Source organism: Flavobacterium gillisiae (assembly GCF_900107635.1).
Lineage (GTDB): Bacteria > Bacteroidota > Bacteroidia > Flavobacteriales > Flavobacteriaceae > Flavobacterium > Flavobacterium gillisiae.
On sequence record NZ_FNRD01000007.1, the window covers coordinates 1 to 115,343 of the forward strand.

Genomic DNA, 115,343 nt, shown 5'->3' on the forward strand with positions numbered 1-115,343 from the left:
TTTTAAACTGAACAAACTTTTTGTATTATTGTAATATCTTTCAAAGTGGCACCATTTCAACCGAAATGGGTGGCACGGTCCGACCGAAATACCCAACCGCAATTAGTTGCTAATTGTAAGAATATTGTTTTAATGTAAAATTCAATATCTGAGTCGATGTATTTAATCAATTTCGAAGCACCTGAATTTTTAATAGTAGTGTAATTTGCTGTTTTTAGTAATTCTATATCAACACTTTTTTGAGAATAACGAGTTACAAATAGCTCAATCATTTTCTCATTAATTTCATAATTGTTATTTTGATAAATGAAATCAAAAATAAATTTTGCGCCTTCATTATCAATATTTTTGAATTTTATATTAGTTTCTAAAATAAATTCAGTCATTTTTTTATCGTTATTGGTAAAGACTTTTAAACTTTCTATTTCAGAAATATAATTTGATATATTATTTCTAATATCTAAGTTTAGTATTGTTGGAATATCTAATGTAGAAAATATTAAATTCAAATAATTTACAGTCTTCTCATCTGAAAAATTTGACCATACTTCTTCCCAAATATTTTGATTAGGGTTTTTCCAATGTTTACAAAGTGCTTTGAGAAAAGGTTGTTGGTTTTGGCTGATTGTATAAATTAAATATTCATCTATAAAATTAATAGGCTTGTGTATTTTAGTACTTAATAATGTAATGATTTGAGATAATTCTTTTTCTGTATCTTTTCTTTCTAACATATAATCTAAAAGAGAAAAATTTAGTATTTCTTCTCTACTAAAATCTGATTCTACAATATCAGAAAATAAATTTCCTATCTCTTGTAATTTAAAATTATAAGGCAATGGCTTATTGTTAGTGAAGCTCTTTAAAAAATCGTTATCTTCTTTGGTAATTGATCCAGGGTAGAAGTGCGAAATATAGTGAGAATAGCTATCGTCGATATGACCATAACGTATGAGATAATTAATTAATTCAATATTTTGGATTTTGTAATCGACTTTTTTTTCTTTTGTAATTATCATTTCTTTTCCGTCAATTTCCTCTTTTACTTTTATACTTTCTTTATATTTTAAACTACCCAAACATTTTTCAAAATATTCATCGTCTACAAGATCTTTTATTTTTTGAGTCCTAATTACTTCCTTTTCATTTTCAAGTTTTTCAATTTCCTTTCTAAATATATTTGATCTTTTTTCTTTTTTGTTTTGAATAATTTCTAACCGTTCATCATACGATCCAACCTCTAATTCCAATTTTTTAAAAGAAAGATTGCTACTATTTAATAAGTAATTTGAAGAATAAGAATTATAGGTGTAATAATTGATTTTTGTAAGTTGCGTAAATAAAATAAAATTAGATTCAATTAATAATTGACTAATTGTACATCGAATGTTATTAATATCAATACCAACAGCATTGTTATTTAAAAGTTCAAATGTTTTTATTATATACAATCTTTTTAACTCGTTTACATCTCTAAATATCTCATCCTCTGTACTAGTTATCTTAGTCCTTTCTTTTATGATTTTTTTGTCAATTGTATCAATTGAACTTTTTATAAGTTTATAGTAATCACTAAAAACGGTATAAACATAACCTTTTTGACTATTTAAATTGTCAAAATCTGTCGGCTCAACATTTTTGTAAATCATCATTGCCAAAAGTTTCCTTTTCTCTAAATCATTACCGATTATTGTTTTATATATTTTATATTCATTGTTAATCGAGATTAACGTTCTTTTATCTGATAAATAACGAGCAACTTGTTTGATAAAAGATTTTGGTATTCCATCTTTATTGATGTCTATTTTATCTAATAATTCAATACTAGAATTTGAATAATTAATAACGGGAATTACTGGAATAATAAAGTCAAAAAATTTAGCTCGTTCGTCTTCTTTGAAAGTATCATCTTGAACGGCATATATAAAAGTGATTTTCCTTTTAATTTTTATAGGGTCGTAATTGTTTATCAAATAGTTGATTTCACGTAGTTTTATGAATATTTCAGTATTTTTGAATCTATCCAAATCTTCAATAAAAATAACATTGAAAGAGTTTCTTTCGAAAAAATATAAAATTTCATCAATTTCATTTTCAAAATTAATACTTTTTTTATCATCTCCATTTTCGATTTCTGTATCTTGAAAACTAAATTTGGTAAATTTAAAATTTAAAATAAATCCCATTGTTTTATACAGCAAATACATAGTTCCACCTAAAAGATATAGTGTATAAAAGAGATTACAAATTTTAGAATAAAAATTAAGAGAAAAGTTTTTTGAAAATTCAATTAATAAGTTTGGTTTTGAAAAATATGCTAGTGAAATTAACCAGAGAAAAATAAAGAAGGCTTTTGTTTTTACATTTTTTTGATTAATAATTCGTTTAAATCTTGATTCAGGAATTTTGTCTTGCTCAACTTTATAAAACAGTTGTTTAAGGATACAATACTCAATCTCTTTTAGTTGGTGCTCTTTTTCATCAAAAGTTGCTAAAGAGATATTCAAGTATTTATTTTCTATGTGTTTGCTTTCAAATGTTTTTAATATTGAACTCTTACCGGAACCATATGGGCCTGTTAAAGCCACATTTTTAGTGTTTAGATTATCAATTGCGTATTTTATAATTTCGCTGTACTTGTCATCTTTGTCGTCCAGTGTTATAGGTGTGAAATCTTCAAAATTTTGAGAATTTGTAATTTTACTTTTTTGATTTAATTTTATATACCATTTATTAAATAGTTGAATGGCAAATAGTATTATGCTGATTAATGAATTTTTTAATGTCTCTTTAAGTTTCACTATACGCTTATTTATTTGGCTAATATGCACTAACTTATTTACTTCAGAAATTAATAAAACAAATACATTCATAATTATTCAATAGATTAGATTTATTTTTTCTTGAAAAAATCGCAGTGTAGCTTATTTTGTTATTTCTTCGTGATTTCTTCAAAATTACAAAATTACAACCAAAGATTTTTCTTTCTTTTTTAAAAGTAAATTTTAGATTTCTTTCGCTACCGCACAAATTCTCTCGTATAGCACATAAGGTTAAGCAATAGGATAAAAGTCACTGCGAGGAACGAAGCTGTCCCATAAAAAATGTAACTTAAAGCTAAAGAAATCTAAGGGTTGAGTTTTGTCGCGGTTATGCTTTGAGTGATTGCTTTCCTGCAAAATCGGGACAGGCTGTTCGTCGTAATGACAATTCGTAATACCGTTATTATGAAAATTACCCGTGATTAGTAGCCCTGATGGGAGCGGCATCTCCCGATTTAATAAAACAAGGCTTTTTAGCCGTAGTTTTTATTATTCGGGAATACAGCGGACAGCAGGAGGGGAAGTTCTTGAAAATGACTGTTGTCTTGCTCCTAAAAATTAAATAAATCAGCGAAATTTTCTATAGAAAACGAATTAGTCTGAAGACGTTTATGTTGGTAATTTTCTTAAAATTATTGTAACACATTTTGATTTCTACACTCTTATTATAAAAATGGATTATTTCTTATTTAAAATATAACTATGAAAAAAATTGTTTTAAGTGGTCTTGTACTTTGTTCTAGTTTGCTGGTTCAGGCGCAATCGATCGATAAATTGATTACTGTAAAGAAGGTAACCGAGATCGAGAAAGTACTTGCGGCTGATGATATGCAAGGACGCAGAGCCTTTACACCGGGAATTGATAAGGCTTCGGGATATATTGAATCGCAGTTCAAGAAAATAGGCTTACAAACCTTTAATGGCGCAAAAGATTACCGACAAGAATTTTCTATGACGGAATCCAAAAGGAAGAGTCTGGATATTCAAATTGACGGAAAAGCGATTGATGCGGGGTCGATGATTTCGTTTTCATACCAACCTCAAGTTTCTTTTACAGAGGATAGTCCTATTGCGGTAGTGAATATTAGAGCTGGAGATACTTTTGGTCCTAAGTTTTATGAGTATTACCAAAGTGATAAAAACTTATTGGTTTTGGTAGATGAGTCTTTTAGAAAGATACTTCCTAATATTCAACACATGGGGCAAATGGCGGCGACTCCTGGAAAAAATACGGTTGTGTTTGTTTTTGGACCTACTGAGGCGACGCATTTTTCGATTGAAGCGACTAATACGATTACAACCAATAAACTAAATAACGTGGTTGGGATGTTGAAAGGGAAAAGCAAACCTAATGAATATGTTGTGTTTTCAGGACATTACGACCACCTGGGCGTGGGTTCTCCCGCAGAAGGAGAGCAACACGATGCTACTGATTCTATTTATAATGGCGCCAATGATGATGCTGCAGGAACAACTGCCGTAATATTACTAGCGGAGTATTTTAAGAAAATGAATAACAACGAACGTTCCATAATTTTCACTGCTTTTGTAGCCGAAGAATTAGGTGGCTATGGTTCTAAGTATTTTTCGAAACAACTAGATCCAGCGCAAGTTATGGCGATGTTCAATCTTGAAATGATAGGAACAGAATCGAAATGGGGTAAAAATTCGGCTTATATTACTGGTTTTGAGAAATCAAGTATGGGAGAAATTCTTCAGGAAAACTTAGAAGGATCAGTTTTTAAATTTTATGCAGACCCTTATCCAGACCAACAATTGTTTTATAGATCTGACAATGCTACTTTGGCAAAGTTAGGAGTTCCGGCACATACGATTTCGACTTCAAAAATGGATAATGAACCGAATTATCATAAAGCAAGTGATGAAATTGAGACTTTAGATATGAACAACATGACCGAAATCATTAAGGCCATCGCGATTAGTTCGTCAACTATTGTAAGTGGAAAAGATACGCCTACGAGAGTGGATACGGCTAAGTTGAGGTAATAAAGAGTAAGCGGTACAACAAGCTGTATGCACCTCATAAACCATTAAGAGATTAAGAAAATTAAGCAATAGAACTTAATAAAACTTAATTTCTTAATGGTTTTTATTTTTTTGTAAAATAGAACTTGATTATTATTTAATATGTCTGTGCATACTTAATTTTCTAATTTTAAAAGGCATGTCGATTTTACAGAGTTTTACGGAATAATGATAACTGATCTGCAGAAATCTTTAAAATCTGCGTGCCATTTTTTTTAATCCTCAAAGCGGACAATTATATTATTTTAAATCTATTGATGATCCAGTTGGTAGATTGATTGCGAGTGTTTCTCGACTCCGCTCGAACGGACAATAGATTCATGTGGGAGATAGTATTTTATTATTAAGAAGCAGTAGAATACCATTTAATCTGCTAATTTTTGATTGTTTTATGATTCGTTTTTAAAACTTAACCAAGATCTACTTGTACTTTGTATTTATTCGAACTTACAATAGATTCAATTGATCCAAAAGTAGCGATACTTCTATGTTCTTCTCTTTCTTTTCGCAAAGCGATTTGCTTCAACGCATTTTGAAAACGGTTTACTTCTTTTATGTTGGTTAAAATAAGTCCAGGAACGGCAGCGTTTTTTCCGCTACTGTCTTTGGAAACCATGGTAAAATAAGAAGAATTACAATGATTGACAGTTCCTGTTTGAATATTTTCAGACTCAACACGAATACCCACAATCATAGAACTGTTTCCCACATAATTGACACTGGCTTTCATAGTTACCAATTCGCCTACTTCAATAGGTTTTAAGAAATTCACGGTATCTACAGAAGCTGTAACGCAATAATTCCCACAAAATTTAGAACCACAAGCAAAGGCAATCTGATCCATTAGAGATAAAATATAGCCGCCATGAATTTTCCCGCTAAAGTTGGTATGTGAAGGCAACATTAGTTCAGAAATTGTGATGTGTGACGCACTTACAGGTTTAAAAGTTGTATTCATGTTGTTATTGATTTATTATAATATAAGGGATTATGAACCACCAAAAATAAATGATTATTAACCATTTAGCTATTAAGAAAATTAAGAATTTTGACAAGATGAGATTAAAATTTCCAGATGATGTTCGAGCGTAATTATAAAGCGTAATAAAATCAACTCTTTAGAAACTAATTAGAGATTAATAAAATAAGCTTCTTTACTTAATGACTTTTAATTTCTTAATGGTTTTATTTTAAATGTTACGAAAGGATTACTTCCACTCTAAATTAAACAGCATCTAATTTCTCCCCTTTTAATTCGATGAAATTCGATTTTGGAGACTCACATAGAGAACAACAATAATTTTCGGGTAGATCTTGAAAAAGTACTCCTTTTTCAATTCCCTGAACAAGGTCTCCATATTCTGAGTTATAAACCGTAAGACAGTCTTGGCATTGGTGGACCTCTTGCTGTACTTTTTCTTTTATGGTCGTTGTGGCCGAATCCTCTTGTACTGAATTCCCTAATTCCTCAAAATATTTCTTACTTAATTCAATCAAAATAGTTGGCAATTCCAGTTTGTCGACATCTTGCGCATGAACAATATATTCTCTGCTGTTTGGGTCAAAATGTTTGGCGTATAATACATTAAAAGTGTCTCTGATTTTAATGGATTCTAAATCTTTAGGCAAGCCGTTTTTTTCGACCACAATAGAGGTGAAGTAATGCCCATCGCGATTGTATTCGGATATTCCAAAAGTAAGTCCATAGGTGCTAATGTCAAATTGGTCTAAGGTACGAACCAGAAATGTTTTGAGATTCAAAGCCCATTCTACGGCTACTGGTAAATGCCAGTTTAGTTCTAAAAGAGAATGTCTGATATTGATTCCTTTTTTACCTAAGAACTTCTCCCAATCTAGTTTTCGGTCTTTTGGGATCCCCTTTACGATAAATGATTTCCAAGGCGTGATACATATTTTACCTATTTTACATTCGAAGCATAAATCGCACATTTCTTTTAAAAACTCTAAATCATACAGGTTATTTCTCCAATACAAGCCTAGCCAATATTGATCAATCCCCAATCGGTTCATGCCTTCGTAATAAGGAAAAGGGTAGAAGGGAACGTTTAACGGTTTGTCTATAGTTCTGTTATTGGTGTCTAAAGCTTCGCTGACCAAACTAAAAAGCATGTCTATTCCGTGTGATTCTTCTCGAACCAATTTTTCGATTTCGTAATATATTTTCGAAATATCCCAGCTGTAGATTAAAACGGGATACACTTCCATGCGTTCCCAATTTGGCATTCTGATATATAAAAACCAATAGTCTTCATGCTCAGAAGCTATGAAGTTGATATGCCCTGTAAATAAAGGAACTAACTGCTGTTTGGGATCTGTGATATTGACTTTTAAATCGGGTTGCTCTTTAAATTGTTCTAATACATACAGGAATTTATTTCCCGTTAGCCAAGAGGTATTTCTAAAAATATCGGTCGAAACATAAGAAGACACAATGTTATTCCCGCTTTTTTCATCTGGAAAAACAAAGTGATGTTTGCTAGTTTTCTCGGGATCAATATTTTTAAACACTTTCGGAAAAATGATATCTTGTCTGGATCCAAAGGAAATACTATCTAAACCTTGGTCCGAAGCTAAATTTACAATATCACGTAATTCCCCCGGTGAAATAACGCCTCCTTTTACTATTAATCTTGTTAGTTCCATCTTTCTTTAGTTTACAGTGTTCAGTAAATTAGTGTTCAGTTATTGCTTATAAACTGACCACCGATCGCTGACCACTATTATTTACACTTAGCTAAAATTTCTTTTACTTCGGTTTTACAGCTTCCACAGCCTAATCCCGCACCTGTTGATTTACATAATTCGGTGAAATTAGTGGTTCCGCTTTTTATGGTTTCTTCAATGTTTCCGCTTCCCACTTGGCTACAAGAACAAACTAATCTTCCCAGAACTGGTTTAGCACTTGAGGTTCCTCGAAGTAGTAAATCTCTCTTATCAGATAATTCAATTTTGCTTTCGATCAAGTTTTTGAATTCTGGAAACTCATTTTTATCTCCCATCAAAATGGCTCCAACCAATAAATCGTTTTTGACGATACATTTTTTGTAATAGCGTTTCTTTAAATCCGAGAATACTATTTCCTCATAAGAATCGTCATTTTCAGGAATCTCCACTTGGCCAATGCTACAAAGATTGATGTCTTCAAGTTTTAGAATATTCATCAAAACCGAACCTCGATAAAAACTGCTGATATCACCACCCAAATAGTTGGCTAGTACATCCGCTTGTTCCTCGGCTGCTGAGGTGATTCCGAATAATTGATTATTGTACTCGGCTATTTCTCCAATGGCATATATGTTTGGATTTGAAGATTGCAAATATTGGTTTACCTTAACACCGCGACCGCAGGAAATACCAGCTTCTTTGGCAATTTCTATATTCGGAATGGTTCCAATGGTATAAACGATGGCGTTAGCGGTTATGATTCGGCCACTTTTTAAACCAATTTCAATTTCGTTTTGATTATCAGTTTCGAATACCGTACTCACTTCATTGTCAAAATAGATTTGGATATCTCGGAGTTGTACTTCTTCGGCCAATAATTTACTCGAAATACGATCCAGTTGACGTTCCATTAAACGGGAAGCGCGCTGAATAATCGTGATTTTTACTTTTTTATGTTTTAGTGCTGCGGCTAATTCTAATCCTAATAATCCACCGCCTACAATGACCACATGTTGTTCGTCTGGAGCTAAATTGGTATTGTCTAAGTAATTTTTAAGTCGGTCCGCATCTTCTTTTTTTCGAATAGTAAAACGTCCCGGTAAATGTAATTGTGCGTTTTCAGGAACAAAAGGCCTGCTTCCAGTAGCCAATATCAAAGAGTCGAAAGTATGGACAACGCCATCACTGCCCAGAATTGTATTTTCCGTCGTATTTATAGCATCAATAGAAACTCCCGTTTTCATAGTAATATTTAACTTCTTTAACGAGTCTTCCTTTATTTTTAAAAGTTGTTCCCAGGAAAGTTCAGCCGTGACATATTCTGGCAATAAAACCCTATTGTAAAACGGGTTTTCTTCATTCGAAAATACAATAATTTCATCAGTTGTATTGATTTCTCTATAGTTTTGGATGAATCGGAACGCTGCTGCTCCGGCGCCAACGACCGCAATTTTTTGAAATGGTTTTACGTATTTTGCTACAGAAACAATGGTATATTTAAAATCGGGTTCTTTAGAGATGGGATCAACTATTGTATTAGTAACATTATTGGTTCGGTTTAAATCATTGTCGAGTTGTTTTCCCCAGTGCATTGGTAGGAAAACAACTCCTTCTTTTATCAAGTCGGTTACTTTTGCTTTTACACGCACATTTCCTTTTGTGCTGGTTACAACAACAATATCCCCATTTTTTATAGAAGATTTATAGGCATCAATAGGATTTATTTCAAGAAACGGGCTCGGGATATGCGTCATCAATCGAGACACTTTTCCAGTTTTTGTCATCGTATGCCATTGATCTCTTATTCGTCCTGTGGTAAGAATAAACGGGAATTGATCGTTCGGTTCTTCAGATGTGTTTTCTAATGCGGTTGGGATATTAAAAATTGCTTTTTGCGAAGGCGTATAAAATTTTTTGTCGGTAAATAAACGCGGCGTTCCAGGATGTCCATAATCAGGAACGGGCCATTGAAAAGTACCTTCGTTTTTTAATCGATTATAATTTAAATAAGAAATATCCATATTCGTGTTTCTTGTCATCTGACAATATTCCTTATAAACTTCTTCGGTGTTATTGAAATTGAAACCGTTGAAATTCATTTTTTTAGCAAAACGCAACAGAATTTCCACATCCGAAAGTGCTTCTCCAGGAGCGTTGATTCCTTTTGGCAAATAAGAGATCCTTCGTTCCGAATTGGTCATAGTGCCTTCCTTTTCTAACCAACCCGCTGCGGGTAATAATAAATCAGCATGTTTAGCAGTATCGGCATTATGAGATATTTCTTGAACGACAACAAATTTGGCATTTTTTAAGGCTTTTTCCACTCTTCTAGAATCAGGTAAACTGACTAAAGGATTGGTGCAAATTATCCAAATCGCTTTCATTTTTCCAGATTCAAGAGCACCAAACATTTCAGTAGCCGTAAGTCCTGGTTTTTCTGAAATTTCGTCTACGCCCCAAAAATCAGCTACTTCTCGACGATGCTCCGGATTAGCCAAATCCTTGTGAACGGCTAGTAAGTTGGCCATTCCGCCTACTTCTCGTCCGCCCATAGCGTTGGGTTGTCCTGTCAAAGAAAAAGGCCCAGATCCAGGTTTTCCTACATGACCGGTTAGTAACGACAAATTAAGTAGAGCCGTGTTTTTATCTACACCAACCGCACTTTGATTCAAACCCATTGCCCAAAGGGACATAAACCCCTCTGACTTTCCAATCATATCAACAGCCAATTCAATTTGGCTTATCGGAATACCGCACATTTTTGACGCTTTATCTAACGAAGTAGCAAGAACAAGGTCTTTGTATAAGTTATAATTTTCGGTATGTTTTTTAATAAATTCGATATCGCTATAGCCTTTTTCGATTATTCTTTTTGCCATAGCATGGTAGAGAATAATGTCGGTTCCAGGAGTAATTTGTAAATGTAAGTCGGCAGCAACAGCGGTATCCGTTTTTCGAGGATCGATAACAATTACTTTTACTTTTGGATTTTTTTCTTTGTGTTGCTCCAGTCTTCTAAATAAAATTGGGTGACACCAAGCTGGATTAGCACCAGTAATTAAAAAAGTATCTGCCAGTTCAATATCATCATAAGCAATAGGAACGGAGTCTTCTCCAAATGTTTTCTTGTATCCCACAACTGCTGAACTCATGCATAGGCGAGAGTTGGTATCGATATTGTTCGTTTTTAGAAAACCTTTTACCAGTTTGTTTACTAAGTAGTATTCTTCAGTAAGGCATTGTCCAGAAACATAAAAACCCACACTATCAGGGCCGTGTTTTTTTATAATAGATGAAAAAACGGCTGCAGCTCTATCTAAAGCGGTATCCCAACTCACGCGTTCCATAGGATGTGATTTGCTCCAACGCATTTCAGGATACAGAATTCTGTCTGAAGTATCATTGGCTACATAATGCAGGTTCATTCCTTTAGAACAGAGCATTCCTCTATTCACAGGATGGTCTTTATCTCCTTTTATGGTTACGCCATTTTTAGCATCATTGGTAACTATAATTCCGCAACCAACTCCACAATAGGAACAGGTAGTTTTGATTTCTGAATTTTGCATTATTTCATTTCTTTATTAATAATAAAGTTGGTTTTTAGTTTTATCTAAACCAAGAACCTTTGAAACAAAATTAAGTATAAATACGTAAAAATACGTATTTATGATTTTTTATTCTGCAGTTTTATTAATATGAACTGTGAGGGGTTTGTAGAAATGGAATTTATAAGGATGTGGTAATTAAAGGAGGGGAATGATGAGTTTTCCTCAAACTTGTACTATTTGTATCTAGAAATTATAATTTTCTTTTTTGCTTGATCAAAAAAGAAACAAAAAAATCAAGTCTGAGCGCATCCTCGTCGGTCAAATAAGTTTTCGAATGCTAAAAGAAAATAACTCGCTACGCTCAAACAGATTTTCTTTTTACGCATTCCTCAAACATTTGACGCTCGACTGCGAATGCTAAGGACGTTTGAATCTCGGATGAAATAAGTTTTTTTAGAAAAAACAGGAATATCGAGCTGACATTATTTAAATAAATGAGAGACAGAAAGAATACTTTTAATTCAAAACTTCAGTACTTCTAAAACAACGCTCCGTACCAAGATAAAGCGGATCACCGTGTTTTTCAGACCAAAAGCCATCTAGTAAATCTTTAGTTATACAGCGATAAACGACAACACCTTTAAATATTTCATCATTTTCTCCTTCGTAATTAAAATTAATAACGAGAATATTGTCTCTAAAAAAACCTGTGCCTTTTTGTACTTGTTCGTTATTGATAAACCACTTGGCCGTAATTCTGTCGTTGGTATCAACTGCTAAAGTAAGTGTGCCTTTATAGTTGTTTTCTTCGGCATCTTGATTGCTTCCTACAATATTGAAGGTTCCTATTAAGTCTTTGATATTCATGTCAATTTGATATTTTTTTGGTTTTATAAAAGCGGTACAAGTGTACTGATTTCTTGATTAATTTGAAACAGTAAGAAGACTTTCGTTCTTAGCTATATCTAGAATACTTAAAATCTAAAATTATTATTGTATATTTACAATGATATAAACGTAATATTACAATTATGAATATAAAAACAACATCAAAAAATATAGCTAACAAGAAGGCTACAATTCTAAAAGTATCTAAAGAAGTAGTGAAACCAGCTAGTCACGTTAAATTTTCACCGTCTTGGGTCGTTAAGTATGGTAAAGACGCACCGGGTTATAAAATGGAATTAATAATTCGTATCAGAGAGGGTGTAAAAAAAGCAGAGTGGAAGGAATTAATAGAATATACTGGTTCTACGGAAAAAGAGTTTGAGGATATATTACCAGCTTCTATTAGTAGTATGCAAAAGAAAACTGTTTATGGAAAGGAAACGTCAGAACGAATCTACGAATTGGCAAGGCTATTTGGATTGGGTTATGATGTATTTGATTCTAAAGATGATTTTAAGCAATGGTTAAAAACTCCGTCAAAGTCTCTTGGTAATAAAATTCCTTTTGAATTGCTTGACAGTAGTTTTGGTTTTGAAATGGTCGAAAATGAGATTGTAAGAATTCAATACAACGTTTATAGCTAATGGTTGTGTATAGGATTGCTAATGTTAAGTATAAAGATTTAACACTGTCAGGAATAGGAGCTGAAAAAGTTGGAGGAAGATGGAACGAAGTGGGAACGCGTGCTGTTTATTGTTCAGAAAACATCTCTTTGGCACTACTAGAATATTACGTACACTCAGAAAATATTGCGTATTTACCCAAAGATATATTAGTAGCAAAAATTCAGTTCCCAGATGAATTTGTTATAGAGGAATTGAAAGAACTTCCGGAACGATGGAACCAATATCCTTATTCTTCTAAAACAACAGAAGTTTTTACAAAATTATCAAAAGACCGAAACGTATTCGCTTTACGCGTACCATCTACTATTGTTGGATTAGAATCAAATATTATCTTAAATCCGCTATACAAAGATTTTGGAAAAGTAGAAGTGATTGAATTTATCAAATTGCCAATAGACGAAAGGCTTAAAAAAGATAAACATAAATAAACTTAGTAATTAATAAAAGCACACACTTTACTTACTATACACTCATTTATAAGTTTAGGAAAGGAACGTTTTATTTATTGCAGCCTTAAAATAAATAGTACTAATAGTTCTTAAAAATCACAATCTTCTGCCCCAGACAGTAGCGGCAGCCCCGATTGAAAAACCGCTTTTTTACGGGAGTAGCAGAGCGACCGTAGGAAGCTCCTGCGACGACCTAGTAAAAAAAAGGTTTTGAGTGAGGGCTATAGCGAATGGCTGGAATAGGCACAATAAAACCAAATTAGTGCAGCGACTAATTCGGTTCTTTGAAATGAAATTGTCTTTTGTTAAAGCTAAAATTTATTGTTTTTTGGTCGAAAATATATTTGGATTAATGTTGATCATTAGCCATGCCCAGTTGTTTGTTTTGCTTGAGTCACCGCCTTTTAGTGCTTCAAGAGTGGTTGTACCAAACATTTGAGAATAACCTCCCACTACTAGAATATCTTTTGATACTTTATAAGCAGCAGTCAAGTCAAGCTCCGTTCCTAGGTAAGAATCTTGTTCGACAGTACTTACAATTACTTTGCTATGCGCATAGAAAAAATGAGGAGTAACAGATAATTTTACTTTTTTGATTGGAAATTCCAGTTTTAAATAAGCGTCTTGTAAACCTACATTGTTGCTATGATTTCCTACGTAGAAATAGTCCATAAAACCATTGAAAGCGTGGTTTGTTCCAAATAAAGGGATGAATGATTTTAGTTTAGTGCTTGTGTCATCTTGGTCTTTTCCTGAAAGGAATTCATATCCTAAAGTCGCTTTAAAATTTTCGGTTAGGGCATACCCTATATTGGATCCTGCGTAAAAAGCAGTTATATCATTTCCGGCACTTTTTCCTGATTGTCCGTAAAGTCCGAAGTCAAAATCCAATTTTTTTCCTTTATAGGTAAGATAAGTTCCGTAGGTTTGTTTGTAATCCACTTTTAACTCAGTTGGAGTTGCTGCAAATTCATATCCTGTGTTTAAGAATAAGAAACTAGCATTTATTGTACTTATTTTAGTGTGATACCAAGCATAGTGCATGTTTTTGTAATTTGTGGTGTAAGCGGTCGTTGGAGCTAATAAGTTCTCGGCGTTTGCGTTGTGTGCGACTCCTAAATCCAATTGATTTTTAGTGTCTTTATAGGTAAGCAGTACTGCATCATGACTTTGTCCTTGTTGAATCCAGTCTATTCCACCCATGATGCGCTGGTTATCATAATTCAATACTTGGCGACCTATGCGGGAACTCCATTTGTCAGTAAAACTATATTCAGCCCAAGCTTCGAAAACAGCTACTCCATTTTTAGCCGCTGTAGAAGTTGTAGCAACATCTCCCCAAACACTGATGTTTTGAAGTGCCAATTTTAATTTTAATTTGTCTTGCGTGAAGTTTAAATTCAAGCGCGAACGTTGTGATATAAAAGAAGCAGGGATGTCACCATCTTTTAAAAGACTTTTGTATCCATTACGGTATTCGAATCTTGGTCTAAGTTGGACGTTTGCCTCAAATTCTTGTGCGTAAGTGGTGCATCCTATTATAGCTAGGAAGGGAAAAAGGGTTTTTAGAATGTTCATAGTGATTGGTTTAGTTAATTTTTCATCGATTTTAATTTTGTAAAATAGCTTCGTAGTACTAATTCGCTGCACTGTAAATTCGTCTGTTTAGGACTAATTATCGGTTGAATTAGAGTACAGCCGAAAGGATCTATTTCGGTCAAAAATAGATTTAAAAATTGAATTAATAAGTATAAATACGTATTTAAAACACGTTAAAAACTACGTATTTGTTGCTTTTTGTGAATTTGAAAATGAAAGTGTTTATATTTAAAAAGATGATAATAGATATTGATAAAATATATCAAATTCGGATTCAATTAATGGAAGGTAAAAAGGCTAAAAAACGAGAAAACCTCTTTTAAAATGTTTTAAAAGAGGTTTTTAGAGTTATAGCAGAATAATCTTTATTGTAAGGGCTGTATCAACTTTTTCATATCATCAAATATTGGAAGGTCAAGTTTCAATTCGATGTGAGTAATTTTTCTGTTTTCGTGGTCAAATCTTCTTAATTCTGTGGCGTCAAAACCAGTTTTAATAAGTCAACTAATTTTTGAGTATTGTACACGATTAAATATGGTGTGAGGTATAATCTTTAGGTTTGTATGGCGTACTCATTTTCGATTGCTGTGTGCTTATATTATCGCTATCGTGTCGAATTAGGTTGATAATTAGAAATAGCAATTAATTATTCTTTTATAGTTCCTGCTTTTTTTTTGTCAACCATTTTCCGGTATTCTTCATAGAAATTTTTTCTATATGTTTTGTTTTTCTTAATCAAATCAGAAAAATAATCGATTAGGTTTTCTTTTTCTGATGAATCATCGGTTATTAAGTCAATATAGTTTTTATCAAATACCATAACCGACGCGTAAATGTGTTTCCATTCTTCCAATCCGGTTGTAAAAACATTATACTTTTTCCCATTCGAATACAAGTCAACATTTTCCCACAGTAGGATAGGAAGATTACTGTTGTTTGGATAAATTTCTTTATCCCATTTACCAAACTTATCAAACATAACTTTATGAGTATATAAGGCCAAAAAGACGCATTCAAATCTTATTTCGTTAAATTTTATAGTATCATTCTTTGAGATTGTCAAATACTTTTCAACAAGAATTTCAGTATAATTGGTTTTATAAATTTTGGGACACTTTTCTTGTTGAACTATCTTTTGTGCTGAAGAATACACACAAAAAATAAGGCTTACAATTATTAGAAAGTTTTGTTTCATTGTTTTAACAATTTTAGATAAAGTAATTTTAAGAAGCTTTCAGTTTACAGATCAGATAAACACATCGATTTAAAGATAATTAATAAAATGCTCCCGACTTATGGATTTTATAAAAGGATTTTTTTTTTTCGATTAGGCAAGATGGTAGGCCCAAGTAAACTTTACCCAATAGGGAGCGGTTCCATTCAATTGCAGTTCCGTTATTGGTTTTTCTCTTCCAGTGAGTCTTTAGCTTTGAGCTGTTTTTTTATTTTACAATTGGTGGGGGAGGTGGAGGAGTCACAATATTTTCGATATTCGAAAAGTGTATATATTCATCAGTTTTGACAAATTGTAATCTGCTTTGTAAATTTTCAACCCAATTTCCCAAAGCATTAATTTTTGATGGAGGAGTGCTTCCATGAATATAAATAGATTCGGTTTTTTCATTGCGGTTTATTATAAAAATTTGGGAGTTTCCATCTTCAATATATTTTTGGATATATGTAGGTTCGTATTTTTTGAAATTAAGTTTGTTAATTTTCTCTATCAGAGAGTCTTTGTCTTGTCTATTTAAAACTGCAATAAAATTTCCAACAGCTTCCTCTGGAAATCTTTTTTGCAAATACAAAGTATCACTTCCGTTAAATTTCAAGGAACTATTTTCTCTTAAATTAAAATTCACATAAATAAAATCTTTAAAATTTGGTTTCAATTTTATGTTTTCATTTTTGCACGAAATGAAGACAAGAATTGATAAGACGATTAATTTCTTCATTTTATTACGTTTGGGTTTAATTTTTCGAGCCAATAGCCGTTGGCTTGCGGTAACTTAGAGATTGTGTGGGCTTTGTAATCGCTAACTTGTCGGATGATCGAAAACACGAAAAAAACCTTAATCCCACTAATATTGTGTCTCGCCAAAGGTTGTTTGCAGAAGGCTATTTAATTATTATCTTTTTTGTTTCAATAAAGTTCTCAGTTGTTATTTTAATAAAATAAATACCACTATTTAATTTACTTAAGTCTACGAAGTCAGCGCTTTCAGGAATCACATTTAAAATATTTGCGCCTAATACATTATATATTTGAATAGTAATAAGTTGTGAATTATCAGATATAGATAAATTAATTTTTCCATTAGAAGGATTTGGAAAAATTTTCACTTTATCGGTTTGAATATTTTTAGAATTAAATTCTTCTGTTTGTAATAAATTTTGCGTGTTTGAATAATATAATTCGTTTCCTGATTCTTGACTAACCCCGTCGAACAATAAATTATCATTTAAGTTCATAATATCAGAAACTCCATAAAAGTTAGAAAAATTATTAGAATTTAGAATGTTGATTTGAAAATATTTTGAAGTTTGTGAAACGTTATCTACGTACCAAATTTTATCTGAGTAAAACTCTTTAATGAAAAATAAATTGTTTTGTATGCAAGTACAATTAGCAAAATAATTAGAGGCTCCAAGGGGTATAGCTTCAACAAGAGTAGTACCAGCTAATGTCCCATTTGTTTTCCAAAGCTCCATACCTGCGGTTTGGCCGCTTTGGCCTGTTGAGAAATAAACAAAATTCCCACATGATTTTAAGGAATTAAATGTGTTATAATTTGTAAAATTTGCAGTTGTAAGTGCTACAGTACCAGTAGGAGTACCATCAGATTTCATTAAAGTTGGCCCACTATCTGAAAAAACGGTAAAATATAAGTTGTTATTAAAAACAATATTTTTGTTGAATTGACCTAGACCAGTAATTAACCAAGAACCTAAAAAAGTTGTACCTGCTTGTGTTCCATCGGTAGACCATAAACTGTTATTGCCGTAACTCGAATTGTTTATATCAGTTTTAAAGAAAATCTTACCATTTGCTGAATTAATTATTTCAGGTCTGTAATCATAAGTTCCGCTTGATGGAATTGAGACTACTTTTATTGTTCCGTTTGTTGTTCCATCAGTTCTCCAAATTGCGTATCCTAGATTATCTTTACCAATAAAATATAAGTATCCATTTAAAATCGCATAGCAATTTTCATTCAAAGCAATGGCATGATCGTAAAATAAATTAGAACTGCTAACGCCATGTCCTCCACCTATAAATATATCTTTTAGAAGAAATGTGCCTTCTGCTGTTCCATCACTTCGCCATAATTCTTCACCATGAATTTGATCGTTTGCTTTAAAAAAAACAATGTCGTTAAGACTCATAAAAAGAGTATATTGTCCTATACTACTTGTACCTCCGGGAGCTATATCTTTTACTAGCGAAGTTCCTGATTCGGTACCATCTGTTTTAAAAAGCTCAAAACCAGAAGTACCATCGTTTGCTCTAAAAAAAACATTGTTGCCTGCTTTTGTAAATGATGGTCTATAATCATAATCATTATATAAGGAATTGTAGTTAGGGTTGATATCTTTAATCATTTTTGTGCCACTTATTGTTCCATCTGTTATGAAAGGTTCAATTCCATGAGAGCCATCTGAGCCAGCAAATATTAATTTATTATTAAAAGGAGTATAATCTCTATTCCCAACTCTACTTCCATTCTTATGGAATATATCACTAACTAATATTGTATTATTTAATGATCCGTCTGTTTTCAATAATTCTATGCCATTTAGATTATTTAATACTCCTTGAAAATAGATTGAATTATTAGATTCAATAAACGATAATTCAGTATAACTTGACTGTGCTAGATTTACTTCTTTTAATTGAGATGTTCCCTCTAATGTTCCCTCGCTTTTCCATAAAGTATTAAAACCAGTTACCCCATCTGTCGCAGAAAAGATAATAAAATTAGCTGTTGGAGTTAATTTTGAAATATTACTTGAAGCAATACCAACATTAATATCTTTAATAATTTTTGTTCCTTCGGAAGTTCCATCTGTACCCCATAATTCATTGCCATAAATAGTATTATCAGCAATGAAATACACTTTATTTTTAAATGTAATAAATTCTGAATTGTAGTTCCTGCTACTATAAGTTGTAAGTACATCCTTTAAAAAGACAGTTCCAATCGAGGTACCGTCGCTTTTCCATAGTTGATTTCCGTTTGAAGCAGTTGTTGCACCAAAAACAAAATAAGTGCTTGTTGCACTTGCAATCAGTGTATAGGATGAATTATTTGGCCCAAGATTGATGTCTTTTAAAAGTTGAGTTCCATCTGTTGTACCATCACTTTTCCATAATTCAAAACCAGTGGAGCCATTATTTGCAAAAAAGTAGAAATTATTATTAAAAACAATAAAATTATTACCAGGATTGATACTTGGATTTGTACTTGGATTTATATCTTTTAATATTTCTGTTCCAGAGTTTGTACCATCGCTTTTCCATAATTCAGTACCATTTATTCCGTTATTACATATGAAATACATATTATTATTAAAAACGAAAAAATCTGTTGGGTAGCTTGAATTGGGTCCAGAATTAATATCTTTCAAAAGCGTTGTTCCATTTGTTGTACCGTCACTAATCCATAATTCTTGACCATTAATATTGTCATTTGCACTAAAATAAATCATGCCATTTAAGACTTTTAATTTGCCAATTGAACTATCACCGGAGCTATTAATGTTTTTAATTAAAAAAGTTCCAGTTTCTGTTCCATCACTAGTCCAAAGTTCAATCCCATTTACTCCATCATTTGCAGTAAAGTACAATTGATCATTTATTGTCACAAAGTTGGAGTATTCTAAACCGCTTGCTGAGCCAACATAAATGTCTTTTGCTAAATTAGTTGTGTTAGTAATAGTATTGCTAACCCATAACTCTCTACCATGCAAACCGTCATCAGCTGAATAATATATTTTGGTAGTGCCTTTAGTTATGTTTTTCGGATTGCTATCGCCTGCAAAATTTATTTCCAATAATGTAGCGTCAATTTTTTGTGCTTCCAAATTAGTTGAAAATAGAATGAAAAATAAAATTGTTTTTAAAATTGTTTTCATTTATTATTTAGTTCGTTATTTTTAGTTTTATGTTTGGTCACTTTGAGATGACATGTGATTCGTAATCGTTAATTTTTTGGAGGAGCGAAAACATGATGCGAAGTGGTATTTTCATTAAATCACACATTATGTCAAAACTGATGTTCGTTACTGTTTTTGATTATACCTATTAATTTTTCAAGATTTTGTTTAGGCATTTTTACTGCCGATTCAATTTCTGATTTTCCATTTGAGATTACAAGAATTCCATTATCCTCTTACTCATATCCAACAGGTTTTATTGAATAAGTGACTTCATTTTTCTCAAGAGATTTTTTTCCATCTTTAAACCAACGGTAATTCGCTATATAAATTATTTCACTCTCATTGAATAATATTGTCTCTTCTCCATGACTATTCCATAAACTAATACGTAACAAATAAAATCCTATTAAATAAAATATTCCGAGTGCTAGAATTCCCCCAAAATTTATTCCGTTGCCTTGAATTATATTAAATACTATCCCAAATAATGGTAATGTAAAACATAGAAATGTAACTATGTATAGAACTAAACGAACTAAGAATGGTGCTTTTGAAACTTTAAGTTTCAATTGATTATTCTCGAATGAATATTGATTCATAATTTGCTTTTTGAAGGATTTTCCTTTGCAATAAATTCCGCAAACTTTTCATTCGCATTTTCTGGTATTATCATCTCATTTGCGTTTTTTCCGCAATAAGATAAGGTCAAAAAGATCATAAAAAGCGGATAATATTTCGTCATTTCTTAAATTGTTACTAGCAGTTGATCTCTTTATATATTATTTAGTCTACTAAAAAATCAAAACATTTGCCCATTTTAAAAGAAAAAGCATCACAATTGTAACTCCGCCACTGACTAATATGACGCCTTGCCAGTAAAAAGTTCTCGTTCCCCATAGTTTCCACATCTTTTTATTATATTCTTTCTTGAAATGGCCAATAGTAATCTTCCAAAAAAGAAAAGTGATTATTAAAAAAAGCGATATTGCTATTATCCAAATTTTTTCCATTTGTCAAATCTTTGGTTTATATGTTTTTAATTGGTACAAACGTTTGGCTCTTCATTGCTGTTAACAGTTGGACCTTATTCTTATTGTTTTGTTGTAGTTATTATAATAGCTCCGAAAACTTCATCCTTTCCATATATTACGTTGCTACTGCTTTTATTTAAAATATTAACATCAGAGATAATCTCTTTTTTTAGGGGTAGAACTATTGAGTTAAGGGTTTTATCATATTTAAAAGGAACTCCATCTATAACAATTAATGGAGAGTCAGCAATTTCATCTTTTTCAAAGGCTGTTTTGATCTTATCAACTAAATAGTACGTTGACTCATCTTCATTTTGTAATAGAAATATTTTTGTTTTTGAGGTGGTAATTATTAAAACTCCAGCTTCACCGAAATGGCCATAAATACTAGTAGCGGTCTTTTTGTCAATTGCTACAACCTTTACAATAGCAATTTTTGATAAGGGTAATTTTTGTTTTTCTAAATCTTGGAAACGAAATGGTTTCCCATTAACTACGACAATCGGTTGATTCGTAATCAATCCACTTTCAGCCATTTTTGAAATTGAATCTGAAAGGAATAATTTTTCTTTTCCATTTTCAAGTAGTTCATATCTGTTCTGTGAATATATCGAAAATGATAAAATAGAAATAATTCCGAGAAAAACTTTTTTCATAGTGAGTTTTATATTTGGTGATGGCTAGCTGCGTCTTCGCGCTGAGCGTGATTGGAATTTATAACCGTGTATTTTTGCTAAACGAATATATGAAAATAAAAGATAATTCCACTAAACTCCTCATCATGCTAAACCCCTGGTTGGGCGATTTGTTTTTTTAAAAATCTGCTTTGTTTAGATTTTCGGAATTAGTTAATTTTCTGCCGAATATTTTTTCAGCATCTACTTTCGCAGAATTTAATTGTTTTTTGGTTATTTTGCTTTCAGCAGTTTTGATTTCTTCAATTATTTGGTTCTGTTGAGTTATTGAAAAATCTTTTTTAAACTCATTATAGATTAAAAACCAAATGTAACTTTTATAATAATCTTTTTCTACATCATCAGCATCTCGATACATATATGCTAAGCTTAATCTTGTCGAAGTAATATTTCCACTTAAATTTAAATTTTCTGGATTTTCTAACAAAGATAATTTTGTTGCCCATTCGAGCATTTTATTTGTGTCTTTTGTTATTCCTAAACCTTGTTTATAGCAGTTTACAACATTCCACATACAAGTTGCATCATTATTGTTTGCGCACTTCAAAGCGTATTCAAATGCTTTTTCGCTACTAATTTCTGTTCCAATTCCGGTTCCATAAGCCATCATCATTGAGTAATGACCATCATTGAAACCATTTTGCGAAGATATTTTATACCATTCAAAAGCTTCATTTTCATTTTTTGCAATTCCAACGCCATTTTGTAGAAAATAGCCTAAATTATATTGAGCTTCGGCATTTCCTAATTCGGCAGATTTTCTCAAAATTGGAAGTGCTTTTTCATAATCTCTTTTCGTTAATAATTCTTTCGATTGAGAATTTAATTCGTCTGCATTTTGTGCGAATGCAAAATTCACATAAAACACTCCAATTATTAATAAAGTTTTATTTTTCATTTGTAAATCCCCTCTTTTTTTAGGCGGTTTTCCAATATATCCCCCAACTTTTATATAAAATCAAATATATACAACTTTTTTGATTTTTTGATAGTTATTGTAGCCGTTTTCTCTATTTCAATTTTGGTAAAACATTCGTTTTAAGTGTACTCAATCCCTAGCCCTGATGGAAGCGGCATCTCCCGCTTTAGAAAAACAAGGCGACAGCCGTAGTTTTTCAAAGCGGGAATACAGCGGACAGCAGGAAATAGCTCCTAAAGAAAAACCACCCTCTTATTTGCTAAATAAAAGGATGGCTTTCAGTATTTATGAAAGAGTTTTCGTCAGTTTTTAGTCTCTATTTGTTTGGACAGCATGGGTTGTCTGGCGTTCATCATTCTTGTGATCGTAATGTGCATCCAGATGAGACAGATTGATGAAAATAATAGTACGAAAATCCAAGAGCTTGACCAGAAACCGGTAAAGTTTAATAAATAACTAAAGATGATTGGGCCAAAGAATCCGCCTAAACCTCCTAGTAAACCTACCATTCCGCCTACAACTCCTATTTCGGTGGGAAAATATTCGGGAATGTGTTTGTACACCGCTGCTTTACCAATTCCCCAGGAAATACCAATTAGGATTACTAATGTTAAGTAGACCCACATGTTAGCGTCAAATGTTATTCTGGTCACTCCTTGAGCTATTATTTCTTTTTTGCTAACGCTTTGATTTTGAGTTACAATTACTTTTTGCCAAGAGGATTTCGTTGGGAAAATGTTCCCTGTGGTAGTCGTTTCTGGTTTAGAATCTACAGCGAAATCTTTGTCGCCAATTCTGACATTGGTTGGACTCACTTGAGTAACAATTCCCGTTTTTCCAGCCATTACTCCTGGCCCTGCTGTTTTGATTTCCATTTTTGGAATCATCAATAAAGCACTTAATATTACCGAAGAACTCAAAACCCAATACATTACTTTACGGGCACCAAATTTATCTGATAAATAGCCTCCAAAGGCACGTATTACTCCAGAAGGCAAACTGAACATGGTGGCAAACATTCCGCCCATTACAAGACTGGTTTGGTAGACATTCATAAAGTTGGGTAAAAGCCACTGTGAGTACGCTACAAAGCATCCAAAAACTAAGAAATAGTACGCTCCAAAACGCCAAACACGTGGGTTTTTTAGGGTAGAGAGCATTTGCGGAATTGTTTTGGTAGACTTTTCCATTTTTTTGTTTTTGGCAAAAACCAAGAACAGAACTCCAATAATTAATAAAGCGGCTCCGTATATAATAGGTAGAATTTTCCAACCATTTTGTGGGTCTTCAACTGAAAAGTGATTCAATAAAGAAGGTGCCATAAAAGTAGTGATGGCAGCGCCTGCATTTCCCATTCCGAAAATCCCTAATGCTCTTCCTTGCCATTCTTGAGGGTAAAAAATGGAGGTATATCCAATACCTACCGCAAAACTGGTTCCTACCATTCCGAACAGGAAACTAAGCACGGCAAACATGAAAAAACTGTTGGCTAAGGGAAGTAGAAACAAAGGTATGGAACATAGTAACAACAAAGCAGAAAATACATATTTGCCGCCAAATTTGTCTGTTAGTATACCAATAGGCAAACGCATAATAGAACCAGTTAAAATAGGGATTCCTAATAGCCATCCTATTTGTACGACACTCCAGTCAAAAATTCCTTTATCGACTAAAAAGGTTACGAGAACACCATTAAGTGTCCAACAAGCAAAACAAACAGTGAAGGCTAGCGTGTTTAAAAATAACATGCGGTGCGATTGCGATAATGAGGTTGGTTTTTCCATTGTACTTATATTTTTATGTAAATATAAGTACAATCTGATATAAATACTTAGTTTGAATACGTAAAAATACGTATAAAAATAACGATTTCAGATATCAGCGTTTAAAAGGCAATAAATTATTAATTCATTAAAAAAGGATGGTTTTTTTAATTAGAAGTGGTTTGGCGATTATTAATAACGTTTGTTTAGTTTATGTGGAACTTGTTTTCGAGAAGTATTTTTGTGAAGTTCCTTCTCGATACATCACGCAAGAAAACAAGACACTCGCAAAAAGAGGGATCAAAAGCTAATTAGATAAAATGTATTTAAAGTTATATCAAAGAATACTCTTTGGCTTTGTTCGAAAGTTCGATCAGGTTTTTAACTTGTAGTTTTTTCATTAGATTAAAACGGTGTACTTCGGCCGTTCTTTTACTGATGTCTAATGCTTCGGCGATGTCTTTGTTCCCTTTTCCAGAAAGTAGGAGCGTAAGAATTTCTTTTTCTCTTTTAGTAATCATCATGCTTTCGGCCAGGATTGCTTTTGGTGCTGCGACTGGAGAAGCATTTGTAAGTTGGTTAATCAATATAGAAGAGATATCGCCACTAAAATATTTGCTGCCGTTTGCCACCGTATGAAGTGCTTTGAGAAACTCTTCCTTACTGGATCCTTTTAATAAGTAACCATCGGCACCCGCTCTGATTGACTTTAAAACATATTCTTCCGACTCATGCATGGAAAGTACGATGATTTTAACGGAATTGTTTTGGCCTCTTAGTTTTTCAACTACTTCAATACCGGTTAAGTGCGGCATGCGGATATCTACAATTAATAAGTCTGGTTTTTTGTCGTTTACTTCTGTAAGTGCTTCTAAACCATCGGTTGCTTCGCCTACGACAAGTATGTTTTCTTCCGTTTCTAATAACGATTTTATGCCATCTCTTACAAAAACGTGATCATCTGCCAGTACAACTCGAATGGTATTGCTCATAACTTACTTAATTTTAGATCTAAATTTTACGTAGATACACTTAATAGGTTGGCTAATATACGTATTCTATTCAAAATATTTATTTGGATAGAACTTAAATGGGAATATTGAAAGTAATTCGGGTTCCTTCATTTGGAATCGAGTTAATAAAAACGCGTCCATTGATGTATTGAATTCTTTCTTTCATGAAAAGTAAGCCCATTCCAGATTCACTATTTCTCTTTTTCTCAACAGCAACGGGATCAAAGCCTTTGCCATTATCGTCAATAATTATGCTTAAAATGTTTTCGCTGTGCGAAAGCTGAACAATAATATGCGTAGAATCAGCATATTTAATGGCATTATTTATCGCTTCTTGAGTAAGACGGTAAATGTTTATTTCGATTAAAGAATCAAGTCTTTGGTCAAAATCAGTTTTGTTGTAAAATAGAATGTTTTTACCGGTTAATTTGGACAATTCTAAGGTTAGCTTCGCAAGAGAAGAAACAATTCCATGATCGCTCAGTTCTGGTGGCATCAAGTTGAATGTTGCGGTACGAACGCCTTTTATAATATCCAAAGACAATTTTTTCAGGTATTCAATTTTCTGTGCCGATTTTTCTTTGTCGTCCAGGTTTATACTTTCCAGACTAAATTTGAGCCCCGTTAGCATTTGGCCTATTCCGTCATGAATTTCCTTGGCTATTCTATTTTGTTCGTTTTCTTGATTTTCGACAATTTTACTCGAGATCGTTTTTTGCTGATTTAGTTTGTCATTTATGTGCTCTGTATTCAGGCGTTCGACTTCCTTTTCGGCTTTTTTGCGCTCGGTGATATCAAAACAAATAATCAATAATTCGGATTCATTCTTTTTGATAATTACTGGAACGATGGATAGATCTAACCACATCGTTTCGTTGTTTCTATTGGTAATATTTATTTCTCCCTGCCAGCCGGTTCTTTGTTTTTCTTTAATTATTTGGTCAATAACTATTTGTTCCTTTTCTAAAGGAGTAAGTACTTGCGAAAACTTTTTGTCAGAAACAAAAGGATTGTATTGTAGCAGTTTTGAAAATTTTTCTCCAATGTGAATCACACTTCCGTCAGGAGCAACACGGCAATAGAGTAGGGTGTTCTCCATTGCATAATTGAGCGATTTCAATTCCTTGACCGAGTTTTCTTTGATTTCGCTTAAAACTTCTGTGTCATAAGCTAGTTTTAAGGCCTTTTTTTCAGATGATAAAAGTTTAGAAATTAGTAGCTCAATTCGTTTATTAGTAGGTTTAAAGATGAATAAAAACTCTAAAAATAATACAAGGAGTGTAAATCCTAAAATGGCATATTCTGTATTGCGTTGTAGCGTTATTTTTTTTAATGCTTCAACTTCATATTGCCCTACAATCTGGTTCATTTTAGTAAGGAACTGTCCTTCGTTATTAAGAATAGTTTGTGCTAATTTACGATTTTCATTTTCCGGTTTTAGCGTTGTATCATTATCAATTATTAGGGTAGTGGCATTGACAATACTGTCAAAGTTGGGTTTGATTTCCGAAAATAATTTGCGTAAAGCAATGCTTTTTTCTTTAGGGAAATGTAGACTGTCACTTCCTTTTTCTAATGCATTATGAGTAAATTTCCAAATCGATAGCGTTTCTCTTAGAGAACTGATTTCTTCAACTTTTTTGCTTGAGTCGGTTGTTAGAATCAAAACTTCTTTCGCCAGTTTCTGGCTTAACATCCTCTGTTTTCCCGAAATGTTTATCAAACGGGAATCGTTTAGCTGACGATTGATATTGTACTGGATCAACAATTGGCTTAGCAATACCGTAATAGCAATAGTAATCAAAGCAAAAAGATACATTCGCTTTAATTTTGTAAAGTTAAGATTGTCAGGAGATACTCTAGAGCCGTTTTTCATATCGAAAGCATATTACAATCCAATAGCTTCTTTGATTAGTTGAAGATTAGCATCGCTGTATTTAATTTTTAAGGCTTCTTGATGACCTATTTCAGACATTTTATTCCAAGTTTTCAGAATGATATTCTTCAGTTTTTCAGCATCGTGTTTTTCAACAAAAGGCTCTAAATAATAGTCCAAGAAAACTAAACAAATGACATCTTCTAGCAATTGGGTTTCCTCGTCTTTTTTAAGTTGCTTTTTCTCGATTAAGAACGAAACTCTATCAATAAATTCAGAGTCATAACCTACTTTTTCTAAAATAGCAGCAGTAGTTTCGGCATGAAATTTTTTCAAATTGCCTCTCCATGTTAAATAACCCACACGATCCATCGGGTAGGAGTCGCGTGCTATTTTCCAACGACAGATGTGTTGTGCTTTTGCAGCAATTTGTACTTCCTCAGAAGCATTTGGTTCAAATTCCATTAGTTTACTATACATTCTGTTTGAATATAATAGTTCTTTTGGATGGCTTTGTGATTGGTATATTTCGCTATTTGGATCTTGTGCATTTTGAGCATCAATTAACTCACTAGCGTTAAAAAAGGGTGTTTTTGTCATTTGAAAAGTATATTATCAAAGATACATATTTAATCTACAAACCCAATCATTACTTCATCTTCAACGATTTTTACTGGGTACGTTGCAATCGAATAATCTTCTCCATTTAAATTGCTGCCATCTACAAGTGAAAAAGTTTTTTTGTGCATGGGACAGGCAATTTTAGGGACGTTATCTGCAGAACCAGTCATTCCTCTTGAAAGGACCATTTCCATTTTATGAGGGCAAGCATTTTGACAAGCGTACCATTCATTTCTTCTTTCGAAGTTAAAAACAGCAATTTGTTTGTCTTTGTATTTAATACAGCCCCCTCTATTACTTGGGAAATCTTTTATAGTTCCAGCTTTAAACCAAATTTTCACATCTGCAATAGCAACAGTTTTATATTTATCTAATACGTTTTCCATATTCTTAATTTTTTAGCTTGTGGCAAATAGCTTTTAGCTTAATTTATAACTTTTATTAGTTCTAAAAATTCCAAGATTTTGGCATTTTTTGGTCTCTTACCGGTACATATTCTATGTTGTCATCTTTGTCTTCAGAGTTCACAAAGTGACTAAAACGCTGCATCAATCTTGGTTTTTCAAGTACTTGTTTCCATTCGCATTCGTAGGTCCCAATAAGCGTTTCCATTTCTGATTCTAATGTTTCACAAATTCCAATACGGTCGTGAATGATTACTTCTTTTAAATAGTCTAACCCACCATCTAGTTTTTCTAACCAAGTAGCAGTACGTACCAATGGCCCCGCTGTGCGTATGTAATACATTAAGAAACGATCCATGTATTTGAACACCGTTTCTTTGTCTATTTGTTCTGCGAGAAGAACGGCATGTTTAGGATTTGCTCCTCCATTACCACAGATGTATAAGTTCCATCCGCCTTCTACAGCGATTAGACCAAAATCTTTTCCTCTAGCCTCGGCACACTCTCTAATACAAGCAGAAACACCACCTTTTAATTTGTGAGGAGAACGAATACCTTTGTAACGGTTCTCTAATTCGATTGCAAAAGTCGTACTGTCATCCATACCGTAACGACACCAAGCGTTACCCACACAACTTTTTACAGCTCTTAGTGATTTTCCGTAAGCGTGTCCACTTTCAAAACCGTTATCAATTAGTATTCTCCATATTTCAGGTAAATCATTTAGAGTTGCTCCAAATAAATCGATACGTTGTGCACCAGTAATTTTGGTATATAATCCAAATTGTTTGGCTACTTCACCAATAACCACCAGTTTCTCAGGAGTAATTTCTCCAGCGGCAATTCTAGGAACTACAGAATAAGTTCCGTTACGTTGAATATTGGCTAAGTACCTGTCATTCGTATCTTGAGTAGTTACGTGTTTATTAGCCGTATCGTTATAAATACTAGAGAATATAGAGGCAACAATTGGTTTACAAACCTCGCAACCATCACCGCTTCCGTGATGATCGACCACTTCATAGAAATTCGTGTATTTATTGATTTTTACAATATCAAATAATTCTTGTCTAGTATAGTGAAAGTGTTCACAGATGGTTTCTTTTATTTCTTTACCAATTGATTTTTGAGCCGCTTTTACCAAGTCAACAACCATTGGTTTACAACCACCACAACCAGAAGTTGCTTTGGTTAATTTTACAACATCGCCCAAAGTTTCGCAGGTTCCGTCTGTAATTGAACAACAAATAGCGCCTTTGGTTACATTTTCGCAAGAACAAATTACCGCTGTATCGGGTAAGTCCATTGCGTTACCCAAGGTAGAGGTTTCGCCACCTCTTGACCCTAGAATCAAGTCCTCCGGATTTGGAGGTAAGGCCATGGCATTACTATATATTTGGAATAAACCGTTGTAATCACTGGAATCTCCTACTAGAATTCCGCCTAGCAGCGTTTTTCCGTCTTTGGTAACGTTGATTCTTTTGTACGTTCCATTAAATTTATTTTCGAAAATAATAGCAGTAACCTCTTCGTTTTCGATAAAAGGATCTCCAAAACTTGCTACTTCAACACCAATCAATTTCAATTGAGTCGACATATCGATAGTGTCTCTCATAACTTTATCTGAACCTAAAATTTGCTCAGCAGCTACATCGGCCATTTCGTATCCAGGAGCTACAAGACCGTATATCATGTGGTTGTATAAAGCAACTTCTCCAATAGCAAAAATGCTTGGGTCTGAAGTTTGCATTTTGTTATTTACCACAATACCACCACGAACACCAACTTCAAGTCCAGAAACTCTTCCCAGTTCGTCACGTGGCTTGATACCTGCGGATACAACCAACATATCGACTTTTAGCAATTCTTCTTCGGCGAACATCATTCCTGTTATGCTTTCTGCACCATCAATATATTGAGTGGCTTTGTTTAAGTGAATACCTATGTTAAGTTCTTCAATTTTTGATTGCAACATATCACTTGCAGCTTTATCCAATTGTCGAGGCATCAAACGCGGAGCAAATTCCACTACATGTGGATTTAAGCCTAAATCGCGAACAGCTTTTGCAGCTTCCAGCCCTAATAATCCACCACCAAGAACGGCGGCTTCTGTGGAGCCATTTGCTTTTATTTTTTTTGCATAAGACATTATAGCATCGAGATCCTCGATAGTTCTGTAAACAAAAACACCTTCTTTTTCGACTCCTTTTATGGGCGGTACAAACGCTGACGAGCCAGTTGCTAGAACTAAGTAGTCGTATGTATGTGTTGTTTCTAAGTGAGTGTGAATTGTTTTATCTTCTCTATTAATATCTGTAATTAACTCAGATGTGTTTAGAATAATATTATTTTCAGTATACCAATTTGATGTTGACATAGATAGATCGTCAGCACTCTTCCCAGCAAAGTATTCACTTAGGTGCACACGATCATAGGCGCGTCGTGGTTCTTCTCCAAATACCGTGATTTGATATTTTTCCTGTCCAGGTTTTGAGATAAACTTTTCACAAAACTTGTAACCTACCATGCCGTTTCCGACTACTATTATTTTAATCATACTATTATAAATTAAGTATTACGTATCAAATATACGTATAAGTACTTAATTTAAATACTTAATTTATTCTTTTTGAAATTAATTGGGATATATTTAAAATGGGTGCTGTAAAATAAAGTATTGATAAAAAATAGTGTAAAATATAGGGAAAATGAAATCACGCTTTTCAATTTTCCTGAATAAATTTGCAGTCATGCTAAATGAGAATGACTACGTAATAAAACAATGTACTTTTTGGAGAAGCCTGAAAATTAGCTTGTAATAAGAAATACCGCAAATTCACAAATTAGTTATAGCAGTGATACTATATAATTTGAGAATTTGCGGTTGAATTTTCAAAACGTGATCGAATGTTGGGCCTAATTGTTTATTAAACTTTTAATAGCCAAGAGAATATTTTCTCAAAAGCATTTTCTCTTACTGGTTTTGGAGATAGAAAAATATCATGCAGCGCATTGTCAATTTTCAATAAGGTAACGTTATTGCCAAGGGTGACTCCAACTCTTTTTATATCTTCAATATTCAATACGGTGTCGTTAGTCATAGCCTCCTTAGAAAAAGTGGTAATCTTTATGGACCCTGAAGAATGCATAACTAGAATAGGCACTTTTATATTAGAGTTTACCAGTTTTTTTTGTGCAATGCTTATCGCGACTACCCATTTAAAAAAGGTAGGGAATCCTTTTATTGGTTTCCAATCGAGATTATAATCCCACTCACCTGAATAGTCTTTGTATAAACTTTGTGCATAGACAGGAGGCAGCGCACCTTCAATTTTAGCATACGGAGCTATAGTGGAAATGATTTTTGAACCCCAATAACTGAAGAACTTCTCAAAGTCAGATTGATAGAAGTCCAGAAAAGGTGAATTTAAAATAAGAGCACTTATACGGTTTCTTTCAGCCCCAGTATTCATATAACTACTTGCTGTCAATCCGCCAGTGGAGTGTCCTAACAGATAAATAGGTTCTTTACTAAGGTCATTGATCTGTTGGATTGCAATTGATATTTCCTCAAAGTATTCTTCAATATCTTTACAATAATTAGGATGCTGATTTTTTAGTAGAGATCTACCATATTTTCTAAGATCAAGAGCATAAAAATCAAAGTTGTTATCATTAAATTTTTCAGCCACATGGGCGTGAAAGAAATAATCATTATAACCATGTAAGTACAATACACTCTTTCTATTTCCTAGGTTCCGTTTTGAAGAGATTAACGTAGCAATCGCTTCTCCATCGTAATCAGGGGTTAGTTTAATGGTTTGAAAAGTAAAGTCTTTGTCTAGATTCATTTCTGCTTTATTAATATGATTAGGAATGCCTATAATGTTTTGAAATACTGCAATAAGGGATGGGAGTTAATTGTTTTTTACTGAATTTATTTAATCCATTTTCTCTTTTTAAAATAAATTAAAGCGATTACAAAACTAATTACCATTAGTCCTATTGCTGCTGGATAGCCATAATCCCATTCTAATTCTGGCATGTATTTAAAATTCATTCCATATATTCCTGCAATTAATGCCGGTAAAGAGATACATACGGTTATAATGGTCAATGTTCTAAATATTTTATTTTGCTCTAAATCAATTTTACTATTTATATTGTCTTCTAAGTCATCAAGCCTTTCAAAATTAAATTGGATATGATCTGAAATTACGGCGATATCATCCAGTTCTAAGTTGATTTTAGTTGTTATCGTCTTTAGCTCAAATTTATTTTGTATCAGTAAATGCAGTATTCTTTGAAAATTACTTATCGACTCTTTAATCAATAGATTATTGAAGTTAAGTATCATTATTAAATCCAGGTCTTTTTCATTGTACTCTTTAGAATGTAAAATATTCTCATAAAAACGCTTTATTCTTCTGGATATTATTTCGGTCAAATCCGCATAATAATCGGAGATGATTCCTATTTGAAAAACAAAATGTTCTAAATGTGAGCCAAAATGAATACTCGTGAAATCGTATCTTGTTTTGGTCAGTTTTAAAAAATCGTTATCAATATTAGAGGATAGAAAATAAAATACTAATTCGTTTTTAATGATTATAAATATTTCTTCTTCTTTAAAAAGGGTCTCTGAATTGTATTTGGGTATAGAAAAATTAAAAGATAATTGGTCGTGCGATTTAAGGTAATGGGAACTTATTTCAATATCCTCCTTTTGTTTAAAAATGGACATGTCGATTCCAAATTTTTCAGAAACCTCATTTAGTATGCTGTCTGTATAATCAATAATCCGAATATTAAACAGATCGACGGCCTCCGTGTCAATTTCGCTGATGAAATTGAACTTTTTTACTTCATTCGTCTTTAAATATAATTCTATCATGATGTTTTACAATATATTGCATGAATTTAGATACAGTCACATATTGTGAACAATGCGCTGTATCCCCAAGCATAGTACGGATTTTCGCTCCCATATAATTCCGTCTTTACGAATATAGGAATTAATATGATAAAATTACTAAAATGCCTAATCTTGACAAAGGAGAATTTCTAGGTAGTTTATTCTAGTTAGAAATTAAATTATCCATCGGGTCAGAAGCTAATGACGGTTGTAGAATAAATTGTATATCTTTAGAACTTATTAAACTGATTCCCAAATTATGAAAAGTAGAATAGTTAAACCGCTAATACTAGAGGCCTGTATACAAAAGCAGGATGAATTGATTGATAATTTTAAAAAGCGTGAAGCTGAAATGAATGACGATACCTTCAGCCAGAATGAATCACCGAGTCAGAGTGAAGATCGCCGTGCTGGAAAATATGAATTACTGAAAGCCATTGGTGATGAACTTGCTTTTGCCCAAAAAGAATTGGTGTATCTTAATTCACTTGACGTTACAACGGAAAGTACTCACGTTGGCCCTGGAGCTGTTGTTGTTACTGAGCAATTTATTTTTTTTATTGGAGTATCCAGTGAAAGAGTAGAAGTAGATGGAGCAACAGTCTTTGGTATTTCAACCAAAGCACCCATTTATGCAAACATGAGAGGTTTAGAAAAAGGAAATAAATTCCAATTTAATGAAACGAACTACGTGATTGAAGACGTTTACTAATACGTAACAATTACAGTTTTTTTACTGAATAAGGCAGGGATTATAATCTTGAAAAGACAAAACCGAATTATTCAAATAGTAACATAAAAAAAACAGCCTTTAGTCCAATCAGGATTAAAGGCTGTTTTTTGATTGTAAGATGTGCAAATCTCCCATAACTTATGAAAGAGAAAAGCGGTTGTGCTTTTTTTTATACAAACGGTCTAAAAGTAGTACCCGATATTCATATTAAAACGCACTTCCCATTTGGCATCTGCAGTTCCGTTTGCCAATGCATTTTTCCAAACTGGTCCTAGCCAAGGTTGGTCTTTACCCGCCGCAATATCAAAATAAGTATATACACTTCCGGCAGAAACTAAAACACCAGTGACATTCATCGCCGAGTCTTTAAAATCGGAGTTTATTTTTTCCAAGTATCCATAATCATTATAGAATTGTAAGCTCGATACTGGACCCCATTTTACAGGTACTGTGTATTGTACCCCTAAAGTATAGGTATTTCCTGCTGCTGCAACGAGGTACGGAGCGCCATAGGCTGTCATCGCTATAATTTCGTCGCTTTCTCCGTTAGGGTTTTTTGGACTTTTTTTGTAGGTTGAAACTTGGGCTTTCACACCAAAGCGTTTGTACTTTAATTCATAATGCAAGGCTGCTGCATAATGCGATCCCATTTCTTCGGTATCTAAGTTATAAAGTCCGCCATATTGTACAGAAGTGCCTATTTTATGGTTGATACTGTCGTTTCCTATTTTATAGCTAAGCTTTCCATTAACTTGGTTTGTTTCTTTATTTCGTAAGTCCAAAACACCATCACCATCTAAATCTATAGAAGCAACATCATAAGAATAACGACTATCTGAAACATCAGAATTGCTACCAAATTTCAACTCTTCTGCATTTTTGAAAAAGGCCAAAGCGTAATTCCATTTTTTATCTGTATGTGTGAACTTAACACCCATATCATGGTCGTCTTCTAAGCCTATGTAGTAGTTGATACTAAAAAACCAGTTGTGGGAATTGTAAGTAGTAATTCCAAAAGGAACTTGGGTAAGTCCTACTTGAATTTCATTTTTGGCATCGAAATCATATGCCAGCCAACCTTGTTTTAGCATTCCGCCACCGAAACCTTCGGAATACAAACGATATTCAGCATTTAGTTTGATTCCTTTATATTTTGCTTTAGCATTGACGCGAAAAACATCATAGCCAAAATCACCACCACGTTTTTTTTGTCCTTCTTTCCAAGAAGATAAATTATAGTTGAATCGTAAAGCACCACCTATGGTTACTTCGGGTTTGTCTTGGGCATGTATAGCTCCAGCTGATAATAGCAAAAAGCCAATTATCAAAGTAATTTTTGAAAACATAAAATGTTTATTGTAATTAAAAAATGAATAAAATAAGTGTAAAAAATGAGCTTTAAGCGGGGATTTGCTTTTTAGTCAAGAAAGAAAATAGGGAAGTACGACGTGATAAATCACTGTTTAGGTATTGTATGGTATTTTTTATTTGCATGCTGCAAAGGTACTAAATTATAGTTACTAGCCTATATTTTAGGCTCTAGTCTTGTTTCGGCCCTTTTTTAAAGGGCAATTAATGAGTTTGTGAAAATTAAGAACCCAATTTGAGAGTGTTGCTATTGTTGCTTAATGTGGATTATGTTTGTTTATCTTTTTTAAATTATTGCTTAGTAGATTGGTGATTTTAAAAAAAAAGTAATTTTTGCTGTCAGGAAAGTGATTTTGTTCCGTCATTTACAGTATGAATTGCAAAGATCCTCTTTCTTTATCTACAGCTGTACTTATTTTCGCACACGGCGATAAGGTACAAAGTGCCTTAAAACCCATTGCTTACAACAGAAAGCAAAATGTGGTACTGTGGCATAAAATGAATGAAAGAGTTTTGACACTGGTTCAAAAAACAAAACTACCTTATTTTATTTCTGATGAAAATACGCAACAAGGCGTTTCCTTTGGAGATAAGTTGAGTCACGCCATTCAATCTGTTTTGGATAGAGGGTATGATAAAGTCATTGTGATGGGAAATGACAGTCCAGGACTGCGTTTGCCTCATTTGCAAGAAGCTTTTATGGAACTGCAGGATAACAGTGTTGTACTTGGACCTAATTTTAAAGGCGGTACCTACTTGATGGGGATTTCAAGAGTTTCTTTTAATAAGGAGGCTTTCGCCAAAATTGATTGGCAAACACCAAAAGTATTTGAACAATTACAAGCGCTTTATTCGAGACAAAATGTAGCAATCATGGCTCCTTTGGCCGATTGTAATACTAAAAATGATTTTGAAAAACTGTTGCATGAACTTCCTTTTTATAGCAGTTTTAAAAGTGTTTTGGCATCGCTTCTTTTCTACGTAGTTGCTAGGTATTTGTTTTTAAATCAATACTATACGAATGCGGTTATTGGATTTAATTTTAATAAAGGCTCTCCCGTTTTGGATTAATTTCCCAGTTTTTATTTTAAAATTATTATCCAAAACTATACTTTAATGAAACAATTTTTCCTGTTTTTACTATTGAGTGTCACCACATTTGCTGTCGCTCAAGAAGACTTATCTGTCTCAATCATCGATTTTAATACTCAAAAACCTGTAGCTAATCTGGAGGTTTTATTAGTCAATAGTTCCCGTAATAGTAGTTTACAACAAATTTCTAATGCACAAGGGAAAGTAACTTTTAGAGGAATCCCTGCTTTAGATGGTTACCAAGTTGTTTTTGAAGGAACATTAATTTACGCTGCACAAAAATCAGAATTAATTAGTGTGCGTTCGAATCAAGCGCCAAATGTTACTTTGGTATTAGCACCAAAAGAATCTAACGAGTTAAATGAAGTGGTAATTACGAAAGGAGCAACTGCTAAAATTAACCGTCGGGATGCCGAAGTTTCTTTTGAAATGAAAGCATCCGAAATTCAAGAAATTCCCGTAGAAGGGCGTGATATCACAAGGGTTTTGTTTCGATTGCCCAATGTTTCGCAGGCGACAGGTTTCTATCCCGAAGCGGCAAATGTGAGTATCAATGGCGCAAGTTCTGGATATACTTCCTACTTGATTGACGGATTAGACAATAACGAGCGATTTCTAGGTGGACAAAAATTTGCAATTCCGTCAGGATTTGTAAAAGACGTTACGGTTTTAACCAGTAATTTTTCGGCTGAATACGGTTTGACAGGAAGCGGAATCATAAATATTACGCCACGTTCAGGATCTAATGAAACTACAGGAGAAGTGTTCTTTATTACAAGACCTGGACCATCAATTGATGGAAAGTCTAGTTTTGCTCAGAGAGATTTGTCAGGAAACCAAGTTAAAAACGGTTTTGCTCGCTATCAAACCGGTGCGGGAATAGGAGGCGCTTTAGTAAAAGACAAAACATTCTATTATGTCAATTTTGAACATACAACTGATATCAAAGATAACTTGTTAAATGTACCTCAATTAGGCGTTACAGAAACCGTAAGAGGAACGAATACATTCAACTATTTTTCGTCGAAAATTGATCAGATTTGGAATCCAAACTTCAACTCTTCCTTGCGGGCAAACGTAGGCGTAATCGATATTGAAAGACAAGGTGGCGGACTCGAGGGCGGTTCTACTTTTAAATCAGCAGGGAATACACAGCAACGCAATAGTATTTTATTGGCTTTAAAAAACAGCTATAAATTTGGAAATTTTTCTGGAGAAACAAATGTACAATACAGCCGTTTTAGATGGAATTATGCCAAACCTTTTAATCCAAATAGTTCGCAAGTAACAGTTTTAGGCGTGAATGATGAAACATTAGGCGTTATTGGAAATCCAGGTTATGTTTTTGATGCTATCGAAAATACAATTCAGTTGCAACAAAAAGTAAAGTATTACACAGAGAATCATACCGTTAAAGCAGGTCTTAATTTTATTAGAGGTGATCATCAATTATTTGGAGGCGGAAATCCAGTAGGTAATTACCGTGTAAAATTGAATCAAAACCAAATTGATGTTATTAAAAACAGTGGTGTAGGAGGAGATTTAAATGTAAATGATATTCCGCAAGATGTTCAGGTATTGAATTATAATATAGAATTGCGACCAACTTCTTTTGGGAAAAATCAAGATATTTATTCGGCTTATATTGAAGACTTATGGTCGGTTACTAATCGATTGAATCTTACTTTAGGCTTGCGTTATGACTACGATAATTTATCAAAAGGAGGAAGTGACAAAGGGGATTACAACAACTTAGCGCCACGATTTAATTTTAATTATAAATTAGATAATTCAAGTAGTTTGCGTGGTGGTTACGGAATCTCGTACGACAAAGTAAATTATGCTGTTTATAGTGATGCTTTGCAGCAAAATACGACTTCCCAAAGTTATAAATTAGAGCTAGAAGAATTAATACGACTGGGACTTTTACCAGCAAATACAAATATTGATCGAATTACCTATAACGGAAATTTAGCAGCTACAGTTTCTGGCGTGAATTATTTACAAGGCCCTTCAGCTGCAGATTTACAAGGACAAAGAGAGAATATATTTTCGAATGAACGAAGAATCTTAAACCCTAATGGGTATAAAAATGCCTATACTCATGAATGGGCGTTAGGATACCAATTGCAATTAACGGACGAAAGATTGTTTTTTGTAGATGTAGTTCATAATAGAGGAGAGAACCTGACTCGTTTGCGCAATCTGAATGCTGCGGCAGAATATCCTATTGATCCAAATAATGTAGTGATAAGAACTCAGGCGCAAGCTGATGCTTCAAGACCTATTCCTATTACAAATGGAGGTGCTACGATCAACGGGCAAAGGGTTACCGGAATAGCTAGAAGTGTGATTGTAAGTGAAAACGAAGGGAAATCTAAGTATTATGCCATGAGTTTTAATTATCAAAAAGCAAGAGGTACGGACGACTATTCCTACCGATTGAATTATACGTTATCATCAAGTAAAAATGATACGGACGGAATCAATTTTAGAGCCTCTGATGGGAATAATTATGCAAATGAATGGGGTCCATCTGTAAATGATAGAACACATAATATAAATGGGATTTATAGTTATTATCCTTTTAAAGGAACTACGCTTACACTGGCTGGTTTATTGCAAAGTGGCCAACCCATTAACAGAATTCCGCTTGGTTTTGGAACTACTGACCTAAATGGAGATGGTGCCAGTTTTTCTGATGCTTATCAAGGAAATAGCGACCGTTTTCCGGGAGAAAGTAGAAACAATGATCGCTTACCATGGAATACAACTTTTGATCTAGGAGTACAGCACCAAATCACGATTGCTGGAAATAATAAAATAGAATTACGTGCTGATATTTTTAACGTATTGAATGCCGAAAATTTAAGTGGATATAGTAATAATGCGACTCAAAGTAACCAGATTCAAGGGGGTTCTAGCGCCAGTGGTTTGTTTACACAAAGAAACGCTTCGCCACCAAGACAGTTCCAGTTTGGGGTGCGTTATTTATTCTAATAATAATAATCAATATCCTGCCAGTGGGTATGGCTTTGGAGGATGTTTTTAATTTGCGTTAGGGATAGAAGTGGTATCCTTTTGTGGAGTTTACGGAACAAAAGATATAGCGGATAGCCCGACCCTTGTGGTAACGCCCAAATAAAATGTAAAATATGTTTATACTAAATGCAAGTGAGCCAAAGGAATTGGCTGCTTATTTACACCAGCAAAAATGGTTAGATAGTGATGAAACAATTGTTTCTATATCAAAACCTGGGGACGGAAATATGAATTGTGTATTGCGAATAGAAACGGCGACGCGCTCAATTATCATCAAGCAATCGCGAGGTTATGTGGAGAAATATCCACAGGTTTTAGCGCCTGCAAATCGCGTGCTTACGGAAGGTGCTTTTTATAAAAAAATAGCATCTGTTCAAGGAGTACAGGAGATTATGCCTAAACTTTTAGGGGTTGATGGAGTGAATAATTTGATTGCTTTAGAAGATTTAGGGAAGTCAAATGACTATACTGTTTTGTACGATTTGAAACAAAAAATACAAGAAGGGGAGTTGCAGCAATTGGTGAATTATTTGAATGGTTTGCACCAAAGCTTTCAGAAAACGGTTGTTGATGATGAGCTGGAAAACACCGAAATGCGAAAGCTGAACTATGAGCATATTTTTGAATATCCTTTTAGAGAAGAAAATGGTTTTGATTTAGATACGGTTCAAGAAGGGTTGCAAGCTGTGGCGATGCCTTATAAAAAAGACACTGAATTGAAGCAAAAAATTGAGCGTTTGGGGTCTTTATATCTGTCAAAAGGGAAATACTTATTGCAAGGCGATTATTATCCGGGGAGTTGGTTAAAAACGGCGGATGGAATTAAGGTGATCGACCCTGAGTTTTGCTTTTATGGCTTACGCGAATTCGATCTCGGAGTTTTTTTAGCGCATATGTATTTAACGCAGCAAAAAGAATCTACTATCACTTTTATAAAAGAAAACTACTATTCTTTTGAGGAATTAAACACGACCATTTTAAATGGTTTTATAGGAACAGAAATAATGCGTAGGTTGATAGGATTAGCACAATTGCCTTTAAAAATGGAATTGAAAACTAAAGCAGCTTTATTAGCGTTTGCTAGAGATTTAATTTTAAAATAAAATGACATGAAGAATAAAATACTACTTTTTGCATTACTGCTTACCGCATCAGTGCAAGCACAAACTAAAGTGTGGTTTGATACGGATCTTATGATTGGGATGCCAGATAAAACGCCACGTGAAGTTGATGACGGAATCACCTTGATTATGGCTCTGAAGCAACCTCAAATCGAAATTGTAGGAATCAGTTCGATTACTTATGTAGATTACAGCTACGATGTGATTCATAAAATCCTAAAATGGCACAATAGAGGTGCGGAAATTCCAGTGTATAAAGGATCAGCTTTCGCCAATGATTTAGGAATAGAAAATGATGGAACCAGAGCGTTATATGAAGCTTTGAAAAAAGAGAAGTTGACTATTTTAGCATTAGGACCCATGACTAATATTGCGACATTGATTCAGAATCATCCCGATATTATTCCGCAAATTGAGAAAATTTCTATTTGCGCAGCGCGAACTCCAGGACTGCCTTTTAATCCAGGAAACGGAAAATTGAATGTGTTTGACTACAATTATGAGTTTGATTATAAATCGATGGATGTGGTATTAAATTCGTCTATTCCGCTAGTTTTTGCGGGTTATGAGCCAAGTTCTTACACGTTTATTGGTAATGTTGATTTGGCTAGTTTAGATCAAAATGAAGAAGCTGATAAATGGTTGTTTGATGTAGTTCAGCCTTGGATGGAGAAAAACGAAAAATATTTTGGTGTGAGAGGCTTTATTCCTTTTGACTGTTCGACTTTAGGAGTGATAACGCATCCAGAATATTTTACGTACTACAAGGATATTCCCATTAAAGTAAATTATAGAAAAAATGATGCGTTGCAAGTACAACCAAATGTTCCATTTAAAAACTTCCTAGAAGTATCGTATAAATACAAATCCAAAAAGAAGGTAGATTATGCAATCAGAGCGCTTCAAGGTTTTGAAGAAAAGATATTAGAGACATTAAGCGTAAAAAACTAACAAAACTTTAAGGTTTGTTTGAAAACCAAAATTATAAATCAGCCGTATATTACAATAGATTCATTTATGAAAGGAGCAAGCCTATGATCGCTAGCAAAATCAATAATGATGACGGAGTTAAATAGATTCGATAAAACAAATAAATGCGAGCAAATGAAAATTAAATTAGCAAGTTACGTAGTCGTGTTGTTTACAATTTTAAGTTGTAATGCACAAACAAAGAAGTTGTCTTTAGAACCTAAAAACGGGAAAGCAATTGCTGTTTTTGCTGAGGGTTGTTTCTGGTGCAGTGAACACGTTTTTGAAGCTGTAGTAGGTGTAGACGAAGCGGTTTCGGGATACTCTGGAGGATCAATGAAGAATCCTTCTTATGAGGAAGTAGGGTCGAATAGAACAGGTCATGCTGAGGCTGTAGCCGTGTATTATGATCCGAAGATTGTTTCATTTAAGGAATTAGTAGATGTGTTTTTTGCATCACAAGATCCTACAACACCCAATCAGCAAGGACCAGACAAGGGTTCGTCCTATCGTTCGATTGCCTTTTACAAAAATGCATCTGAGAAAAAGATAATCGAAGACAAAATTAAGGAACTTACCGCCAATAAAGTTTTTGCCAATCCGATTGTTACAGAGGTAAAGCCCGTTATGGCCTTTTATGCAGCAGAGGATTACCACCAAGACTATGTTAAAATTAATCCCAATCAGCCTTATGTGAAAGGTGTTTCAGTACCGCGATACAACAAGTTTAAAAAAACATATAAAGGAAAGTTAAAACCTAATCATTAAAATTATGAAACGATACCAACAACTCTTAGTTCTGCCCGTAATAGCCTTTGGCTTTATAGCATGTATGCAAGCAAATAAAAGTGAAAAAGTAATCGCTGCATCTACAGAAACTACAATGCAACAGCAACCCGTTTTGTCATTGACAGATACCTCGTTGAAGAAAGTGGTGAAAACGGATGCCGAATGGAAGAAGGTGCTTACAGACAATCAATATTACGTTTTGCGTAAAAAAGGAACAGAGCGCCCTTATCAAAATGAATTTAATGACAACCATAAAAAAGGAAACTATTTTTGTGCTGCTTGTAAATTGCCTTTGTTTTCATCTAAAACAAAATTTAATTCAGGTACTGGATGGCCAAGTTTTTATGATGTGATTAATCAAAATCGAGTAAAAGAAGTGGTTGATAAAAGTCTGGGAATGGTACGTGGCGAAATTGTTTGTGCACGTTGCGAAGGGCATTTAGGACATCTATTTGACGATGGTCCTAATCCTACTGGATTGAGATACTGCATGAATTCGGCAGCGATGCTATTTCAGGAATCAAAATAAATAGTGGTTAATTATTTAGTTCAAAAAAAGGGCGTTGGTTTTATTTAAAACTAACGCCCTTTTGAGTTTTTATAGGACTGGATTATTTGGTATAAGCCGCAACTAATTGTTCTGCCATCGCTAGAATATCATTAGCTACATAATTAGGCTTGCTGGATAAACTGTATAGTGACTGCCCTTCACGGGCAATAAAACCAGTTGCTAAACCCGCATGTGAGGCACCTGCCAAATCCCAACCATGTGCGGCAATCATAAGCATTTCTTCAGGTTGTACAGCTAGTTCTTTTGCCGCCCATAAATAGGTTGTTATTTCAGGTTTGTATTTTTTAAGGCTATCAATGCTCAATGTCTGTTCAAAATAATCGGTCAAATTTGAATTGATTAACTGTTGTTTTAACGCATGAGGTGGAGAATTGGTCAATGTAGCCAATCTAAAACCATTATCCTTTAAGAGCTGTAAACCTTTCTCAACATCTGGATATGCTTCTAATGTTTTAATTGTCGAAAGGGCTTCTTTTATTTCATCTTCGTCTACTTTTTTATTCATTGAGGTAGCTGCCATTCCTAATGTAGCTGCGGCAATTGTACCAAAGTCATGATACTCATTGATACTATTCGATACAGTGGAGTAGTGCAATAACATACCAAACCATATTCGGAAGCCCAACTCATTACCAAGTAATTCATTAACTGCTTTTTTTAAAGGAGTCATGTCCAGTAAAGTTTCGTTTACATCAAAAACTAATACAGGTTTACTTTTTTGTATATTCATTTTTTAATTTTAAATTATTTGTACCATTTTTTGATGGTTTCGAGGGCAGGTTTTTCCTGCGGAGTGTAATCAACATTGTTTTTTTTCTCTTTATGATAATCATCAGCATACCATTTCCAAGCAAATCCTCCTGCAAACCAGGCTTTTTTTGTTAAGGTTTGAAATAAGGATTCATAGGCATTGGCTTGCGCCAAATTATTAATGCTATTTTGACTTTCAGTCCAAGGCTCTTTGGCCGCTTTATCTGAATTGCGATAGCCAAATTCTGTAAAGAGTATTTTCTTGTTTATTTTGGCATGAAGCTTTTCCATTTTTACAATGTGTTGCTCCCAAGCTTTATTAAGGTCGGCTACTGCAGGTGTTGTAGCATCGGATAAAGGGAAATAGGCGTCAATCCCAATGTAATCCAACTCATTCCAAAAAGGGACTTTGTCAAAATCATCCCAATTTGCGGCATAGGTTAGTTTGCCCGAGTATATTTTTCTAATTTTCTGGATTAGCTGTGACCAGTATTGGGGGCGTTTTGCAACAGCGTTTCCTAATTCGGTACCAAAACAAAAGAGTGCTATGTTTTCATTTTGGGCTAGTTGAGCAAAGTCAAGTATATATTTCTCATAATCGGCTTCCCATTTTTTCCACTCAGCATCAGTTGAAAAATCCAAATCTCCAGTATAGAAATTATGGTTTACCCAAAGATGAGGTTTTAGCATTACGGTCATTTTATAATCAAGGGCAAGTTGATTACTGGCGATAATTCCTTCTGTTCTTTCGCCCCACCATTGTCTTTTGTTATTATAATGTACAGAGGCATCTTCTACATCAACAAAAGCGTACGGAATTAGAGATATCGAATTGATATTATACGATTTCAATTCCTCAAAAGTGGTGTTTTTTAATTCTTTTATGGGCGCGACTAAATTCATTCCTTTATATTCTAATTTAGCCACAGTAGGTATTTCAGTGACAGTATTGAAATGATAAAAAGAATATCCACTACCAATTATCAGCAAAAATGCGGCGAGTATAAAAAAGATTTTTTTCATAACAGTAAAGTTACTTATTAAAAAAGGGGATACTAACTTCTGTGAAAATTTTAAGATTTTTTTCAGATTTTGAAGAGATGACATGAGTTTTTCGGGTCTTAGACGGAATAACTAAAAGTCTATTACTGTGAAATAACACTCTTTGTAACTCTGTGCAGGGATTCTAATTTGTTTTGCCACATTTTTGTAATTCGTTTTAAGATACTTCGTTTCAATAAACGGCCCAAGAATGTATATTCTAGGTACAAGCTCAGACTAACTTCAGTGGTATTGAAGTCTAGGGAGTGTAATTTTACGAGGTAATAGAATTTTCGAAGCAAAATCATTCCCTCCGTTTTTTCACCATAAATCAAGCTGTCTTTTGAAGGTCGGCTAATTGTCTCAAATTTTAAAGTCCCTAGTTTTAAAACACAATTGTGCTCTGTACCCACACGGTTGACTTCGTTTTCATCAAACTCAACTCTCATTACTTCTTTATCCCAGATATGGCGGTATTTTAACTCACTTAAGTAGCGGTGAATCGTTTGTATATTGGCATTAAACGTTTTATTTATTGTAGCATCAGGAATGGTGATGTCCTCATTTTTCTCTGCTTCTATCTCTGAGTCTTTTGCTACTTTGAGTTTGATATTATCTAAAATTTTGTAGAAATAATTTAAATTTTGTAAATCATATATCTCCGTTTTTTTTGTCCAACTTTCTATCATATTGTCCTGATACAACATATACATGTTCTCAGTAAATAAAACATATTCTTGAACAGGTATTTGATTTTTTAGTAATCGATGAATCTGGATGACTTCTCGTCCATAAGGTTTAATAATATTTTTGACTTTTATCATCGTTAGTTCACCATAATGAACTAAGAATTTAAGGTCTAAATCGATGGTAGTTTTACAGGAACCGCAAGTACAAATTCGTTTTGTATCATATTCTTTTGTGTGTCTATGAAATTCCTCCAGCATTGTTTCTGTTTGTTGCATCAACTCTTTATAGCTGGGAATTTTTGTACTAAACATGAACAGCGCATCCCCTTCGATTTCTACGAGCTGGAGTTCGAGTGGATTGTTATCAAGTAAAAGCTCGAGCAATTCAGCTATTATATGAATGCTGTGTTCTATTTCTGTATCATTTACAAAATTCGAAAAGCCACTTATATCAGGCATAAAATATAGTGCTTCAGCCATATTTTTTTATTTGAAGTTTAGTACTAGTAATTTAAGATTTTATTTACTTGTATTATCCTTTTTAGCTAAATATTTTAATACCCAAATGCAATACTTATTGAAGTCTAGGAGTGATTATACATCCTCACTATTTTACATAGCGTAAAGACATACCTAACAAAATATGGTAAAGAACGCTTGTTTAGAAGTTTTTCGTAAGTAGGTTGAACTATAAGAGCAGTTTACTATTTTGAAGAAAATAGTAGAAATATAAAGCGCGACTACCTAGTCGCGCTTTATTTATTATTATAAAAAAAAAATAATTTAGCTTAATTTAATCTTGCAATGGAGTAAAAGATTTGTTGAGTAAAAGAACCAACTCGTTTTTATCGATTGGTTTAGTAATATAATCATTCGACCCAGCCGAAATTGCTTTTTCTCTATCGCCGGTAAGCCCAAATGCAGATTGTGTTATGATGATAACATCATTGTTTAATTTTCGGATTTCTTTAATCGCTTCATAACCATTCATCTCAGGCATTTGAACATCCATTAAGATTAAATCAACATCTGAGTTTTCTTTGAATTTTTGAAGTGCTTCAAGTCCATTTTTGGCTTCAATTATTTCTTTTCCGAATTCATTTACCGACTTTGACATTAATTTTCTTGAAATGGCGTCGTCATCAGCTATTAGTATTTTTAGTTTTGAAATGAGATGAGATGCATTTTCACTTCCAATTTTTCTAATATTGCTTGTTTGTAATTTTGGTTCTTGGTTTTGTGTATTCAACGGTAATGTGAAATGAAAGGTAGTACCTATTCCTTCTTGGCTCTCAAGCCAAATTTCACCGCCCAATAAGGTGACAAAAGCTTTTGCAATGGCTAGCCCTAAACCAGCACCATGACGCGCTTGGATATTGGCGATGTCAACTTGAATAAAACGCTCAAAAATGGCTGCATGCCTGTCTAACGGAATTCCAATCCCACTATCTTTTACAAAAAATTCTACCGTTTCATTTTTAATGTTGTAACCAAATTCGATCGAACCTTTATCTGTATATTTGATTGCATTTTTTACTAAGTTTGTTAAAATCGCATACAGTTTCTCAGGGTCTGTGATTAAGTAAAGATCAGGAAATTCACTGCTTTTACATGATAGTTGTATTGATTTTTCTTCGGCATCTAATTTTAAAAGATCAAAAACGAAATCTACTTTTTCATTAATATTTACTTCCTGTAGACTAATTTCCATCATTCCAGATTCGATTTTGGAGATATCTATAATTTCCGAAATAAGGTTCAGCATACGTGCTCCACTTACTTGAATAAGTTTTATGTATTCTTGCTGTTCTTCTTTTCCTAATCCAGGCTCACTCAACAACGATGAAAATCCTAGAATTCCATTCATCGGTGTTCGAATTTCATGACTCATATTAGCTAAGAATGCTGATTTTAGTCGGTCGCTTTCTACTGCTTTTTCTTTAGTTTTCACAAGTTCGTCAACTATTTTTTTCTTTTCAGTAATATCTGATTTTACAGCTAAATAATGTGTTATTTCTCCTTCGGAATTTTTTATCGAGGAAATTGAAGCTTCTACCCAGTATAAAGAACCATCCTTTCGTTTGTCAAGAAATTCACCTCGCCATTCTTTACCAGTTGCAATGGTGTTCCATAAATTTGCGTATTCCTCATCAGTGGTATGTCCTGACATTAAAAACTTAGGGTTTTTACCAATTACTTCTTCTAATGAATAGCCTGTAGTTTCAGTAAATTTGGGGTTTACATATTCAATATTTCCTTGATTATCTGTTAATTCTATAAGAGTAGGACTTTGTTCAACTGCATGAGAAAGTTTAACTAATTTCTCTGTAATCGCTTTGCGGTACGAGATGTCTCTTGTTATAGTAAGAATGTGCGGTATATTATTTATTCCCAGTATAGCAGCAGACAAAAGGCCTTCAATAATATGGCCACTTTTCATAGTAAATTGTGTTTCAAAGTTTTCAACTTTTCCATGTTCGTTTAATATAGAAAGCATACGAGCTCGATCTTCTAGATTAGTCCAAATGTTGATGTCACTAGCTGTTTTTCCTACTATCTCGTCTCGAGAATATCCTGATGTTTGTACAAAATTTTCATTAACATCGATATACGTGCCATTTTCGATTTGACTAATGGTAACAAGATCAGGACTTGTGAGGAAGATTTGTTTGAATTTTTCTTCGCTTTCAATTAATGCACTATTTGCCCTTGTTTGCTCCGTTATATTATGAGAATTATACAATATGTATTGACATTCCCCTTGGTCATTCATAATGGGAGTAATTGTTATGTCAGAAGTATAGGTTTGGTCTGCAATATTGAGGCTTTCAGTAAAATTAAGCGATTTTCCGGTACGAGCAACTTCTTTGTATTTAGCGATTGTCATATCGTAATAATCCTCATTTAGACCAATTGTTTCATTCAATTGTTTTAAAGATTTGCCTATTACTGTTTCAATATCAAGAGTTAGCCCGAAATTTTCTAAAGTTGTCACATACGGTTTATTGATCGCATCAACAGTATATTCATTATTATTAATACTTACTAATAGTTGAAGATCAGTATGGTTGTTAAAAATAGCAGAGAGTTTTTTTTCACTTTCCATCAAAGTTTTTTCAGCTTCTTTGCGTTCCGTAATGTCCCTGACAATGTTTAAAAATTGCCCTTCGGCAATTATTTTTGTACTCAGTTCAGTAGGAATGTAACTGCCGTCTTTTTTGCGCAAGCGATATTGAGAGATAATCGTTTTCCCTTGTTGGAGTTGCTCTAGTGTAGTCGCATGATCTTTGTTTGCTAAATCTTCGCTATGAATAAATTGATACCCTTTTAATAAGAGTAGCTCTTCACGACTATAGTCTAATATTTCGCAAATCTTATTGTTAAGCTCTAGAATTTCACTTTGCTCAGTCAACACTAAAATGCCATCAACTGAATTGTTAAACAGACTTTTATACTTGTTTTCACTCTTCGTGAGTGCTTCTTCTGCTGTTTTTTTCGCAGTTATATCAGTCGATATTCCTCCCACACCATGAATAACTCCATTCGTATCGAATAGAGGGAATTTTTGCGAAATATAAAAATGGTTTCCATCAGCTTCTATATTCTCTTCTTCAATGACGATTGATTTTTTTAATTGAATAACTTCTATATCATTGTTGCGGTGTTGCTCTGCGATTACTACAGGCATAATCTCTTGGCGGTACTTTCCAATTATTTCTGTTTTGTCTAATTGAAATATTTTTGCAAATTCGTTATTTGCTAACTTAATTTTACCATCAAGATCAGACACATATATTAAAGCAGGACTATTATCAATAATATCCTCAAGAAACAATTTGTTTATGGTTAATATATGATTCAACTTTACCTCCTTCATTTTATCAAAAGCCATTTCGAAAATATAATGAAGCGTTTCGATCAAAAAAGTCATTGTATTTTTAATTTCCTCCAAAGAAAGCACTGGAAGTAGGTTTACTGCATCAAGGTATTCTTTTTCATCAAATCCATATTGTTTTGCTTCTTTTTCTAAAAAAAGGGGATTAGGTTTGTCAAAAAAGAAATATCCAGAAAACAGGTTGGCAAAATGTTCTTCATTAACTAATATTGGTACAGTTACTTCAACTAATCCATTCGGCTTCTTGTGAAAATCAAATTTTTCAACCTCCGTTAATTCTAGTTTGATATTGGTATTCCAATTGGAAGTTTCTGGATTTTTAACGTAGAAATCTTCATGTAATTTTTCCCATTGAAATTGCGACAAAACAACTCCTTCAAGATCTACAATAGCAACAGCTAACCCAGTTGTGTTTTGGAACCCTTTAAGTAGAGTATCTATTTTTTTGAAATCGATAAATTCGAGTATACTATTTCCCATAAACATAATACTTAGAGTATCTGTTAAAAATAAACATAAATACTTTATATAACGTAAAAAGTATGATTAATATCTTATTTTTAAGTGTTGGTTTTTACATATTTGATTTACAGTATAGTAACAAGTAAATACTAAAGTAGTATTGCTTTGTTGAAAGAATAATAATGCTACTATATTTATAAAATAATACTATAACTATTTATGGTATCAATTACTTTGGATTGTTACTAATAAACATTGCACATTGAAGTAGGTAGTTGCTGTTTTTCTTTTATTGATAAGGATGCAATTTACTTTTGCATTTTTTTATAGTAGATTCCTTTAATTACCTTATCCTTGTATTCTAAATTTTATAGTCGGCAGCAAATCATTTTTAAAAATAAATTTCACCGTTTGTACTAAAGAAAGAAACAGGAACAGAGTCATAAAAATGGGATTAAGATAAGTGCTCATTTTTATTTGATTTGCTACAATTAAAAATTGTCCTACATGGGCAAAAACAAACATCCCTAGGCTAGTTCCTAGTAAAGCTCCTAGGACAAATTTATTTTTAGTTTTTTTCTTGGTATCTAATTTAGCTGTTCTGAAAAGATAGATATAAATCCCCGACCAATATGGCCATTGGATAAAATTTAAACCATTCAGAAATAGGGCTAATATAAAGGGATATTGTGCCAGTTTAAAATGAGATAAACTACTGTTTTCATGGTTAGCTGTATTGTTCATGAAGTATAAGCCAATCGCTAAAAGGAATAAAATGGTAAAAAGGTCAATAAGCAATAATAAATTCTCTTGATTGACGAGCCATGCTGCTATTTTATTAACTGTTGTTAATACAAAATATTGGACTGAAATAATTCCTATAATAAATGAAATTGATGCCCAGTTTCCTTGTTCTAATAAAATTTGTAAGCTGATTACGTTGATGTATCCTAAGGGTAATGCACCAATTAAACTAATTAAAAAACCCAGCACAAGCGGATTCTTTTTGGAAAGTAAAGCAGCAATCATTTTCATGTTTTTATACTCTGGTTTCTAATACAGGTGTAGACACGCTTAGCACTGATTCCTGACAAATTAAGTCAGATTAGATCTTTTTGATCTCTTCAATAATTCTATTTTTTTTCTCCTCGCCTAAGGTAGCGCTTTTTTTGTTGGAGTCAGCGGCAAACCATTTTCCTATGAGGGCATCTATTAATTTAGATTGGGTTTCATAGGCATTACAAGTTTGACACATGGCTTTATGAGCCTGTAATTGTATCTTTTCTTTTATCGTTAAAGGAGTAAACATTTGTTTGTCGATTAACTCTGTTGTCTTTTTACAGGGTCTCAACAATATTCTCATTACTGTATTCATTTTTTTCGAATATTAAAGTTTGATTAAACCCATTTTAATTCCAGACATTTTTTTAATAGAAGTTTGGATCTATGAACAATCTGCCAATAATTAGACGCAGTAATTTCTAATTCCTGACAAATGGCTTCTGTTTTTTTTTCGCTTAAGTATTTGGATGTTACGGCTAATTTCCATTTTTGTGGTAGGTCATTCATACACTCTTCCATGACCGTATTAAAATCAGGATTGTCTAGTAATTCCTGTTCTTGATCCCAAACGGCGTTGATATCATTATTTTTCCAGCATCCATAACTATTAAAAAGTCCATCAGAAAGTTCATAACCACTATTTTCGGTCAAACTGAAGTTTTTCTTAGTGGTGCGGGCACTCAGGCGGTAATAATCAATCACTTTATTGTTGAGTATTGAAAACAACCACGTTTTAGGTTGGCTTTTGCCTTGAAAACTATCTATCTTATGAAATGCTGCCAAAAAAGTGTCTTGTACCAGATCTTCGGCAACTTCTTTGGAGGAAGTTTTAAAAAATGCCCAAGAATAGAGTTCATCACTAAATTGATTGACCCATTGCTCTAAAACGGATTTTGAATTTTCTTTAATCAAGCCCATGAATTTTGCCTTTTTTATTTTAAAAATTCAAATATACTCTTTTTTCAGACCTTAAAATCTTACTTTTTTCATAAAAAAGGAAAAGGATAGCCGTTAAATATTCGATAGCAATTAACTAATAATTAACACACTAGTCTGTTTTAAAATAGGCGTTATTGCTTAGTCTGTAATACGGAGGATATGTATCGTGTAAAAATGGTAATCAAAATAAGATTAATAAGGTCCCATAGATCTACTTTACTGCATGGAAAGTCAAAGAGGTATATCAATAACAATATTTTAAAAATTAACTGCTTTTTATAACGTCATTTCAGGAGAGCGGAATGACTTACTAGCAATTGACTATTCGGGAATATGACTGAAATTTGTGGGAGTTCTAGACTTTGCATATTCATAACCGTCTTTCCACCACTGGGTCATTTGGTCTGAATCAAAGATTAAGGGATTGTCGGTTAAGTGATCAGGTGTAAAGAAGAAGTTAATATTAATTTTTTTATTTATACCAACGAGTTTTCCAATGATGATGTCTTTTGTATTATTGGTGTTTATCATAAATTGGAAGGTTCTAAACATAAGAGTAAAAGGGTTGGTAATTACCTTTTGCGTTGTTTCGTTATTTTCACTTTCTAAAATAATAACGTCAATTTCGCAAGCTCCATTTTCAATGGCATGCAAAATGGGAATAAAACTTCCAAATCCCCCATCTGCATATTGATGATTATTCTTTGAAACCAAAGACATAAAAGGCGTGTAATTTGAAGAAGCCCAAGTCCAGTCACAAAAATCATCATAAGTACAATCACTAGAATTATAATATTCAACCGTATTCAAAGTGAGATTTGAAACCGTTACAATTACTTTTTTATTATTGATTTTAAGTAGCGCATATTCTTCTGGAGTAATACTTTTTCTAATTAGTTTTCTCAGATTATGGCTCTCTCCAAAAGTAGGGCATCCTTTTATAAAAGTTTTAAGGGAGTTGAAATGATTAATACTCGTTTCAAACCCATTGTTCGTTTTCTTGATATTGAAAGGATTTATATTGAAAATATCACGCTGTGTTACAGAAGTGTAAATTTCTTTTATTTTGTCAATTTTGCCCAAAGCGAGATGGGGGAGTAATAAACTACCTGTTGAGCTACCTACAAACAATTCATACTGTTTACCACTATCGTTAATAAGGTATTCAGCAACACCGCCTGCATAAGCTCCTTTACTACCACCGCCAGAAATTACTAGTGCTTTCATAAGTTTTTTAGAATTAGCTGTTAGGATTGAAGGCAAATCAATAATGTATTTAATTTTTAAGTGACACTTTATTAGTGATTTGCAACTTTTTTTTCTGCTGTAAATTTTTCTATTTTTCCTTAAATAAATATCCTGCTTAAGATATTAAGTAATTTTTATAGCCCCATATCTTTACGTAAATGTTCATCAATTAACCCTTTCTTTTCCCAATATGGGCTAAGAATACTCTTGACAAGAGTCCCTGTAGTAGTCATCATTTGTTTATTTTTAAAACCATCAGGATATGATTCTTCGAATTTTAGAATGCGGTACGGAAATTTATTTTCAAAATATATTTTTAATTTTCGATTCAATTTTTTGTAATCTAAGGTGTAGCAAGTGGTGTCATTTTGTTGCTTTTCTTTTGACGCTAGTACGTTTTGGAATTCCATGTTTTGATGCGTCAAGCGCAGATAGAAAAAAGAAGGTAGCATCTTTATTTCTCCAAGGGGTAATTTTTCCGGATTCATTCTGATTAGTGACCAAATTTCATCTTCAAGATGTTCTTTTGGGAGTGTTAGTTTTTGTTCCCCTTCACTTTCAAAATAAGAATGTATTTGGATGTCAAAAGCATTTCTGCTTTCTAACTGTACAAACACCTGTCCACACCATTCTTGAATGCTTGTCACTATTTTTAAGGCATGCTGATTTTCATATACAGGTAAAAAAGAACTGGTCATCATGGAGTAGGGATAAATTCCCGTTATAAAATTCTTGGTAAAGTTAAGTTTTAGAACAGAAATATCTTTTTCTGTTGGCTGATCTGCTTTGACTAATTTTGCTGTAGAAAACGGTTCGGTTACAAAAATCATAACTGCTTTTCCTTCGCGTAGTTCACCATATCTAGCTTGGGTAAGTTGGAAACTTGATAACTCAGCCTCACCGTTGAACCAATACTCTTTAAAGTCTTGTGAAATTTCCCTTTTATCAACCAGATCTCGTTTTTGAGATTTACTGCAAGCCGTAATACAGAGGGCAGCAATGGTGCATATAATTGTTATTTTGAGTTTCATCTTTTTTTAAAGTTAAAGGATTCGAAATAGATTTTCTTTTATCAATTTAGGTAGGTGTCTTGGGTTGGCTTTACAATAGTATAGGAGTTAACCTAATATCGAATATAGATTTTGCTTTTACATTCGATACTTTATTTTTATCTCTACTAAAAATTACAAGTTCAATATGTACTAAAATAAGCATTTTAAATTTAAGAAGCTATATATAAGTACTTTAGTAGACGGAGTGTTTGCGGTTTTCTGACAGAATTTCTATTTAATTCGTTTTTTTTTGTTTTATACGGCTATTTTTTTTCCTTTTGAAAAATCAAAGGGTATCGTATCCATTTTGTAAGTAGTTAATCTATTAGTGTGGATTGATTTTCAATAGTTTTAAGTATACTGTTTTCTGGAGGAAAAGTAGTTGCGTTTTTCATAAACTATAAAAGCGAACACTATAAAATATTCTAAACCGATGAGCCAGAAGTTCTCTTTGAATTCAGGATTTATATAAGCGCTATAGCTTAAAATCACTGTTAAACTCCAGATAATTGGGAATTTGTATTTTGTGAATACTCCAATAAGAATAAGATTAATTATATACCAGGGATGTACTGTAGTTGAACTTAGAAAATACAATGTTAAAACAACAAGAAAACTTTGGAACAAATCAATTGTGGTTTTATTCCTTGCAACAAAGGTTTGATATAATATGAAAATTACAATTAAGACAGGAATGATTTTACCGGTGATATGAATGATGTTGTATCCGGTAATCCAGAAACCTATTTCACGGATGATGTAATAAATACTGGCGTTGAATTCAAAATTAGTGAACCACAGGCCTATGGTTTCGCTATAATTCTGAATTAATTCATTCGAAAGAAAGGGGAGGAAGAGCAATACATTTACGCCAATCACAATAATGTAAAATAAAACAGCCTTTTTCCATCCTAATTTTTTTAAGAATAGCGGTAATAGTAATAAGGGTAATAATTTGACAGAAATAGACAATGCCAAAATTAAGGCGGCTAATTTCCATTTATTCTGTTCCAATAGATACATTGCCCAAACAAAAAAGAAGAGCATGATTCCTTCAAAATGTAAGTTCCCTGTAAGTTCTAAAATTACTAATGGATTGAGTACATACCAGAAAATACGATGCTTATCCATTCCTAAACGGACAAGTAATTGGCCACCAAAGTAGAGTGTTCCAAAATCGGCCGCAATAATAAGCAGTCGCATCCCTATTGCTGCTCCCAGTATAGATTGCGTACTAAAAAAGGCAGCAACAGCAAATAAGAATTGGTTTACAGGAGGATAGTTGGAGTAATGTCCAGCGCTCAAACTACCCATTCCGTTATACAAATCAGAAGCATTCGGAATTACAAAACTGTTTTGACTGATTAGGTCTTTTGGCAGCTGCAAATAGGGATTTATATTTTCGAGGATAAGGTTTCCGTCCCATATAAAACGAAAATAATCCTGAGATAAATTAGGTAACGCCACTATAAAAACCAATCGAAACAGTAGTGCTGCTCCAACTAAAAAAGGGATGTTATCTTTTTGCAGTTTTATAATTTTATAAAAGCAGACAAACAGAAAACTATAAGAAATCACTAAATGTAGAAAATCAGCTCGATTTAAAACGTACGCGATATAGGCATAGATAATGAGGCTTAGTATAAGAAAGCCATAGGACTTCATGTTCTTTGAAGCGTTCCAACTCATCTACTAGTTTGTATTGAATTGACAAATACGTAACTAAAACCAATGAAAAGCATTAAATGCAAGGCAATCAAGCTGTAATCATTCAATAGAAAAGCACTATACATAGCAAAAACAAAGTAAAGGATTAATAGTCCTTCAACTATGATGTTTTTTGAAATCGTATGAGAAAGATAAGTATTCTGTTTCCATTTTTCTTTAAGTCCTTCGATATTCAATTTTGGAGTGCGCACGAATTCACTTTTCTTCCCCCACAAACCTTCTAGCACTGCTATGGTGTTGTGAAATGAGAATCCCATTGCAATGGTATAAAAGGTGATAAATAAAGTAATGTATTTTAGGAAGTTCTTGAAACCTCCTCCATGAATACTCTTGTAAGTTGCCCAATAGCTAATAAAAAATAGGATGGAAGTAATAACAAAAAAGATGAGCAAGTCAAATACTTTTTCAAATTCAGGAAACTCATTCTTGATGTATAACATGGGAACACTTAAGATTGCCATTGTGAAAATTGCCAAAAACATGGTGCTATTCAATAAGTGCAGCATTCCATGCGCTTTCGTCTTGAACCCAATAGATTCTGATTGTAGTACTCGAATCGCGTTTTTGCTAAAATTTTCGGCGCCACCTTTGTTCCATCTAAATTGTTGGGAACGTGCGGCACTTATAATTGCAGGCAATTCAGCAGGGGTAACTACATTTTCGAGATATTTGAATTCCCAGTTTTTTAACTGAGCACGATAACTTAAATCCAAGTCTTCGGTAAGGGTATCACTTTCCCAGTTGCCCGCATCGAGAATGCATTGCTTTCTCCATGCTCCGGCAGTTCCATTAAAATTGATAAAATGCAATTTAGAATTCCGACCTACTTGTTCCAAAGTGAAATGGGCGTCTAAGGCAAAAGCCTGAATTTTTGTCAATATCGAATAGTTACGGTTCAGGTGTCCCCATCGGGTTTGAACCACTCCAATTTTCGGATTTTTAAAATAAGGGATCGTTTTATAGAGCCAGTCTTTTTGAGGAACAAAATCAGCATCAAAAATAACGATAAATTCTCCTTTGGCAGTAAGTAAACCTTCCTTCAGAGCACCTGCTTTAAACCCAGTTCTATTAGTGCGTTGAATGTGTTTTATGTCTAGTCCTGACTTGGCTATTTTTTGTATTAACTCTTTTGTTTCCAGCACACTATCATCAGTACTATCATCAAGAACTTGAACTTCAAGTCGGTCCTTAGGATAGTCCATTTGTGCGACGGTAGTTAATAAGCGTTCCACTACATATTTTTCATTATAGATAGGAAGCTGTATAGTTACAAAGGGTATTTCATTTGATTTTGAAAGGTCAAATTGTACAGACTTATCCGTACGTTTTTTACTTTTTAAATAATTCAGCAGTAAGTTAAAATGGGCTACGCTGTAGAAAAACAAAAGCAAAATCGAAATGCTGTATAGAATTACAATGATATATGAAAGTAGTAACATGCTATTATTTAAAGGTGTATTTGAAAATCCATCCTATTATTTTTATTCCTGCCATAACGCTTCCTTTTACAGTTCCTGATACCTTTGAAACTCCTATTCTATTTTTATAGCGAACTGGAATTTCTACGTAAGTCATTTTTTGTTTTAGAACTTTAAGTTGCATTTCGACTGTCCATCCATAGGTTTTATCTTCCATATTTAAAGCAACTAACTTTTCATATTTTATGGCTCTAAAAGGACCTAAGTCTGTAAATGTAGCATTAAAAAAGCTTTTCATTAAAGTTGTTGCCAGCCAATTTCCAAAAACTTGCTGTGGCGTCATCGAATGTTTTTCCCTTAAACGGGACACTCTGGCACCAATAACAAAATCAATATTATCATCCAGTATCGGAGCGATAAGTTGAGTCAAGTCCTGAGGATAATCAGAATAGTCTCCATCTAGAAAAACGACAATATCTGGCTTTGTTTCTAGCTGCGCAATGTATTCCAAGCCTTTCAGACAAGCATAACCATAGCCTTTTCTGTTTTCAGAAAGGACAGTTGCACCCGCATCCTTAGCTACTTGAATCGTATTGTCTGTAGAATTATTGCTGATAACAATAACTTCCGAAACGCTGGAAGGAATATCTTTAATGACATGCCCGATGGCTTTTTCTTCGTTGTAAGCAGGAATAATTACTTTTATTTTACTCATTAGAAGCTTATTTTATTGTCTTTTTTGAATTCACTTATCGAATTCCATTCTTTAATTTTGTTACCCATAGAATATTTTTCAGCTTTAACGAGTTTGTTTTTTTTGTAAAATAATGAATAACCATTTAATTGATCGTTTTTAAATTCACTTTTTTTATTGATTTCCTCATTTGATTTGTAAAAAATCCACCACTTGCATTTTTTATTAGCGGTATAGTGACCTTCTTCTTTCTTATTTCCATTTTCGAAATAATAAAACCAGTAATCTACTTTTTGATTTTGGTTTAACCAACCCTCTGATTGTAATTGTCCGTTTTTAAAGTAGCTTTTTTGATAGTTTCTTTGAGCAGAAGCTTGAAAAAAAGTAAATATAATCAATAGGTAAATTACGCTCTTCATGTTATTTTTGGTTAATTAAATCCATTAAATCAACATCGTTTCCTAATAAAATTTCGTTCGAATTGATGCGGCCAGCCGGAGTATCATTTTCTAATTTAAGTACTCCTCTAGGACATACTGCGGCACATATACCACAACCCACACAGGAAGAACGTACAATGTTTTCTCCTTTTTGAGCATAACTACGTACGTCGATTCCCATTTCGCAATAAGTAGAACAATTACCGCAAGAAATACATTGACCACCATTAGTAGTAATTCTGAATTTTGAAAACAATCTTTGTTGTAACCCTAAGATTGCGGCCATAGGACAACCAAAACGACACCATACACGATTTCCCATGATAGGATAGAAGCCCACGCCCACAACGCCACTAAAAGCGGCACCGATAGCAAAACCATACCATTCTCTTAACGAGTTACTATCAATAAAAAGAATATTTTGATTCCCTGAAAAATAATTAATAAACAAAGAGATGATAATAATCGCCACTAAGGAAAGCATAGTATAAACAGCATCGGTATCTAATTCTTTACGTTTAAATATATATAAGGTTCCTGTGAAAACGATAAGGAAAGCTACTATACCCCAAATAAATTGCTCTCTGGTTATAAAGCTTATTTCAGGATTATTAGATAGGAAAGTAAAGATAACAGCGATGGTCATTACAAATGAAAATACTAATACCGAGTGGATCATCCAACGTTCAATTTTCCACGCTGTTTCGGTTTTGTTGGATAAGTGTCTAAAGCTGTCTCCGGCAGTTTCAGCCAGACCACCACAACCACAAACCCAAGAGCAATACCAACGTTTTCCATAAAAATAAGTTAGAATAGGGGAGATAATAAATATCATCGCTATTCCAAAAAACAACATGAACATTCCTAAATTCCCTCCTTCAAACATGTTCTTTAAATGCCACTCGTTAAAGAAATAATAATTTAGCGGCCACATATTCTTCAAATCCTTTGCAAAATAGGCTTTCTCAGGATTCAATTTTTCGAGTATTTCAGGGATTAAAAAAGCAAATCCCAACTGAAAAAACATCACTGAAAGCGTACGTACTAACTGGTATTTATTATGACGGTATTTTAAAATAAACTTATAACCAAGGCCCAGAATAGCAATGGTGTATAATGTTCCATATACAAACCATTGGCTAGCCGCTTTTCCATTTAAAATATAACTTAAAGGATCAAAAAAGCCAACAATTCCAGTGCTTTTACCACCGTCTCCATTTAGTCCCAAGTATTGTGGAAACCAGTATAAAACAATATAAAAGGAAGTCAGTATAATACCCGTCATCCAAGCCCAAGTCCCTTTATTAGTAAAATCCTTATGCCACACGCCGTTGTTTTTTATTCCTTCAGGCTGGTTTAAATAGGTTCTATTAGCATAGACTACAATTCCAGTGAAAATGGAGACGATAGATCCTGCTAGCCAAATCCCTTTGTTAGGGAAGGAGACATTTAATAAGGCTAGTGTCATAATAAACAGACCTAGTAAACCAAGTGTAATGCCTAGTTTCTGGATTCCATCCATCTGCATGTTTTCATGAGAGGCGATCGATATGTTTTTAACTGATTTACTCATGTTATGTTGTTTTTACACCAACGAATTGGCTAATAAATTGCTTTTGAATTTCTTGATTATGCGATGTATATAATTCGGGATCAAAATTAGCTTCAGCTAGATGATGAATAACATAATCGACTTTTTCTTTTTTAGTTAAAACGGTATCAAAGAACTCATGGCGCATGCGTATCCCGAAAGTATTTATGCCTAAAAAAGTGCGGTCCTTTTTATCAAATGAGATTCGGATTGCTTTTTTGCCCGACTTATGTTCCCAGTAAAACTGTTCCTCATCGGCTTTGGCTGTAGCCCAAACCCATCCGTAGGTTTGATATTCAATGTCTAAAAACTTGGCCGAATTGAACCAATGTCCGGGTTTGTATGCGGTAGGCATTCCAGTTAATGTTTGTGCTAATACTTCTCCCATCATACGACCAGTATACCAAACAGCTTCTATTGGTCTTCGTAAATCAATGGCTTCATGCTGTTCAGCACAGTCTCCAATGGCATAAATATCCTTAATATTGGTTTCTAAGTAACGGTTCACCTTGATTCCTTTTCCTAGTTCTATTCCGGAGTCTTTTAAGAAATCAATATTTGGAGAAACACCAGCAGTCAAGCCAACGATTTCACATTCAATAGTCTCTCCTTTATCGGTAACGACTGCTCTGGCATGACCTTTTTCATCTGAAAGTATTTCAACCAAATTAGTGTCTAATCGCAGATCGATATGGTGTTCTTGTATGTGGCGATTGATCATTTGGCTTTCGCCGAAAGGCAAAACACCACTCCAGAAGCTTTGTTCACGAACCAGAAAAGTAACTGGGATATTACGAGAACGAAGCATTTCGGCGAGTTCGATACCAATTAAACCACCACCTACTATTACAGCACGCTTTGTTTTAGGCGCCCAATTCTCTAAAGCTTCTAAATCCTGTTTGTGATAAAGTCCGGTAACACCTTCTAAGTCTTGCCCAGGCCATCCGTATTTATTAGGTTTTGATCCTGTCGCGAGCACTAATTTGTCATAGGCTATCTTTTCATTGTTTGATAAGATAATTTCTTTTGAAGTAGGAATTACTGCTGTAACCAATCCTTGAACCAGATCAATCTTGTTTTTTTTCCAAAAGTCATTTTCATAGGGCTGCATGTGCTCAAACTTCATATGTCCCATGAACACGTACATCAAAGCGGTACGAGAAAAGAAAAATTCATTTTCAGAAGAGACAATAGTAATTTTTGAATCTGATTTTTTTCGAATGTGACGCGCTAGAGTAACTCCCGCAATTCCGTTACCTATGATGACAATATGTTCCATATAAAATGAATTTGTTCGTTATGTTTTCAATAAAAAAAGACGACATTGACCTTTAAAGTTAGACATTTAAAATCAAAAGACTCTATTTTGTTTTAAAGTCAGCTCCAGGTGTAAAATAGTCAGTATCTGCTTTAACAAATTTTATGTCAGTTAGCGTTGCATGTCCTATTTCCTCAGTAAGTCCTTTTCCATCTTCCCATCCCCAGAAAACCCATTTTGTAGCGATAGGAATACCATCAACTGTTTTGTATTCTAAATATTGAATTGCATGTGGATTCTTTTCGGCTGCTTCTTTACCTCCATTTATACTAACAATGTAAGCTGCTTTTTCAAGTAAATTTGTTTTTTTATCAGCATAAACTACGTACCAATCATCTGGTGCTTCGCCTGTTCCTGATTTAAAAGTTAACTTTTCAGTTAGGTAATTTTCATTATCTTTTTCTTTATTATCATACGCATTCCATACCGTTCCTGGATCGGATAATTTATAAGGGAAGAGGAAAAAATATTCCCAGGTGAAAGCATCAAATCGAACAGACTCCTCACTTGGAATTGTAGAAGAATAGAATACTTTATCTTTATTAAAAATAATTTTAGCCCCATTTTTATATTCAATAACTCCTTTTGTTGAGTTGGTAAGAATCGTAATTTTGGCATCTATTCTTTCTTTACCACCAAATTCTAATTTTAGATCAAACTGCACTGCTTCTTTAGCTAAAAATTCTTGTTTATGGTGTGCTTTTTCAACTTTATCCGTAAATTTTAAGTTTTCTTCATTCGATTTACATCCTACCGTTGTAAGAATGATTGCTGTTAAAGCAAGGGCAATTTTTTTCATTATGAATTGTTTAATTATTGTATTTATTGTTTGTTATGATTAGGCTATCCACTTTAGTCTCACGAGACATTATCCGTTATTAGATGTTTTGCTTCCATGTATCTTTATAAATGGTAACTACTCATAATAACTCTCTATTGATTTAAATATTTGTCCTAAGCCCTTGAGGAAATAGGGTTGTATTGTGCGAACGATCGTGAAAGTATTAAAACTGGTTGCGCTTAATTGATTTGATTATTTTAAAATATAGCTCTTAATCCTAAATTAAATGATTGCCCTAAACCGCTGTCGTTGCCTCTAATAAATTTGCTGTACAATGTCTCAACATTTAAGCTTTTTGATAGTTGATATTTTGCACCTAAACCTAAAGCAGTATAATTTTGTGAAAATTTATTGTCAATTTCGATAAGCTGAGCATGTTGTGCAAAAACTAAAGTTGTAAATTTTGAACTTGGAAAATAACTAAGAAATATACCTGGTGCTAACTCCACGCTAGAATTGGCATAACCGCCATTTGGGTTAATCGTTCCATCTGAGTTTTTATTTTTTTCGCCAAAAAATAATCGAGTTCCTAATTCTGAAAACAATTGAAATTTGGAACCAGGAAAACTATAATCATAAAAAAAACGATTTTGCCAGATATAGCTATTGTTTGCTAAATATCCATTTTGATCACTTTCTTTGCTAAATAACGGAATAAATATAGAACTTTGCATAGAAAAATTGGGTAATGAACTAAAAGGTGCAATCTTAACTGAAGGTGCAATATGTGATAGTCCTGTTCTTGATTTCCCAATTTCGTTATTAAACGATAAAGGACTTGTAGCACTTTGATTCCCGAATGTATTAGAGCGATATTCTATAATAAATCCAGCATTAAATTTTTTACTCTCTGAAACACCAGTAAAAACCTCTAATGAGGTGGTGAAAAAGTTGGAGCGAGGCACGTCTATCGTAGTACCGTTTACGTCAGCTTTAGTTTGTGTGTAGAGGTTGTTGAACCATTTAACATCCCACTTTCCATTTTCTAAAAGTTTTGAAGGTGTATAGTTTTGAATATTAGAGGTCTCGTTTTGTTCTTCACCTTGTGCATGGGTTACTGTAAAAGCAAGAATGAATAATAAGTAAAATAGAGGTTTTAACATTTTTTAAATTTATTAATGAGACGGACGGTTTCAGTATTCCTGACAAATATTTTTAATTTTTTTTAAAAAGTTTAATGCTACATTAGCATTCAAAATATTTATAGATACAATATGAGGTTTATTATTCTTTTTATACTTTTTTCGGTTACAATTTTTTCGCAAGAAAAAAAGGTGTCCGAAATCGTAATTAGTAATACTAAAAAAATGAATTCCGACTTTATTTTGAAAATTATCGAAACGAAAGTAGGAAGTTCTCTTGATAGCTTGAAGGTAGAACGAGATATTGTTATCCTAACTCGATTAAATGGTGTTTCAAAAGTTGAATATCAAATTGATCTTTTGACCAATTCAGATTACAAACTAACTCTAAATTTTACAGAAAGTTATACAATTATACCGTTGTTAAATATTTGGACGACAGATGGATTTGGCTCCTATAGACTTGGGTTGTATGAGTATAATTTTCTTGGGAGAAATACGGTCTTAGGAGGATATTATCAGTATAACGAATTCAACTCTTATGGGATAAATTTTTCTTCACCTAGTTTATTTTCTGCCAATGTTGGAGCGGAAGCCAATTTTCAAAAATGGAATAGTAAAGAGCCTATTTATTTAAACAACAACAAAGCAAATTATCAGTATACTAATACTTCGCTTGAGATTTTAGGAATATATAAGTTTGATTTTCAAAATCTTATAAAGTTTGGAACTACTTTTTTTAATGAAAAATATAATTATATTGATGGAGCAACTGCTACAGATATTCCTCAGAATTTAGATGTAAACAAGCAATTGTATAAATTGCAATATACTTTTGATAATTTGAAATATGATTATTTCAAAATCGATGGACTCAAAAGCAATTTATATCTTCAATATGTAGTTTCCCAAAACAATTTTCAAGATAAATTTGTAATTGGCTGGAATGATTTAATGTATTATAAATTAGTTGGCGCAAACGGGAATTGGGCTTCAAGACTACGACTAGGTTTAGCATCTAATAGTAAGAGCCCATTTGCTCCTTTTGCGGTTGATAATAATATAAATCTAAGAGGAGTAGGAAATATCATTGATAGGGGAACAGGAACATTAGTTTTAAATTCAGAGTACCGACATACATTATTCGAAAAAAATAAATTGGCTATTCAAAGCAATTTATTCGTAGATGCAGGAACTTGGCGAAGCCCAGGAGGAAATTTAGATGATTTATTTAGTTCAAATAACATAAAGGTGTATCCTGGTTTTGGTATTCGATTTATCCACAAAAAAATTTATAATGCTATCTTCAGAATTGATTATGGTTATGGCATTACTAAAAATGCTAACAATGGAATTGTATTTGGAATTGGCCAATATTTTTAAGAGGGTTACTGAACATGTTTTTTATAATAATTCAACATACTTTCCGCAGAATGTCCTAGTATTCGTTTTAGATGAATAATACTAAAATGGTATTGTAGACGCCAAACTCCATTCTGTTGATACCTTCTGGCGGAAGTAATTACATAATCAGGAATCACGACAAATTGTTTTTTGGCGTAAAGCCTTGAAATAATTTCATTATCCTCATAAATGATAAACTGCTCATCAAAACCGTTTATTTCTTCAAATAATTTTTTGGTTACAAATAACGATTGATCTCCACCGCGGCAGGAAATATGATTGAATCGAGTGAACCATTGCGAAACTATTAAAACGGGATGTCTGTAATCAAATTTCATTCTGAAACAGCCACCGAGACTTCCTTTTTGAGCTTGTTTTAAAACAAGTAAATCAAAATTATTAGGAGGATAACTATCACAATGCAAAAAGTACAAAATTGCTCCAGAAGCGACTCTCGCTCCAGCATTCAGTTGTATTGCCCTTCCTTTTTCTGACGAAATTAAAATGGTATTAGAATGTTTCAAAACTTCCTTTTGCGAACCGTCTATACTGCCGCCATCCACTATAATTATTTCGTAGTCTATTGTTTTGGAAATCGAATCTTCTATATGCAACAGAAGTCGAGCAATAGCATCGACTTCATTAAAAATTGGGATTATTATCGAAATTTTATTCATTCAAACTCCAATTGTAATCTTTGTAATTTACTTTTGCTTTACTACTAATTTTGACTGTGCTATATTGATTTAAAAAATCAATAACAGAACCTTTACTCTTAAAATCACCGGCAAACCAATCAAATATTTTTGAAATTTCAATTTTATTTGCTGTTATTGTATTCTTAGTTTTATCATTAATAAAACTTTTTGATACAGCGGCTAATTGCTGGTCTAATTTTGCTGCAGTATATGCCTCATTAAGTAAATTAGGACAAGAAAATGAAGCGCAATTGATGGCAAAATGGATTCTTGGTTCGTCCATTTTACGAAGTATTTCATGTTCTATTTCTTCTAAACTGTATTTTTTGTTTCCTAAGGAAAAGAATTTTTTACCCCAAGGATCATTAATGTCCTTTATGCTTTTAGTTGGATAATTGTCTAAAATTAATTTTACGGTATAGGCATTGTATGCATTGATCCAATAGGCTAGTGTGGCGTTTTTAGACCATGTTTTTGTAGGGACATTTCCGGATAACTCATTAAGATACGCCTGTAATTCTTTGCTGTCTTTTTGAAATCCCTTGTAATTTACATTTCCGTTTTTAGAAACATTTTTCTGTAGTAATGTATTCCACTTAGCATGATTCATAGTCTGCGCATCTGCTGTAGTAGTAGTTTGATATGCTGCAGTTGGAATTTCATTATTGTCTTTATTTTTTCCACAAGAAAGAAGTGGCAATAGAAGTAGTGTTAAAAAATATGTTTTCATCGTTGTTATTTTTAAATTATACAAGTATAGACAGTGATAAAAGTCGTTCCTGACAAAAAAGGTGATTATTTCTTTAAAGGATACATTTCTTGTTCAATAAAATCTTTAGGGAACTCGTTTTCATCGTCAAAACCAAGTTCGATATCTCTTCCATCACTAGGTATGTAGTTGGTTTTAAAGATATAATCCCATAAACTTAATGAAATTCCAAAGTTGACTCCATATTTATTAGGTATTTCTTTACTGTGGTGCCAAATGTGCATTTTGGGGTTATTCAAGATGTATTTTAGAAAACCGTAGTCCCAACCTATATTAGCATGGTTTAAATGGCCTATCGCAATCGAGATGAAATGTACAATAAAGACATCCTCAAGGTTTACACCTCCCACAAGAATAATAGGAATGTACAGTATGGATTTGTAAACCAATGGTTCCATCCAATTGTATCTAAAATGGGCAGCAAAACCCATTTCTTTTACGCTGTGGTGAGTTTTATGAATTTTCCATAAAAAAGGAATTGTATGCAGTAAACGATGCACGTTCCATTGCAGGAAATCGCTAATGAGGAAGAATACAAATAAAGCTAATGGTTTAGAGAGCTCAGATATAGAAAACAGCTGAATAGACATTAATTCGAGTCCAAATAAATGGAGTACGTCATTAAGGAACTGTTCCATTACATTAGATAATGCAATAAGCAGAATTAAATTGAGTAAGAAAAAATTGAAAAATAGGTAGAATAAATCCAACCAGAAATCTTTACGAAAAATGGCTTGTTGTTTTCTCCAAGGGAAAATAAGTTCAAGGATCCATACGACCAAAGAAATGGCAATTAATCCGTAAAAGTAGTTGTCCCAGTTCCAGTATAAAATTTCGTTCTTTAGGTAATTAAAATAACCGCTGTAGGAATTCAGTAGTATGTCAATGTATTTTTCCATTTTTTTGCAATGCGTATTTCAAGGTTTAACGATATTTTTTATCTCTTTTATTTATGAAGTGATGTTTAAAGTAGCTATGTCATAGGAGCTTCGTTCTAAATCTTCAAATGTGTCTATATCATTCAAAGTATCTAAAAGGCCTACTTTTTTATTCTCCAAATCTCTCATGGTCGCTTTAAAAACACTAGCTGTTCCCCAGTCTTTATTCTGGAAGATAGCGTGGTTGTCTTTTTTTAATCCTAATAAATAATAACCGCCATCTTCTGCAGGGCCAATTACTACTTCATGATTTAAAAGTTCTTTAAAAGCAGTTTCAATAATAATCGCTTTTAAGTCAAATAGGTCACTACCTACAATAATACATTTTTGGTACCCCATTTCAAAAAGGGTTTTAAATGCATCGTGCATCCGCTGCCCTAAATCACCATTAGATTGTAGCTTTTTTTGATAAAACGCACCAGACCAAATGTCAACTTCTACAATTTCGGAGTCATAAAATACAAATTTATCGCAGTCGATAGCCTGAGTTTCATTCCTCGTGTGTAGTAGTAAATCATTGTAAACGGTCAAAGCCTTTTCGTTACCAATAGTTTTTGCTAGTCTAGTTTTTACTTTTCCTAATTCAGGATTACGAGTGAAAATGAGTAGAGCATTAGTCTTCATAAACCTTAATTCCTTTGGTTAAATAAACACTCCATGCTTTATTATAAGCGTGTACGCTGTCTGTTACTTTATTTTGATTGTTCACTACTTTCCCGCCATTATTCTTATATTCAAATATTCCTCCGTACAAATTGTAGACATTTTTGTACCCTAATTTTTGTAATTTCTCACCTATTTGCTCACTTCGCACACCAATGGAGCAATAGACAATTATTGTGGCGTCTTTGTCTTTGACTTTTGAAGTAACATTGTTAGATACAAAATGATCGAAGCCTACGGGAATAGCTCCTTGAATGTGACTTACTTTGTATTCTTTTGGTTCTCTGGCATCCAAGAAAACTAGATTCGTTTTCTCTTTCAATTCATTGACTTTAATATAGGGAACAGTTTCTTTATTCAGTTTTTTCAAAACCTGCGGAATGCTATTCTGTGCAGAAAGCATTATTGAAAAAAAGAAACTAATAAAATAGATATAGAGGCGCATAGTAATTTTTTATAAAGGTATTTAATTTATTAGACGTCTAAAAACTTATTTACTGACAGTGTGAATTTAAAATGCGATAGAATATAAATAGAGCGCTAAGGTGATGCCATTTAAAATCTGCCAATTCCTTATTTTTGAGTTAGCATATCGGTTGATAAAGCTAAAATTGCCAGAGTGTATAATTTTTAAGACGATATTAAAGACTTTCACGATAGAATGCAATTGTGTTGAAATTATTATAAATATTAGGGAGTAATTTATATAATCTATTGCAGACCAATATAGAGAATAGCAAACTTGGTTATTTTAATAAGGTATTTACCTCTAAAATTTTATAGCGAATCTTTATAAATGCAATTTATTTATTCGTAAATTAGCAATGGCTATTGCCAAAATTATTAACTAATAGATACTACTATGAAAAACTTAGGCCTTTTTTGTTTGCTGTTAACTTGTATTGGACTCGAAAGTTGTAAAAATAATCAAAGTGAAAAACTCATTAAAGCTAAGGAAGCTGTAGAGATAGTAAGCGTAGAGTGCTATAAAGCGATTTATGAAGAAGATACGCTTGATTTGAAAATCAATACTTTCAAAAATGGAGAAATAACAGGTGATATGGATATGGCAATTGCTAATATGCCGAAGAAGGTTGGTGAAATCGCCGGAGAATTTCGTGGCGATACATTATTTGCCAGCTATACCTTTACCCAAGGTGGGTATACGGAGAAAACGTATAAGAATCCAATGGCATTTCTAAAGCGTGGTGACGAACTCATTTTAGGAAATGGGCAAATCCAAATCACGTTGGGAGCTTCTCATTTTGTTAAAGGTGAGCCGATCGATTTTGATAAAGTAAAATATAAATTTACCGCTGTTGACTGCGTTGATAAATAATCACTAGAAAAGGGGAGAGCAATCTTCCCTTTTTTTATTTATTATGCAGATTAACTCTAGCGGAGGTATTCGATAAAAACTCAAAAATTGACTTTACCATATAATTTCATCTGTGTTTTATAGTTAAGGACGATGTAAATGGCAAAAGAAAATGCCATCTCAATAAGGATGTACTGAGACCTATCTAAAAGCAGAGAAACTGCAGTAATCAAAAGTACGATTATGGTGTTTATTATTCTGTATTTACCGTTTTCAGGAGTATTAATGGCATATGCTGTTTGTTTTCCAATATATAGAAGCAGCATTCTTGATACTTCGCGAAAGATCAAAAACAACTTTCTTGTCGGGATTTATTTCAGTTGCTAATTCAATTTTAGGCATGATGGTAAATATTTGATTTCTAAGGCACTGTCACTTTAAGACTTTTGTTTTGGTCGATGCGAGTGATTATTACAGCAAAATGAGATCTAGTAAAAGTATGATATCTTGTTGTTAAGTTCTATAACCTACTCATTTTATACGGTATTGTAAGAGGTGTTTATTAGATTCCGTAAGGTTTTGATGGTAATTCGTCCAGCCAATCTCTTCCATATTTTTTATTTAAATATTCTGAAATCATCTGATTGTTTTTAGTCGCTCTTTTAAAGGAAAATGGGTCGATTGCACAATTCTCGATAATCAGACCAATTCCATATTTCTCTTTGAAATTTAAATATTCTAGCGGTATTTTATTATCTATTCCGTGAATAATAAAATTTAAATTTCTATCAATATCGTATAATCTAGCTGTTTCATTTACATTTTTAAAAGGGTCGATATCCATTTTGTTACCTTCTTCATCGTAATAAGAAATAATTCTAGTTAAATTACCATTATGCCATTCCTGTTCGGAATAAATAGAACCGTTAGTATGATACGATTTCCATATTCCAGCCTTCTTACCCTCTATAAAAGTCCCAATTTGTTCTCGATTACCATTCTCATAGAAAAGTTTCCATTTCCCATGTTTTATATTATTAGTAATTTTCCCTTTCGCTTTTAGGTTTCCATTTTGATAAAAGTCCTTTTGTACAGTGCAAGAAATCAATGTCAAAATTGTTATAATTACAAGGAACAGTTTTTTCATAATTTTTTATTTTATGTTAATCTTGAATGTGTACCAAGCGGTGTATTTGCATGTGAAATGTTATAGACTATTAGAATAGCTAAAGTATAAATAAAATTGTACCAACACTATCTAATTGATTTTTTATTTACTTCGTTTTTTCTCGCGTATAGAAGTCTGTTTTTCAATGGTTTTGGTACTTTAAATCCCGATAAATCATTGTTCTAATCTTAAAATATTCGCACTTTCTATTAAGAGAGTTACAGGTCATAGCCTGCGTATGTGGGTTAGTTTAGTAATCATATTTACCAAGGTATAAGATATTGTATTGAATCGAGTCGAATTCCTTTTTACAAGTTGCTTTATATTAATTTACGTCGATGCAAACGCTTTGTTCTTTGATATCTGTTGATACTTGAAGGAAGAGAACCATCACAAATATTTATAAAGACATGCCGTTAGGATAATTCTCATCTATAAAATCGTACTATACTTCTATAGATTCTAGGCAAACTTCTATTTTGATTTATAAACGATGAGATTAATTTAATCTTTGTTTTTTTAAAATTAAACATTTATAAAATGAAAGTATATATTTTAGTGATTAGCCTCTTATTTTTAGAAATTAGTTTTGCTCAAGAAAAACCAAACGAGAAAGTATGGTCATTGCAAGATTGTATAACATATGCAATAGAAAATAATATAACTGTGAAAGAGGCATCTTTAAACACCGATATCGCAGAAGTTGACTACAGCAAAACACAGTCATCGCGATTACCAAATTTATTTGGGAGTGCGGCGCAGAATTTTGCAAATGGTAACAGTATTGATCCCATCACAAGTAATTTTGTAACAGATCAAATTTACAGTACTAATGTTGGAATCAACAGTTCAATGATGTTGTTTCAAGGGAATCAGATAAACAATCGCATTAAGCAAAGCAAATTGTTATTCGAGCAAAATGTCTTTTTAGAAGAGCAAGCAAAAAATGATATTGTGATAAGTTTACTTCAAACCTATTTACAAACTCTTTATAGTAAAGAAGGAATTGCTATTGCAGAAAGTAACTTGGCATCATCTGAAAATGAAGTTATACGAGCAAAGTCACGTCTAGATGCAGGGTCAATTGCCTTGAACGATTATACTGAAGCACAAAGTCAAGCGGCAACAAACAAATACAATCTTATTACGGCCAAAAATACTTACCAACAGTATATCATTACATTAAAACAATTACTAGAGTTGCCACCTACAGAAAATTTAGAAATTTCAGATGAGAGTAATACGCTTATGCAATTTGAATTTGATAAAACGACCATCTACAATAAAGCTTTAAGCTTTTTACCAGAGATTAGCGCTAGTAATACAAATATAGCGGTGAATCAAAAGGAATTGGATATTGCAAAAGGAGGTTATTTACCGACAATAGCCCTTGCGGGAAGCATTGGTTCTGGATACACGAGTATTACTGATAGCAATTTTACAGATCAATTGAACTTAAATTTTAATCAAAAAATAGGTTTGTCTTTAACTGTTCCCATTTTTAATAGAAACCAAACAAAAGCGGCTGTACAAACTGCATCAATTAATATCGAAAAAGCAGAAATTCAAAAACAGACGGTTGTCAAAGAGGTGTATAAAAAAGTTGAAACAGCCTATCAAAATGCTATTTCTGCGCAAGAACAGGTTGTTGCCGCAACGGCTTCAAAAGAAGCTGCTACTCAATCGTATAAGCTCGCGCAAAAAAAATACGAATTAGGAGCGCTAAGTACTACAGATTTAGTAATTAGTCAAAATACATTTACTAATGCAGAACAAAACTTTCTACAAGCAAAATATTTAAAAATATTATACTACCAATTATTACAATTTTATCAAGGAAACGACATCAAACTTTAATACAAAAAAAATGAATAAAAAGAAAATAATCATAGCAAGTATCGTACTAATTGTCTTAGTTGTAATTGGGTACTTATTTTTGAAAGGTAATGATACTGTTGTCATCGAAGCCAAAACGGTTTTAGCAAAAAGCGAAAATGTGACTACCATGGTCACTGCTACAGGAACGATTGAACCCATTACACAGGTAGAAGTAGGAACGCAAGTTTCTGGAGTAGTAGAGAAAATCTACGTAGACTATAATAGTGTTGTAAAAGAAGGTCAGTTGATTGCTGAGTTAGATAAAACCAATTTAAATGCAGCTAAAACACAAGCACAAGCCGTTTATGACAATGCAGTGAGTCAACGAAATTACACAAAAACAATTTATGACAGACAAAAAACATTATATGATAACCAAGTAATAAGTAAATCTGATTTTGATGATGCTGCAATCAATTATCAAACAGCAAAAGGGACGGTTACGCAACGTTATTCAGATTTGCAACAGGCTAAAACGAATTTAGAGTATGCTAATATTTATTCACCTATAGACGGTGTGGTATTATCTAGAGCTATCGACGAAGGACAAACCGTTGCAGCAAGTTTAAGTACACCAACGTTATTTACAATTGCTCAAGATTTAAAAGAAATGCAAGTAGAGGCCGATGTAGATGAAGCTGATATAGGTCAAGTAAAAGAAGGTCAACGTGTAGAGTTTACCGTAGATGCTTATGTAGGTGAAACCTTTCAGGGAAAAGTAACGCAAGTACGTTTAGACCCAACAGTGACCTCCAATGTGGTAACATATACAGTGGTAATTAAAGCCGATAATCCAGATTTAAAATTAAAACCAGGATTAACAGCAACGATTTCAATTTTTACTTTAGAGTTAAATGATGTGTTAACAGTAGAAGCGAAAGCCATCAACTTTAAACCTGAAAGAGAAATCCTAAGCGCGTATAACCAACAACACCAGTTAGCGGAGAATACGAGTGAGCGCTCTAGAGAAGCAACCGCCCTATGGGTATTGGGATCTGATGGATCAATAACTCCAAAAATCGTGACACTAGGAGCTAGTGATGGTGTTAATGTAGAAATATTGAGTGGTATTTCGGCAGGCGATCAAATAGTATATAGCTTAAAAGGTGTTTCTAAAACAGAAGTAGCTACAGGTGAACAAAGTAAAAGTCCATTTATGCCACAACGAGGTGGTGGCGGTAAAAGATAATACGATGAAAAAAGAAATAATAAAAATACAAGACTTAAAACGTGAGTTTACCATGGGAACCGAAACGGTGCATGCACTAAGAGGTATTTCATTCTCCATAAAAGAAGGTGAATTTGTAACCATAATGGGATCTAGTGGTTCTGGTAAAAGTACGATGTTAAATATTTTAGGGTGTTTAGACCAACCTACTTCAGGAACTTATGAGATTGATGGTGTAAAAATGAAGGACTTAAGTAGAAATCAATTGGCAACGATAAGAAATGAAAAAATAGGATTTATTTTCCAATCTTATAATTTATTGGCAAGAACTTCAGCCCTAGAAAACGTAGAATTACCATTGTTATACAATAGTAAAGTTTCTACCGAAGAACGTAAAGAAAGAGCCATTAAAGCCTTAGAAATGGTTGGTTTGGCTGATAGAATGTATCATACGCCTTCTGAACTTTCTGGAGGACAACAACAACGAGTTGCAATTGCTAGGTCGCTAGTAAATAATCCTGTAATGATTTTAGCAGATGAAGCTACAGGGAATTTAGATACTAGAACCTCTTATGAAATTATGTCCTTGTTTCAAGATTTAAACAAAAAGGGCATTACGATCACTTTTGTAACGCATGAGCCAGACATTGCTACTTTTAGTAATCGAACCATCGTATTAAAAGATGGGAATATTATTAAGGACTACATTAATGAGAATATCCAGTCTGCAGCAAATGAATTAGCTAAATTACCTAAACAAGACGATTAATTATGAGACTATTAAATTTATTTAAAATCGCCACAAAAGCAATCATTCTTAATAAAACAAGAACCTTGTTAACGATGCTTGGAATTATTATTGGGGTAGCATCTGTTATCGCCATGTTGGCTATTGGAGAAGGCTCAAAAGAGAGTATTCGTACTTCAATTTCTGCAATGGGTTCTAATATGATTACCATTAAACCAGGAGCAGATGATAAAGGTGCTGTAAGAGGAAGTGGAGGCGATGTACAAACCTTAACGCTTCAAAACTACGAGGTGATTAAAGAGAAAGCAGATTTATTAAGCTATATAACACCTGTTGTAAATGGAAGTGGCCAAATTATTAACGGCTCTAACAACTGGCCAAGTAGTATTTATGGCGTAAATCCTGAGTATCTAGATATTAAGGTTGTTGGATTACAGAGTGGTAGTATGTTTACAGATGCCGAAGTTAAATCGGCTTCTAAAGTTGTTGTAATAGGGCAAACTGTGGTAGATAACATCTTTCCAAACGGTGAAGATCCTATCGGAAAAATGATTCGTTTTAATAATATTCCGTTTAAAGTAATTGGAGTTTTAGAGGAAAAAGGAGAAAATACATTTGGTCAAGATCAAGATGATGTGGTTATTGCACCATATACAACAGTACAAAAACGTATTTTGGCAATCGATCATTTAAATCAAATTATCGCATCATCAATTAGTGAAGATGAAGCGCCTGAAGCGGTTACGCAAGTGATAGAGATTTTAAGAACCGAACATAAGTTATTAGCTAATCAAGCAGATGACTTTACAGTAAAATCTATGGAAGAATTAATTTCAACGTTTAGTTCTACTTCAGAAATGCTAACTATATTATTGGTTGCAGTAGCAAGTATTTCTTTATTAATTGGTGGTATTGGCATCATGAATATTATGTATGTTTCTGTAAAAGAGAGAACTAAAGAAATTGGTTTACGTATGGCTGTAGGCGCTAAAGGAGCAGATATTTTAATGCAATTTTTAATCGAAGCCATTTTAATAAGCATTACAGGTGGTGTTTTAGGGGTATTATTAGGACTAGGATCCACGGTGTTTATCGAAAAATTCTTAAATTGGCCCACAAGTGTTGCTTTATATTCAATAATAATATCCTTTGCTGTGTGTGCTGTAACCGGAATATTCTTCGGATGGTATCCTGCAAAAAAAGCAGCAGCTTTAGATCCAATCACTGCCCTACGTTACGAATAAAAAATTATGTATAACAACAAAAAAATAACAATCTTATCGCATCTACTAGTATGGCTTGTGCTTTTTAGTATGCCTTACATTTTGTCTTCAGGACAAGAACAGAATATCAATAGGGTAATAGCCCATTTTTGGATTCCATTTTTATTTTATGCTATTATTTTTTATCTCAATTATTTCTACATTATTGATCGGTTCTTATTTACAAAAAAAAATCTCGCTTTTATCGCTATAAATGCTGTAATGATTGCCCTTTTCTTATTAGTAAAAGAGCAGAGTGTTAGTACTTTTTTCTCAGAACTACAAAGAACACCGCCTAATACTGGTGAGGGCGAAAAGGGACCGCCTTTTAAATTATTTATATACATGCAAATGTTACCTTACATCGCTTCTTTATTATTTGCTATAGCAGCAAAAACTACAAAAAGATTAACAAAAACAGAAGCTGAAAGTAAGGAAGCAACCAATTATAAATTAAAATCGGAGTTGCAGCATTTGCATTATCAATTGCAACCCCATTTCTTTTTTAATTCATTAAACAATATTTATTCGCTAGTAGATATTTCGCCAGAACAAGCCAAAAAAACGATTCATAGCCTAAGTAAATTAATGCGTTACATGCTCTATGAAACGAATTTAGAGTTGGTTTCTCTGTCTAAAGAAGTCGATTTTATGAAAAAATATATCGAATTAATGCAACTTCGAGTGTCCGATAAAATTGTTATCAATGCAAATTTTCCCACATCTGAAACAGGTGTTCAAATTGCTCCTTTATTGTTTATTTCTTTAATAGAAAATGCCTTCAAACACGGAGTTTCGGCCACCAAAGAGAGTCAGATTTCTATTACTATGACTGTAGAAAATAAGAAGGTATTGTTTCTAATCGAAAATAATAATTTCCCTAAAAAAACCGATGATAAAAGTGGTTCGGGTATTGGCTTGCAAAACTTAAAAAAACGACTTGAATTGCTGTATCCTAACAAACATTTTTTCGAAACTACGGTAAAGAATAATTACTTTTTAGTAACTTTAGAAATAGAAACAGCCTAATTATGAGTGCTACAAAAATAAGTTGCGTAATTGTTGATGATGAACCAATGGCTTTAAATTTGGTCGAAAGTTATGTCGAAAAAACACCTTTTTTGGAGTTGAAAAATAAATGCAGCAGTGCCATTGAAGCGATGGAATTTTTAAGATCGAATCCTGTCGATTTACTTTTTTTAGATATTCAAATGCCTGATTTAACCGGTATTGAATTTTCGAAAATGCTACCCAAAGAAACAAGAGTTGTTTTTACCACAGCCTTCGATCAATATGCTTTAGAAGGTTTTAAAGTTGAAGCCTTAGATTACTTATTAAAACCATTTGATTATGCTGAGTTTTTGGCTGCAGCCAATAAAGCACACACTTGGTTTGAACTCGTAAAAGGAAAACCCCAACCTCAAGTTCAAGTTGCATCAGTTGTAGCTCCTGCTGAGGAAAAAGAATTCTTATTTGTAAAATCCGAATACAAACAACTGCGTATTAAATTGGATGAGGTTTTGTATTTTGAAGGTCTTAAAGATTATATCAAAATATGGCTAAAAGAGAATCCAAAACCTATACTGACGCTTATGAGTTTAAAGTCATTAGAAGAAGAATTACCAGAAACAAAATTTATGCGGGTGCACCGTTCTTTTATCGTGGCTTTGAAAAATATAGAAGTTGTTGAGCGCAGTCAAATCATAATCAATAACCAACGCATTACGGTTTCAGAACAGTATAAAAGCAGGTTTTTAGGCTATATAAACTCTAATTCTCTCAATATATAACGCTATACGTTTTAGTTTACTTTAATCCTGCAAAGCTATTTGCAGTAGTTTACTATAGTATTGATTTAACTATGGTCTAACCTCTTTTAATAATCTCACACATGAAATTATTCCGTAAATTAAGAAGAAATTTAATCGCCTTAGGTAAGTTCAAGTCATATCTGGTTTATGCATTAGGCGAAATAGTACTTATTGTAATAGGTATATCAATTGCATGGAAAATAAATGAGTTAAATGATACTCGAAAATATAATATCGTAGAAAAAAAAATCTATACTAATTTGAACGAAGAGTTGCATACTAACTTACGTTTGTTAGATGGTTTAATTGATGAGTACCCACAAAAAATAATTTATTTAGAAAACACTTTAAATTATGTTGGTAGAGATCCAAGTGAAATTACAGAAGGAGCAAAAGACACTATTGTCAATTTATTTGATAAAGACGTGAATCTACTTGATAATTCAATAAATTCGATTGTCAGTACTACGAAATTCGAATTTATTGAAAGTAACGCTTTAAAAGATTTGATTATTTTGTATCCAATTAAAATTTTACGGTTTAGAGAACAAAATGAAAAAATAAAAGACATAGTGGCTAATAGGATAAAACCTGTTTTAGAAAACTATATCTCATTAGCAGATAAGCTCCCTGATGGAAATTTAAAGTATGAACAAATAAAAAAGTGCGGAAATAAATCGGACTATATTGCTTTACTTGCTAATAAAGACTACCAAAACGGCATCGTGGATCGCATATTACAAACTCAAATCCAGTTAAATAATATCAAAACCTTACGTGGTAAAACTAGCACATTAATTACTAAATTAAAAAAGGAATTGGATTAGTGTATTTTAAGCCTCAAAACTAAAAAGGGAACTTGAAACTAAAACGGCTGCTGACGGTTTCGTTGTTTTATAATTAATAAGATATCTGAAATTGAATAAGCCAAAGCTACAATTATTCCAAATTTACCTTTTGTAATTGCTCCTGTTGGACTAAGTATTGGTTACATAGCTGTTAAAAAAGTGGCTGATCTCCAAAGTAAGATTTCATTGTGTCTAATTTTGGCACTATATTTTGTACTATTATAAAACTGTGCATCTTTCCAATGCGTCTTAAAATGATTCTTTTTATTTTGAACGACTAATTTCTCAATGTCTTTTTTAACTACCATTTTTTAAAATCACAATCGTCCCACGCTTTCTCGTATTTGGGATTATGAAAATGATTATTTTTGCATTAACGTGATCATCGTTGCCAAACCATAACTCCACTAATGTCTTGTCTATGGCTTAGCTGTAGTTGTGAGTTCGGCTTTTTTTATCAGCAATTTCTCCTGGTTAACTAAAACCTGATGTGAAACGATAATTCCACTAAATTTCAGCTAGCTCAAAATGGCTCATGGCAGTAGTTTTTGTCTATGTAATTAGGTATTGTATTTTCAGTAAAACAGTTTATTACTACAATTAGTTATTTGGTAAAAATGTGACTTATTAACCGTAGAGGAATGTTCTTATTATTAGTACCTTCAAAAATAATTTCATTTGTTCTATCATCACATTCAATAGAGACTCTTGTTTGAGCGCTTTGTTAATTTTAACTTAAGTATTAATTACAATTCATTGTCTTTATTTAGATAATTTTATACATTCGTTTTTAAGTAAAGATTTTTTGTTTTAAGTGATGTATGATTAATTTATGAAGTATTTATTTGGCGTTACTATTATCTGGGCTTTTTCGTTTAGCTTAATTGGTGTATATCTTTCTGGGTCTGTTGATCCATGGTTTTCAGTATTGATGCGTATCGGTATCGCTACAATGATATTTTTGCCTTTTTTAAGGCTGAAGGACATTAAAGCAGAAATAATTTTCAGTCTTATCGCAGTTGGTGCGGTACAATTAGGTTTGATGTATTGTTTTTACTTTCAGTCGTTTAGATTTCTTACTGTGCCTGAAGTGTTACTTTTTAGTGTATTGACACCAATTTACATTACTTTGTTAAATGATATTTTAAGTAAGCGATTTCATAAAGGACACCTACTTACTGCTTTAATAGCTGTTTTAGGAGCTGCTTATATTCAATACTCAAGTATTAGTGAAAATGTGTTTTTAGGTTTTTTGATCACGCAAGGTGCCAATCTTTGCTTTGCTGTTGGTCAAGTTGCTTACAAGTATTTATTAAAATCTACACCTGAATTAGAAAGTACACCTAAGCATACTATTTTTGGATTGTTCTTTATTGGTGCGTTTTTAGTAGCACTAATTGCTTTTTCCATTCTTGGTTCAACAGAAAAGATGCCAACTACATCAGTTCAGTGGGGAATATTAATATACCTGGGTGCTGTGGCTTCAGGTGCAGGTTATTTTTTTTGGAACAAAGGTGTTGCTAAGGTAAATACAGGCTCATTAGCGATTATGAATAATGCGTTAGTTCCAGTAGGATTAATTGTCAACCTTGTTATATGGAATAAAGAGGCAGATATTAAGAAGATTATAATTGGTGGAAGCCTTATTTTCGCTTCCCTTGTACTTAATGAATATATAATAAAAGAAATCAAAGAATAGCTAAGTTCTTGATAAATAACTTCATAAAGGCTTATTTAGTTTGAAAATTTCATTCTTGACTAAGTTCTAGTCCGCTAGCTAAATATTAGTTGTTACTTTTTTTATACTTATGTAGTAAGTCTAAAGGAATGTGGCAATAAGAGTAGTCATTTGGGTGCAAGGTTAATCTATCTTGATGTTCTGCATCACTTGGGATAAAATTTGTTAAAGGAAGCACTTCAATAGCTATTTTTTTTGTTGTTTTATTTTTATGGTTTAGTGTCTGTTCTATTTCCTTAATACAAGTTTTTGCCTTTAACAGGTAATTTTGATTATCGCTGTAGATACCGGTGCGATATTTTTCTCCTATATCGTTTCCTTGTTGGTTGATACTATAAGGGTCAATGATTTCTTTAAAGTAATGTATTAAATCTTCAATTGACACAACCTTAGAGTCAAAGGTTGTTTTGACACATTCTGCATAACCATCATAGGCTGTTTTAGTGGATTTCGTAAAGCCATTAGCTCTGCCGGCTTGGGTCTCAAGTACGCCAGGTAGGTGTTTTAAGAACTCTTGTACGCCCCAAAGGCAGCCTCCTGCAAAATATATCGTTTCCATTGATACTATTTGTTCAATTAATTGTTCTTTTTTTGTCATTTTTAATTGGGAGTAACGTTTTTTATGTTTTTGTTTAGTGGGTTTTAAACTATTCAATTTTTTCCTTAAAACGTCACCTTAAAGTAATTATTTTTTTGGAGAAGAGAGGGATTCCTGCTAACGTTATGCCACTTTGAGATGGCTGGAAATTCGTAACCACTCAATTTTCGGCTTAACGAAACCTTGATGCGAAACGGTAATTCCACTAAACTCCCGCTAGCTGAAAATGGCTGTTAGCTATAGTTCTTTCTACCATTTTGTCCAGTCAGAGTTTGGTCTCTTAAATGGTTTTGATAAAAATCTATTGACGATTTCATTAAATAATTCTGGGTTTGAGGCAGGCGCGAAATGTGTTTCACCAGGCATTATGCATAATTGAGCTTGAGGGATGTTTTCGTATATTTCTAAACTATGTTTATTTCTAATTACATCTTCATCGCCAGCGATTATTAATACTTTTGCCTTTATTTTTGATAAATCTTCAATTGGAATATTTGGCTGGTCTCCCAAAAGTCCGAGAAGTTGCTTTTGTAAATTCCAATTTGTAGTAGTGTCTTTCTCTTGAATTTTTGAGTTAATCATTTTTTTAGTTTGCAAAACGAATTTAACAGCCCAAGGGTTGACAGCAGTTGAATCAGGTCTTAAATTTGCACCCATTGTTACAAGTTTCTTTATTTTTGATTTGCCTGAAATAGCCATTTTCAACCCAACAATGCCACCATCACTCCATCCAACAATAGTAATGGAATCTAATTTTAAGTGATTAACTAACCCTTCCCAATCTTTTGTTATTTGAGTATAGGTCAAAGAATCTGTTTTTAACTCAGATTTACCTTGTCCTCTATTATCAGCAATTATTACTCTGTATTTATTTTTGAAATAATCAATCTGATTTCCCATTGCTTTAATATCACCTCCATTTCCGTGAATTAGCAATAAAGGCTCCCCTTTTCCATATTGCTCGTAGTAGATTTTGGCACCATTTATTTCAACATATTTCCCTACAGATTCATTGCTTCCATAAGGGGTTTCAAATTCAAAGTTCATTTGAACTTGAGCATTTGTACTACTCCAAATCAAAGAGAAAAGAAGTATGACTAGTAGTTTCATTGTGTTTTTCATTGTGGTTAGTTTTAATGGTAGCTAAAGTCAGTCTGTGAAAAAACTGATGTTATGTTCTTTCAAATATAATACATATTCCTTATACAAAAGCAAGAAAAGTTGTATGCTTAAAGATGTAGAGTCGAACTCGAAAAGGTGGTTGGGCGATTGCTCAGAGTCCAATCTTGTGGACTACCATCACTTTGAAACGCTTAAAACAAAAAGGGTATCAATCATTGACAGATTTTTATCGGGATGACCCGTACGCTCGGTGGTGTGAGAGGCGCAGTCTGTTCCATTAGGGGTGGAGCCGTCTACTCGATTAACTGTAGTTTTATTGTTGAATTCGATTTTTCAAGTCCATTCTTGAGTGCAAAATTCTAGTGATTTCAACTTTAGTCTCGTTTAATTTTCTATAAAATATTATATGTTGGCCACATTTGTAACCAAAAATTTCTGAACTAATTTCATTATAATTCTTTCCATAGTTTAGGTTTTCAGCTATGTCTTGACAATTTTCAAGAATTCCTTTATAATATTTATCCGCTTGACTTTCCGACCAGACTTCATAAGTATAATCCCAAATCTTCGTTAAGTCTTCTACAGCCTTATTTGTAAAAATATATTTAGCCATTTCTTTTTTTCGCTTTTAAAGATTCAAGATGATTTTTTGGATCAAAATCTTTAGCTATTTCACTTTCAATTCCTTCACTAATAGCTTTTTTTAAAGCAATAATTTTACTTTCCTCTTCTTCCAGCAATCTTAATCCCGCACGAATGACTTCACTTGCATTTTTAAATCTACCTTCTGAAATTCTGTTATCAACAAAACTTTCAAAATAATTACCTAAAGAAACCGATGTATTTCGTCCCATAATTTTAATATTTATGTAAAGTTACCAAAATTTGGTAATATTAAAAAATTATGTTCTATTTTTTTCCGTTTTTCAATAATTACAGCTAACGTCAGTCTGTGAAAAAACTGATGTTATGTTCTTTTAAAGATAATACATATTCCTTATACAAAAGCAAGAAAAGTTGTATGCTTAAAGATGCAGAGTCGAACTCGAAAAGGTGGTTGGGCGATTGCTCAGAGTCCAATCTTGGGGACTACCATCACTTTGAAACGCTTAAAACAAAAAGGGTATCAATCATTGACAGATTTTTATCGGGATGACCCGTACGCTCGGTGGTGTGAGAGGCGCAGTCTGTTCCATTAGGGGTGGAGCCGTCTACTCGATTAGCACAAGTACATTTATTCGGCAAGTAATTCTTCTACTTCTTTTTGCAAAAGAGGTAAATTTCTAATTACAATTCCCCAAATTATATCATCAGAAACTGAGTCATATCCGTGAATAATTCTATTTCTAACATCTACAATTTTTCTTGAGTTCGAAATTACAATTTCGCTATTAAGTTTCAGAATTCGGTTCATAGCTTCTCCGATTATTTCGATATTTCTTTCAACAGCTCTTTTTGTTCTTAGATCATTTTGGTAGACCTCAAATAATTTGGGAGTATCAATATAATAGCTTTCAATTTCATTGATAGAACTTAAAATATCATAAAGCCAAGTTTTAATATTATTGTACATAAATCAACTGTTTTTTTTGATTTATAGTTTTTCTAAAAAAAGGATTTTTTATTGCTTTTTCTTCAAGTAAATCGACACTTCGTTTGAAAATATTTTCTAAAGAAAATTTTAAATCATAATAATTATCTCCGTAATCTAGAACATCTAATTGTTGGAAATCAACAATCAGATCAATATCACTTTCGGCATTAAATTTATCATTTAAAACTGAACCAAAAGCATATAGTGATTTAACTTTATGTGATTTACATAAGTTTAAAATATCTTTTATATGACTTTCAATTAAATTCATTTTTATCTGTTTTTTTATAAAAGTAATCAAAAGAAATCTAGTTGTATAATTTATTGTGAATTTCAGCAATTTTGGGCGTATTTCTGCCAACGTCAGTCTGCGAAAAAAACTGATGTTATGTTCTTTCAAATATAATACATATTCCTTATGCAAAAGCAAGAAAAGTTGTATGCTTAAAGATGCAGAGTCGAACTCGGAAAGGCGGTTGGGCGATTGCTCAGAGTCCAATCTTAGGGACTACCATAACTTTGAAACGCTTAAAACAAAAAGGGTATCAATCATTGACAGATGTTTACATCTCACTTAACCCATCTCTTTGCGAACCGCCGAGTACAGCCTGTCCCGATTTTTATCGGGATGACCCGTACGCTCGGTGGTGTGAGAGGCGCAGTCCGTTCCATTAGGGGTGGAGCCGTCTACTCGATTGTGCGTAGTGCTTATTTTTCTTTACCAACTTCTGTAAAATAAGATTATTGTTTTTTTGTCAGATAATAAAATCACAAAGTATTCGTCAAACGATGTTCTTAAGCGATATATATTTTTGATTTCACTATTTTTTATTTTCGAAAAAATAATATCAGTGTTCATTTGTTCAGTATAACTTTCAGCTTTTACAAATTTGGATTTTTCTATTTCATTTTTAAGTTTCAAATAATCAGTTTTGCTTATTTCAATTTTAGAACAATACATTCTACCACCAAAATCAAATATAGAATTCGCCGATAATTTTTCTAAATATTTAGCTGATTTCGGAAAGTTTAGTTCTGTTTTTTCTTCAAAATTTCTTTTGTAACTATTTTCTAACGGATAAAAGTCAGCGTAACTTATGTACAAAAATAAGATTATCATAAAAGCAAAAATCGATTTGGCTAGTCCAATATTCAGTTTCTTTTTGGCAAATTTATATGTAAAATATATTATCACAATTGGAATTACATAGAATATTCCAATAGCTATAATTATTGCAAAAATGTAAAAAGGATCAATCATTATATTCGGTTAGTTTCGGTTTTTTGGCGCATTACGCACAACGTTGTTGTGTATGATTAGTGGCGTGTTTAAGCACCTAATTTAGCAAATAAATACAGAATAGAAAATCCGCGAGGACTAGCCATTAATTATACACGTTGTTGTGCATAGTGCTTTTCACGTTCTGCTTGGTTTTCAAAGTTTGTTAAAGTCTTTTCTTCATTTATAAGGCTCTTTATGAATATAAATTTTGGATCATTTTAAAAGGAATAATATTCAAGTTATGAATCTACAATTTATCTGGCTTTAATTGTTAAATATTTCATAATGAATTAAACCATTCTAAATTTGAATTGTCTTAATAAATAATAAAAATAGTTCTTATGAGAAATCTTATCAAGCTTTCATTTCTATTAGTGTTCTTCATTACAGCGAATGAACATATGTATGCGCAGAATTCAAGAAATTCTAAAAAGACAGTAATCGTTAAAAAAAATAACCAACGGGTTCCTAGTAAAACAGTAATCTATAAAAAAACCAAAAGAAAAGTTGTAGCAGTAAGAACATTATCTAATAGAACCATAATAAAGCACAAAGGAATTAGCTACTACTATTCCAATAATAGATTTTACACGTACTCTGGAGGAAGTTATATTGTAATAGCCCCAAAAATTGGTTTTAGAATAAAAACCTTGCCTGTTGGATATATTAAAATAAAGCATCCAAATAGAGATTACTTTTGGTTCAACGGTATTTTTTATAACAATGTTGATGATGGCTACGAAGTAGTTGAACCAGAAATCGGCACCATAATTTATGAACTTCCCGATGAATATGAGCGGGTTGAAGTAGATAGCAAAACCTATTATGAGTTTGACAACGTACTTTATGAAAAAATCCAGATAGATGGAGCTAGGGCTTATGAAGTGATAGGCTTCATTGAACAATAAAACACTAAATTCTAACACTTAAATAATTACAAAAAATGAAACATTTATTAATCGTACTCTTAACACTTTCAAGTCTCTCTTCTTTCGCATCAAATAAAAGCAGTTTCCCAGCAGATACTACTCAAATAAGCAATAAAAACGTTTTATATAAAGTTTCACAAGACGACAATTATGTTTACCTAAATATAAGCACCACAGATAGAAAGACGGCAATGTCCATCATTAGAAATGGTCTTACCATTTATTATGACATTAAGGGAAAAGAAAAAAAGAATGTGTATGTAAAATACCCTTATAGTAATGAATCAAGACCTTTTCAGCAAGGTTCACTTGGAAATATTGATGTCAACGCTATTGACTTAAATAGTATGATTAAAAAATTACCTGCAGAAGCAGAGTATGGTTCTTTTGAAGAAAAGCAAGCGTTTAATAAAGACTTAAATACTTTAGATATTGCAATTGCAAACCACTATACAGCTTCGAGTCAATTATTTGAATTTTCAATTAAAACCCCAAAAGCTAAAATAGCTTCCCAAGAAAGCAGTGATTTTTCTAAATTATCTATAGGCGTTGTTGCCAATAAAATGGAAGGTACTGTTAATAAAGAAAGAGGGCAAGGTCAAAACCAAGGAATGAGAAGTGGTGGTGGTCGCAGAGGAAATGGTAGCGGAGGTGGACGTGGCGGAGCGAGAGGCCAAAATGAACAACAATCAAGTCCAACAACAGAAAGGGGAACTGTTGATTTTTGGTTTGATGCAGAATAAACACATACCTGTCATAAACGTCTAAATATTCAAGTACTTTTATTCGTTATTATCGTCATTTGAGCGTTGGCAAAAAACAGCTCTTTTATTTTTTTCAGCGTTGACATTTGGCGTAGGGAAAAATGAATGTGCTGTTTGGGCATTGGCATTTTTAGTTCTAATTTTGATGATTTGTACGATTTTACGCATTATGCACAACGTTCTCTTGTAGCAAGTGTTAGCGGTTCGGGCTTCTTTGTCAGTGAAGGGCTGAAGAGTCAAGTTTTCAGTTATGTTTAATATGGTCACATAGATTGTAGCTTTACAATTTTAAGTTCAACAAGTCTTTTCTGTTTCCAAGGCTGTGCAGAGCCGTATTTATTTCTTTGCCCTGATTCCCAATTAAGAACATTTACAAATGGTTTTCTTGCTTCTCCTTTTGGATTTTCAATTGGATAAAGTTTTTTCATTTCTAACCAGTCAAGAACATCAAACTCAAAATTATTTTTTTCTTTTCCAATTATTGTGTCAATTCCTAAATCTTTTAAATCCTTTGACCTTGATTTTACAAGTTCAGGTTTTGTTCCTTTTTTTGTATGGTTTCTAATAAATGTGAGATTGTCAGCGAGCCAGCCACCTAATTCCGCTACTATTGGATCAGGGTCTGTTTGTGAAGGAATCCATCTTCGTATTCCTGCTTTCAAACATTTATTTTTTAAATTTTCCAAATCAATCAAGTGTTGAATAAATCCATCTTGATTTACTACGCCACCTTCATTTTCAGATTCAGTTAAAAATTTAATTTCTTTGAGTCTTTTGATTTCATACTCAGTAATTTTTCGTTTTTTGGTTTTATAGTTTTTTTCGTTTTCCAGTTGCGCCAATCTTAACCTTTGATCCATACACCATTGTGCTAAATCATTCAAAGGATTTTGCTTATTTTTTTTATCAACTTTAATCCAAGCAAACTCTTGATTTATGGATTTGCAGTAAGTATCTAATCTTGCTAGTTTATTTTCCCATTTTTCCATCCATATAATTTCATTAGGGTTACCCCAAAAGAAATTTTCTTTATTTAATAATTCCAAGTGTTCAGGTAAAATTGCCCTTATACCATTTTCGTCTATATGACCATAAAACTCTCTTTGTCTTTTATACCAATTATGTAGTTTGTGTGATGTAGGTATTATGGTGTTTCCATTATTTTCAATTTTGAATTGTTTAAATTCTTCAAAAAATAGAGGCCAACTTTTTTTATAATCATCAGATATTGCAAATCTGTCTCTTGATGTGTCAGAATCAGAAGCCGGATTTTTTCTTTTTTCTTTTTCTTGTTCTATTTTTAGTAATCTTTCTTCTTCTCTTTTGCGTTCTGCTTCAGCAATTTTCTGTTCTTCTTTTTCAAATGCTTTATCAGCAATTTGATGCTTTTCTTTATATACTTTATATCTTTTTTCGTAATCTAAAATTGTTTCAAGTCTTTCAATTCTTTTTGATTTAGTTCTGAAATAACTTAGTTGCTCTAATATGTCATTATAAAGAATTGAATCTATTGTCGTATTGCTTTCAATTGAGGTTTCAATATTTGTTTCTAAACCACCGCTTGTCAAATTAGCAGAACCAATAAATACTTTCACTTCATTTTGAGTTCTAAATAAGAATATTTTAGGGTGAAATGTTGGTGATTTTTCTCTGTTAAGGTAAATAGTATGACCGTCATTAAAAAGTTGCTTTAAAGCACTTGGTTCGGTTTGATAAAAATTTGTCCCAACAAAGAATATAGTTTTAGTTTTTTTTTGATTTATTAATTCTAATAAACTTTTCAGTCCTGAATATTTAAGAAAAGCAGTGCAAATTGTAATTTCTTCTGCAAGTTCAATTGCATTTGAAATTTCAGTTTTGTGATTTACAATTTCGTTATTTGAAAGTAGTTTCATTATTGGTGTCGTCTTTTAGCCTGACCGCTAACGTTTCGCTGCTTTGAGATGGCTGGAAGTTCGTAACCGCTCAGTTTTCGGCTTAACGAAAACTTGATGCGAAACGATAATTCCACTAAATTCCAGCTAGCTCAAAATGGCTGTTACAAGCTGCCCTGCTTGTTATTCAATTGTCTTTACTACGTTATCCAAATTGTCAACTACTAATTTGAATATAATTTTGTTATTTGGAAAAAGTGTTTGTAATCCTGTCCTAAGGTCTAAAAATGGTTGTAAAGCCTGACTGTCAAATGCTAATCCGTCAACAACTGAAATTGATAATTCATAGTTCTTATTAACCTTTTTTGCATAAACAAATTTCGTTACTGCTTCATCAAAGAAAGTTGTCTTTATAAATCCGTCAGCAATTTTGTTTACTTCGCGTTCTGATATATTGTTTTTGTCAAAAGCTATTTCGTGTTTCATAATTCCATAAGTCTTGGTGTCTGCTCCAATGTTTGAAGTTTCGTTAGACAACAATGCAAAACCTAAAATCGGGATAATTGTGATTGCAAGTCCAATTAGGCTAACTGCTATTGTTCGCCACCAACTAAATAATTTTCCGCCCGAATCTAAGTGAGCAGAAATATTTTGTCCTTGAAAGTGTTGAACAAGATAGTATGCAATTGCAGTATAAATTAGAGGAATAATTTGATTTGGAATTTTTACGTTGTCTGGAATTAAAAATACACCACCAAATACTACGACTGTCACTATGATTGCATAAATCCAAGTTTTTTTAGCTTTGTTAAACTCGTTAAATGCTTTGAAATTTTCCGCTATTAAATAGCCAGCTGCTAAGGGTCCACCGAGAAATGTCCCGACCCAAATTGCTCTGTCTTTGTAAATTTTTCCAGTTGGTGTCTGAATGTCGATTGTTTGTTCCATTGTCGGTTTTTAGGGTTGCTTGTAACGGTTGTGGCTTTGACTTGTTGCCGAAAAAATCAAGACCAAATTTTTAAATTAATCACAAATTATGGAAGTACAAAACAATAATTCAGATAAAGACCAATGTGGCAATAAGTCAAAACCGCTGTTAGCAAATCGGCTTTTGAAATTTAGATTTTGGATTGAACATTCAAAATTTATGACACCTACAGTTGACATGAAAAATATTTTTGAATATCAAGACCAATTATTAAATAATACTATGATATTGTTTACTGGTTTTTACGATAAAAACGGAAAAGAGATATATTGTGGAGATATTTTAAAAAGCGAGGGTTTTATGATAGAATTATCTAGTGGAGATAAAAAATCAAAATATAAAGATTTTTACGAAGTTGTAGATAATGGCAATTTTTTTACAACACGAAAAATAAAAAATAATTACACGAGTTTACTTCCAAGTTGTCAAGAAATATTTTCAGAGTTTTACGAAATTGTTGGAAACATTTTTGAAAATCCTGAACTATTGGCAGACTCAAACTAAGTTGTTTGCTAACTTGTATATACCCGAAACAAACCTTCGCAAAGCCACCCAAAATTGGGTGTATATACGAAGGTTTGTTTCGCTTTTGTTTTCTATTTCAAATATATCAAATTAAACTTATAAATCATCAAATGGACTCTTGATTTGTTGGATATTTTTCGTACTAACATGAGTATATATTTCGGTGGTTTTACTGCTGTTATGTCCCAGTAACTCTTGAATGTATCGCAAATCTGTACCGCTTTCTAATAGATGCGTAGCATAGCTATGACGCAACCAATGTAAGGTGGCAGGTTTTTTAATACCGGTTTTTGTTAATGCTTGTTTTAGAATGAGTTGTAAACTTCTTGCATCATAGGCTTTCCCCTCTACCTGTCCTTCAAATAGATAAGTTTTAGGTTTATAAGCTGTATAATAATCACGAAGCATTGCTAATATCTTTGGACTCAAGGGAACAATTCTGTCTTTCTTGCCTTTGGAGTTTTTGAGTAATATGATATTTCGTTTCGAATCTATATCTAGCGGTTTTAGCGCTAATAATTCCCCACATCGCATGCCACAACTGTAAATTAAGCTTAACATCATTTTGTGTTTTATATTAGAATGTACATTTAGTATTAGTTTTACTTCTTCCTTGCTTAGGACATTTGGTAATACTTTCGCTCGTTTTGGACGGTGAATTTTTTCTAATTCTATTTTGGTTTCTCGAACGGTTTTAAAATATAATTTGATAGCGTTAGTTATTTGATTTTGGTAGGAAGCGGATAAATTGTTCTTTAAAATATATTCGTTATTGTATATTATTACATCCTCGTTGGTTATATCGACAATGTTTTTTTGACGATAAAAGATGAAAAACGATTTTAATGCTTCAGAATACGTTTTTATAGTGCTGGGGCTGTATCGCTTTGAAGATAACCATTGAATAAATTTAGTTATTTGTAGTATTCCTTCGGGAGACGGTATGGTATTTTTATATTGTATAATCTGAAAATGGTCTCTATTTTCGATAGTATCAGGTAGATGCCACACTTTTTTTTGCTGGCTCCACCGGGCATCTTCAAATTGTTTGATCCTAGTGATTAAGGCTACGTTTTTTTCAAATTGTACCGCGATTCTATTTTCGTCTCGATGTTTTATCAATTTTGCAGTCCAGCTCATAATGTATTGATTTACTGATTTAAAGATAGTAATATTTTGTTTTGAACGTCTTTTTTAATCAGAAAATACTATTATTTGCAGCTTGTTTTTCGCGTAAGGGATAGCAGTGGAAATCCTTTTTACTTTATACAGCGATAGCGGAATAAAGTAAAAAGATTGTAACGAATAGCCCGACCGCGCTGCAATGGAATGGAAGCGGGGATACGCCCTGATAATCAAGCCATAAAAAAATCCGATCAGTGTTGACCAATCGGATTTTTTGTACTGTAGCATTGATTCTTTTTTTATACGTCGTAATGGCTAGCAATGACAATCTACAAATGTATCGCTTTGCGATTAGCGTCAGCAACTGTTTTAAGACTTTAGTTGCTCATAGTAGGCTGGGAGTGAATCGTTTATTAGTATAGGCAGTTGTGTGTTTACATAAGTTTTCCTTCGGCAAATAGTCTTCTAATCTCTTTTTTGTCAAATTTACCAACGCTTGTTTTAGGCACTTCAGTTATATAAACATAGTCTTTAGGAATCTGATATTTTACAAAGTCCCTCGATAAGAATTCAATTAATTCTTCATCTGAAATTGTATCTTCAGTATTCACTAGGACTATCGAAGCCAAAGGTTTCTCTACCCATTTTTCGTCAGCTATTGCAATTACAGCAGCTTCTCTAATTTTAGGGTGCGCCATTAATGCTGATTCTAAGGCAACGCTTGAAATCCATTCGCCACCACTTTTTATAAGGTCTTTTGTGCGGTCTTTAATTTCCATATAACCATCGGTATCGATGGTGCTAACATCACCGGTTTTAAACCAACCATCGTCAGTAAAATTTTCTTGATTATTCGTTTTAAAATAGGAATTGATAACCCAAGCACCTTTTATTTGTAATTCGCCCATGGTCTTGCCATCTGCGGGTGCCAGAGTGCCCTCATCGGTCATAATTCGTATTTCTACACCTGGAAAAGCAGTTCCTTGTTTGGCACGAATGTTTAGTTTTTCGTTTTCTGATAAATTGGCATGCATTGGTTGTAGTCTGGAAACGGTACCCAAAGGTGATGTTTCTGTCATTCCCCAAGCTTGAACTCCTTTTATCCCAAAATCTTTTTCGAAACCTTCAATAAGGCTTTTAGGTAGGGCAGAACCGCCTACAATGTATTCTTGAAGTGCTAGTTTTTCTTTGGGTGGGTTTTCCTTCATGGCGTGATAAACTCCTAGCCAAATCGTGGGAACCCCATTTGCTTTAGTTATTTTCTCTTCTTGTAGCATTTTAATAATAGCTTCTGGCTGCAAGTTAGAAGACGGCAGCACCATGTTTGACCCTGACAAGAGACATAAATACGGAAATCCCCATGCCATTACATGAAATTGAGGTACAATCAATAAAAGGGTATCTAGATTGCTGTAATTCCCTGCATTTGGCGATATAATGTTAGAAGCATGCAAATAGGTTGATCTGTGAGAATATAGAACCCCTTTTGGCAAACCGGTTGTTCCGCTGGTGTAACACATTCCGCAAGCATCATTTTCGTTTAACGTGGGCCATTCATAGTCTTCATTTTGGTCTGCCAGTAAATCTTCATAGTGTATTGTGTTTAGCAACGAGGTTTTAAAATCCTTAGGCGCGTTTAGTAAGACATAACATTCTACAGTTTCAAGTAGGGGAGCGATTTTTTCTAGAAGTGGCACTAAGGTAGCGTCTACAAAAATCACTCTGTCTTCAGAATTGTTGATTATATATTCCGTTTGATGGCTTGTTAGTCTAATATTTATAGGATGACAAATGGCTCCAATACCTGAAATACCATAATACAACTCTACATGTGGTGCATGATTCCATGCAAAAGTACCCACCATGTCTCCGTTATTAATTCCTAATTTTTTAGTTAATGCATTTGCTAACTTTTTACATCGTTTATACATATCACCAAAGCGATATTCTTCTCGCGTTCCATCTGGTAAATAGGTTATTATTTTTTTATTATGATAGACGCTGTTTCCATATTCAAGAATAGTAGTTGTTGTGAGTGGATAATCCATTATTAAGCCTTTCATACTAAAAATTTTAAATTGTTATTTAATTCTATTATGCTACTTGTTGCGGAATATTCGATGCGGTTTTTTTTTAGTAGGTCGTGAAATACCACACTTTTATTTTACATGAATACCAATGGTGCACCAACCTTAAAGCCACTTTTTCAAGCCTTAGCTAATATAGCCTTATTTTATTGCAAATCATGATAAATGAAACATTTCGTCCGTTGTCTTTTTTGAATAACGGTCTCGAATAAGAGTAGTTAGTAGAGGCAGGACTTAGCTTTAAAAGTAGAGGTAAAATTGAAAATTTAGGAGGGTTTTAAAAAGGAAGTTAGCGCTTTAATTATTTGTGAACATGATAGCATTGGTAGTGTAAATAAAAAGTAATCCAATGGAATAGCGGTCCTAATTATTCAACTTTTCTAAGTATCGATGTTTGCTAAGAGCAAGTCTTATTCTATTTCAATTTCATTATAAACAATCCATCGCTTTAAATTGGCTACAAACCTTTTTAAGTGGTCTTCATTCAAGAAAATATTGGTCCAATAATCATATCTGTCGCATTGCATACTGATATAATAGGTCATAATTGCTAAACAGGCGAGCGGTAGAAGTCGTTTTTCCTCTTTAGTAATTTCAGTTATCGTTTCGTAACCTTCAAGAAAACTTGCTGCTTTCACTTTGTAGTCCTTCTCGTTTAGATTTGTATAGAATAGCTGAAATAGAAAATAGGAAATATCTAAACACAACCAGCCGTTACCACAGAAATCAAAATCAAAAAGGGTTACTTTATTGTCTTCATTAAAGTGCATATTGTCAAACCATACGTCGAGATGAACGGCTCCAAAACGTATTTGTTCGTTAGCTACAGTACTAAATTCCTTTTGTAGAAAACGAGCCATTTTTTCTAAAAATAGCGTCTCTTCCGTTTCTTTTGTAAAGAATTCGCGTGTTCGTTTAACAGAATCGATTAGCAAAACTTCGTTGTTGTATGTGATTCTGTCTAATGCAAAATCTTCTGTCTCTTTGTGAACTTTGGCCAAAGCTAGCCCGATACAAAAACTGGTTTCAGCAGTAAATTTTGCGGATTTTGTGCCTTCTGCAAACGAAAATAATACAGCATACCGTAATCCTTCGGGAGCGTTTAATTCTTGAATGTATTCGTTTAAATGATCAGCAATGGGGAAGGAAACAGGAGTTTTGTTTTTGTTCAAATGGATAAGCAGTCGTACTTCTTCGGCAACTTCTTTTTTTGTTCTCCAATTAAAAGTATAGACGCGAAGAACATATTTGGTATTATTATCAGTAACGATGTAAACGTGGTTCATACCGGCTCTGAAAAGTTTGCATTCTGTATTCTCACTTAAATTATATTTCTCTTGTAATAATTCTCCAAGTTTAGTTGCAGAAAGGGTTGAATTTGTAACTGGAAATTCTTTTGTCATCTATTCTTTTATTTTTGGAATGGCTTAATCTTTTTTTTGCTTTGCGAAAAATGGGTAATCGAATATCGGTCACTATTTTTAAAGTAAATGCGGATGGACCATTACTTATTGCCAGTGCTGGGCGTTTGTTTTTTTATTAATTCCATTATTTCAGTATGCACTTTAAATGTCTTTTTGAAATCATCTAAATTATTGCCTGTGTTTTCCAAAATGATTAAGTTCCTGTTTGTTTGTGGATAAAAATAACAAGCAGAAACAAAACCAGGAGCATAACCGAAAGCACCAATTTGTAAATTTTGTTCACCGTCTTTAAATAGTAATCCATATCCATAGTCGATTGTTTCAAAAACAGGATGGATACGCGTAGCATATTTTGTTTTCATTAGTTCCAATGTCTCTTTTTTGACAAGTTTTCCAGAGTAGAGTAGGCGGTTCCATTTATTTAAATCGGCAACGTTAGAGATAAATGCACCTGCTGCGGCATAATTAGATAAACTGTTGGGCGTGAATTCTAAAACCCCATTTTCATTTTCCTCATATCCTTTTACCAGATGTTTATACCTTTTGTTTTTAGGGTGGAAGGTGCTTTTTAATTCATATTCGTTAAAGAGCTCTGTTGCTAGCTTTTCGAATGTTTTACCCGTTACTTTTTCAAGAATCTGCGCAAGTAGTTCATAGCCTAATTGCGAATAATGAAATTGAGAACCTTGCTTAAATTCTAAAGGCGCATCTAAAGCTACAATTCCGTGAGTGTGCGTAAGCAGTTGATGAATAGTGACTTCTTTTGACCAAGTTTGTTTACTATCAATCAAATAGTCATTTATTTTATTTTCAAGTCTAATTTTGCCTTTTTCATATTCTCGCAGTACTAATACGGCTGTTATTTGTTTGCTTATTGAACCAATAACAAATTGATCGTTTATAGTAAGTGGCGTTTTCTTTTTTAAATCAGAATAACCAATGGCTTTAGAGTATAGTGTTGTCGAATCCTCCGTTAAAAAAACAACTCCATTAAAGCTATTATTAGCAATAATGGAATTGATATTTGCAGTTAAATCTGCGTAGTTTTCGGTTTTTTGCTGTCCAAATGTTTGACAAGAGGTTAATAAAGCAAATGCTAAAATTAGAATACTAAATTTCATTAATTGTATCTGGTTTTGAATGAAGGCTCACAGTTTTGGACAGGACAGCCGCGTTTTTAAAAGCGCAACGTTCTACTATTTAAATTGAGGTCTTAAAAATATTCTTTTTTATACAATTAAGCAATCTTTTTTACTAGCTGTTGTTTGAGCTATTTTTAAATATCCATCTTAACCACGGTTCTTCCTTTTAATTTTCCTTTAAGCATTAAATCAATTTTTTCATCTAATTGATCTAAAGTTATTTCAGTACAAGTTTCAGTTAATGTGGCTGTTTTCCAATCGTTGGATAATTTTTCCCATACTTTCTCTCTATAATTCATTGGATAATTTTGAGAGTCTATGCCTATCAATGATATTCCTCTTAAAATGAAAGGAAACACGGTTAAATCAAGTTTTGGAGAGGCTACATTACCACAGCAAGTTACCACGCCCATAGGACTTATGGATTTTATAATATTTTCAAGAATAACTCCACCCACGGTATCAATAGCTCCGGCAAAAGCAGGTTTTAACAATGGTCTTTTCTCTGGTTCTTCAAAATCTGGTCGCAAAATAACTTCATCTGCTCCAATTTTTATTAAAAAGTCACGCTCTGTTTCTTTGCCTGTGATTGCCGCTATTTTATAGCCTATTTTTTTTAAAATAGCAATACTCAAAGATCCCACACCACCAGTAGCACCAGAAACAACTATTGGTCCATCGTCAGGTTTTACGGTTTCGCTCAGTCGTAATACAGAAATACCTGCTGTTAATCCCGCTGTTCCAATAATCATTGCTTCTTTCATGCTTAGGTTTTCAGGTAGCTTCACAGCCCAGTCTTCTGGGACTTGGATGTATTGCCCAAAACCTCCATCAGTATTCATTCCTAAATCATAGCTTGTCACAATAACTTTGTCTTGCACTTTAAATTTATTTGATTCAGACGAAACGATTGTTCCAACGGCATCAATACCGGGTGTATGTGGATAATTTCTAGTTACTCCTTTATTTCCACTTGCAGATAACGCATCTTTGTAGTTCAATGAGCTGTAATGTACTTTGATAAGTATTTGGCCTTGAGCTAAAGTATTAAATGGCATTTCCTTAATTGTAGAACTATAATTGCCATCTTTTTCTTCTACTCGAAAAGCCTTAAATGTTGATTGATTATTCATTGTATATGTTTTATATGATTTGATTACTTTTGTAACAAATTTCGATTAAAATATATTGATATACAATAACTTACAAATAATTCACATACGAACATTTTGTGCTGTTTTGTATATTCAGTACGGATTTAAATAAAAAAAGATGAAAAAAAGTTACTGTCCGATTGATACTTTTATAAATGCCATTAAAGGAAAACGAAAAGGTACCATTATTTTACATCTTTTTCAAGGCAATAAAAGATATAGTGAATTAGTAAGGCTAATGCCTGATATCAGCGAGCGCATGATTACTAAACAACTTAAAGAGTTAGAGAAAGATAGTTTGATTAACCGGGAAGTATTCCCTGAAGTTCCGCCTAGGGTAGAGTACAGCTTAACTGAATTAGGGAAATTAATACACCCTTTTTTAAAAGGAATGTACAAGGGAGGATTGCTTTTTGAAAATGTTATTGATGGTTTAGAAAGCTGATTATTCAGGGTTTTTTTATTTTATTCGAAGATACAACCAACAGAATACTTAAGGCCGCGGACGGCATGCTCGCAGCAGTGACGAAGCTTTCCATTGTTGCGTGACGAAGTGTTATTTTAACTCTATTTTGTCTATCAAGAGTTTGAATTTTTCCGCTTTTTTGTTCCCGATCAAAAAAGCAATTTCTTCAATATGTTCTTTGTTGAAATTAGGTTGCTCAAGTCTTCTTCCTCTGAACGAAGGATACATGTCTTGTATAGGAATTTCTATTTCTTGCCATTCTCCTGAGGTAGAAAAGGGCGCTATGTAGGAGTAGTAATCTCCGGAAGTAGCTTTCATTCTGAATTGATATTTTTTACCATCACCTTTAAGTTTAATAAGTACGGTGCTGTATTCCTTTACTATTATTTTTGGGAATCGATACCGCAAAGAAGAGAATCCTCCATTGTTGTCCAGTGATATATTTCCTTCGAAAACACCAAAACCCTCAGCATTTAATTTAAAAGTCCCAGCTGATTCGCCGCCCATTACCACATCATCAACAATCATCCAACTTTGAATGTCTGAATTTTTGTTGAAATCAAAAATTACTTTTGGAGTCAGTAGAGAAAATAATAGTATCATATAAATTAAGTGTTTCATAGTAACTCGGCTTTTAATTTTTTCAAGGTCTAGTCGCGAAACCTAAGTTGCAGAAGTCGGAGTTTGGTTCTACTAAGATAATTGTTTTTACTAAGAAAAAGCTCGAATTTATATAATTATCAGCAGTTTTAATTGTAAAGAGTTATTGCTAAGAGCTCACCAAATAGAGGTAAGGGTTAGACTCCAAGAATGAATTTGTAATCCTTTATTTTATTGAAAGTAAATAAATATTTAGCGCATTGTGGATAAACAAATGTAGTTGGGCAAAAAAATAAAAATGGCGGTTAATAAATTGTTTTTCATATCTTTAAAATCAAATCAAACCATTATGAAAAAACTATTACTTCTGTTTCTAGTACTTTATTCCACTATTTCAGTTGCTCAGGACAGCTATATCCATTGTGGTAAAATTATAGATACCAAAACCGGAAAAGTACTTACCAATAAAACCATTATAGTTTCCAATAAAATCATAAAAGCCATTCAGGATGGTTTTATAAAACCTACTAACCCCGCGGATAAAATAATCGATCTAAAAACCAAAACCGTGATGCCTGGCTGGATAGACATGCACGTGCACTTAGAAGGAGAAACCAGTCCAACGCAATATATAGCTGAATTCACCCAAAACGATGCTGATATTGCATTCAACTCAATAGGTTTTGCTAATAGTACGCTTATGGCAGGCTTCACCACTGTACGCGATCTTGGTGGTTCGGGGATAAACGTCTCGCTTAGAAATGCCATTAATCAGGGTAAAGTAGTAGGGCCAAGAGTACTAACAGCTGAAAAAGCATTAGCTTCCACAGGAGGACATGCCGACCCAACAAATGGCTACCGGAAAGACTTAATGGGAAATCCAGGGCCAAAAGAGGGTGTTGTTAATAGCATAGAAGATGCCCGACAAGCTGTAAGGCAACGTTATAAAAATGGAGCCGACTGGATTAAAATAACCGCCACAGGAGGTGTTTTATCAGTAGCCAAAAGCGGAAGCAATCCACAGTTTACCCAGGAAGAAATAGAAGCTATCGTAAGTACTGCCAAAGACTACGGAATGCAAGTAGCAGCCCACGCTCATGGCGACGAAGGGATGCAACGCGCGATTAAAGCCGGTGTAAAAACCATTGAGCACGGAACTGAAATGAGCGAAGCCACTATGGATTTAATGATAAAATACAATGCCTACTATATTCCAACACTTTCTGCTGGAAGTTTTGTGGCAGAGAAAGCGCTTATCCCTAATTATTATCCTGCTATAGTAGTACCTAAAGCCTTAGCCATAGGGCCAAAAATTAAAGCAACCTTTGCAAAAGCATACAAAAAAGGAGTGCCTATTGGTTTTGGAACTGATGCAGCGGTATTTCCTCATGGTGATAATGCCAAAGAGTTTATCTATATGAAAGAAGCAGGCATGCCAATAATGAAAGCTATCCAAGCGGCCACCATAGTTAACGCTAAGATTTTAGAAATGGATCAACAAATAGGCAGTTTAGAACCGGGCTATTTAGCAGATATCGTGGCAACAAATGATGATCCAACCGAGAATATCAATACGGTAACCAATGTTGTATTTGTAATGAAAGAAGGAGTCGTTTATAAGCAATAACTAGAAATGTGCTTCAAGTTCTAATAGCTATTCTGACTTAATTCAGCATAAACATTTTTATATGAGAGGAAGCTAAAATTAAGTCATTTTCAAAACTATGCTAAGTCACTAGTTATTGCAAGTGTTCAAAAAGAATATCGAGAATTAGTTTGTCTAATTATTGATTAGAAGGCGCTGTGTTTAAATTATTGTCAATGGTTTTAATACAGCACGTTTTAAAGTACAATACACATAATTGTTATTTAACTTATTTATCATTTTTTAAAAAATCAAGTACTGGTTTTAGGCTTTCCATTGGGCTTTCTTCCATTGGAGTATGACCATTATTGTCCAGAATAACTAAAGTATTAATTGGTAAATCTTTATGAAATTTATTGGCGTTTTCTACTGGGATTAATAAATCTTTCGCTCCCCATAGTATAAGTGTCGGTTGTTGAATGTGTTTTATATTTTTATAAGCACTAGTATCCTTTGCCATCTTGAATCGATCTACAAAGGCTTGACGATTACCTTCTCTAAGCGTGAGTTCAAAGTAGCGATCAACTAGTGATTCAGTTACTTTGGACTTATCGAAATATACATTTTCAACACTAGCTTTCACAATAAAACGTGGAGTTATAAAGGTAAGGACCTTATTTAGCACCGGAGTTCTGCCTATTTTAAAGGCAACTGGTACACTCTTCGAACTTAGGGGATATCCTGCGGCATCTATTAAAATCAATTTTTTTACCATTTCAGGTTGCTCTAGTGTAAAGTTCCATGCTATCTGTCCACCTAAGGAATTGCCTGCCAGCACACATTGTTTAATTTTTAAAGCCGTTAAGAATTTTTTTAAGAATTCTGTGTAATGCGCCATTGAATAATTGCGATCGGGAAAAGGACCCGTTAAACCATAGGCAGGAAGATCCATTCTGATTACTCGATTTGATTTTTTCAAGCTATCGGTCCAGGTGTCAAAAGTATGTAAACTGGATGCTGTGCCATGAATTAGTACGATGGGAATAGTGTCGGTTTGATCTCCTTCATCACGAAAATGAACCTCCATTCCGTCCACTGAAATGAAAGAAGAAGCCGCATTGGTGTACTTTGCTTTTAATTCATTCAATGGAATATCTCGATGTCCAAAGAAAATTATAATACCTATTGTAATTAGTGCAGCGCAGCTTAAAATAATTTTTAAACTTTTAGATAAATATTTCATTGACGTATATTATTTGTTTTAATCTTCGAAAGTTGTTTTGGCAGGAATTTGATTCATAGCTCGCTCTGCAATGGCAGTTATTGATAAGGATAGATTCACTCCTGGATTTGCTAAAATCATCGAGCCATCAATAATGTAAAGATTCTCGTATCCAAAAACTTTGTTGTTTACCACAAAACAATAAATACCTTATAACTGTTATTAAAATGCGTTTTTTACTTCAGCTCTCCCTTTTCATTTAGAAAAGAGAATATTTTTTTATCAACTTCAGAAATAATATCAAGGTCGTTATAATTCAGCCATTTTATTTCTTCAATTTCGCTATTTGCTTTTAAAGTCCCAGAATATTTTGCTTTGTAACACGTCATAATCACATTTATTCCTTCTTTTTCTCCGTCAGATTGTGCTGAAAAGGTTCCTATATATTCAGCCGTATTTGGAATTATAGCAACGCTTAATTCCTCTGCTATTTCTCTTATCAGCGTTTGCTCGTCACTTTCTCCATTTTCACGCTTTCCTCCAGGGATGTAATATTTAGTTTTCCCTTTGGATTTTGTACTTAATATTTTCCCTTTTTGGATTTCAATAAATGCTATTTTGTCGATTTCTTTCATACTTATGATTGTGTTTGCTCAAATACATTGCTGTTGTCCGCTGTGCCTAACCATTATCTTTTAATTTAGATAGTCTTAAAAAGACTACTATAAAGAAGATAAAAAACACCCAATCATTGATTCCGTAAATTGAGTAAAATACTCCGGCCATTAGGTCTTTTTCATAAACCTCAGAAATATTATTATTTAGGATCCAATGTATCCAAACACATCCATAAATTAATTTTTCAATAGCAAATATTCCAACAAGCCATTTTACTTTATCATAACTTTTTGCAACAGATATATACGCTAATCCCCAAATAAGAATCATTAATAAGCCAAAATTTGACATTACGTTTGGGTCAAATTCGGCAATTGTTGAATTAGTAAATAACCTTGAGAAAATTAAAACGGATGCGTTCATTAATCCAGAAATAATAAACCCTTTTGTAATTGTCGTATTTTTTATTGTCATATTTTGATTCCTTTATGATTTAGTTTTTGTCAGTATCTATAAATCCTGAGTTATAGAGTATGCACAACGTTCTAGCATTTTCCAGTGTTATGAAACCATGAGTTTTCCGTTGTAGAAAAAACGAAGTTATGAAAATTACTATTTATAGCCACTGCAAAATTACAAATGACTTGAAACGACTGTCTGAGTGCCTATTAATATTTACTAAAAAACTTTTCCACTAAATTATTCTCTTTTCTTGAAGTGTATTTTTCTTTACTAAAAAAAAGCATCCTTGATTATGACTTTCTTTCTCCTCAAGACAGTAATACCATTACATTTTTATTAGTATATACCGGCTGTCTTTACTTTTTTTATAGTAGAGAATTCGTGCGAGATCTTGGATTAGATTGCTTCACAGATCTATATTTCTTTAGCTATTATTTTTAATAATGCATTAATTTCAAAGGGTTTTGTTACGAAATCATTCATTCCAACATTTAAGCATTCAGATAGTTCTTTTTCGCCAACATTAGCAGTTAAAGCAATAATTGGAATGTTCTTTTTGTTTTCGTCAGTTAGATTTCTAATGTGATTTGTCGCAGTAATACCGTCCATTATGGGCATAACTACATCCATTAGTACAATGTCGTATTGATTATTTTTTATTAAGTTTAATGCTTCTAATCCATTATAAGCAACCGTAATTAGGCTATTCTTTAATTTGTTTTTTAATTGCTTTTCTAAAACTAATAAATTGATTTTGTTGTCATCAACTAATAGCATTTTTATTATTGTGTTTTGAAAAGTATTTTCGATATCATTTAAATTTGTTCCATTACTCTCCACGATAGGTAATGGAATACTGATGTAAAATGTGGTACCCTGATTGAGTTTTGATTCATACGAAATGGTTCCACTCATTAAATCAATTAGCCCTTTTGAAATGGTTAACCCAAGACCAACGCTGTTTTTTGAGGTGTTTGAAGTAGCGTATTTTTGAAAAAGTTTGTCACCTAAATCTTTATCTATTCCTTTACCAGTATCAGAAATTGTGATTTGAAGTTGAAATTCCTCTTTATTATCTGGACTATGATTTCCATTTACATGCATTGTTACTGTTCCAACTGTGGTATATTCAATCGCATTGTTTAGAAGATTTATAACGATTTGATTGATTCTGTTTTTATCGCCATAAACAGTACTAGGTATGTTTTTATCGATTTGGATTTTAAATTCTAATCCCTTTTCTAATGCTAATCTTTCATTCATTTTAAATAATGAATTAAGAGCACTATTTAAGTTGAATTCAGTGTATTGTAGAGAAAAAACTCCGTCATTTAGTTTAGTGAAATCTAGTATATTGTTCACCAATGCTAATAGATGATTAGAGGAATAGTCCATTAGTTCTAATAGATTTTTGTCGTCCTCATTTTCAATATTGTTTTTTAAAATATCTGAAATTCCTTTTATGGCATTTAAAGGAGTTCTAATTTCATGACTCATTATCGCAAAAAAAGATTCTTTATTGATTTGTAGTTTTTTCAACTCAGCCCGAGACTCTTCTAATTCAATATTTTTAACTTTTAGGTCTTTAATTATATCAGCAACTAACTTTGTTCTAGCTGTTAGTAATACAATCAAATAGAGTGTTATCATTAATACAATAAAATTAAACAAGCTATCATAAATGTCTTTTTCATAATATATTTTATTACCGTAATCATATCCAAAAAAATCAAAATATATAGTGGTTGTAACGATTGCTAGAATAAATAAGCTTAAAAAAAGCATTAACTTATTATATCGGAGTAGTATTAGTAAAACAATTGGTGTTAAGTAAGTAATAAGTATGAAATCACAAGATTTTCCATATAGTATAAAAGCGAAAGTGTAATATGCTGTTATAGCTGAAATAGCAATTATTGATTTTCGTGAGAAAGTAAGTCTATTTGAAATTGAAAAATACAAAAACAAGACAATAATAGGAATAGCTCCCCAAGCGATATAATTCAATTTTAAATAAAAAAGAAACAGCATTATAAGAATGTACTGTACGGTAAAAAAATTGAAGCTAAAATTGTCAATTTTCTTAAAGTTATAGATGCTTTTAAGACTAGTCGAGGGCTTAATGTTATCCATTTGAAATAGTTAAAATAATGTATTAAGTAGTTTTCTTTACTACTTTCCGAGTAAATTCAACGTGTACTGAGTAAAATTAAGGAACAATGTGTGCACAGCTATAATAAAATTATAGCTTATTCAAAATAAATGTAGTAAAAAAAATAGTACAAATTAGCGAAGAGGCTTTTTATTTGTTGATTACTTTTTATACTAACATTTTTGTAAATTTTAGTTATTTTACTGCTGCTGCGAGCTGGGTAGTTCTTGTAAAATAGTTTTACTTGCTACTATTTGCCTAGTTGTGTCGGGTTCAAGCTGGTTTCTTTTCAACGTATATTTTAAATCAAAAAAGAGTATTGATTGGAAGTTAATTTTCGCGTAAGGGATAGAAGTGGAAATCCTTTATTTTTATGGAGCGGAGCGAAATTTAAAAAAAGATTGTAACAAATAGCCCGACCCCGCTGAATTGTCACGATAGTTATCGTCACATTTTAGCGGGGATACGCACTTATGATTTAAGAATTTAGAGTAACGGTTGTTGATTTAAGATTGAGGATCAACTGAACAACTACAATATTAACAATCAGACATGTTCACTGCCACGGCAAGTCCGCCCTCAGAAGTTTCTTTATATTTGTTGTTCATGTCCTTCGCCGTTTGCCACATTGTATCTACTACTTTGTCCAAAGGTACTTTTGCGTTCTTAGGATCAGTCTCCAGCGCCAGTTCAGCAGCATGGATGGCTTTTATTGCGCCCATCGTATTGCGTTCAATACAAGGAATCTGCACCAGACCACCAATAGGGTCACAGGTCAATCCCAGATGATGTTCCATAGCAATTTCAGCGGCCATTAAAACCTGTTCTGGAGTTCCGCCCATCAACTCACACAGCGCTGCTGCAGCCATCGAAGACGAAACGCCTATCTCTGCTTGACAGCCACCCATTGCGGCTGATATCGTTGATCCTTTTTTGAATATACTTCCTATTTCGCCAGCAACTAAGAGGAATTGCTTGATTTCTTTTTCTCCTGCTTGATGGTTTTCAATCACCAAATAGTACATTAACACGGACGGAATTACTCCGGCGCTTCCGTTTGTAGGCGCGGTTACAATTCGTCCCAAAGCGGCATTAACTTCATTTACTGCCAAGGCAAAACAGCTTACCCATTTCAGGATTTGGCGAAATTTTACTTCGGTCAGTCTTATTTGCTCGAGCCACGTTTGTGGGTTGCTGTAATTTGATAGTCCAATTAAATTTTGATGCATGTCAAAAGCCCTACGACGGACATTCAGCCCACCAGGAAGAATTCCTTCTGTATGACAGCCAATGTACATACATTCTAACATGGTATTCCAGATGCGCATCAGCTCATGGTCAATCACCTCTGGCGTACGCATGGATTTCTCGTTTTCGTAAACGATTTCAGAGATCTTGTTGTTTTCCGATTTACAGTAGGCTAAAATGTCGACTGCTTTATCTATAGCAAATGGGAAAGCGCATTTTATTTCGATTTTCTTTTTGGCATTCAATCGTTCTTCTTTAACCACAAATCCACCACCGATAGAGTAGAAGGTAGCAATATGTTTTTTTCCGTTTGCTAGAAAAGCGGTAAAACGCATTCCGTTAGAATGAAAAGGAAGGAACTTTTTATTGAAAACGATATCTTCTGAAAAGGAGAATGGAACTAGGAACTCATTTCCTAAATTGATTTGGTTTTCCTCTTTGATAGTCTTGATAATACCATCTATATTTTCTACGGGAATGTATTCTGGATCCTGACCGCTTAAGCCTAGCATAACTGCTAAATCAGTGGCATGGCCTATTCCGGTTAAGGAAAGGGAACCGTATAAATCTGTTTTTACTCTGACAACAGACTGAAGCAGGTTTTTCTTTCTCAGTTCTTCTAGAAAGCGTTCTCCTGCACGCCATGGTCCAAGGGTATGGGAACTAGATGGGCCAACGCCAATTTTTAGCATGTCAAAGACAGAGATACATTCTTCCATAAATAGAGTAGTTTATGCCACAAATATAACCGAAATTAGCAATGATTTAGTCCAAAAGGCAACTAATGTTAGTTATATGATAGCATTTAGCGATATAATTTAATTATTCTGCAATGAAAAGTAGGATTGTAATTGTTATATAAATTATAATTCCCTTATACACAGTGCCTCTCTAGTTCGAATGCAAAATAGAAGTAGGGATTTAGATTGAATTACATTTATAAATTTCTAAAAAGGATATCCAATAGCTAGATTAAAAACCAGATTTTCATTTCGCCACGAACTGTTTCCAAAACTTACTTGATCCAATACCCAACGGTTGCCTTCCGGCAAATACGGTTTGCGGATAGGGAATGCGAGATCTGTTCTCAGTACCAGAAAAGAGAAGTCAAATCGCAATCCGGCACCCACGCCCACTGCAAACTCTTTTAAGAAATCTTTAGAGAATTTCGCTCCAGGTTTATCAGGATTGTCTTTTAGCAACCAGATGTTTCCGGCATCTACAAACAAGGCACCTTTTACAATATCATAAATTTTAGCTCGGTATTCTGTACTGAATTCTAGTTTTAAATCTCCGGATTGATCGGCAAGAAACGTATTGGTTGTTGTACTACCATCAAAACTTCCTGGTCCTATGGATCGTGCACGAAAAGCCCTGATACTATTAGTTCCGCCGTTAAAAAACTGTTTTATAAATGGCATTTCATTCGAATTTCCGTAGGCAAATCCAGCACCAGCAATAACTCTACTGGCTAATTGTCTTTCGCCACCCAATTTTAAGTAGTGCCTAAACTCATTTTCTACTTTTACAAATTGGCTAAAAGGCACACTAAAAACTTTTATAGTATCTCCTTTTTCCAAATTAGCTCCGGTCGCTAATCCGGCAATATTTCCTGCTAAGTCTAATCCTGCCTTATAATAGAAAGAGTTTATCCTTCTTTTTTCCATGGTGTTCGTATACGTATAGGAATAGGTAGGGCCAAAAATCAATTGCTTTTCGATTACTTTTCCAAGTGAGGGATTAGCATTTATTTGTTCTTGGTATAAAGGCGTCACATTTTGCGGACTGGCGTACGTAATTTCAGTAATATTGAACTGATGTTCTTTGCGTTCGTTTTCTTTCCATAAATAGCCAAATGATCCTTTGAATGTTTGTAGCGAATACAGTTTTGTTCTGTTCTGGAACTCATATCCTAATGTCGCTTTGGTCTTTGGAACAAATCCACCAGAGGACTCAAAATGAAATGGTGTTATAAGTCGGGGCCAAACTAAATTAGCTTCTGTACCAAAACGGTACACATTGAAACCGTTATTTACACCGGAGACTTGTACTTCCAGCCCACCAAAGGCAGAGATGGTAAGTAATTCAGCGCCTTTGAATACATTTCTATTGCTCCAGTTTACATTGAGTTCTGTACCCGTATAATTAGCCGAATTGGTTTTGGCCAATACTTCTACACGAATCGATTTTTTAGGTAGCGGGGTGAGGTAATAATACGCATCGAGATAATTGCCGATGGTGTCAGCCACTTTAAATTCATTTTTTACAAACTTAAATGTTCCTAAATTGACTAATCGGTTTAGGGATAGATTATGATGGGTACGGTTGTATAAATCATCTTTTTTGAAATATAAAGTACGATCAAAAATTCTAGGTTTAAACAAGTTTTCATTATCGATAATCGTCATGTCGTTGTGCTTTACGAACGAAGCCGAAGCGGCGACAAGGCTATTCGCATTTATGGAGTAGTTAGGATATACGATGATATCGTTTATTCGGTATTGCGTTTGTGACAGTGCAGGAGTTTCCTCTTTTACTTTTACAATTAAATCAACTTGATGGTCTGCAACGGTGCTGTCTACCTGAACTTTTAGGTAGTCAGGGTTGAAGTAATAGAATCCTTTTTCCTTAAGCCGTGCATCAATGCGCAAGCGTTCTTCTTTAATGGTGGTGAGGCTGTAGCCTTCCTCTTTTTTCAACAACGTTCTGTTTTTAGTGTCGCGTACGGCGGTAGAAAGAATAGTCGAATCCTGTGGAAATTTAATTTCTCTAATACGGTATTGTCTTTTCGGGATTACGGTATAGTTAGCTTCTGCTTTTTTACCGTGACGAGTGGAATCAGCCGCGGTTCTGGTATTGAAGTAGCCGTTGTTTTCTGAATGGTTTTGTAAAACTAATTTGTTGTATTCCAAATCTACTTTACTGTAATAGACTGGTGCTTCTCCGACTTTAGTTTTTAGCCAATACCGAAATCCTTTTTGCTTTTTTGGTGTACCAGCAATTTTATAAACAAATAATTTGGGTCTAAAGCCCAAAAAAGAAGAGTTTGGTTTTGGTCTGACAATCGCTTCAAATTCAGCTTTTAATGCTTTGCGTTCCTTCTTTGGCGTTGCATCGCCTTCCACTTTTACTGTGGCACCCGTATACAAGAGCTCGTCTTCGGGTAGATTTTTTGTACCACTACAAGCTCCCGCAAACAATAGTATAAAAAGAAGATAGAGTATGGAATTCTTATTCATCAGACTGCTGTTTGGAATGTTCTTTATTTGACTTTATTTTTCTTTTTTTCCGATTTGACTTTTTGAAATAACTCTTTAAATTCATTGTAATCTAAAGTAATGACAAAAGCGACTCCGGTTTCAACCACCTGACCTTGAAGTGCCACTTGGTATTTGTTGATGCGATACGCTTTTAATTTATATCTTCCGTCCTTAGAGAGTTGATATTCTATGGTAACGTCACCAGCTATAGTGTTAGTGTCTTGATTTTGTTGTTGCGGTCCTTCTAGTCCAAAACTACTTCCTACAGTCACCTTCAAGCGGTCATTCAGTAGTTTTTTAGAAATCCCAATATTTAAATCAGTTTTATTTTCCAGTTGACCCGTGGTATAATCCTGCGAGGAAGCTAAATCAAAATTGAGTTCGACGCCACTTATTAAATCTCCTGCCAAATTATTCAATTGTTGCGACAGAATTTTACTGGCACTTTCTCTGGCAAGAGACGAAACCGTGGTTCCTCCAGATTCACTAGCAAATGGATTTTCGCCAATAAAGCGATTCAGTAGGAGTAGAGCAAACACTTGTTTGTTCAACTCATCTGGCTGCTGACGTAATTGGGTCAGTTTAGCTTGGGTGGTGTTGATAATTTCTGTAGAAACACTATTGTTTCCTTCCGGTAAGATGATATCAAAAGAAATACTAGGCTTCATCAGTTCGCCTTTCATTTTCAATTCGGTTTCAAAAGGAATTTTTTGTTTATAGGTGTTTCTCACATAAGCCGATACATTGGCTAACTGGTCACCCACGAGATCAATTGGTGCGGCCTCGTTTTTATATATTGCCGTTATATTGATGTCAGCTGCCGTAGGTTCACCCGTCCATAGAATATAACTACCGCTTTTGATGTCAAATTTACGTTTGATCAAATTGAAATTCATTTCATAAGCTCCTTCTTTCAGTTCATACCTCCCGGTTAAAGTTGTTTTTCCCGATGCATCAATACCACCGGTTAATTGGGCCTCGCCTTTTAACTTTAAAAAATCACCATTGGCTTTATCAATAACAATTGATAATTCAGCGTCTTTATCCACTTCGATATTTACAGATGCATTGATACCTGTAATTTCTAGATTACTTAAGGCTTCATCTGCTCGTAGCTTCGTCTGAATCATCGGTGGATTATCTTGGTCGATAAATTCAACAATACCTTCTCTGTCTGCAATCGAAGGATCAGATTGTGGCATTACAATCGTGAATTTAGTGTCTTTGTTTACTTTGATATTTCCATCCACGACAGGGTTATTGAAAGTACCGCCAATCCTTAAATGATTGTCCAGATACATTTCGCCATAATATAAATCATTGTCTTTTTCCTGCGAATTAATGGCTTTAAAATTTACTGCATCCAGCGTTAAATCATAACCAATATTGCTGATGTTTTGAGTATTGATTTTTCCGTTGATGTCTAAATCATTGTCCTTTTCATCTTTTATGATAAAATGATTGAAAGTGATAGTATTACCGGTGAATACAATTTTATCATTTAGGGATTTAAAGGTAGAATTGAGCGGGGTTACTTTGAATCCAATGTCATTGAAAAGCAAATCACCAACAACTTTTGGCTGGTCTACATTACCTGAGATTTTAAAATTCCCGCTAAAAAAACCAGTACTTTCTTTTAGGTTATCCAATGTGAAACCCTGGATGCTTTTTAGATTTAATCTCGAAATATCCAAGTTCATATTTAAATTTCCGTCAGCTATTTTGTAGGTTCCATTTAAATCGACTAAATTGTCTTGTCCGGTAAGGGAAACGCTGGTGTTGTAGGTGTTAGCTACTTTGTTGTCAATATGAATGGTAACAGTGCCAACGGTGTCTTTCTTGAATGAAAAATTATCTACAATCAAATCAGAAGTAAAAACAGGGCTTTGATTCAAGTTCTTAACGATTGCATTACCATTGATGTTTCCACTTATTTCGATATCTCCTTTTACAGCAATATTGGTAATGGTCTCTATTTTAAAATCTTTGAAGTCAATTGCTAATGGGGAGTTTGCCTGTTCAGACTGCGATTGCAACCTTATACTACTTTGCGCTTTTCTTAATTCAAAGTTATTAGCATAGATTCCTTTTTCTCCAAAACGTACTACGTTATTCGAATCCATTTTCCAAGACTCATAATTGAGTAGTAGATTTTTCGGGTCAAGCCAAAGTTCGTTATTTCCCGCCGATGCTTTTAGTGTTCCTGAGATTAGGTATCTTTCAATGTCTTTTAAATCTTTTAATTGCACGGTATAGTTGGCGGTATTGTCTTGTACTTTTCCAGTTATGGAAGTGTAAGGCAATTGGAATTGGCTGTTTTGAATGTCATCTACCACAAGATTGTACACTAAAGCATTGTCTTTTGTGTCTATTTTTAAAACTCCATTTGTTATTGTATTGCCGCCATAGACTAATTTAGGAATTGCCGCATTCAAGATTATAGAATCATTTACCGTATTGTATCTTCCGGTTATGGAAATAGGCTCAAGACTCTTTAGTTCGGGGATGAACTTCACAAAAATAGGACTGTCTGAAATTCCAACTTTAAATTTTAGTTGTTGCTTTTCGTTACTACTTGCTTTTCGAGACTGACTCGGATTGTAATAATTTGCTATTGAATTTGATAGCGCATCTGCTATAGTTGACAATTTGTATTTTCCTTCTACTTCGGCATTTAAAAATTGGGATTTAAACAACAGCTCGTTTTTGTCTGCTGCGGAAGTCACAATCATAGTAATGGAATCCATCACAAACTGCTCTTTTTCATCGGCAATAGTTAAATTAACGATATTAAATTTACCGTTAAGATAATCGAGGTCAACAGACTGAATATCTGCGTCTAATACACCTCGTATCTTCATAGGTCCGGCATGTAGATTAAGTTTCTCCAGGTCGGCAACATCCACATTTAATTTTATTTTTCCGGTAGGGTATTTATCTTTAAAGCTACCGCTGCTCACTAAGTCAAACCTTAAATTAGGATCGTTACTATCAGCAATGGCTTGAAACAGACCGTTGTTAATCGTTCCCTTGAGATCGAGATTAGTATAGTTGTATTTATTATAATTGATTTTTCCTATGGTTCCTTTTATAGAAGCATCAGCTGTTTTTGGATCTAATCCAGTTCCTTTTACAGTTGCATTTAAACTTAATTTTCCAATCGAATTATTCTTAATCAGCTTTCCTAAATCAAAATTTTCGAGTTCTGTTTTGACATCGTATTTTTCTTTGTTTTTTATTCTTTGATCAAATAAGGCGTTGATTTTGGCTGGACCATAACTACTTTCCAATACCAAATCAGTAACAAAGTTATTGAGTGTTCCTTTAAAAGTTCCAATGGCATTAAATGCTGCTGGTAAACTAATTGAATTCGGAATAGTTTCTTTTGGCAGGAAGGCATTAAAATCGGTTGCGGTAGATGCAAATTCTTTTATGTCTAAATCAAAATAAGCTTTTTGAGTATCCGGTAATCCAGTTATGGTTCCGCTACCTACAATTTTTGTATTACCGATGCCGCTAATTTCTAAACTCGGAATTTCAATTGCTCCTAACTTACCAAACACCTTGCTGTTTACCTGAAGTATTGCATTTGGATTGTCCTTAAAAGGTACCGTATTGGCTAAACTAGGAACGAAAAGCAAAATATCTTTAAAGCCTAGACTGCTTTTTTTCAAAGTGGCATTAATGCTTAATTCTTCTAAATTATCACTAATAGCAGCAATAGATGGATAACCAATAAGGATTTCGTCTTTTACTAAAGTCTGAGGTGTTTTTAAATATAAATTTTTAAGAAAAGAGTTCGTTTTTCCATAGAAAAAATCCGCGTTAAAAGACTGAACGTCAAGACCACTTTGTTCTTTTGCTTTAAAAGCGCTTATTTTCCCAGAGGTGCTAACAGAACTGTAGTGGATGTCTTGGGCATCTATGCTGAGTGACTGTAATTTTAAATGGTTGTAATCAAATCCTTTTGGTATCGCAACAATATTGTTATTGTCATAGTTGAAATCAACCCTTTTGATATTGGATTCTCTGACTTTAAAATCCCAATCCCTGCTCGCCGTGGCGGTCGATTCTTTTTTTATCGGTGTTTTTTCTGATTTACCAAAGGCAACTTTTCCATTTGCGTCTGATAAATTGAGGACATCAATAAGGAAAAAATGGTTGTAAAAATCGGTTTTGTCAAATTTAACTAGTCCCTTTTTTAATGAAATAGTAGCGTTTAATTTATTGGTATCGTCCTGATAATCGACCGTAATTTTAGAAAGATCAATTTCGCCTAATAGTAGTTTATAGGTGCTTTGAGGAGTATTGTCCTCCTGCGTTGTAGTTAACGCGATACCCTGTTTATATTTAAGATTTAAACCTTTAATCTTGATTTTTGGCACTTCAAAGTCCATTGCCTCCAGGTCAAAAGTTTTGATGCGAGTTTCTAAATGCTGTAGTTCGATGTACAGATCATTTTTTGAAAAGGCATCTGTATATTTTAGGTTGATTGTATCCAGATTAATTTTTTCCAGAGAAAAAGTCATCGGAGTTGTGTTAGGATCTTGCTTATCTGGGGATGAGAACGCGTTTATGATGTAATCAAAGTTAAATACAGAGGTAGAATCCCTATTTATATTTGCCGTTATTCCCTGAAAATCGATTGAGTTGATTTCAATTTTATTATTGATCAATTGAAACATGCTAATGTCCACGGCGAGGGTATGAGCACTCAATAGTGTGTCCTTTTTTTGACCTTCAAAATAGACACCCTGTAGTATTACTTTTTTGGGAAAGCCAATGTCTATTTTAGCTATAGTAACCTTAGTTTTGATTTTATTTTGAATGTAAACTACTGCTTTATCCTTTGCGAAATTTTGCACGTATGGGATTTGGATAAGCACTAGCAGCAACAGGAATAATACGATGATTGTTCCTACTGTCCACTGGAAAATTTTTAAACCTTTTTTTAAATATTCTTTCAAATGGTACTATTTTTTATCAAAAAACTCAATATCTGCTATAATTCAAAATTGAACTAACTACAAAGATGAAAATTTATATCCGCACTCTTTTATAAAAAAGTAAGTTTATATTATAAAATTATTGGATTTGAATCATAGCAAATGGATTTTTCCTTTTGTAGGTTTTTTTCGATAGTTCAAAACGATTGAAAAGGATGACCGTAAGCATCTGTTTTCCTATGTTTTATAGACAGGAACTTCATTGAATTCCTGAGCTTGTTTTTCTTTTAATAAAAAATCTTTTACGGCCATTAGCATCGCTTTGTTAGCGGTAAATAGTTCTCTGTTAAAATTGATGACCGTGGTAATGTCAATTTTTTCTAAAGGTGCATTTTGTGCTTCGGTATAGAAATTGTTGAGTGCTGAAGTATAATTGCTCTCTATGATATTAAAAATATCTTGTAGGTTTTCAAAACTGGCGGGTATTTCTTGAGTGATCAGGGCATTAAACTGGCGGTACAACGCTTCTGTTTCTTGTTTGTGGTGGATGAAAAAATTGTACTTGATGTCTTTTGATGAATGTCGGAGATTAGTAATATTAGTGCCAATATCCTTGACACTTTTTACCGAGTGTAAAGAACTGCGCGCCGCAGAGATTAATTGGTTAACATTTGAATATTCCTCCGGTTGCAATTTGGGCCTTAATTCGATATAAAACACCTGTAGTTCACCTTGTAACTGCTTCAGAAAATCATATTTTTCTTCTATCGTTTTAATAAAAAACTTATTCTTTTCGTTAATACTTTTATAGTCTGAATCTTTACTGATGTAGTATTTGTCAATTTTAAAAAGTTCTAAATTGAACAGCATAGAATTGTGTATGAAATAGTTGGTTTCCCTTTTAAATAGGTCTAAGGCGGTCATAGGTTCTGCTGTTGAAGCATGCCCGATAAAAGCAGTTACAGATCCATCAGAGTCTTTGAAGAAACGTTCTAAAAAATGAGTAAATTTATCTAATAAGGGTGAGAAGATGATAATGGAACCTAGATTAATTATACTAGAGAAAATAACCAAACCGATGAGAGGGTCTTTGATATTAAAAATATCAGTAATTAGTAATAGAATAGGGGATAATAGTAGGTAAGCAAAAAGCGTGACAAAGACATTGAAAAGGAAATTTCCTAAGACGATTCGCTTTTTTGAAGCGCTACCATTAATAGCACCAAGCATTATTTTAATGGTGGTTCCCGTTTGCGAACCTAATATTATGGCAGCAGCAATTGGCAGACTGATAGCGCCAACATGAAGTGCACTGAGTGTAAGTGCCATTGTTACCGAACTGGATTGAACCAATACGGTGATGATAAAACCAATGAGTAAAAAAACGGCCAATGACATCGAAGCATATTGCGAAAAATCAAAAACTTTTACCTGAGCTTCCATGGATGTTTTCATAAAGGAAAGCCCAATAAATAACAAACCAAATCCGAAGAGAAAATAGGAAATATATCTATAGGTTTTTTGGCTTCCAAACAAGATAAGAAGAACACCTCCAGCACAAACTGCGGGATAGGAAACTACTTCTATATCCATTTTAAATCCAAGTGTAGCGACTACCCAGCTGTCAAGTGTCGTTCCTAGATTTGCTCCGAGAATAATAGCCATCGCATTTCTCATGGTAAATACACCAGCACCCACAAAAGCCAACACCATAAAAGAAACCATAGAACTGCTCTGAAGAACTCCCGTCACGATTGCTCCACCCGTTACTGCACCAATTTTGTTCTTGGTAATGCGTTGTAAAAAGAGCTTGAAGCTCCTTCCAGAAAGATTTTTTAAGGACTCCTCCAGTAAATACATGGCAAATAGAAATAGGCCAATACCTGCACTGAGTTTAAGTATGTGATAGAATGTATCCATAGTAGAAAATGTACTTAAAGGTAAGTGAAAATTCTTCGATATGAAAACAAGAAAGCAATATGTAAGTATAACTACTGCAAGAGGTAGGTGATTTTATAATGCGGTACCTTGGGGTAAAGACATATTTTCTTAACCTACAACATTTATAAAGTCAAATAGTCTTACTCAACTAACAATGTTATTGTGAAATCACCATGCTTTTTAAGGACCAGAGAATTGCTAGGACATCTTTTTTAGATTCTTCATCGATGTTATTATTTTCTAAAACTTGTAATACATCATCAATGACATGGGTAAATTCTCCTCGGCTTATATTCATTCCAGTATGTGCAGTAACCATATCTTTTCCGGAATAGGTTTCCGGGCCTCCACTTCCTGCACTAAAAAATTCAATAGTGTGTTTTGTGATTGATGCTAAATGTTCTGGTTGTTCTTTTAGAGGAAGAAACCGTGCATTTATGGCAGGATTATTCATATGCGCTTGTACAACCTCATTTACAATTTGAGTAATTCCTGCGGAGCTTCCTAAACGATCATAAAGTAACTTATCCATGATATTTGATTTATAAGATTAAACAAATAAAAAGCATTAGTCTATAAATGAAAAACTAATACAGCGGTAGGAAGTAGAAAAACAGATTGGAGGTAATTTTTTATAGATAACTAATTTACGACTTTTTTTTGAATGAAGCGTGATGGTGTTGGCTTTTTATAATTTTAAATTTATATATAAAGTACTGGTGTGTAATTTTTTACAATTTTGCTTTTGAAGTAATTAACAAGAATTAAT

Annotated in this window: 97 protein-coding genes; 26 read left to right on the forward strand and 71 right to left on the reverse strand. The window is 33.4% G+C overall.

The window, feature by feature from the left end; all coding sequences use genetic code 11:
- Positions 1–56: 56 nt before the first annotated feature.
- On the reverse strand, positions 57–2,873 hold the full coding sequence (locus BLV35_RS10505) for a YobI family P-loop NTPase (protein ID WP_091089309.1): 2,817 nt from the start codon (positions 2,871–2,873) through the stop codon (positions 57–59).
- A 651-nt stretch (positions 2,874–3,524) separates the two neighbouring features.
- On the opposite strand from BLV35_RS10505, the gene BLV35_RS10510 reads away from it, so the two are divergent.
- The gene (locus BLV35_RS10510; protein ID WP_091089312.1) at positions 3,525–4,829 is read left to right on the forward strand and encodes a M28 family peptidase; all 1,305 of its coding nucleotides are present in this window, start codon (positions 3,525–3,527) and stop codon (positions 4,827–4,829) included.
- A 448-nt stretch (positions 4,830–5,277) separates the two neighbouring features.
- Here the strand turns inward: BLV35_RS10510 and BLV35_RS10515 are convergent, their stop codons facing one another.
- From BLV35_RS10515 to BLV35_RS10530, 4 genes are all read right to left on the reverse strand, one after another.
- A complete protein-coding gene (locus BLV35_RS10515; protein ID WP_091089316.1) occupies positions 5,278–5,826 on the reverse strand; it encodes an acyl-CoA thioesterase in 549 nt (182 codons plus the stop codon).
- Between the two features lie 266 nt (positions 5,827–6,092).
- Positions 6,093–7,532, reverse strand: a complete 1,440-nt coding sequence (locus BLV35_RS10520; protein ID WP_091089319.1) for a rubredoxin — start codon at positions 7,530–7,532, stop codon at positions 6,093–6,095.
- 77 nt (positions 7,533–7,609) lie between these two features.
- On the reverse strand, positions 7,610–11,122 hold the full coding sequence (locus BLV35_RS10525) for a nitrate reductase (RefSeq protein WP_091089322.1): 3,513 nt from the start codon (positions 11,120–11,122) through the stop codon (positions 7,610–7,612).
- Positions 11,123–11,620: 498 nt separating this feature from the next.
- The gene (locus tag BLV35_RS10530; RefSeq protein WP_091089325.1) at positions 11,621–11,971 is read right to left on the reverse strand and encodes a hypothetical protein; all 351 of its coding nucleotides are present in this window, start codon (positions 11,969–11,971) and stop codon (positions 11,621–11,623) included.
- A 164-nt stretch (positions 11,972–12,135) separates the two neighbouring features.
- Between BLV35_RS10530 and parS the strand changes: the two genes are divergently transcribed.
- Both parS and BLV35_RS10540 read left to right on the forward strand, forming a co-directional pair.
- Positions 12,136–12,636 (forward strand): type II RES/Xre toxin-antitoxin system antitoxin, encoded by a 501-nt coding sequence (parS, locus tag BLV35_RS10535; protein WP_091089328.1) that lies wholly within the window; start codon positions 12,136–12,138, stop codon positions 12,634–12,636.
- A complete protein-coding gene (locus BLV35_RS10540) occupies positions 12,636–13,106 on the forward strand; it encodes an RES family NAD+ phosphorylase (RefSeq protein WP_091089332.1) in 471 nt (156 codons plus the stop codon). Before parS ends, BLV35_RS10540 begins: the two co-directional genes overlap by 1 nt.
- 339 nt (positions 13,107–13,445) lie before the next feature.
- On the opposite strand, the gene BLV35_RS10545 is transcribed toward BLV35_RS10540, so the two are convergent.
- The 7 genes from BLV35_RS10545 to BLV35_RS10585 form a co-directional block, all read right to left on the reverse strand.
- Complete coding sequence (locus tag BLV35_RS10545; protein ID WP_091090056.1) at positions 13,446–14,705, reverse strand: alginate export family protein; 1,260 nt, start codon at positions 14,703–14,705, stop codon at positions 13,446–13,448.
- Between the two features lie 667 nt (positions 14,706–15,372).
- Positions 15,373–15,921: a hypothetical protein gene (locus tag BLV35_RS10550; protein ID WP_091089336.1), complete on the reverse strand. Its 549-nt coding sequence runs from the start codon at positions 15,919–15,921 to the stop codon at positions 15,373–15,375.
- Positions 15,922–16,168: 247 nt separating this feature from the next.
- Positions 16,169–16,678, reverse strand: coding sequence for a hypothetical protein (locus tag BLV35_RS10555; RefSeq protein ID WP_091089340.1), 510 nt, complete (start codon positions 16,676–16,678; stop codon positions 16,169–16,171).
- Between the two features lie 163 nt (positions 16,679–16,841).
- Positions 16,842–19,859, reverse strand: coding sequence for an ELWxxDGT repeat protein (locus tag BLV35_RS10560; protein ID WP_091089343.1), 3,018 nt, complete (start codon positions 19,857–19,859; stop codon positions 16,842–16,844).
- Between the two features lie 257 nt (positions 19,860–20,116).
- On the reverse strand, positions 20,117–20,482 hold the full coding sequence (locus BLV35_RS10565; RefSeq protein ID WP_091089346.1) for a hypothetical protein: 366 nt from the start codon (positions 20,480–20,482) through the stop codon (positions 20,117–20,119).
- 491 nt (positions 20,483–20,973) lie between these two features.
- On the reverse strand, positions 20,974–21,570 hold the full coding sequence (locus BLV35_RS10580; RefSeq protein ID WP_091089353.1) for a SusC/RagA family TonB-linked outer membrane protein: 597 nt from the start codon (positions 21,568–21,570) through the stop codon (positions 20,974–20,976).
- A gap of 157 nt (positions 21,571–21,727) precedes the next feature.
- A complete protein-coding gene (locus tag BLV35_RS10585) occupies positions 21,728–22,507 on the reverse strand; it encodes a tetratricopeptide repeat protein (RefSeq protein ID WP_091089355.1) in 780 nt (259 codons plus the stop codon).
- A gap of 166 nt (positions 22,508–22,673) precedes the next feature.
- Here BLV35_RS10585 and BLV35_RS19280 point away from each other — a divergent pair, with 166 nt between their 5' ends.
- Complete coding sequence (locus tag BLV35_RS19280; RefSeq protein ID WP_176980603.1) at positions 22,674–22,841, forward strand: hypothetical protein; 168 nt, start codon at positions 22,674–22,676, stop codon at positions 22,839–22,841.
- Here BLV35_RS19280 and BLV35_RS10590 read toward each other — a convergent pair.
- The 8 genes from BLV35_RS10590 to BLV35_RS10625 form a co-directional block, all read right to left on the reverse strand.
- A complete protein-coding gene (locus tag BLV35_RS10590) occupies positions 22,831–24,312 on the reverse strand; it encodes an MFS transporter (RefSeq protein ID WP_091089358.1) in 1,482 nt (493 codons plus the stop codon). The genes BLV35_RS19280 and BLV35_RS10590 overlap by 11 nt on opposite strands.
- A 311-nt stretch (positions 24,313–24,623) precedes the next feature.
- Positions 24,624–25,283: a response regulator gene (locus BLV35_RS10595; protein ID WP_091089364.1), complete on the reverse strand. Its 660-nt coding sequence runs from the start codon at positions 25,281–25,283 to the stop codon at positions 24,624–24,626.
- Between the two features lie 94 nt (positions 25,284–25,377).
- Positions 25,378–27,180 carry a sensor histidine kinase gene (locus BLV35_RS10600; RefSeq protein ID WP_091089367.1) on the reverse strand — a complete coding sequence of 601 codons (1,803 nt, stop codon included), beginning with the start codon at positions 27,178–27,180 and terminating at the stop codon, positions 25,378–25,380.
- 12 nt (positions 27,181–27,192) lie between these two features.
- Positions 27,193–27,780 carry a DUF4202 domain-containing protein gene (locus BLV35_RS10605; RefSeq protein ID WP_091089370.1) on the reverse strand — a complete coding sequence of 196 codons (588 nt, stop codon included), beginning with the start codon at positions 27,778–27,780 and terminating at the stop codon, positions 27,193–27,195.
- 29 nt (positions 27,781–27,809) lie between these two features.
- Positions 27,810–28,187 (reverse strand): nitrite reductase small subunit NirD, encoded by a 378-nt coding sequence (nirD, locus tag BLV35_RS10610; RefSeq protein ID WP_091089374.1) that lies wholly within the window; start codon positions 28,185–28,187, stop codon positions 27,810–27,812.
- Between the two features lie 61 nt (positions 28,188–28,248).
- On the reverse strand, positions 28,249–30,762 hold the full coding sequence (nirB, locus tag BLV35_RS10615) for a nitrite reductase large subunit NirB (protein ID WP_091089378.1): 2,514 nt from the start codon (positions 30,760–30,762) through the stop codon (positions 28,249–28,251).
- Between the two features lie 370 nt (positions 30,763–31,132).
- Complete coding sequence (locus BLV35_RS10620) at positions 31,133–32,056, reverse strand: alpha/beta hydrolase (RefSeq protein ID WP_091089381.1); 924 nt, start codon at positions 32,054–32,056, stop codon at positions 31,133–31,135.
- 86 nt (positions 32,057–32,142) lie between these two features.
- A complete protein-coding gene (locus tag BLV35_RS10625; protein WP_091089385.1) occupies positions 32,143–33,099 on the reverse strand; it encodes a CorA family divalent cation transporter in 957 nt (318 codons plus the stop codon).
- Positions 33,100–33,379: 280 nt separating this feature from the next.
- Here BLV35_RS10625 and BLV35_RS10630 point away from each other — a divergent pair, with 280 nt between their 5' ends.
- Positions 33,380–33,832, forward strand: coding sequence for a hypothetical protein (locus BLV35_RS10630; RefSeq protein ID WP_091089387.1), 453 nt, complete (start codon positions 33,380–33,382; stop codon positions 33,830–33,832).
- A gap of 203 nt (positions 33,833–34,035) precedes the next feature.
- Here BLV35_RS10630 and BLV35_RS10635 read toward each other — a convergent pair whose 3' ends face one another.
- Complete coding sequence (locus BLV35_RS10635; RefSeq protein WP_091089389.1) at positions 34,036–35,199, reverse strand: hypothetical protein; 1,164 nt, start codon at positions 35,197–35,199, stop codon at positions 34,036–34,038.
- A gap of 394 nt (positions 35,200–35,593) precedes the next feature.
- Here BLV35_RS10635 and BLV35_RS10640 point away from each other — a divergent pair, with 394 nt between their 5' ends.
- From BLV35_RS10640 to msrB, 6 genes are all read left to right on the forward strand, one after another.
- Positions 35,594–36,292, forward strand: coding sequence for a TIGR04282 family arsenosugar biosynthesis glycosyltransferase (locus BLV35_RS10640; protein WP_091089393.1), 699 nt, complete (start codon positions 35,594–35,596; stop codon positions 36,290–36,292).
- Positions 36,293–36,337: 45 nt separating this feature from the next.
- On the forward strand, positions 36,338–39,313 hold the full coding sequence (locus BLV35_RS10645) for a TonB-dependent receptor (protein WP_091089398.1): 2,976 nt from the start codon (positions 36,338–36,340) through the stop codon (positions 39,311–39,313).
- 155 nt (positions 39,314–39,468) lie between these two features.
- A complete protein-coding gene (locus tag BLV35_RS10650) occupies positions 39,469–40,458 on the forward strand; it encodes an aminoglycoside phosphotransferase (protein ID WP_091089402.1) in 990 nt (329 codons plus the stop codon).
- 6 nt (positions 40,459–40,464) lie between these two features.
- The gene (locus BLV35_RS10655) at positions 40,465–41,427 is read left to right on the forward strand and encodes a nucleoside hydrolase (protein WP_091089405.1); all 963 of its coding nucleotides are present in this window, start codon (positions 40,465–40,467) and stop codon (positions 41,425–41,427) included.
- 153 nt (positions 41,428–41,580) lie between these two features.
- Entirely contained in the window at positions 41,581–42,213 is a 633-nt protein-coding gene (msrA, locus tag BLV35_RS10660; RefSeq protein ID WP_091090059.1) for a peptide-methionine (S)-S-oxide reductase MsrA, read from the forward strand.
- Positions 42,214–42,217: 4 nt separating this feature from the next.
- Entirely contained in the window at positions 42,218–42,763 is a 546-nt protein-coding gene (gene msrB / locus BLV35_RS10665; RefSeq protein WP_176980604.1) for a peptide-methionine (R)-S-oxide reductase MsrB, read from the forward strand.
- An 82-nt stretch (positions 42,764–42,845) separates the two neighbouring features.
- Here msrB and BLV35_RS10670 read toward each other — a convergent pair whose 3' ends face one another.
- The 17 genes from BLV35_RS10670 to BLV35_RS10750 form a co-directional block, all read right to left on the reverse strand.
- Positions 42,846–43,535, reverse strand: coding sequence for a haloacid dehalogenase type II (locus BLV35_RS10670; protein ID WP_091089411.1), 690 nt, complete (start codon positions 43,533–43,535; stop codon positions 42,846–42,848).
- A gap of 14 nt (positions 43,536–43,549) precedes the next feature.
- Positions 43,550–44,578: a glycoside hydrolase family 113 gene (locus tag BLV35_RS10675; protein ID WP_091089414.1), complete on the reverse strand. Its 1,029-nt coding sequence runs from the start codon at positions 44,576–44,578 to the stop codon at positions 43,550–43,552.
- Positions 44,579–44,700: 122 nt separating this feature from the next.
- A complete protein-coding gene (locus BLV35_RS10680; protein WP_091089417.1) occupies positions 44,701–45,765 on the reverse strand; it encodes a DUF2652 domain-containing protein in 1,065 nt (354 codons plus the stop codon).
- A 313-nt stretch (positions 45,766–46,078) separates the two neighbouring features.
- On the reverse strand, positions 46,079–49,660 hold the full coding sequence (locus BLV35_RS10685; RefSeq protein ID WP_176980605.1) for a PAS domain S-box protein: 3,582 nt from the start codon (positions 49,658–49,660) through the stop codon (positions 46,079–46,081).
- A gap of 330 nt (positions 49,661–49,990) precedes the next feature.
- Entirely contained in the window at positions 49,991–50,677 is a 687-nt protein-coding gene (locus BLV35_RS10690) for a hypothetical protein (RefSeq protein WP_091089425.1), read from the reverse strand.
- A gap of 70 nt (positions 50,678–50,747) precedes the next feature.
- Positions 50,748–51,017 (reverse strand): hypothetical protein, encoded by a 270-nt coding sequence (locus BLV35_RS10695; RefSeq protein ID WP_091089428.1) that lies wholly within the window; start codon positions 51,015–51,017, stop codon positions 50,748–50,750.
- Between the two features lie 23 nt (positions 51,018–51,040).
- On the reverse strand, positions 51,041–51,622 hold the full coding sequence (locus BLV35_RS10700; protein ID WP_091089434.1) for a sigma-70 family RNA polymerase sigma factor: 582 nt from the start codon (positions 51,620–51,622) through the stop codon (positions 51,041–51,043).
- A 342-nt stretch (positions 51,623–51,964) separates the two neighbouring features.
- Positions 51,965–52,870 (reverse strand): patatin-like phospholipase family protein, encoded by a 906-nt coding sequence (locus BLV35_RS10705; RefSeq protein WP_091089437.1) that lies wholly within the window; start codon positions 52,868–52,870, stop codon positions 51,965–51,967.
- A gap of 155 nt (positions 52,871–53,025) precedes the next feature.
- Positions 53,026–53,922, reverse strand: coding sequence for a septum formation inhibitor Maf (locus tag BLV35_RS10710; protein WP_091089441.1), 897 nt, complete (start codon positions 53,920–53,922; stop codon positions 53,026–53,028).
- A gap of 372 nt (positions 53,923–54,294) precedes the next feature.
- Positions 54,295–55,632 carry an MptA/MptB family glycosyltransferase gene (locus BLV35_RS10715; RefSeq protein WP_091089444.1) on the reverse strand — a complete coding sequence of 446 codons (1,338 nt, stop codon included), beginning with the start codon at positions 55,630–55,632 and terminating at the stop codon, positions 54,295–54,297.
- On the reverse strand, positions 55,629–57,110 hold the full coding sequence (locus BLV35_RS10720) for a cellulose synthase family protein (RefSeq protein ID WP_091089448.1): 1,482 nt from the start codon (positions 57,108–57,110) through the stop codon (positions 55,629–55,631). The genes BLV35_RS10715 and BLV35_RS10720 overlap by 4 nt, the downstream gene beginning before the upstream one ends.
- A 4-nt stretch (positions 57,111–57,114) precedes the next feature.
- On the reverse strand, positions 57,115–57,804 hold the full coding sequence (locus BLV35_RS10725; protein ID WP_091089451.1) for a glycosyltransferase family 2 protein: 690 nt from the start codon (positions 57,802–57,804) through the stop codon (positions 57,115–57,117).
- On the reverse strand, positions 57,804–58,202 hold the full coding sequence (locus tag BLV35_RS10730) for a toxin-antitoxin system YwqK family antitoxin (RefSeq protein WP_091089455.1): 399 nt from the start codon (positions 58,200–58,202) through the stop codon (positions 57,804–57,806). The genes BLV35_RS10725 and BLV35_RS10730 overlap by 1 nt, the downstream gene beginning before the upstream one ends.
- A gap of 1 nt (position 58,203) precedes the next feature.
- Complete coding sequence (locus BLV35_RS10735) at positions 58,204–59,796, reverse strand: 4Fe-4S binding protein (RefSeq protein WP_091089458.1); 1,593 nt, start codon at positions 59,794–59,796, stop codon at positions 58,204–58,206.
- Between the two features lies 1 nt (position 59,797).
- Positions 59,798–61,093, reverse strand: coding sequence for an NAD(P)/FAD-dependent oxidoreductase (locus BLV35_RS10740; protein ID WP_091089463.1), 1,296 nt, complete (start codon positions 61,091–61,093; stop codon positions 59,798–59,800).
- Between the two features lie 82 nt (positions 61,094–61,175).
- Positions 61,176–61,931: a DUF6503 family protein gene (locus BLV35_RS10745; protein WP_091089466.1), complete on the reverse strand. Its 756-nt coding sequence runs from the start codon at positions 61,929–61,931 to the stop codon at positions 61,176–61,178.
- Between the two features lie 239 nt (positions 61,932–62,170).
- Positions 62,171–63,076, reverse strand: coding sequence for a hypothetical protein (locus BLV35_RS10750; RefSeq protein WP_091089470.1), 906 nt, complete (start codon positions 63,074–63,076; stop codon positions 62,171–62,173).
- A 204-nt stretch (positions 63,077–63,280) separates the two neighbouring features.
- On the opposite strand from BLV35_RS10750, the gene BLV35_RS10755 reads away from it, so the two are divergent.
- A complete protein-coding gene (locus BLV35_RS10755; RefSeq protein WP_245712048.1) occupies positions 63,281–64,438 on the forward strand; it encodes a BamA/TamA family outer membrane protein in 1,158 nt (385 codons plus the stop codon).
- A 5-nt stretch (positions 64,439–64,443) separates the two neighbouring features.
- Here BLV35_RS10755 and BLV35_RS10760 read toward each other — a convergent pair whose 3' ends face one another.
- The 5 genes from BLV35_RS10760 to BLV35_RS10780 form a co-directional block, all read right to left on the reverse strand.
- Positions 64,444–65,136 (reverse strand): TIGR04283 family arsenosugar biosynthesis glycosyltransferase, encoded by a 693-nt coding sequence (locus BLV35_RS10760; protein ID WP_091089476.1) that lies wholly within the window; start codon positions 65,134–65,136, stop codon positions 64,444–64,446.
- Entirely contained in the window at positions 65,129–65,887 is a 759-nt protein-coding gene (locus BLV35_RS10765; RefSeq protein WP_091089480.1) for a DUF547 domain-containing protein, read from the reverse strand. Before BLV35_RS10765 ends, BLV35_RS10760 begins: the two co-directional genes overlap by 8 nt.
- A 65-nt stretch (positions 65,888–65,952) precedes the next feature.
- Positions 65,953–66,825 (reverse strand): sterol desaturase family protein, encoded by an 873-nt coding sequence (locus tag BLV35_RS10770; protein ID WP_091089483.1) that lies wholly within the window; start codon positions 66,823–66,825, stop codon positions 65,953–65,955.
- A 51-nt stretch (positions 66,826–66,876) separates the two neighbouring features.
- Complete coding sequence (locus BLV35_RS10775; RefSeq protein WP_091089487.1) at positions 66,877–67,488, reverse strand: TIGR04282 family arsenosugar biosynthesis glycosyltransferase; 612 nt, start codon at positions 67,486–67,488, stop codon at positions 66,877–66,879.
- On the reverse strand, positions 67,478–67,930 hold the full coding sequence (locus tag BLV35_RS10780) for a rhodanese-like domain-containing protein (RefSeq protein ID WP_317040171.1): 453 nt from the start codon (positions 67,928–67,930) through the stop codon (positions 67,478–67,480). Before BLV35_RS10780 ends, BLV35_RS10775 begins: the two co-directional genes overlap by 11 nt.
- A gap of 459 nt (positions 67,931–68,389) precedes the next feature.
- Here BLV35_RS10780 and BLV35_RS10785 point away from each other — a divergent pair, with 459 nt between their 5' ends.
- A complete protein-coding gene (locus tag BLV35_RS10785; protein WP_091089494.1) occupies positions 68,390–68,866 on the forward strand; it encodes a hypothetical protein in 477 nt (158 codons plus the stop codon).
- Between the two features lie 80 nt (positions 68,867–68,946).
- On the opposite strand, the gene BLV35_RS10790 is transcribed toward BLV35_RS10785, so the two are convergent.
- Positions 68,947–69,171 carry a hypothetical protein gene (locus BLV35_RS10790; protein ID WP_091089497.1) on the reverse strand — a complete coding sequence of 75 codons (225 nt, stop codon included), beginning with the start codon at positions 69,169–69,171 and terminating at the stop codon, positions 68,947–68,949.
- A gap of 236 nt (positions 69,172–69,407) precedes the next feature.
- Positions 69,408–69,992, reverse strand: coding sequence for a toxin-antitoxin system YwqK family antitoxin (locus tag BLV35_RS10795; protein WP_091089500.1), 585 nt, complete (start codon positions 69,990–69,992; stop codon positions 69,408–69,410).
- Positions 69,993–70,553: 561 nt separating this feature from the next.
- Between BLV35_RS10795 and BLV35_RS10800 the strand changes: the two genes are divergently transcribed.
- The 8 genes from BLV35_RS10800 (at position 70,554) to BLV35_RS10835 (ending at position 79,427) form a co-directional block, all read left to right on the forward strand.
- Positions 70,554–71,870: a TolC family protein gene (locus tag BLV35_RS10800; protein WP_091089503.1), complete on the forward strand. Its 1,317-nt coding sequence runs from the start codon at positions 70,554–70,556 to the stop codon at positions 71,868–71,870.
- A gap of 10 nt (positions 71,871–71,880) precedes the next feature.
- A complete protein-coding gene (locus BLV35_RS10805) occupies positions 71,881–73,080 on the forward strand; it encodes an efflux RND transporter periplasmic adaptor subunit (RefSeq protein WP_091089507.1) in 1,200 nt (399 codons plus the stop codon).
- Positions 73,081–73,084: 4 nt separating this feature from the next.
- On the forward strand, positions 73,085–73,828 hold the full coding sequence (locus BLV35_RS10810) for an ABC transporter ATP-binding protein (protein ID WP_091089511.1): 744 nt from the start codon (positions 73,085–73,087) through the stop codon (positions 73,826–73,828).
- A 2-nt stretch (positions 73,829–73,830) separates the two neighbouring features.
- Positions 73,831–75,051 carry an ABC transporter permease gene (locus BLV35_RS10815; RefSeq protein WP_091089513.1) on the forward strand — a complete coding sequence of 407 codons (1,221 nt, stop codon included), beginning with the start codon at positions 73,831–73,833 and terminating at the stop codon, positions 75,049–75,051.
- 6 nt (positions 75,052–75,057) lie between these two features.
- Positions 75,058–76,098: a sensor histidine kinase gene (locus BLV35_RS10820; protein WP_091089516.1), complete on the forward strand. Its 1,041-nt coding sequence runs from the start codon at positions 75,058–75,060 to the stop codon at positions 76,096–76,098.
- 2 nt (positions 76,099–76,100) lie between these two features.
- Entirely contained in the window at positions 76,101–76,859 is a 759-nt protein-coding gene (locus tag BLV35_RS10825; protein WP_091089519.1) for a LytR/AlgR family response regulator transcription factor, read from the forward strand.
- A gap of 101 nt (positions 76,860–76,960) precedes the next feature.
- Positions 76,961–77,707 (forward strand): hypothetical protein, encoded by a 747-nt coding sequence (locus BLV35_RS10830; protein WP_091089522.1) that lies wholly within the window; start codon positions 76,961–76,963, stop codon positions 77,705–77,707.
- Positions 77,708–78,560: 853 nt separating this feature from the next.
- Positions 78,561–79,427 (forward strand): EamA family transporter, encoded by an 867-nt coding sequence (locus BLV35_RS10835; RefSeq protein WP_091089528.1) that lies wholly within the window; start codon positions 78,561–78,563, stop codon positions 79,425–79,427.
- Positions 79,428–79,512: 85 nt separating this feature from the next.
- Here the strand turns inward: BLV35_RS10835 and BLV35_RS10840 are convergent, their stop codons facing one another.
- The 7 genes from BLV35_RS10840 to BLV35_RS10875 all read right to left on the reverse strand — a co-directional run bounded on the left by BLV35_RS10840 (position 79,513) and on the right by BLV35_RS10875 (position 84,041).
- Positions 79,513–80,064 (reverse strand): peptide-methionine (S)-S-oxide reductase, encoded by a 552-nt coding sequence (locus tag BLV35_RS10840; RefSeq protein ID WP_091090061.1) that lies wholly within the window; start codon positions 80,062–80,064, stop codon positions 79,513–79,515.
- A gap of 249 nt (positions 80,065–80,313) precedes the next feature.
- Positions 80,314–81,186: an alpha/beta fold hydrolase gene (locus BLV35_RS10845; protein WP_091089531.1), complete on the reverse strand. Its 873-nt coding sequence runs from the start codon at positions 81,184–81,186 to the stop codon at positions 80,314–80,316.
- 313 nt (positions 81,187–81,499) lie between these two features.
- On the reverse strand, positions 81,500–81,799 hold the full coding sequence (locus tag BLV35_RS10850; protein ID WP_091089535.1) for a type II toxin-antitoxin system RelE/ParE family toxin: 300 nt from the start codon (positions 81,797–81,799) through the stop codon (positions 81,500–81,502).
- Entirely contained in the window at positions 81,792–82,040 is a 249-nt protein-coding gene (locus tag BLV35_RS10855) for a type II toxin-antitoxin system ParD family antitoxin (protein WP_091089538.1), read from the reverse strand. Before BLV35_RS10855 ends, BLV35_RS10850 begins: the two co-directional genes overlap by 8 nt.
- A 380-nt stretch (positions 82,041–82,420) precedes the next feature.
- Positions 82,421–82,759: a HepT-like ribonuclease domain-containing protein gene (locus tag BLV35_RS10860; RefSeq protein ID WP_091089542.1), complete on the reverse strand. Its 339-nt coding sequence runs from the start codon at positions 82,757–82,759 to the stop codon at positions 82,421–82,423.
- The gene (locus tag BLV35_RS10865) at positions 82,749–83,051 is read right to left on the reverse strand and encodes a nucleotidyltransferase family protein (protein WP_091090065.1); all 303 of its coding nucleotides are present in this window, start codon (positions 83,049–83,051) and stop codon (positions 82,749–82,751) included. The genes BLV35_RS10860 and BLV35_RS10865 overlap by 11 nt, the downstream gene beginning before the upstream one ends.
- A gap of 447 nt (positions 83,052–83,498) precedes the next feature.
- Positions 83,499–84,041 carry a hypothetical protein gene (locus tag BLV35_RS10875; protein WP_091089550.1) on the reverse strand — a complete coding sequence of 181 codons (543 nt, stop codon included), beginning with the start codon at positions 84,039–84,041 and terminating at the stop codon, positions 83,499–83,501.
- Positions 84,042–84,403: 362 nt separating this feature from the next.
- Here BLV35_RS10875 and BLV35_RS10880 point away from each other — a divergent pair, with 362 nt between their 5' ends.
- Entirely contained in the window at positions 84,404–84,970 is a 567-nt protein-coding gene (locus BLV35_RS10880) for a DUF6515 family protein (RefSeq protein WP_091089553.1), read from the forward strand.
- Positions 84,971–85,005: 35 nt separating this feature from the next.
- On the forward strand, positions 85,006–85,734 hold the full coding sequence (locus BLV35_RS10885; protein ID WP_091089556.1) for a hypothetical protein: 729 nt from the start codon (positions 85,006–85,008) through the stop codon (positions 85,732–85,734).
- 39 nt (positions 85,735–85,773) lie between these two features.
- Here the strand turns inward: BLV35_RS10885 and BLV35_RS19285 are convergent, their stop codons facing one another.
- The 3 genes from BLV35_RS19285 to BLV35_RS10895 form a co-directional block, all read right to left on the reverse strand.
- On the reverse strand, positions 85,774–85,923 hold the full coding sequence (locus BLV35_RS19285; protein ID WP_176980606.1) for a hypothetical protein: 150 nt from the start codon (positions 85,921–85,923) through the stop codon (positions 85,774–85,776).
- 95 nt (positions 85,924–86,018) lie between these two features.
- Positions 86,019–87,650, reverse strand: a complete 1,632-nt coding sequence (locus BLV35_RS10890) for a phospholipase D family protein (protein WP_091089559.1) — start codon at positions 87,648–87,650, stop codon at positions 86,019–86,021.
- Between the two features lie 162 nt (positions 87,651–87,812).
- Positions 87,813–88,577, reverse strand: coding sequence for a hypothetical protein (locus tag BLV35_RS10895; RefSeq protein WP_091089563.1), 765 nt, complete (start codon positions 88,575–88,577; stop codon positions 87,813–87,815).
- A gap of 88 nt (positions 88,578–88,665) precedes the next feature.
- Here BLV35_RS10895 and BLV35_RS10900 point away from each other — a divergent pair, with 88 nt between their 5' ends.
- The gene (locus BLV35_RS10900) at positions 88,666–89,121 is read left to right on the forward strand and encodes a YopX family protein (RefSeq protein ID WP_091089566.1); all 456 of its coding nucleotides are present in this window, start codon (positions 88,666–88,668) and stop codon (positions 89,119–89,121) included.
- A gap of 117 nt (positions 89,122–89,238) precedes the next feature.
- Here the strand turns inward: BLV35_RS10900 and BLV35_RS10905 are convergent, their stop codons facing one another.
- The 5 genes from BLV35_RS10905 to BLV35_RS10925 all read right to left on the reverse strand — a co-directional run bounded on the left by BLV35_RS10905 (position 89,239) and on the right by BLV35_RS10925 (position 96,053).
- Complete coding sequence (locus BLV35_RS10905) at positions 89,239–90,282, reverse strand: tyrosine-type recombinase/integrase (protein ID WP_091089570.1); 1,044 nt, start codon at positions 90,280–90,282, stop codon at positions 89,239–89,241.
- Between the two features lie 419 nt (positions 90,283–90,701).
- Entirely contained in the window at positions 90,702–92,330 is a 1,629-nt protein-coding gene (locus tag BLV35_RS10910) for a long-chain fatty acid--CoA ligase (RefSeq protein ID WP_091089574.1), read from the reverse strand.
- Positions 92,331–92,764: 434 nt separating this feature from the next.
- Entirely contained in the window at positions 92,765–93,757 is a 993-nt protein-coding gene (locus BLV35_RS10915) for a phosphotransferase enzyme family protein (protein ID WP_091089576.1), read from the reverse strand.
- A gap of 101 nt (positions 93,758–93,858) precedes the next feature.
- Entirely contained in the window at positions 93,859–94,899 is a 1,041-nt protein-coding gene (locus tag BLV35_RS10920; RefSeq protein WP_091089578.1) for a serine hydrolase domain-containing protein, read from the reverse strand.
- Positions 94,900–95,054: 155 nt separating this feature from the next.
- The gene (locus BLV35_RS10925; protein WP_091089582.1) at positions 95,055–96,053 is read right to left on the reverse strand and encodes a YhdH/YhfP family quinone oxidoreductase; all 999 of its coding nucleotides are present in this window, start codon (positions 96,051–96,053) and stop codon (positions 95,055–95,057) included.
- Positions 96,054–96,192: 139 nt separating this feature from the next.
- On the opposite strand from BLV35_RS10925, the gene BLV35_RS10930 reads away from it, so the two are divergent.
- Positions 96,193–96,519, forward strand: coding sequence for a winged helix-turn-helix transcriptional regulator (locus tag BLV35_RS10930; RefSeq protein WP_091089586.1), 327 nt, complete (start codon positions 96,193–96,195; stop codon positions 96,517–96,519).
- A gap of 111 nt (positions 96,520–96,630) precedes the next feature.
- On the opposite strand, the gene BLV35_RS10935 is transcribed toward BLV35_RS10930, so the two are convergent.
- Entirely contained in the window at positions 96,631–97,161 is a 531-nt protein-coding gene (locus BLV35_RS10935; RefSeq protein WP_091089589.1) for a CIA30 family protein, read from the reverse strand.
- A 328-nt stretch (positions 97,162–97,489) separates the two neighbouring features.
- Here BLV35_RS10935 and BLV35_RS10940 point away from each other — a divergent pair, with 328 nt between their 5' ends.
- On the forward strand, positions 97,490–98,767 hold the full coding sequence (locus BLV35_RS10940) for a metal-dependent hydrolase family protein (RefSeq protein WP_091090068.1): 1,278 nt from the start codon (positions 97,490–97,492) through the stop codon (positions 98,765–98,767).
- Positions 98,768–99,014: 247 nt separating this feature from the next.
- Here BLV35_RS10940 and BLV35_RS10945 read toward each other — a convergent pair whose 3' ends face one another.
- The 10 genes from BLV35_RS10945 to BLV35_RS10990 all read right to left on the reverse strand — a co-directional run bounded on the left by BLV35_RS10945 (position 99,015) and on the right by BLV35_RS10990 (position 115,106).
- A complete protein-coding gene (locus BLV35_RS10945) occupies positions 99,015–99,968 on the reverse strand; it encodes an alpha/beta fold hydrolase (RefSeq protein ID WP_091089593.1) in 954 nt (317 codons plus the stop codon).
- An 18-nt stretch (positions 99,969–99,986) separates the two neighbouring features.
- Positions 99,987–100,142, reverse strand: a complete 156-nt coding sequence (locus BLV35_RS10950; protein ID WP_317040172.1) for a GMC oxidoreductase — start codon at positions 100,140–100,142, stop codon at positions 99,987–99,989.
- Positions 100,143–100,183: 41 nt separating this feature from the next.
- On the reverse strand, positions 100,184–100,582 hold the full coding sequence (locus BLV35_RS10955; RefSeq protein WP_091089596.1) for an NUDIX hydrolase: 399 nt from the start codon (positions 100,580–100,582) through the stop codon (positions 100,184–100,186).
- 46 nt (positions 100,583–100,628) lie between these two features.
- A complete protein-coding gene (locus BLV35_RS10960) occupies positions 100,629–101,039 on the reverse strand; it encodes a hypothetical protein (RefSeq protein ID WP_091089600.1) in 411 nt (136 codons plus the stop codon).
- Positions 101,040–101,441: 402 nt separating this feature from the next.
- Positions 101,442–103,160: a response regulator gene (locus BLV35_RS10965; RefSeq protein ID WP_091089603.1), complete on the reverse strand. Its 1,719-nt coding sequence runs from the start codon at positions 103,158–103,160 to the stop codon at positions 101,442–101,444.
- 558 nt (positions 103,161–103,718) lie between these two features.
- Positions 103,719–105,146, reverse strand: coding sequence for an L-serine ammonia-lyase (locus BLV35_RS10970; RefSeq protein ID WP_091089607.1), 1,428 nt, complete (start codon positions 105,144–105,146; stop codon positions 103,719–103,721).
- Between the two features lie 228 nt (positions 105,147–105,374).
- Positions 105,375–107,666, reverse strand: a complete 2,292-nt coding sequence (tamL, locus tag BLV35_RS10975; RefSeq protein WP_091089610.1) for a translocation and assembly module lipoprotein TamL — start codon at positions 107,664–107,666, stop codon at positions 105,375–105,377.
- Positions 107,667–107,689: 23 nt separating this feature from the next.
- Positions 107,690–112,654 carry a translocation/assembly module TamB domain-containing protein gene (locus BLV35_RS10980; protein ID WP_091089614.1) on the reverse strand — a complete coding sequence of 1,655 codons (4,965 nt, stop codon included), beginning with the start codon at positions 112,652–112,654 and terminating at the stop codon, positions 107,690–107,692.
- Between the two features lie 216 nt (positions 112,655–112,870).
- Positions 112,871–114,553: a Na/Pi cotransporter family protein gene (locus tag BLV35_RS10985; protein ID WP_091089620.1), complete on the reverse strand. Its 1,683-nt coding sequence runs from the start codon at positions 114,551–114,553 to the stop codon at positions 112,871–112,873.
- Between the two features lie 178 nt (positions 114,554–114,731).
- Positions 114,732–115,106: a group I truncated hemoglobin gene (locus BLV35_RS10990; protein WP_091089623.1), complete on the reverse strand. Its 375-nt coding sequence runs from the start codon at positions 115,104–115,106 to the stop codon at positions 114,732–114,734.
- Between the last annotated feature and the right edge of the window lie 237 nt (positions 115,107–115,343).

Coding starts and splice junctions, on each gene's coding strand:
- BLV35_RS10505 (WP_091089309.1), bottom strand. CDS start 2,873: ATGAATGTATTTGTTTTATTAATTTCTGAAGTAAATAAGTTAGTGCAT.
- BLV35_RS10510 (WP_091089312.1), top strand. CDS start 3,525: ATGAAAAAAATTGTTTTAAGTGGTCTTGTACTTTGTTCTAGTTTGCTG.
- BLV35_RS10515 (WP_091089316.1), bottom strand. CDS start 5,826: ATGAATACAACTTTTAAACCTGTAAGTGCGTCACACATCACAATTTCT.
- BLV35_RS10520 (WP_091089319.1), bottom strand. CDS start 7,532: ATGGAACTAACAAGATTAATAGTAAAAGGAGGCGTTATTTCACCGGGG.
- BLV35_RS10525 (WP_091089322.1), bottom strand. CDS start 11,122: ATGCAAAATTCAGAAATCAAAACTACCTGTTCCTATTGTGGAGTTGGT.
- BLV35_RS10530 (WP_091089325.1), bottom strand. CDS start 11,971: ATGAATATCAAAGACTTAATAGGAACCTTCAATATTGTAGGAAGCAAT.
- parS (WP_091089328.1), top strand. CDS start 12,136: ATGAATATAAAAACAACATCAAAAAATATAGCTAACAAGAAGGCTACA.
- BLV35_RS10540 (WP_091089332.1), top strand. CDS start 12,636: ATGGTTGTGTATAGGATTGCTAATGTTAAGTATAAAGATTTAACACTG.
- BLV35_RS10545 (WP_091090056.1), bottom strand. CDS start 14,705: ATGAACATTCTAAAAACCCTTTTTCCCTTCCTAGCTATAATAGGATGC.
- BLV35_RS10550 (WP_091089336.1), bottom strand. CDS start 15,921: ATGAAACAAAACTTTCTAATAATTGTAAGCCTTATTTTTTGTGTGTAT.
- BLV35_RS10555 (WP_091089340.1), bottom strand. CDS start 16,678: ATGAAGAAATTAATCGTCTTATCAATTCTTGTCTTCATTTCGTGCAAA.
- BLV35_RS10560 (WP_091089343.1), bottom strand. CDS start 19,859: ATGAAAACAATTTTAAAAACAATTTTATTTTTCATTCTATTTTCAACT.
- BLV35_RS10565 (WP_091089346.1), bottom strand. CDS start 20,482: ATGAATCAATATTCATTCGAGAATAATCAATTGAAACTTAAAGTTTCA.
- BLV35_RS10580 (WP_091089353.1), bottom strand. CDS start 21,570: ATGAAAAAAGTTTTTCTCGGAATTATTTCTATTTTATCATTTTCGATA.
- BLV35_RS10585 (WP_091089355.1), bottom strand. CDS start 22,507: ATGAAAAATAAAACTTTATTAATAATTGGAGTGTTTTATGTGAATTTT.
- BLV35_RS19280 (WP_176980603.1), top strand. CDS start 22,674: ATGGAAGCGGCATCTCCCGCTTTAGAAAAACAAGGCGACAGCCGTAGT.
- BLV35_RS10590 (WP_091089358.1), bottom strand. CDS start 24,312: ATGGAAAAACCAACCTCATTATCGCAATCGCACCGCATGTTATTTTTA.
- BLV35_RS10595 (WP_091089364.1), bottom strand. CDS start 25,283: ATGAGCAATACCATTCGAGTTGTACTGGCAGATGATCACGTTTTTGTA.
- BLV35_RS10600 (WP_091089367.1), bottom strand. CDS start 27,180: ATGAAAAACGGCTCTAGAGTATCTCCTGACAATCTTAACTTTACAAAA.
- BLV35_RS10605 (WP_091089370.1), bottom strand. CDS start 27,780: ATGACAAAAACACCCTTTTTTAACGCTAGTGAGTTAATTGATGCTCAA.
- nirD (WP_091089374.1), bottom strand. CDS start 28,187: ATGGAAAACGTATTAGATAAATATAAAACTGTTGCTATTGCAGATGTG.
- nirB (WP_091089378.1), bottom strand. CDS start 30,762: ATGATTAAAATAATAGTAGTCGGAAACGGCATGGTAGGTTACAAGTTT.
- BLV35_RS10620 (WP_091089381.1), bottom strand. CDS start 32,056: ATGAATCTAGACAAAGACTTTACTTTTCAAACCATTAAACTAACCCCT.
- BLV35_RS10625 (WP_091089385.1), bottom strand. CDS start 33,099: ATGATAGAATTATATTTAAAGACGAATGAAGTAAAAAAGTTCAATTTC.
- BLV35_RS10630 (WP_091089387.1), top strand. CDS start 33,380: ATGAAAAGTAGAATAGTTAAACCGCTAATACTAGAGGCCTGTATACAA.
- BLV35_RS10635 (WP_091089389.1), bottom strand. CDS start 35,199: ATGTTTTCAAAAATTACTTTGATAATTGGCTTTTTGCTATTATCAGCT.
- BLV35_RS10640 (WP_091089393.1), top strand. CDS start 35,594: ATGAATTGCAAAGATCCTCTTTCTTTATCTACAGCTGTACTTATTTTC.
- BLV35_RS10645 (WP_091089398.1), top strand. CDS start 36,338: ATGAAACAATTTTTCCTGTTTTTACTATTGAGTGTCACCACATTTGCT.
- BLV35_RS10650 (WP_091089402.1), top strand. CDS start 39,469: ATGTTTATACTAAATGCAAGTGAGCCAAAGGAATTGGCTGCTTATTTA.
- BLV35_RS10655 (WP_091089405.1), top strand. CDS start 40,465: ATGAAGAATAAAATACTACTTTTTGCATTACTGCTTACCGCATCAGTG.
- msrA (WP_091090059.1), top strand. CDS start 41,581: ATGAAAATTAAATTAGCAAGTTACGTAGTCGTGTTGTTTACAATTTTA.
- msrB (WP_176980604.1), top strand. CDS start 42,218: ATGAAACGATACCAACAACTCTTAGTTCTGCCCGTAATAGCCTTTGGC.
- BLV35_RS10670 (WP_091089411.1), bottom strand. CDS start 43,535: ATGAATATACAAAAAAGTAAACCTGTATTAGTTTTTGATGTAAACGAA.
- BLV35_RS10675 (WP_091089414.1), bottom strand. CDS start 44,578: ATGAAAAAAATCTTTTTTATACTCGCCGCATTTTTGCTGATAATTGGT.
- BLV35_RS10680 (WP_091089417.1), bottom strand. CDS start 45,765: ATGGCTGAAGCACTATATTTTATGCCTGATATAAGTGGCTTTTCGAAT.
- BLV35_RS10685 (WP_176980605.1), bottom strand. CDS start 49,660: ATGGGAAATAGTATACTCGAATTTATCGATTTCAAAAAAATAGATACT.
- BLV35_RS10690 (WP_091089425.1), bottom strand. CDS start 50,677: ATGAAAATGATTGCTGCTTTACTTTCCAAAAAGAATCCGCTTGTGCTG.
- BLV35_RS10695 (WP_091089428.1), bottom strand. CDS start 51,017: ATGAATACAGTAATGAGAATATTGTTGAGACCCTGTAAAAAGACAACA.
- BLV35_RS10700 (WP_091089434.1), bottom strand. CDS start 51,622: ATGGGCTTGATTAAAGAAAATTCAAAATCCGTTTTAGAGCAATGGGTC.
- BLV35_RS10705 (WP_091089437.1), bottom strand. CDS start 52,870: ATGAAAGCACTAGTAATTTCTGGCGGTGGTAGTAAAGGAGCTTATGCA.
- BLV35_RS10710 (WP_091089441.1), bottom strand. CDS start 53,922: ATGAAACTCAAAATAACAATTATATGCACCATTGCTGCCCTCTGTATT.
- BLV35_RS10715 (WP_091089444.1), bottom strand. CDS start 55,632: ATGAGTTGGAACGCTTCAAAGAACATGAAGTCCTATGGCTTTCTTATA.
- BLV35_RS10720 (WP_091089448.1), bottom strand. CDS start 57,110: ATGTTACTACTTTCATATATCATTGTAATTCTATACAGCATTTCGATT.
- BLV35_RS10725 (WP_091089451.1), bottom strand. CDS start 57,804: ATGAGTAAAATAAAAGTAATTATTCCTGCTTACAACGAAGAAAAAGCC.
- BLV35_RS10730 (WP_091089455.1), bottom strand. CDS start 58,202: ATGAAGAGCGTAATTTACCTATTGATTATATTTACTTTTTTTCAAGCT.
- BLV35_RS10735 (WP_091089458.1), bottom strand. CDS start 59,796: ATGAGTAAATCAGTTAAAAACATATCGATCGCCTCTCATGAAAACATG.
- BLV35_RS10740 (WP_091089463.1), bottom strand. CDS start 61,093: ATGGAACATATTGTCATCATAGGTAACGGAATTGCGGGAGTTACTCTA.
- BLV35_RS10745 (WP_091089466.1), bottom strand. CDS start 61,931: ATGAAAAAAATTGCCCTTGCTTTAACAGCAATCATTCTTACAACGGTA.
- BLV35_RS10750 (WP_091089470.1), bottom strand. CDS start 63,076: ATGTTAAAACCTCTATTTTACTTATTATTCATTCTTGCTTTTACAGTA.
- BLV35_RS10755 (WP_245712048.1), top strand. CDS start 63,281: ATGAATTCCGACTTTATTTTGAAAATTATCGAAACGAAAGTAGGAAGT.
- BLV35_RS10760 (WP_091089476.1), bottom strand. CDS start 65,136: ATGAATAAAATTTCGATAATAATCCCAATTTTTAATGAAGTCGATGCT.
- BLV35_RS10765 (WP_091089480.1), bottom strand. CDS start 65,887: ATGAAAACATATTTTTTAACACTACTTCTATTGCCACTTCTTTCTTGT.
- BLV35_RS10770 (WP_091089483.1), bottom strand. CDS start 66,825: ATGGAAAAATACATTGACATACTACTGAATTCCTACAGCGGTTATTTT.
- BLV35_RS10775 (WP_091089487.1), bottom strand. CDS start 67,488: ATGAAGACTAATGCTCTACTCATTTTCACTCGTAATCCTGAATTAGGA.
- BLV35_RS10780 (WP_317040171.1), bottom strand. CDS start 67,930: ATGCTTTCTGCACAGAATAGCATTCCGCAGGTTTTGAAAAAACTGAAT.
- BLV35_RS10785 (WP_091089494.1), top strand. CDS start 68,390: ATGAAAAACTTAGGCCTTTTTTGTTTGCTGTTAACTTGTATTGGACTC.
- BLV35_RS10790 (WP_091089497.1), bottom strand. CDS start 69,171: ATGCTGCTTCTATATATTGGAAAACAAACAGCATATGCCATTAATACT.
- BLV35_RS10795 (WP_091089500.1), bottom strand. CDS start 69,992: ATGAAAAAACTGTTCCTTGTAATTATAACAATTTTGACATTGATTTCT.
- BLV35_RS10800 (WP_091089503.1), top strand. CDS start 70,554: ATGAAAGTATATATTTTAGTGATTAGCCTCTTATTTTTAGAAATTAGT.
- BLV35_RS10805 (WP_091089507.1), top strand. CDS start 71,881: ATGAATAAAAAGAAAATAATCATAGCAAGTATCGTACTAATTGTCTTA.
- BLV35_RS10810 (WP_091089511.1), top strand. CDS start 73,085: ATGAAAAAAGAAATAATAAAAATACAAGACTTAAAACGTGAGTTTACC.
- BLV35_RS10815 (WP_091089513.1), top strand. CDS start 73,831: ATGAGACTATTAAATTTATTTAAAATCGCCACAAAAGCAATCATTCTT.
- BLV35_RS10820 (WP_091089516.1), top strand. CDS start 75,058: ATGTATAACAACAAAAAAATAACAATCTTATCGCATCTACTAGTATGG.
- BLV35_RS10825 (WP_091089519.1), top strand. CDS start 76,101: ATGAGTGCTACAAAAATAAGTTGCGTAATTGTTGATGATGAACCAATG.
- BLV35_RS10830 (WP_091089522.1), top strand. CDS start 76,961: ATGAAATTATTCCGTAAATTAAGAAGAAATTTAATCGCCTTAGGTAAG.
- BLV35_RS10835 (WP_091089528.1), top strand. CDS start 78,561: ATGAAGTATTTATTTGGCGTTACTATTATCTGGGCTTTTTCGTTTAGC.
- BLV35_RS10840 (WP_091090061.1), bottom strand. CDS start 80,064: ATGACAAAAAAAGAACAATTAATTGAACAAATAGTATCAATGGAAACG.
- BLV35_RS10845 (WP_091089531.1), bottom strand. CDS start 81,186: ATGAAAAACACAATGAAACTACTAGTCATACTTCTTTTCTCTTTGATT.
- BLV35_RS10850 (WP_091089535.1), bottom strand. CDS start 81,799: ATGGCTAAATATATTTTTACAAATAAGGCTGTAGAAGACTTAACGAAG.
- BLV35_RS10855 (WP_091089538.1), bottom strand. CDS start 82,040: ATGGGACGAAATACATCGGTTTCTTTAGGTAATTATTTTGAAAGTTTT.
- BLV35_RS10860 (WP_091089542.1), bottom strand. CDS start 82,759: ATGTACAATAATATTAAAACTTGGCTTTATGATATTTTAAGTTCTATC.
- BLV35_RS10865 (WP_091090065.1), bottom strand. CDS start 83,051: ATGAATTTAATTGAAAGTCATATAAAAGATATTTTAAACTTATGTAAA.
- BLV35_RS10875 (WP_091089550.1), bottom strand. CDS start 84,041: ATGATTGATCCTTTTTACATTTTTGCAATAATTATAGCTATTGGAATA.
- BLV35_RS10880 (WP_091089553.1), top strand. CDS start 84,404: ATGAGAAATCTTATCAAGCTTTCATTTCTATTAGTGTTCTTCATTACA.
- BLV35_RS10885 (WP_091089556.1), top strand. CDS start 85,006: ATGAAACATTTATTAATCGTACTCTTAACACTTTCAAGTCTCTCTTCT.
- BLV35_RS19285 (WP_176980606.1), bottom strand. CDS start 85,923: ATGCGTAAAATCGTACAAATCATCAAAATTAGAACTAAAAATGCCAAT.
- BLV35_RS10890 (WP_091089559.1), bottom strand. CDS start 87,650: ATGAAACTACTTTCAAATAACGAAATTGTAAATCACAAAACTGAAATT.
- BLV35_RS10895 (WP_091089563.1), bottom strand. CDS start 88,577: ATGGAACAAACAATCGACATTCAGACACCAACTGGAAAAATTTACAAA.
- BLV35_RS10900 (WP_091089566.1), top strand. CDS start 88,666: ATGGAAGTACAAAACAATAATTCAGATAAAGACCAATGTGGCAATAAG.
- BLV35_RS10905 (WP_091089570.1), bottom strand. CDS start 90,282: ATGAGCTGGACTGCAAAATTGATAAAACATCGAGACGAAAATAGAATC.
- BLV35_RS10910 (WP_091089574.1), bottom strand. CDS start 92,330: ATGAAAGGCTTAATAATGGATTATCCACTCACAACAACTACTATTCTT.
- BLV35_RS10915 (WP_091089576.1), bottom strand. CDS start 93,757: ATGACAAAAGAATTTCCAGTTACAAATTCAACCCTTTCTGCAACTAAA.
- BLV35_RS10920 (WP_091089578.1), bottom strand. CDS start 94,899: ATGAAATTTAGTATTCTAATTTTAGCATTTGCTTTATTAACCTCTTGT.
- BLV35_RS10925 (WP_091089582.1), bottom strand. CDS start 96,053: ATGAATAATCAATCAACATTTAAGGCTTTTCGAGTAGAAGAAAAAGAT.
- BLV35_RS10930 (WP_091089586.1), top strand. CDS start 96,193: ATGAAAAAAAGTTACTGTCCGATTGATACTTTTATAAATGCCATTAAA.
- BLV35_RS10935 (WP_091089589.1), bottom strand. CDS start 97,161: ATGAAACACTTAATTTATATGATACTATTATTTTCTCTACTGACTCCA.
- BLV35_RS10940 (WP_091090068.1), top strand. CDS start 97,490: ATGAAAAAACTATTACTTCTGTTTCTAGTACTTTATTCCACTATTTCA.
- BLV35_RS10945 (WP_091089593.1), bottom strand. CDS start 99,968: ATGAAATATTTATCTAAAAGTTTAAAAATTATTTTAAGCTGCGCTGCA.
- BLV35_RS10955 (WP_091089596.1), bottom strand. CDS start 100,582: ATGAAAGAAATCGACAAAATAGCATTTATTGAAATCCAAAAAGGGAAA.
- BLV35_RS10960 (WP_091089600.1), bottom strand. CDS start 101,039: ATGACAATAAAAAATACGACAATTACAAAAGGGTTTATTATTTCTGGA.
- BLV35_RS10965 (WP_091089603.1), bottom strand. CDS start 103,160: ATGGATAACATTAAGCCCTCGACTAGTCTTAAAAGCATCTATAACTTT.
- BLV35_RS10970 (WP_091089607.1), bottom strand. CDS start 105,146: ATGGAAGAATGTATCTCTGTCTTTGACATGCTAAAAATTGGCGTTGGC.
- tamL (WP_091089610.1), bottom strand. CDS start 107,666: ATGAATAAGAATTCCATACTCTATCTTCTTTTTATACTATTGTTTGCG.
- BLV35_RS10985 (WP_091089620.1), bottom strand. CDS start 114,553: ATGGATACATTCTATCACATACTTAAACTCAGTGCAGGTATTGGCCTA.
- BLV35_RS10990 (WP_091089623.1), bottom strand. CDS start 115,106: ATGGATAAGTTACTTTATGATCGTTTAGGAAGCTCCGCAGGAATTACT.